The organism is Salarchaeum sp. III, from assembly GCF_036418315.1.
Classification (GTDB): Archaea; Halobacteriota; Halobacteria; order Halobacteriales; family Halobacteriaceae; genus Salarchaeum.
Genome location: NZ_JAZHPG010000023.1, coordinates 1 through 107591, shown reverse-complemented (window position 1 = coordinate 107591; position 107591 = coordinate 1). Strand labels below are relative to the sequence as shown.

At 67.0% G+C, this 107591-nt stretch carries 125 protein-coding genes, 3 tRNA genes and 1 pseudogene (1 of these 129 running past the window's edge); 60 read left to right on the top strand and 69 right to left on the bottom strand.

What is annotated here, in order from left to right; translation table 11 throughout:
- Window positions 1-487, top strand: the final stretch of a protein-coding gene (locus U3A55_RS06925) for a glycosyltransferase family 87 protein (protein ID WP_330990752.1). Its footprint begins 803 nt before the window's first position; the window shows 487 of its 1290 coding nt (coding positions 804-1290); its start codon lies off the left edge, out of view; its stop codon occupies window positions 485-487.
- On the opposite strand, the gene U3A55_RS06920 is transcribed toward U3A55_RS06925, so the two are convergent.
- The 7 genes from U3A55_RS06920 to U3A55_RS06890 form a co-directional block, all read right to left on the bottom strand.
- Window positions 484-768: a DUF7521 family protein gene (locus tag U3A55_RS06920; RefSeq protein WP_330990751.1), complete on the bottom strand. Its 285-nt coding sequence runs from the start codon at window positions 766-768 to the stop codon at window positions 484-486. The genes U3A55_RS06925 and U3A55_RS06920 overlap by 4 nt on opposite strands.
- A gap of 36 nt (window positions 769-804) precedes the next feature.
- On the bottom strand, window positions 805-1122 hold the full coding sequence (locus tag U3A55_RS06915) for a DUF7521 family protein (RefSeq protein ID WP_330990750.1): 318 nt from the start codon (window positions 1120-1122) through the stop codon (window positions 805-807).
- Window positions 1119-1457 (bottom strand): winged helix-turn-helix domain-containing protein, encoded by a 339-nt coding sequence (locus tag U3A55_RS06910; protein ID WP_330990749.1) that lies wholly within the window; start codon window positions 1455-1457, stop codon window positions 1119-1121. Before U3A55_RS06910 ends, U3A55_RS06915 begins: the two co-directional genes overlap by 4 nt.
- Complete coding sequence (locus U3A55_RS06905; RefSeq protein WP_330990748.1) at window positions 1450-1590, bottom strand: hypothetical protein; 141 nt, start codon at window positions 1588-1590, stop codon at window positions 1450-1452. Before U3A55_RS06905 ends, U3A55_RS06910 begins: the two co-directional genes overlap by 8 nt.
- 73 nt (window positions 1591-1663) lie before the next feature.
- A complete protein-coding gene (locus U3A55_RS06900; RefSeq protein WP_330990747.1) occupies window positions 1664-3481 on the bottom strand; it encodes an acyl-CoA dehydrogenase family protein in 1818 nt (605 codons plus the stop codon).
- 121 nt (window positions 3482-3602) lie between these two features.
- The gene (locus tag U3A55_RS06895; protein WP_330990746.1) at window positions 3603-4604 is read right to left on the bottom strand and encodes an NADP-dependent oxidoreductase; all 1002 of its coding nucleotides are present in this window, start codon (window positions 4602-4604) and stop codon (window positions 3603-3605) included.
- 56 nt (window positions 4605-4660) lie between these two features.
- Window positions 4661-5803: an MBL fold metallo-hydrolase gene (locus tag U3A55_RS06890; RefSeq protein WP_330990745.1), complete on the bottom strand. Its 1143-nt coding sequence runs from the start codon at window positions 5801-5803 to the stop codon at window positions 4661-4663.
- Window positions 5804-5875: 72 nt separating this feature from the next.
- Between U3A55_RS06890 and U3A55_RS06885 the strand changes: the two genes are divergently transcribed.
- Complete coding sequence (locus U3A55_RS06885) at window positions 5876-6127, top strand: hypothetical protein (protein WP_330990744.1); 252 nt, start codon at window positions 5876-5878, stop codon at window positions 6125-6127.
- A 36-nt stretch (window positions 6128-6163) separates the two neighbouring features.
- Window positions 6164-6880: a selenium cofactor biosynthesis protein YqeC gene (gene yqeC, locus U3A55_RS06880; protein WP_330990743.1), complete on the top strand. Its 717-nt coding sequence runs from the start codon at window positions 6164-6166 to the stop codon at window positions 6878-6880.
- Here the strand turns inward: yqeC and U3A55_RS06875 are convergent.
- Genes U3A55_RS06875 through U3A55_RS06855 form a run of 5 tightly spaced genes read right to left on the bottom strand, consistent with a single transcriptional unit; the run spans window position 6877 to window position 14060 of the window.
- The gene (locus U3A55_RS06875; RefSeq protein WP_330990742.1) at window positions 6877-8772 is read right to left on the bottom strand and encodes a molybdopterin oxidoreductase family protein; all 1896 of its coding nucleotides are present in this window, start codon (window positions 8770-8772) and stop codon (window positions 6877-6879) included. The genes yqeC and U3A55_RS06875 overlap by 4 nt on opposite strands.
- The gene (locus U3A55_RS06870; protein WP_330990741.1) at window positions 8772-9359 is read right to left on the bottom strand and encodes a DUF1641 domain-containing protein; all 588 of its coding nucleotides are present in this window, start codon (window positions 9357-9359) and stop codon (window positions 8772-8774) included. The genes U3A55_RS06875 and U3A55_RS06870 overlap by 1 nt, the downstream gene beginning before the upstream one ends.
- Window positions 9359-11659, bottom strand: a complete 2301-nt coding sequence (gene fdhF / locus U3A55_RS06865; RefSeq protein WP_330990740.1) for a formate dehydrogenase subunit alpha — start codon at window positions 11657-11659, stop codon at window positions 9359-9361. The genes U3A55_RS06870 and fdhF overlap by 1 nt, the downstream gene beginning before the upstream one ends.
- Window positions 11656-12573: a 2Fe-2S iron-sulfur cluster-binding protein gene (locus U3A55_RS06860; protein ID WP_330990739.1), complete on the bottom strand. Its 918-nt coding sequence runs from the start codon at window positions 12571-12573 to the stop codon at window positions 11656-11658. The genes fdhF and U3A55_RS06860 overlap by 4 nt, the downstream gene beginning before the upstream one ends.
- Window positions 12570-14060 carry an NADH-ubiquinone oxidoreductase-F iron-sulfur binding region domain-containing protein gene (locus U3A55_RS06855; RefSeq protein WP_330990738.1) on the bottom strand — a complete coding sequence of 497 codons (1491 nt, stop codon included), beginning with the start codon at window positions 14058-14060 and terminating at the stop codon, window positions 12570-12572. The genes U3A55_RS06860 and U3A55_RS06855 overlap by 4 nt, the downstream gene beginning before the upstream one ends.
- A gap of 133 nt (window positions 14061-14193) precedes the next feature.
- Between U3A55_RS06855 and mobA the strand changes: the two genes are divergently transcribed.
- Both mobA and U3A55_RS06845 read left to right on the top strand, forming a co-directional pair.
- On the top strand, window positions 14194-14853 hold the full coding sequence (mobA, locus tag U3A55_RS06850; protein ID WP_330990737.1) for a molybdenum cofactor guanylyltransferase: 660 nt from the start codon (window positions 14194-14196) through the stop codon (window positions 14851-14853).
- Between the two features lie 78 nt (window positions 14854-14931).
- The gene (locus tag U3A55_RS06845; protein WP_330990736.1) at window positions 14932-16233 is read left to right on the top strand and encodes an L-lactate MFS transporter; all 1302 of its coding nucleotides are present in this window, start codon (window positions 14932-14934) and stop codon (window positions 16231-16233) included.
- Between the two features lie 26 nt (window positions 16234-16259).
- Here U3A55_RS06845 and U3A55_RS06840 read toward each other — a convergent pair whose 3' ends face one another.
- Genes U3A55_RS06840 through U3A55_RS06830 form a run of 3 tightly spaced genes read right to left on the bottom strand, consistent with a single transcriptional unit; the run spans window position 16260 to window position 19028 of the window.
- Complete coding sequence (locus tag U3A55_RS06840; protein ID WP_330990735.1) at window positions 16260-17429, bottom strand: VWA domain-containing protein; 1170 nt, start codon at window positions 17427-17429, stop codon at window positions 16260-16262.
- 1 nt (window position 17430) lies between these two features.
- Window positions 17431-18309: an AAA family ATPase gene (locus U3A55_RS06835; RefSeq protein WP_330990734.1), complete on the bottom strand. Its 879-nt coding sequence runs from the start codon at window positions 18307-18309 to the stop codon at window positions 17431-17433.
- Between the two features lie 38 nt (window positions 18310-18347).
- On the bottom strand, window positions 18348-19028 hold the full coding sequence (locus tag U3A55_RS06830; RefSeq protein WP_330990733.1) for a TOBE domain-containing protein: 681 nt from the start codon (window positions 19026-19028) through the stop codon (window positions 18348-18350).
- 64 nt (window positions 19029-19092) lie between these two features.
- On the opposite strand from U3A55_RS06830, the gene U3A55_RS06825 reads away from it, so the two are divergent.
- The 5 genes from U3A55_RS06825 (at window position 19093) to U3A55_RS06805 (ending at window position 24096) form a co-directional block, all read left to right on the top strand.
- A complete protein-coding gene (locus U3A55_RS06825; RefSeq protein ID WP_330990732.1) occupies window positions 19093-20112 on the top strand; it encodes an extracellular solute-binding protein in 1020 nt (339 codons plus the stop codon).
- Window positions 20109-21053, top strand: a complete 945-nt coding sequence (locus tag U3A55_RS06820; RefSeq protein ID WP_330990731.1) for an ABC transporter permease — start codon at window positions 20109-20111, stop codon at window positions 21051-21053. The genes U3A55_RS06825 and U3A55_RS06820 overlap by 4 nt, the downstream gene beginning before the upstream one ends.
- Window positions 21050-22063, top strand: a complete 1014-nt coding sequence (locus U3A55_RS06815; protein WP_330990730.1) for an ABC transporter ATP-binding protein — start codon at window positions 21050-21052, stop codon at window positions 22061-22063. The genes U3A55_RS06820 and U3A55_RS06815 overlap by 4 nt, the downstream gene beginning before the upstream one ends.
- Window positions 22064-22143: 80 nt before the next feature.
- On the top strand, window positions 22144-23634 hold the full coding sequence (arcD, locus tag U3A55_RS06810; RefSeq protein WP_442978283.1) for an arginine/ornithine antiporter ArcD: 1491 nt from the start codon (window positions 22144-22146) through the stop codon (window positions 23632-23634).
- Window positions 23635-23673: 39 nt separating this feature from the next.
- Complete coding sequence (locus U3A55_RS06805; RefSeq protein WP_330990728.1) at window positions 23674-24096, top strand: hypothetical protein; 423 nt, start codon at window positions 23674-23676, stop codon at window positions 24094-24096.
- On the opposite strand, the gene U3A55_RS06800 is transcribed toward U3A55_RS06805, so the two are convergent.
- Window positions 24093-24734, bottom strand: coding sequence for an RAD55 family ATPase (locus U3A55_RS06800; RefSeq protein WP_442978282.1), 642 nt, complete (start codon window positions 24732-24734; stop codon window positions 24093-24095). The genes U3A55_RS06805 and U3A55_RS06800 overlap by 4 nt on opposite strands.
- Before the next feature lie 44 nt (window positions 24735-24778).
- Complete coding sequence (locus tag U3A55_RS06795; RefSeq protein ID WP_330990725.1) at window positions 24779-25711, bottom strand: NAD-dependent epimerase/dehydratase family protein; 933 nt, start codon at window positions 25709-25711, stop codon at window positions 24779-24781.
- A 221-nt stretch (window positions 25712-25932) separates the two neighbouring features.
- Between U3A55_RS06795 and U3A55_RS06790 the strand changes: the two genes are divergently transcribed.
- The gene (locus U3A55_RS06790; protein ID WP_330990724.1) at window positions 25933-26496 is read left to right on the top strand and encodes a tRNA (cytidine(56)-2'-O)-methyltransferase; all 564 of its coding nucleotides are present in this window, start codon (window positions 25933-25935) and stop codon (window positions 26494-26496) included.
- On the opposite strand, the gene U3A55_RS06785 is transcribed toward U3A55_RS06790, so the two are convergent.
- Together U3A55_RS06785 and U3A55_RS06780 are read right to left on the bottom strand one after the other, a co-directional pair.
- Entirely contained in the window at window positions 26461-26694 is a 234-nt protein-coding gene (locus tag U3A55_RS06785; RefSeq protein ID WP_330990723.1) for a hypothetical protein, read from the bottom strand. The two genes, U3A55_RS06790 and U3A55_RS06785, sit on opposite strands and share 36 nt — an antisense overlap.
- The gene (locus U3A55_RS06780) at window positions 26691-26939 is read right to left on the bottom strand and encodes a hypothetical protein (protein WP_330990722.1); all 249 of its coding nucleotides are present in this window, start codon (window positions 26937-26939) and stop codon (window positions 26691-26693) included. The genes U3A55_RS06785 and U3A55_RS06780 overlap by 4 nt, the downstream gene beginning before the upstream one ends.
- Before the next feature lie 307 nt (window positions 26940-27246).
- On the opposite strand from U3A55_RS06780, the gene U3A55_RS06775 reads away from it, so the two are divergent.
- The 6 genes from U3A55_RS06775 to U3A55_RS06750 all read left to right on the top strand — a co-directional run bounded on the left by U3A55_RS06775 (window position 27247) and on the right by U3A55_RS06750 (window position 32243).
- Complete coding sequence (locus U3A55_RS06775) at window positions 27247-27762, top strand: transcription factor (protein WP_330990721.1); 516 nt, start codon at window positions 27247-27249, stop codon at window positions 27760-27762.
- The gene (locus U3A55_RS06770; RefSeq protein ID WP_330990720.1) at window positions 27762-28427 is read left to right on the top strand and encodes a DUF2110 family protein; all 666 of its coding nucleotides are present in this window, start codon (window positions 27762-27764) and stop codon (window positions 28425-28427) included. The genes U3A55_RS06775 and U3A55_RS06770 overlap by 1 nt, the downstream gene beginning before the upstream one ends.
- Entirely contained in the window at window positions 28424-29125 is a 702-nt protein-coding gene (locus tag U3A55_RS06765; protein ID WP_330990719.1) for a DUF5803 family protein, read from the top strand. The genes U3A55_RS06770 and U3A55_RS06765 overlap by 4 nt, the downstream gene beginning before the upstream one ends.
- Before the next feature lie 31 nt (window positions 29126-29156).
- Window positions 29157-29834, top strand: a complete 678-nt coding sequence (locus U3A55_RS06760; RefSeq protein ID WP_330990718.1) for a competence/damage-inducible protein A — start codon at window positions 29157-29159, stop codon at window positions 29832-29834.
- Between the two features lie 198 nt (window positions 29835-30032).
- On the top strand, window positions 30033-31100 hold the full coding sequence (locus U3A55_RS06755; protein WP_330990717.1) for an ATP-NAD kinase family protein: 1068 nt from the start codon (window positions 30033-30035) through the stop codon (window positions 31098-31100).
- Window positions 31101-31196: 96 nt separating this feature from the next.
- Entirely contained in the window at window positions 31197-32243 is a 1047-nt protein-coding gene (locus tag U3A55_RS06750; RefSeq protein WP_330990716.1) for a PhoU domain-containing protein, read from the top strand.
- Here the strand turns inward: U3A55_RS06750 and U3A55_RS15250 are convergent.
- Window positions 32236-32574 (bottom strand): DUF7528 family protein, encoded by a 339-nt coding sequence (locus U3A55_RS15250; RefSeq protein WP_442978284.1) that lies wholly within the window; start codon window positions 32572-32574, stop codon window positions 32236-32238. The two genes, U3A55_RS06750 and U3A55_RS15250, sit on opposite strands and share 8 nt — an antisense overlap.
- Here U3A55_RS15250 and U3A55_RS06740 point away from each other — a divergent pair.
- The gene (locus U3A55_RS06740; protein WP_330990714.1) at window positions 32509-32655 is read left to right on the top strand and encodes a hypothetical protein; all 147 of its coding nucleotides are present in this window, start codon (window positions 32509-32511) and stop codon (window positions 32653-32655) included. The two genes, U3A55_RS15250 and U3A55_RS06740, sit on opposite strands and share 66 nt — an antisense overlap.
- 7 nt (window positions 32656-32662) lie before the next feature.
- On the opposite strand, the gene U3A55_RS06735 is transcribed toward U3A55_RS06740, so the two are convergent.
- Entirely contained in the window at window positions 32663-33907 is a 1245-nt protein-coding gene (locus U3A55_RS06735) for an LEA type 2 family protein (RefSeq protein WP_330990713.1), read from the bottom strand.
- 78 nt (window positions 33908-33985) lie between these two features.
- Between U3A55_RS06735 and U3A55_RS06730 the strand changes: the two genes are divergently transcribed.
- Genes U3A55_RS06730 through U3A55_RS06710 form a run of 5 tightly spaced genes read left to right on the top strand, consistent with a single transcriptional unit; the run spans window position 33986 to window position 35907 of the window.
- Entirely contained in the window at window positions 33986-34159 is a 174-nt protein-coding gene (locus tag U3A55_RS06730) for a DUF7525 family protein (protein ID WP_330990712.1), read from the top strand.
- A gap of 48 nt (window positions 34160-34207) precedes the next feature.
- A complete protein-coding gene (locus tag U3A55_RS06725; protein WP_330990711.1) occupies window positions 34208-34402 on the top strand; it encodes a hypothetical protein in 195 nt (64 codons plus the stop codon).
- Between the two features lie 43 nt (window positions 34403-34445).
- Window positions 34446-34670, top strand: coding sequence for a DUF7123 family protein (locus tag U3A55_RS06720; RefSeq protein ID WP_330990710.1), 225 nt, complete (start codon window positions 34446-34448; stop codon window positions 34668-34670).
- A gap of 38 nt (window positions 34671-34708) precedes the next feature.
- The gene (locus U3A55_RS06715) at window positions 34709-35113 is read left to right on the top strand and encodes an SRPBCC family protein (RefSeq protein WP_330990709.1); all 405 of its coding nucleotides are present in this window, start codon (window positions 34709-34711) and stop codon (window positions 35111-35113) included.
- Entirely contained in the window at window positions 35110-35907 is a 798-nt protein-coding gene (locus U3A55_RS06710; protein WP_330990708.1) for a carbon-nitrogen family hydrolase, read from the top strand. The genes U3A55_RS06715 and U3A55_RS06710 overlap by 4 nt, the downstream gene beginning before the upstream one ends.
- A gap of 156 nt (window positions 35908-36063) precedes the next feature.
- On the opposite strand, the gene U3A55_RS06705 is transcribed toward U3A55_RS06710, so the two are convergent.
- From U3A55_RS06705 to U3A55_RS06690, 4 genes are all read right to left on the bottom strand, one after another.
- Window positions 36064-36363 carry an antibiotic biosynthesis monooxygenase family protein gene (locus U3A55_RS06705; RefSeq protein WP_330990707.1) on the bottom strand — a complete coding sequence of 100 codons (300 nt, stop codon included), beginning with the start codon at window positions 36361-36363 and terminating at the stop codon, window positions 36064-36066.
- Between the two features lie 109 nt (window positions 36364-36472).
- Complete coding sequence (locus tag U3A55_RS06700) at window positions 36473-36910, bottom strand: hypothetical protein (protein ID WP_330990706.1); 438 nt, start codon at window positions 36908-36910, stop codon at window positions 36473-36475.
- A 99-nt stretch (window positions 36911-37009) separates the two neighbouring features.
- Window positions 37010-37570: an ArsR/SmtB family transcription factor gene (locus U3A55_RS06695; protein WP_330990705.1), complete on the bottom strand. Its 561-nt coding sequence runs from the start codon at window positions 37568-37570 to the stop codon at window positions 37010-37012.
- A gap of 158 nt (window positions 37571-37728) precedes the next feature.
- Window positions 37729-39246 (bottom strand): aldehyde dehydrogenase family protein, encoded by a 1518-nt coding sequence (locus tag U3A55_RS06690; RefSeq protein WP_330990704.1) that lies wholly within the window; start codon window positions 39244-39246, stop codon window positions 37729-37731.
- Window positions 39247-39364: 118 nt separating this feature from the next.
- On the opposite strand from U3A55_RS06690, the gene U3A55_RS06685 reads away from it, so the two are divergent.
- A complete protein-coding gene (locus U3A55_RS06685) occupies window positions 39365-39778 on the top strand; it encodes a hypothetical protein (protein WP_330990703.1) in 414 nt (137 codons plus the stop codon).
- A gap of 1 nt (window position 39779) precedes the next feature.
- On the opposite strand, the gene U3A55_RS06680 is transcribed toward U3A55_RS06685, so the two are convergent.
- A complete protein-coding gene (locus tag U3A55_RS06680) occupies window positions 39780-40580 on the bottom strand; it encodes an RIO1 family regulatory kinase/ATPase domain-containing protein (RefSeq protein WP_330990702.1) in 801 nt (266 codons plus the stop codon).
- Window positions 40581-40667: 87 nt separating this feature from the next.
- Here U3A55_RS06680 and U3A55_RS06675 point away from each other — a divergent pair, with 87 nt between their 5' ends.
- A complete protein-coding gene (locus tag U3A55_RS06675; RefSeq protein ID WP_330990701.1) occupies window positions 40668-41810 on the top strand; it encodes an acyl-CoA dehydrogenase family protein in 1143 nt (380 codons plus the stop codon).
- A gap of 3 nt (window positions 41811-41813) precedes the next feature.
- Here the strand turns inward: U3A55_RS06675 and ggt are convergent, their stop codons facing one another.
- On the bottom strand, window positions 41814-43433 hold the full coding sequence (gene ggt, locus U3A55_RS06670) for a gamma-glutamyltransferase (RefSeq protein ID WP_330990700.1): 1620 nt from the start codon (window positions 43431-43433) through the stop codon (window positions 41814-41816).
- Window positions 43434-43530: 97 nt separating this feature from the next.
- On the opposite strand from ggt, the gene U3A55_RS06665 reads away from it, so the two are divergent.
- The gene (locus U3A55_RS06665; RefSeq protein WP_330990699.1) at window positions 43531-44508 is read left to right on the top strand and encodes an aldo/keto reductase; all 978 of its coding nucleotides are present in this window, start codon (window positions 43531-43533) and stop codon (window positions 44506-44508) included.
- Window positions 44509-44671: 163 nt separating this feature from the next.
- On the opposite strand, the gene U3A55_RS06660 is transcribed toward U3A55_RS06665, so the two are convergent.
- The 3 genes from U3A55_RS06660 to U3A55_RS06650 are packed head-to-tail and all read right to left on the bottom strand — an operon-like array spanning window position 44672 to window position 48202.
- Window positions 44672-45928, bottom strand: coding sequence for a Glu/Leu/Phe/Val family dehydrogenase (locus U3A55_RS06660; RefSeq protein WP_330990698.1), 1257 nt, complete (start codon window positions 45926-45928; stop codon window positions 44672-44674).
- A 60-nt stretch (window positions 45929-45988) separates the two neighbouring features.
- Window positions 45989-46834 carry an HpcH/HpaI aldolase/citrate lyase family protein gene (locus U3A55_RS06655; protein ID WP_330990697.1) on the bottom strand — a complete coding sequence of 282 codons (846 nt, stop codon included), beginning with the start codon at window positions 46832-46834 and terminating at the stop codon, window positions 45989-45991.
- 24 nt (window positions 46835-46858) lie between these two features.
- Window positions 46859-48202 (bottom strand): PGF-CTERM sorting domain-containing protein, encoded by a 1344-nt coding sequence (locus tag U3A55_RS06650; RefSeq protein ID WP_330990696.1) that lies wholly within the window; start codon window positions 48200-48202, stop codon window positions 46859-46861.
- Between the two features lie 91 nt (window positions 48203-48293).
- Between U3A55_RS06650 and U3A55_RS06645 the strand changes: the two genes are divergently transcribed.
- On the top strand, window positions 48294-48749 hold the full coding sequence (locus tag U3A55_RS06645; RefSeq protein WP_330990695.1) for a MaoC family dehydratase: 456 nt from the start codon (window positions 48294-48296) through the stop codon (window positions 48747-48749).
- 26 nt (window positions 48750-48775) lie between these two features.
- Here the strand turns inward: U3A55_RS06645 and U3A55_RS06640 are convergent, their stop codons facing one another.
- The 3 genes from U3A55_RS06640 to U3A55_RS06630 are packed head-to-tail and all read right to left on the bottom strand — an operon-like array spanning window position 48776 to window position 50185.
- Complete coding sequence (locus tag U3A55_RS06640; RefSeq protein ID WP_330990694.1) at window positions 48776-49087, bottom strand: transcription factor S; 312 nt, start codon at window positions 49085-49087, stop codon at window positions 48776-48778.
- Window positions 49088-49125: 38 nt separating this feature from the next.
- Entirely contained in the window at window positions 49126-49383 is a 258-nt protein-coding gene (locus U3A55_RS06635) for a DUF5789 family protein (protein WP_330990693.1), read from the bottom strand.
- Window positions 49384-49414: 31 nt separating this feature from the next.
- Window positions 49415-50185: an enoyl-CoA hydratase/isomerase family protein gene (locus U3A55_RS06630; protein WP_330990692.1), complete on the bottom strand. Its 771-nt coding sequence runs from the start codon at window positions 50183-50185 to the stop codon at window positions 49415-49417.
- Window positions 50186-50270: 85 nt separating this feature from the next.
- Between U3A55_RS06630 and U3A55_RS06625 the strand changes: the two genes are divergently transcribed.
- Window positions 50271-50750, top strand: coding sequence for a DUF5797 family protein (locus U3A55_RS06625; protein ID WP_330990691.1), 480 nt, complete (start codon window positions 50271-50273; stop codon window positions 50748-50750).
- Here U3A55_RS06625 and U3A55_RS06620 read toward each other — a convergent pair.
- Complete coding sequence (locus U3A55_RS06620) at window positions 50747-51736, bottom strand: DUF5787 family protein (RefSeq protein WP_330990690.1); 990 nt, start codon at window positions 51734-51736, stop codon at window positions 50747-50749. The genes U3A55_RS06625 and U3A55_RS06620 overlap by 4 nt on opposite strands.
- Before the next feature lies 1 nt (window position 51737).
- Complete coding sequence (locus U3A55_RS06615; RefSeq protein WP_330990689.1) at window positions 51738-52208, bottom strand: bis(5'-nucleosyl)-tetraphosphatase; 471 nt, start codon at window positions 52206-52208, stop codon at window positions 51738-51740.
- Between the two features lie 125 nt (window positions 52209-52333).
- Here U3A55_RS06615 and U3A55_RS06610 point away from each other — a divergent pair, with 125 nt between their 5' ends.
- Window positions 52334-52669 (top strand): uS10/mL48 family ribosomal protein, encoded by a 336-nt coding sequence (locus U3A55_RS06610; RefSeq protein ID WP_330990688.1) that lies wholly within the window; start codon window positions 52334-52336, stop codon window positions 52667-52669.
- A 322-nt stretch (window positions 52670-52991) separates the two neighbouring features.
- On the opposite strand, the gene U3A55_RS06605 is transcribed toward U3A55_RS06610, so the two are convergent.
- Together U3A55_RS06605 and U3A55_RS06600 are read right to left on the bottom strand one after the other, a co-directional pair.
- Window positions 52992-53390: an OsmC family protein gene (locus tag U3A55_RS06605; protein WP_330990687.1), complete on the bottom strand. Its 399-nt coding sequence runs from the start codon at window positions 53388-53390 to the stop codon at window positions 52992-52994.
- A 77-nt stretch (window positions 53391-53467) separates the two neighbouring features.
- Window positions 53468-54178, bottom strand: coding sequence for a metal-dependent hydrolase (locus U3A55_RS06600; RefSeq protein ID WP_330990686.1), 711 nt, complete (start codon window positions 54176-54178; stop codon window positions 53468-53470).
- Window positions 54179-54277: 99 nt separating this feature from the next.
- On the opposite strand from U3A55_RS06600, the gene U3A55_RS06595 reads away from it, so the two are divergent.
- The gene (locus tag U3A55_RS06595; protein ID WP_330990685.1) at window positions 54278-55006 is read left to right on the top strand and encodes a fumarylacetoacetate hydrolase family protein; all 729 of its coding nucleotides are present in this window, start codon (window positions 54278-54280) and stop codon (window positions 55004-55006) included.
- Window position 55007: 1 nt separating this feature from the next.
- Here U3A55_RS06595 and U3A55_RS06590 read toward each other — a convergent pair whose 3' ends face one another.
- Complete coding sequence (locus U3A55_RS06590) at window positions 55008-55376, bottom strand: hypothetical protein (protein WP_330990684.1); 369 nt, start codon at window positions 55374-55376, stop codon at window positions 55008-55010.
- Between the two features lie 25 nt (window positions 55377-55401).
- Window positions 55402-55857: a transporter gene (locus U3A55_RS06585; RefSeq protein ID WP_330990683.1), complete on the bottom strand. Its 456-nt coding sequence runs from the start codon at window positions 55855-55857 to the stop codon at window positions 55402-55404.
- Between the two features lie 120 nt (window positions 55858-55977).
- On the opposite strand from U3A55_RS06585, the gene hisC reads away from it, so the two are divergent.
- The 4 genes from hisC to U3A55_RS06565 are packed head-to-tail and all read left to right on the top strand — an operon-like array spanning window position 55978 to window position 58724.
- On the top strand, window positions 55978-57051 hold the full coding sequence (gene hisC / locus U3A55_RS06580) for a histidinol-phosphate transaminase (RefSeq protein ID WP_330990682.1): 1074 nt from the start codon (window positions 55978-55980) through the stop codon (window positions 57049-57051).
- Entirely contained in the window at window positions 57048-57554 is a 507-nt protein-coding gene (locus tag U3A55_RS06575; RefSeq protein ID WP_330990681.1) for an adenylate kinase family protein, read from the top strand. Before hisC ends, U3A55_RS06575 begins: the two co-directional genes overlap by 4 nt.
- Window positions 57551-58159: a CDP-alcohol phosphatidyltransferase family protein gene (locus tag U3A55_RS06570; RefSeq protein WP_330990680.1), complete on the top strand. Its 609-nt coding sequence runs from the start codon at window positions 57551-57553 to the stop codon at window positions 58157-58159. The genes U3A55_RS06575 and U3A55_RS06570 overlap by 4 nt, the downstream gene beginning before the upstream one ends.
- Window positions 58160-58202: 43 nt before the next feature.
- On the top strand, window positions 58203-58724 hold the full coding sequence (locus U3A55_RS06565) for a multiprotein bridging factor aMBF1 (RefSeq protein WP_330990679.1): 522 nt from the start codon (window positions 58203-58205) through the stop codon (window positions 58722-58724).
- Here U3A55_RS06565 and U3A55_RS06560 read toward each other — a convergent pair.
- Window positions 58721-60175, bottom strand: coding sequence for a DHH family phosphoesterase (locus tag U3A55_RS06560; protein WP_330990678.1), 1455 nt, complete (start codon window positions 60173-60175; stop codon window positions 58721-58723). The genes U3A55_RS06565 and U3A55_RS06560 overlap by 4 nt on opposite strands.
- Before the next feature lie 116 nt (window positions 60176-60291).
- On the opposite strand from U3A55_RS06560, the gene U3A55_RS06555 reads away from it, so the two are divergent.
- Window positions 60292-60365, top strand: a tRNA-Lys gene (locus U3A55_RS06555).
- Between the two features lie 520 nt (window positions 60366-60885).
- Here U3A55_RS06555 and U3A55_RS06550 read toward each other — a convergent pair.
- From U3A55_RS06550 to U3A55_RS06540, 3 genes are all read right to left on the bottom strand, one after another.
- Window positions 60886-61296, bottom strand: coding sequence for a hypothetical protein (locus tag U3A55_RS06550; RefSeq protein WP_330990677.1), 411 nt, complete (start codon window positions 61294-61296; stop codon window positions 60886-60888).
- Between the two features lie 15 nt (window positions 61297-61311).
- Window positions 61312-62268: a hydroxyacid dehydrogenase gene (locus tag U3A55_RS06545; protein ID WP_330990676.1), complete on the bottom strand. Its 957-nt coding sequence runs from the start codon at window positions 62266-62268 to the stop codon at window positions 61312-61314.
- An 80-nt stretch (window positions 62269-62348) separates the two neighbouring features.
- The gene (locus tag U3A55_RS06540) at window positions 62349-62525 is read right to left on the bottom strand and encodes a hypothetical protein (RefSeq protein WP_330990675.1); all 177 of its coding nucleotides are present in this window, start codon (window positions 62523-62525) and stop codon (window positions 62349-62351) included.
- 83 nt (window positions 62526-62608) lie between these two features.
- On the opposite strand from U3A55_RS06540, the gene U3A55_RS06535 reads away from it, so the two are divergent.
- A complete protein-coding gene (locus tag U3A55_RS06535) occupies window positions 62609-63016 on the top strand; it encodes a hypothetical protein (protein WP_330990674.1) in 408 nt (135 codons plus the stop codon).
- Here U3A55_RS06535 and U3A55_RS06530 read toward each other — a convergent pair.
- The 7 genes from U3A55_RS06530 to U3A55_RS06500 all read right to left on the bottom strand — a co-directional run bounded on the left by U3A55_RS06530 (window position 63010) and on the right by U3A55_RS06500 (window position 69827).
- Entirely contained in the window at window positions 63010-63534 is a 525-nt protein-coding gene (locus tag U3A55_RS06530) for an AAA family ATPase (RefSeq protein WP_330990673.1), read from the bottom strand. The genes U3A55_RS06535 and U3A55_RS06530 overlap by 7 nt on opposite strands.
- A gap of 32 nt (window positions 63535-63566) precedes the next feature.
- Complete coding sequence (locus U3A55_RS06525; RefSeq protein WP_330990672.1) at window positions 63567-64238, bottom strand: DUF502 domain-containing protein; 672 nt, start codon at window positions 64236-64238, stop codon at window positions 63567-63569.
- A 207-nt stretch (window positions 64239-64445) separates the two neighbouring features.
- Window positions 64446-65126, bottom strand: a complete 681-nt coding sequence (gene phoU / locus U3A55_RS06520; RefSeq protein WP_330990670.1) for a phosphate signaling complex protein PhoU — start codon at window positions 65124-65126, stop codon at window positions 64446-64448.
- A 6-nt stretch (window positions 65127-65132) separates the two neighbouring features.
- On the bottom strand, window positions 65133-66014 hold the full coding sequence (gene pstB, locus U3A55_RS06515; RefSeq protein ID WP_330990669.1) for a phosphate ABC transporter ATP-binding protein PstB: 882 nt from the start codon (window positions 66012-66014) through the stop codon (window positions 65133-65135).
- Window positions 66011-67624: a phosphate ABC transporter permease PstA gene (pstA, locus tag U3A55_RS06510; RefSeq protein ID WP_330990668.1), complete on the bottom strand. Its 1614-nt coding sequence runs from the start codon at window positions 67622-67624 to the stop codon at window positions 66011-66013. Before pstA ends, pstB begins: the two co-directional genes overlap by 4 nt.
- Window positions 67621-68742, bottom strand: coding sequence for a phosphate ABC transporter permease subunit PstC (gene pstC, locus U3A55_RS06505; RefSeq protein WP_330990666.1), 1122 nt, complete (start codon window positions 68740-68742; stop codon window positions 67621-67623). Before pstC ends, pstA begins: the two co-directional genes overlap by 4 nt.
- On the bottom strand, window positions 68739-69827 hold the full coding sequence (locus U3A55_RS06500) for a PstS family phosphate ABC transporter substrate-binding protein (RefSeq protein ID WP_330990665.1): 1089 nt from the start codon (window positions 69825-69827) through the stop codon (window positions 68739-68741). Before U3A55_RS06500 ends, pstC begins: the two co-directional genes overlap by 4 nt.
- 215 nt (window positions 69828-70042) lie before the next feature.
- Here U3A55_RS06500 and U3A55_RS06495 point away from each other — a divergent pair, with 215 nt between their 5' ends.
- Window positions 70043-71047: a phosphate uptake regulator PhoU gene (locus U3A55_RS06495; protein WP_330990664.1), complete on the top strand. Its 1005-nt coding sequence runs from the start codon at window positions 70043-70045 to the stop codon at window positions 71045-71047.
- Here the strand turns inward: U3A55_RS06495 and U3A55_RS06490 are convergent.
- Window positions 71044-71376: a 2Fe-2S iron-sulfur cluster-binding protein gene (locus tag U3A55_RS06490; RefSeq protein WP_330990663.1), complete on the bottom strand. Its 333-nt coding sequence runs from the start codon at window positions 71374-71376 to the stop codon at window positions 71044-71046. The two genes, U3A55_RS06495 and U3A55_RS06490, sit on opposite strands and share 4 nt — an antisense overlap.
- Before the next feature lie 109 nt (window positions 71377-71485).
- Between U3A55_RS06490 and U3A55_RS06485 the strand changes: the two genes are divergently transcribed.
- Window positions 71486-72856: a geranylgeranyl reductase family protein gene (locus U3A55_RS06485; RefSeq protein WP_330990662.1), complete on the top strand. Its 1371-nt coding sequence runs from the start codon at window positions 71486-71488 to the stop codon at window positions 72854-72856.
- A 279-nt stretch (window positions 72857-73135) separates the two neighbouring features.
- On the opposite strand, the gene U3A55_RS06480 is transcribed toward U3A55_RS06485, so the two are convergent.
- The gene (locus U3A55_RS06480) at window positions 73136-74416 is read right to left on the bottom strand and encodes an amidohydrolase (protein ID WP_330990661.1); all 1281 of its coding nucleotides are present in this window, start codon (window positions 74414-74416) and stop codon (window positions 73136-73138) included.
- 110 nt (window positions 74417-74526) lie between these two features.
- Between U3A55_RS06480 and U3A55_RS06475 the strand changes: the two genes are divergently transcribed.
- The 3 genes from U3A55_RS06475 to U3A55_RS06465 are packed head-to-tail and all read left to right on the top strand — an operon-like array spanning window position 74527 to window position 77579.
- Window positions 74527-76089 carry a Na+/H+ antiporter NhaC family protein gene (locus U3A55_RS06475; protein WP_330990660.1) on the top strand — a complete coding sequence of 521 codons (1563 nt, stop codon included), beginning with the start codon at window positions 74527-74529 and terminating at the stop codon, window positions 76087-76089.
- Window positions 76086-76349 carry a DUF7513 family protein gene (locus U3A55_RS06470; RefSeq protein WP_330990659.1) on the top strand — a complete coding sequence of 88 codons (264 nt, stop codon included), beginning with the start codon at window positions 76086-76088 and terminating at the stop codon, window positions 76347-76349. Before U3A55_RS06475 ends, U3A55_RS06470 begins: the two co-directional genes overlap by 4 nt.
- 39 nt (window positions 76350-76388) lie before the next feature.
- Complete coding sequence (locus U3A55_RS06465) at window positions 76389-77579, top strand: GNAT family N-acetyltransferase (protein WP_330990658.1); 1191 nt, start codon at window positions 76389-76391, stop codon at window positions 77577-77579.
- A gap of 253 nt (window positions 77580-77832) precedes the next feature.
- On the opposite strand, the gene U3A55_RS06460 is transcribed toward U3A55_RS06465, so the two are convergent.
- The gene (locus U3A55_RS06460; RefSeq protein WP_330990657.1) at window positions 77833-78654 is read right to left on the bottom strand and encodes a nucleoside phosphorylase; all 822 of its coding nucleotides are present in this window, start codon (window positions 78652-78654) and stop codon (window positions 77833-77835) included.
- A 94-nt stretch (window positions 78655-78748) separates the two neighbouring features.
- On the bottom strand, window positions 78749-79132 hold the full coding sequence (gene cdd, locus U3A55_RS06455) for a cytidine deaminase (protein ID WP_330990656.1): 384 nt from the start codon (window positions 79130-79132) through the stop codon (window positions 78749-78751).
- Between the two features lie 116 nt (window positions 79133-79248).
- On the opposite strand from cdd, the pseudogene U3A55_RS06450 reads away from it, so the two are divergent.
- Window positions 79249-79417: pseudogene (locus U3A55_RS06450) on the top strand (RNA-guided endonuclease TnpB family protein); the annotation flags it as partial.
- Window positions 79418-79462: 45 nt separating this feature from the next.
- On the opposite strand, the gene U3A55_RS06445 reads toward U3A55_RS06450, so the two are convergent.
- Window positions 79463-80806: a phosphopentomutase/phosphoglucosamine mutase gene (locus tag U3A55_RS06445; RefSeq protein WP_330990655.1), complete on the bottom strand. Its 1344-nt coding sequence runs from the start codon at window positions 80804-80806 to the stop codon at window positions 79463-79465.
- Between the two features lie 98 nt (window positions 80807-80904).
- Here U3A55_RS06445 and U3A55_RS06440 point away from each other — a divergent pair, with 98 nt between their 5' ends.
- Entirely contained in the window at window positions 80905-81393 is a 489-nt protein-coding gene (locus U3A55_RS06440; RefSeq protein WP_330990654.1) for a hypothetical protein, read from the top strand.
- Here the strand turns inward: U3A55_RS06440 and U3A55_RS06435 are convergent.
- Complete coding sequence (locus tag U3A55_RS06435; protein ID WP_330990653.1) at window positions 81390-81860, bottom strand: DUF5793 family protein; 471 nt, start codon at window positions 81858-81860, stop codon at window positions 81390-81392. The genes U3A55_RS06440 and U3A55_RS06435 overlap by 4 nt on opposite strands.
- Window positions 81861-81958: 98 nt before the next feature.
- Between U3A55_RS06435 and U3A55_RS06430 the strand changes: the two genes are divergently transcribed.
- The 5 genes from U3A55_RS06430 (at window position 81959) to U3A55_RS06410 (ending at window position 87020) form a co-directional block, all read left to right on the top strand.
- Window positions 81959-83623: a type II/IV secretion system ATPase subunit gene (locus U3A55_RS06430; RefSeq protein WP_330990652.1), complete on the top strand. Its 1665-nt coding sequence runs from the start codon at window positions 81959-81961 to the stop codon at window positions 83621-83623.
- Window positions 83620-85695, top strand: a complete 2076-nt coding sequence (locus U3A55_RS06425) for a type II secretion system F family protein (protein WP_330990651.1) — start codon at window positions 83620-83622, stop codon at window positions 85693-85695. The genes U3A55_RS06430 and U3A55_RS06425 overlap by 4 nt, the downstream gene beginning before the upstream one ends.
- Window positions 85692-86321: a class I SAM-dependent methyltransferase gene (locus tag U3A55_RS06420; RefSeq protein ID WP_330990650.1), complete on the top strand. Its 630-nt coding sequence runs from the start codon at window positions 85692-85694 to the stop codon at window positions 86319-86321. Before U3A55_RS06425 ends, U3A55_RS06420 begins: the two co-directional genes overlap by 4 nt.
- 211 nt (window positions 86322-86532) lie before the next feature.
- A tRNA-Gly gene (locus U3A55_RS06415) sits at window positions 86533-86603 on the top strand.
- Between the two features lie 150 nt (window positions 86604-86753).
- Window positions 86754-87020: a hypothetical protein gene (locus U3A55_RS06410; protein WP_330990649.1), complete on the top strand. Its 267-nt coding sequence runs from the start codon at window positions 86754-86756 to the stop codon at window positions 87018-87020.
- Window position 87021: 1 nt separating this feature from the next.
- Here U3A55_RS06410 and U3A55_RS06405 read toward each other — a convergent pair whose 3' ends face one another.
- From U3A55_RS06405 to U3A55_RS06395, 3 genes are read right to left on the bottom strand one after another with little or no spacing between them, the layout of a single operon-like run.
- On the bottom strand, window positions 87022-87528 hold the full coding sequence (locus U3A55_RS06405) for a hypothetical protein (RefSeq protein ID WP_330990648.1): 507 nt from the start codon (window positions 87526-87528) through the stop codon (window positions 87022-87024).
- 53 nt (window positions 87529-87581) lie between these two features.
- Complete coding sequence (locus U3A55_RS06400; RefSeq protein ID WP_330990647.1) at window positions 87582-88007, bottom strand: adenylyltransferase/cytidyltransferase family protein; 426 nt, start codon at window positions 88005-88007, stop codon at window positions 87582-87584.
- Complete coding sequence (locus tag U3A55_RS06395) at window positions 88004-88483, bottom strand: Mov34/MPN/PAD-1 family protein (RefSeq protein WP_330990646.1); 480 nt, start codon at window positions 88481-88483, stop codon at window positions 88004-88006. Before U3A55_RS06395 ends, U3A55_RS06400 begins: the two co-directional genes overlap by 4 nt.
- A gap of 95 nt (window positions 88484-88578) precedes the next feature.
- Between U3A55_RS06395 and U3A55_RS06390 the strand changes: the two genes are divergently transcribed.
- Window positions 88579-90462 carry a DHH family phosphoesterase gene (locus U3A55_RS06390; protein ID WP_330990645.1) on the top strand — a complete coding sequence of 628 codons (1884 nt, stop codon included), beginning with the start codon at window positions 88579-88581 and terminating at the stop codon, window positions 90460-90462.
- Here the strand turns inward: U3A55_RS06390 and U3A55_RS06385 are convergent.
- The gene (locus tag U3A55_RS06385) at window positions 90401-91978 is read right to left on the bottom strand and encodes a phospholipase D-like domain-containing protein (protein WP_330990644.1); all 1578 of its coding nucleotides are present in this window, start codon (window positions 91976-91978) and stop codon (window positions 90401-90403) included. The two genes, U3A55_RS06390 and U3A55_RS06385, sit on opposite strands and share 62 nt — an antisense overlap.
- Window positions 91979-92046: 68 nt before the next feature.
- On the opposite strand from U3A55_RS06385, the gene U3A55_RS06380 reads away from it, so the two are divergent.
- Window positions 92047-92283, top strand: a complete 237-nt coding sequence (locus U3A55_RS06380) for a hypothetical protein (RefSeq protein ID WP_330990643.1) — start codon at window positions 92047-92049, stop codon at window positions 92281-92283.
- On the opposite strand, the gene U3A55_RS06375 is transcribed toward U3A55_RS06380, so the two are convergent.
- The gene (locus tag U3A55_RS06375; protein WP_330990642.1) at window positions 92280-93578 is read right to left on the bottom strand and encodes a HEAT repeat domain-containing protein; all 1299 of its coding nucleotides are present in this window, start codon (window positions 93576-93578) and stop codon (window positions 92280-92282) included. The two genes, U3A55_RS06380 and U3A55_RS06375, sit on opposite strands and share 4 nt — an antisense overlap.
- Before the next feature lie 23 nt (window positions 93579-93601).
- Window positions 93602-94294: a protein sorting system archaetidylserine synthase gene (locus U3A55_RS06370; RefSeq protein WP_330990641.1), complete on the bottom strand. Its 693-nt coding sequence runs from the start codon at window positions 94292-94294 to the stop codon at window positions 93602-93604.
- A gap of 88 nt (window positions 94295-94382) precedes the next feature.
- On the opposite strand from U3A55_RS06370, the gene U3A55_RS06365 reads away from it, so the two are divergent.
- Window positions 94383-94871, top strand: a complete 489-nt coding sequence (locus tag U3A55_RS06365; protein WP_330990640.1) for a cupredoxin domain-containing protein — start codon at window positions 94383-94385, stop codon at window positions 94869-94871.
- Here the strand turns inward: U3A55_RS06365 and U3A55_RS06360 are convergent, their stop codons facing one another.
- Genes U3A55_RS06360 through U3A55_RS06345 form a run of 4 tightly spaced genes read right to left on the bottom strand, consistent with a single transcriptional unit; the run spans window position 94872 to window position 97311 of the window.
- Window positions 94872-95504, bottom strand: coding sequence for a 30S ribosomal protein S3ae (locus tag U3A55_RS06360; RefSeq protein ID WP_330990639.1), 633 nt, complete (start codon window positions 95502-95504; stop codon window positions 94872-94874).
- Window positions 95501-95740, bottom strand: coding sequence for a KEOPS complex subunit Pcc1 (locus U3A55_RS06355; RefSeq protein ID WP_330990638.1), 240 nt, complete (start codon window positions 95738-95740; stop codon window positions 95501-95503). Before U3A55_RS06355 ends, U3A55_RS06360 begins: the two co-directional genes overlap by 4 nt.
- Window positions 95737-96846: a hypothetical protein gene (locus tag U3A55_RS06350; protein ID WP_330990637.1), complete on the bottom strand. Its 1110-nt coding sequence runs from the start codon at window positions 96844-96846 to the stop codon at window positions 95737-95739. The genes U3A55_RS06355 and U3A55_RS06350 overlap by 4 nt, the downstream gene beginning before the upstream one ends.
- Window positions 96847-97311, bottom strand: coding sequence for a 30S ribosomal protein S15 (locus U3A55_RS06345; RefSeq protein WP_330990636.1), 465 nt, complete (start codon window positions 97309-97311; stop codon window positions 96847-96849). It abuts the gene before it with no gap.
- A gap of 212 nt (window positions 97312-97523) precedes the next feature.
- On the opposite strand from U3A55_RS06345, the gene U3A55_RS06340 reads away from it, so the two are divergent.
- A tRNA-Ala gene (locus tag U3A55_RS06340) sits at window positions 97524-97595 on the top strand.
- A 55-nt stretch (window positions 97596-97650) separates the two neighbouring features.
- Here U3A55_RS06340 and U3A55_RS06335 read toward each other — a convergent pair.
- The 3 genes from U3A55_RS06335 to U3A55_RS06325 form a co-directional block, all read right to left on the bottom strand.
- Window positions 97651-98049 (bottom strand): PIN domain-containing protein, encoded by a 399-nt coding sequence (locus U3A55_RS06335; RefSeq protein WP_330990635.1) that lies wholly within the window; start codon window positions 98047-98049, stop codon window positions 97651-97653.
- The gene (locus U3A55_RS06330; protein ID WP_330990634.1) at window positions 98046-98264 is read right to left on the bottom strand and encodes an antitoxin VapB family protein; all 219 of its coding nucleotides are present in this window, start codon (window positions 98262-98264) and stop codon (window positions 98046-98048) included. Before U3A55_RS06330 ends, U3A55_RS06335 begins: the two co-directional genes overlap by 4 nt.
- 197 nt (window positions 98265-98461) lie before the next feature.
- Complete coding sequence (locus tag U3A55_RS06325; protein ID WP_330990633.1) at window positions 98462-99280, bottom strand: DUF7551 domain-containing protein; 819 nt, start codon at window positions 99278-99280, stop codon at window positions 98462-98464.
- Between the two features lie 147 nt (window positions 99281-99427).
- Here U3A55_RS06325 and U3A55_RS06320 point away from each other — a divergent pair, with 147 nt between their 5' ends.
- The 8 genes from U3A55_RS06320 to U3A55_RS06285 form a co-directional block, all read left to right on the top strand.
- Window positions 99428-99574 carry a hypothetical protein gene (locus U3A55_RS06320; protein WP_330990632.1) on the top strand — a complete coding sequence of 49 codons (147 nt, stop codon included), beginning with the start codon at window positions 99428-99430 and terminating at the stop codon, window positions 99572-99574.
- Entirely contained in the window at window positions 99571-100749 is a 1179-nt protein-coding gene (locus tag U3A55_RS06315) for a FecCD family ABC transporter permease (protein ID WP_330990631.1), read from the top strand. Before U3A55_RS06320 ends, U3A55_RS06315 begins: the two co-directional genes overlap by 4 nt.
- Window positions 100749-101732: an ABC transporter ATP-binding protein gene (locus U3A55_RS06310; protein WP_330990630.1), complete on the top strand. Its 984-nt coding sequence runs from the start codon at window positions 100749-100751 to the stop codon at window positions 101730-101732. Before U3A55_RS06315 ends, U3A55_RS06310 begins: the two co-directional genes overlap by 1 nt.
- Window positions 101733-101797: 65 nt before the next feature.
- Window positions 101798-103030 (top strand): ABC transporter substrate-binding protein, encoded by a 1233-nt coding sequence (locus tag U3A55_RS06305; RefSeq protein ID WP_330990629.1) that lies wholly within the window; start codon window positions 101798-101800, stop codon window positions 103028-103030.
- Complete coding sequence (locus tag U3A55_RS06300; protein ID WP_330990628.1) at window positions 103027-103932, top strand: FAD-dependent oxidoreductase; 906 nt, start codon at window positions 103027-103029, stop codon at window positions 103930-103932. The genes U3A55_RS06305 and U3A55_RS06300 overlap by 4 nt, the downstream gene beginning before the upstream one ends.
- A 60-nt stretch (window positions 103933-103992) precedes the next feature.
- Window positions 103993-105225 (top strand): ABC transporter substrate-binding protein, encoded by a 1233-nt coding sequence (locus U3A55_RS06295; RefSeq protein WP_330990627.1) that lies wholly within the window; start codon window positions 103993-103995, stop codon window positions 105223-105225.
- Window positions 105218-106408 carry an ABC transporter substrate-binding protein gene (locus tag U3A55_RS06290; RefSeq protein WP_330990626.1) on the top strand — a complete coding sequence of 397 codons (1191 nt, stop codon included), beginning with the start codon at window positions 105218-105220 and terminating at the stop codon, window positions 106406-106408. The genes U3A55_RS06295 and U3A55_RS06290 overlap by 8 nt, the downstream gene beginning before the upstream one ends.
- Window positions 106409-106410: 2 nt before the next feature.
- On the top strand, window positions 106411-107591 hold a 1181-nt coding region (locus U3A55_RS06285; protein WP_442978281.1), incomplete at its 3' end, for an ABC transporter substrate-binding protein.

The window sequence follows — 107591 nt, the reverse complement described above, 5'->3', positions numbered from 1 at the left end:
CGCCGAACCAGTCGTGTACACGGTGCTCGCCGCCGTGTTTCTGCTTCCAGTGCTCGGCGTAGTATACACGAAAGCCGGCACGCAGCGCGACCGCGCCATCGCGTACCTCGGCACGGTCGTCGTGATGTTGCTCGTCTCCCCCGCGTCAAACATTCATCACGTCCTCTACGTCTACGTGCCGCTCGTCGCGCTCCTCTACACGGTCCGCGACCCGGTCGTGCGCGCGTGCTTCCTGACGGGGACCGTATTCCTACTCGCGCCGGTTCAACCGGCGATACTCGCGGACGTGCTCAGCGCGACCGGCGCACCCGCGTCCGTCACCGCGACCGTGGTCGCGGCGAGTCACGCAGTACTGTCCGTCGGGTCGCTCGCGCTCTACGGACTGCTCGTGGTTCTCGGCGGCTGTATCGTTCACGCGGCGCGCTCGCGGCCGGTCGGCGAACCGGCGACGACCCCGAGCGAGCGGCGTGTCGCGGAACAGGATTAGCGGACGAGCGCGTAGAGGATGACCAACAGGGCGAGACTGTCCGCGCCCTGGCGGAGAATCGCGCTCTGGAGCGGCGTGACGAGCGTGGCGGCTTCGAACACGTATTCGAGGAGGAACGGCGTGAGCACGAGGACGAGCGTGCCGACGGCGACGGCGAGCATCGCGGTGCTGTCGTGTCGTCGATACCCGCGGTAGGCCTGCACGCTCACGAGACCGCCGACGCACACGAGGAACGCGTCGAGGACGACCTGCCAGACGGCGACGGTGGTGAGCGCGCTCATCGACCCTCACCCGTCACGGACGCAGGTGTTCGCTGTTTACGTGTCATAGATGGCGTACAGGATGACGGAGAACCCGAGGAGCTGTGCGACCGACCCGACGAGCGACACCACCTCACTGGAGAGGGTGGTCGCCGTCGAGAGCGAGAGGTTCAGGAGTTTCGGGACGGGAACGACGAACAGGAATCCAACGCCGAGTGCGAGCAGGTGGCGGCTACCGGTCCGCCGGTACCCGCGGCCGATGCGAACGACGAGCACGCCGCCGAGCAGCGTCGCGAGGGCGACGCTGAGGAACAAGCCGAAGACGAGGAGTGGCGTACCGCCGCTCGTCGTTATCGAGACGCCACCGACGTTCATCGGAGTTCCTCGAAGAGGTGCGTGAACTGGTCTGCGGGGTCGTCGCGCACGAACACGTCCACGGCGAGGTCGCCCGATTCGAGTTCGACCACCGCGCGCTCGAACGTCGCCGAGTACACCGCGTGGTGGTTGCCGTCGGACGCGATTCGCTGACGTTCGACGACCAAGTTCTGTTCTTGGAGGCGGTCGAGGCGACGGTAGATGGTTGGCGGGGAGGCGTCGCAGCGTTCGGTCAGCGCTTTCGCGGACAGGGGTTCGACGCTGGTCTCCTTGAGAATCTCGCGAGCGTACTCGTCGTCGAGGAGGGACAGCACGACGCGTTCGTCCTCACACATCACGCGTCACCGGCGCGGCTGACCGACGAACCGTGTTCGCGGAACGCGTCTGCACCGACGGCACTGCTGCGGTGACACCAGGCACGCACGGCGAACCGGCAACCGGCGCCGCGTCCCAGTCGTCGACGCTCATACACGCCATGGCACAGTATCGCGTATGATTCTTTGCATCTCTGCGCTGCAATCACCGGCCGTTGTCGCCCCACTCAGTCCGCGATCGGCGTTTCAGCGAGTGCGTCTGGGTCGAGACGGGCGTATCGGACGACTGCTTCGAACGCGTCCGAGTCAACGGTATCTGCGTCGGCGATTCCGCGGGCGTCCGGAGTGGCGAAGCAGTCGTCGACGAACGCGCGAGCGACAGTGGCCTCGCGGGCGTCGTCGGCATCGTCGAGCCGGGTCTGGGCGTGTGAGAGCAGGAGCGCGCTCGTGTACACGTCGAAGACGTAGTCGGCGAGGTCCTTGGCGGCCGTCTGTGCGTCCGCGCGGTCGGCGTCAGCGAGAGCGGCGAGCGACGCCTGAAGGTCGGCCAGTTCGTCTGCAACGGTCTCCCGAGCGTCTGCAAGCGTGGGGTGGGTGGCGTCGTCGAGATGGGACTGAATGGTGGACACCAGGCGGGATGCAGCGCCGTCCGTCGCGAGCGCGCTGAGGAGTTCGAGCGAGAGGATGTTCGAGGTGCCCTCCCAGATAGGGAGGACCTGGGCGTCCCGGTGGAGGCGGGGCGTGGTGAAGTCCTCGACGTAGCCGTTCCCGCCGAGCACCTCCATCGCGTACGACGTGATGTCGACGGCCATGCGCGCGGTCCGGTACTTCGCGATGGGGACGAGTACGCGCATCAGTTCGGGGTCGTCGCCGTCGCGTTCGGCCGCGTCGAGCAACCGAATGGCTTCCGTCGTGAACGCGGTCATCGCCTCGTAGTCGACGCTCATCTCGAAGAGGTCGCGCCGCATCAGCGGGTGTTCGTCGAGGCGTTTCCCGAACGCTTCCCGGTTCGCCGCGCGAACCTTCGATTCGAGAAGGGCACGCCCGGCGACACCGGTCGCGCCGACCGCGTTCGCCACGCGTTCGAAGTTCAACATCGCCGTCATGTACTCGAACCCGGACTCGGGTTCGCCGACGAGGTAGCCGAGCGCGCCGTCCAGCTCGACTTCGCCGGTCGGGACGGCCTCGGTGCCGAGTTTATCCTTCAATCGGCGATAGGTCTGGTCGTTCAGCGACCCGTCCGGCTTCGTGTGCGGAACGAGGAACAGCGAGAGTCCGGCGGTACCGTCAGGGGCGCCCTCCGTGCTCGCGGTTTCACCGCTCTCTCCGTCGGCGGCCTCGCCGGAGGCCGCCCGGCGCGCGAGGACGAGCGTTCCTTCGGCGTCGACGTTCGAGCAGAACCACTTCTCGCCGGTCAGTCGATACGTGCCGTTGTCGGCCTCGACGGCGACCGTTTCGTTCGCGCCCACGTCGCTTCCGCCCTGCCGTTCGGTGAGGAACATCGCGCCCTCCTCGTGGTCGTCGCTGTCGCGGGCGGTGAGCGCGTCGAAGTGCTCGCGCAGCACGTCCGCGTGCGTGGATTCCTCGGCGTAGGTATCGAGGACGTGCGCGGCGCCCGCGGTCATGGAGACCGGACACGCGAACCCGATATCGCAGTATCCGAGGAAGACCTGCATCACGAGCGTGTGCGTGAGGCCGAGCCTGTCGTCGCGGTCGTCCGGCGGCGTGAAGGAGTCGGCGACGACGCCTGCCTCGTACGTGAGCCGGTCGTTCTCGTGTTGCGCCGGGTGGTACTCGACCTCGTTCTGCACGTCCCCGTAGCGGTCGTACGTGTGGAGTTCGGGGCCGTGGCGGTTCGCGGCGTCGGCGTTGTTCGTGATCGTGTGTCCGACGGTGTCACCCCAGTCGCGGAGACGGGGTTCGGCCCAATCGAAGTCGTCGCTATCGTAGATCCGGCGGGCGTGTCGTTGGAGGGTGCGGTCGTACGTCCAGTAGTTGCAGTCCCGGCCGGCGTCCAGGTCCGCGTACGAGAGTTTGCGTGTCATACTACCACACACGAAATATATTAGGATATTGCGATAAGTCTTCCGCGGAGACCAGACCGGTACGGGACGACCCTCGGAGACGTCCTCCTCGCTGTTCGAGGGGGACTGAACGAAGCAGCAGCTAGTCGAGTTTCACGAGCTGTTTGCCGATGTTCTCGCCCTCGAAGAGACCGAGGAAGGCGTCGGGCGCGTTCTCCAGGCCGTCGGTGACGGTTTCGCGGTAGGTGAGGTCACCGGACGCGACCCACTCGGCGAGGCGGCGGGTGGCCTTCTCGAAGCGCGGCGCGAAGTCGCGGACGAGGATGCCCTCGACGCGGGCGCGGGTCTGGATGAGAGTACCGAAGTGGCGGGGGCCGGTGGGGCGTTCGGTGTCGTTGTAGTGCGCGATTTGGCCGCAGACGACGACGCGTGCGTCGACGTTGAGGTGGTCCATGACGGCGTCGGTGATGGGGCCGCCGACGTTGTCGTAGTAGATGTCGACGCCGTCCGTCGCATCGCGGAGAGCGTCGCGGACGTCCTCGTCCTTGTAGTTGATGCCGCGGTCGTAGCCGAGTTCGTCCTCGAGGTACTGGACTTTCTCGTCGCTCCCGGCGTACCCGACGACTTCGCAGCCGGCGAGTTTGGCGAGCTGGCCGACCGTGGAGCCGACGGCGCCCGCAGCACCCGAGACGACGACGGTGTCGCCGGGCGTGGGGTCGCCCACGTCGTAGAGGCCGAAGTAGGCGGTGCGGCCGGGCATCCCGAGCACGCCGAGCGCGGTGCTGACGGGTGCGTCGCCCGTGCGGACGGGGGAGAGTTCCGCGCCGTCGACGGCGACGTAGTCCGCCCAGCGGAGGTTCCCGACGACGGTGTCGCCCGGTTCGAAGTCGGGGTGGTTCGACTCGTCGACGGTGCCGACCGCGCCGGCCTGCATCGGGTCGCCGACGTCCCAGGGTTCCGCGTAGGATTCGGCGTCCCGCATCCGGCCGCGCATGTAGGGGTCGACGGACATATACGAGAGGTCGACGCGCACCTCGTTCGCGCCCGGGGTCGGTTTCTCCGTTTCCCGGAGTTCGAAGTCGTCGCGGGTCGGTTCGCCGGTCGGACGCTGCGCGAGAATCCACTGTCGGTTGGTCTCGGCCATACGAACCCCTCTCCCGGCTGGCATTTAGTCGTGGGTGGTACTCGTCAGTCCGGCCGTCAGTCTATCGCGCAGTTGTTCGGGCCGAGTTCGAGTTCTGTGAGTTCGGTCTCGGTCTCGGGTTCTTCTCGGCCGCGGTTGATGTCGATGACGCGCTCGTAGTTCGGTGGTTTCGCTGGCGCGCTCGCGGTGAGGCGCTCCACGAACGCGTCCTCGGACAGCGATAGCAGGGGGAGGCGGTCGCGGAGCGCGCCGAGCCGGGATTTCACGGGGTGGCCGGGCGGGGTGGGCGTCCACGTGCCGTCGGCGGCGACGCTCGCGTGCCCGGGGAGCACGGTCACCGAGTCCGGGAGCGCGAGGAGTGTTCGGTGGAGGCTTCCGTGCTGGAGGCGCGCGCCGCGGTCGGCGTCCGCGTCCCCGAACTCCAGCTCCGTCCGACCCACGGAGTCGACGAACAGCGCGTCCCCGGTGAGCACCGCCGCGTCGTCGACGAGGTAGCTCGTGAGGTCGGTCGTGTGACCCGGCGTCGGCACGGCCTTCACGGATACGTCGCCCACCGAGACAGTGTCGTTTCGCTCGATGGCGTCGTACTCGTACGCGACGTCGCGTTCGCGGGCGTTCGCGCCGAGGTGGTAGGGGACGCCGAGGTCGTCGGCGAGCCGTCGGCCGCCCGAGACGTGGTCGGCGTGGACGTGCGTGTCGAGCACGCGCACGAGTTCGTAGCCCCGGGACTCGGCGACGGCGCGGAACCGTTCGGTGTGGCGGGTCGGGTCGACCGCGGCGGCGTCCCCGCTCCGCGGGTCCGCGACGACGTAGCCGAGGCAGCCCTTCGCGCGGCGCTGCACCTGCACGATTTCGAGGTCGCTCCGGGCGACGACGGGCACGGTCTCGTAGACGGCGCTCCAGCCGCGCATCCCGCCGGCGACGACGGATACGTCCCGGTACCCCGCGGATTCGAGTTCGTCGGCGAGGAAGCGCGAGGACGTTCCCTTCGCGCAGACGGTGAGCACGCGGTCCGTGGTGTCGAGGTCATCGGGGAGCGCATCCCCAGGAAACGGTTGGTTCGGCTTGTACGGGACGTTCACGGCTCCGGGGAGGTGCCAGGCGTCGAAGCTCTCGGGCGGGCGCGTGTCAAGAATGGTGGCGTCGGCGTCCGCGTCGAGGAGCGCGGCGAGTTCTGCGGGCGTGGTGGTCGCGGGCACACCCACGGTTGGGGCGTTCCGAACTTAGATTCACCCGATAGTGTTATGTGGTAACAATACACACTAAGGTGTATGAGCGACGCGCGTAGCGGTCGTCCAGCGCTCCGGCCCGTGGACGCGGCGATACTCGAGTTCCTCGCGGACGGCCGCGTGGAGTACGCGGCCATCATCGCCAACCGGGTCGGTGCACACACGCCGTACGTGGAGCGCCGCTGCGCCGTCCTCGCCGACCGCGGCCTCGTCGAACCTGTCACGGGCGAAGTCGTCTTCCGCGCGACCGACGCCGGCAAGCGCGCCGTCACTCCCGGCGGGTTCCCCGAGTAACGCCGCGCTTACCCGTCCACCGTTCTCAGCGACCGTATGGAGTTCCGTGACGCCCTCGCCGCCGACGGCGTCGTCGCCATCGTCGGCGCCGGCGGGAAGAAAACCACCGCGTTCGCGCTCGCCGACCGCATCCCGCACGCCGTCGTCACCACGACCACCCGCGTCCCCGACCTCACAGCGCACCTCTCGACGTTCCGCATGACCGACGACCCGCGAGCGGCAATCGAGGCCGCGACCGACTTCCCGGTCGGCGTCGTCGCCGGCGAGTACCGGCCCGGCCACTACCGGGGATACGACCCCGACACCGTCGCCGGCCTCCGCGACCTCGCGGACGCCGTGCTCGTGAAAGCGGACGGCGCGCGCGGCCGCGAGTTCAAGGCCCCGAAGGAGGGCGAACCGCCGATTCCCGCGAACACCGACACCGTCCTGCCCGTCGCGTCCGTCGGCGTGGTCGGCGACCCGCTCAGCGAGGACACGGTTCACCGGCCCGAGCGCGTCGCCGCGCTCACCGCCCTCGCGACGGGTGATACCATCGAACCCGAACACGTCGCCGCGGTGCTCGCGCACCCCGAGGGCGGCCTGAAAAACGCCCCAGAGGACGCGACCGTGATTCCCGTCCTGAACAAGGTCGACGACCAAGAGCGCCGAGACACCGCCGAAGAAATCGCCGCGGAGATTCACGAGCGCGCGGACGTGACGCGCGTCGCGCTCACCAGTCACGTCCGCGACGACCCGCTCGTCGCAGTTCGTTAATCGACGCGAACGGCGGTTGCGCCCGCGCGGACGAGCGGGTCCGCGGCGTCCGCGTGCAGGGCGACCGTGCCCGCGCGGATGCCGTCCGTGACGTGCGCGACCGCCTCCACCGACGCGTCGCCGTCGACCGTCGACACCGCCACCCGCTCCCCGTCTTCGACGCCGAGTTCGGCCGCGTCGTCCGCGTTGAGGCGGAGTCGGTCGTCGCCGGCCTCCATCCCGAACCCGCCCGCGCGGCTCGCGACCACTAATGCGAACGCGTCCTCGGGAATCGTTGACGCCTCGAACGACGGCTCGACGAACCGTGCGCGACCGTCCGGCGTCGCAAATGACTCCGTGTAGAGCGTGTCCGTTCCGCCGCCGTCGGCGGGCGGCCAGCGCTCGCCGTCCGGACCGCCGTGGAGGTCGCTCACCGCCGCGAGTTCGCGCGCGGTGTCCGCGATGTCGCCCGCGAAGGCGTCGCCCGCGAGGCGGCGGCCGAGACCGCCGAGAATCGCGTGGTCGGTCCGGGCGTCCCCGGGCGGGTCGGCGCGCGGGGACAACCGCTGGACGAGCCTGTCGAGCGACGTGACGGTGCCTGGCTTTTCGAGGCCGACGGCCGCCGGGAGCACCACGTCGGCGTGCGCGGTCGTCTCGGACTCGAACACGTCGAGCACGACGAGCGTGTCCAGCGCGTCCAACCGTTCCGCGACCTCGGCTTCGTCGCGCTTCGACACCCCGGGGTTCTCGCCGACGACGAGCGCGCCCCGCACGTCCTCACCGAACGCCGGTAACGCCTCCTTCTCGGTCAGTCCCGGCTCCCGCGGCGGTTCGACGCCCCACGCGTCGGCGAGGCGTTCGCGCGCGCCAGCGTCGTCCAGCGGCGCGTGGCCGGGAAGCCCGTCGGGTCGGCAGCCGGCGTCGGTCGCGCCCTGTTCGTTGTTCAGTCCGCGGAGGAGGCCGAACCCGGTGCCGGGACGGCCGACGTTCCCGGTGAGCGCCAGGAGGTCGAGGAGGGCGTTCGGCGTCGCGCCCTCGTCGTTCTCCACGCCCGTCGCGGCGAGCACGGCCACGCGGTCCGCCTCGGCGACGGCGTCCGCGACCGCGTCGACGGCGTCCGCCGACACGCCAGTCTCCGCCGCCGCGCGCACCGGGTCGACGCTCGAAACGGCGTCCGCGTACGCCTCGTAGCCGGTCGTGCGTTCGTCGAGGAACGTCTCGTCAACGTCCCCGCGCTCCACGAGGCGCGCGCACACCGCCTGCAGGAAGCGCGCGTCCGACCCGGGGCGGGGCGCGACGTGGTGGGCGGCGAGCCGCGTCGTCTCGTTCTCCCGGGGGTCGACCTGCACGAGCGTCGCGTCCCCCCGGTTCACGGCGGGGCGGACGAACGAGTCGAAGAACACGGGCTGCTGGACCGCCGGATTCGCGCCGACCGCGAGCAACAGGTCTGTGTTCTCGAGGTCTTCGGCGGCGAACGTCGTCGCCGGATACCCGAACCGCTCGATGAGCGCGTCCGCGGCCTCCTCGTGGCACGCCCGCGCCCGGTTGTCCACGTTGTTCGTTCCGAGGACGCGCGCGAGCTTCTGCAGGCGATAGTTCTCCTCGTTCGTGCAGTGCGGCGCGCCCAGAAAGGCGAGCGCGTCCGCGCCGTACTCGTCGAGAACGCCACGGAGGCCGTCAGCGGCGCGGTCGAGCGCGCGCCCCCACGACGCCTCGACGAGGTCGCCGTCCTCGCGGACGAGCGGCGTCGTCAATCGGTCGGGGTCGTCCAGCACGCTCGGCGCTCGGATCCCCTTCTCGCAGAGCGTACCGCCGGGATTTGCGGGGCCCGTCCGGCCGACCGCGCGGTCGCCGTCACCCACGTCGAGTCGGCAGCCGACCGCGCAGAGCGGGCAGACGGTCCCGTCCGACATCAGTCGCCCGAGCGCAGTCGGCTTCCCTGTGCGCGCAGCACGGAGAGGAGGTAGCCGAGGCCGGCGCGGATGTCCGCGTCGAACATCGCCCCCACGAGGGCGAACGGCCCCGCAGGCTCCGATTCCTCCTCGGCCTCGCCGACGGCGTCGAGCACGCGGTTCAGGCCCGTGACCGTGGTCTCGTCGATTTCGAGCGCGGACAGCAGGCCCGCCATCTCGATGAGTTCGTCGAGGTCGCCGGACTGCTGGAGCGCGATTACGGAGTCCAATGCGTCCGCGAGGTCTTCGCTGTTCTCGCCGACGCCCTCCGCGAGCGCGACCGTGCCCTCGGTGGAAATCGCGTCACCGGCCTCGACGAGCGTGACGAGCGACTGCGTGACCTTGTCCACGTCGTCGTCGTCCGCGCTCGCGATGACGAGAATCGCCGTCTCCAGCACGGCTTCGAGTTCGTCCGTGTACTCGATGGCGTCCGCGTAGTCCCCGCCGTACTCCTCGAGCACCGCGCGCAGGGCGTCCTCGCCCTCCTGCGGACGCTCGGGTTCGATGTTCAGCGCGCCGTCGGGAACGTCAGTGGTCGGTTCAGCCATCAGTCGTCACCCGAGACAGGTTCGCGCGTCTCGAAGTCCACGTCCGGCTCTCCCTCCACGGGCGTCACGCGCACCGCGGACACCTTGAACTCCGGCGTCTTCGCGTGCGGGTCGAGTCGCTCCGAGTCGGTGAGCTGATTCACGCACGTCTCCGCGAAGTGAATCGGCGCGAACACCGTCCCCGACCCGATGCGGGCCGTGACCTGCGCGGGCACCGTGATTTCGCCGCGGCGGGATTCGAGCGTGACGAGGTCGCCGTCCTCGATACCGTAGTCGGCCGCGTCCTCCGGATTGATTTCGACGAAGTCGCGGTCGTTGTAGTCCTGAATGCCCTCCTCGGGGTGCGTCATCGTCCCCGTGTGGTACTGGTAGAGGACGCGCCCCGTCGTGAGCGAGAGCGGGTAGTCCTCGTCCGGGAGTTCGCCCGGCTCGTTGTACCCGACGGCCTGCAGGTGCGCGAGACCGTCCTCGGTGTTGAACTCCTCGGTGTAGAGGCGTTCCGTGCCGGGGTGGTCGAGGTCGTAGCACGGCCACTGCAGGCCGCCCTCCTCCTCGACGCGCTCCTGCGTGATACCGCCGTAGATGGGGGTGAGCTGGCGCATCTCCTCCATGATTTCGGCGGTGTTGTCGTAGTCCCACTCACGGCCCATCCGGTTCGCGAGGTCCTGCAGGATCTCCCAGTCCGTCTTCGAGTCGCCCTTCGGGTCGATGACCTGCTTCACCATCTGGACGCGGCGGTCCGTGTTCGTGAACGTCCCCGTCTTCTCCAGGAACGAACACGCGGGCAGCACCACGTCCGCGTACTTCGCGGTGTCGTTCAGGAACAAGTCCTGCACGACGAGGAACTCCATCTCCTCCAGCACTTCCGAGGCGTGGTTCGACCCGGGTTCGGAGAGCGAGGGGTTCTCGCCGATGCAGTACATCCCCTGCAGGTCGTCCTCGTTCGCCGCGAGGAACATCTCCGTCGTGTAGAACCCGGGTTCGGGGTCGATGTCGCAGTCCCAGGCCTCCTCGAACTTCTTCCGGTTCTCCTCGTCCGTGATGGACTGGTAGCCGGGGAAGTTGTCCGGGAGCGGCCCCATGTCGCCGCCGCCGCCCTGGACGTTGTTCTGCCCGCGGAAGGGGGAGACGCCCGTCCCGGGCTTCCCGAGGTTGCCCGTGATGGCGGCGAGGTTCGCCATCGCCATGATGTTCTCCGTGCCGTGAGAGTGCTCGGTCAGGCCGAGCGTCCACCCGAACACGACGCGGTCGTTGCTCGTGATGGTCTCCGCCGCGGACTTCAGTTCCTCGGGGGAGACGCCCGTGACCTCCTCGACGTAGTCGGGCGTGAACTCCTGTACGGCCTCACGAACCTGCTCGATGCCGCGCGTGCGCTCCTCCACGAACTCCTCGTCGTAGAGGTCGTTCTCGATGATGTACCGAACGAGGCCGTTAATCCAGACCTGGTCGAAGCCGGGCCGAACCTCCGTGTACTGGGTAGCGTACTCGGCAATCTGGACCTCGCGCGGGTCGAACACCACGAGCTCCTTCCCGTCCTTGACGTGCTGCTTGATGCGCGTCGCGAGCACGGGGTGGGCTTCGGTCGTGTTCGAGCCGGTGAGGAAGATGGCGTCCGCCTGCTCGAAGTCCTCGGTCGAGACGGACGCGGCGCCGTAGCCGTACGTCCGCGCGAGCCCGGCGACCGTCGAGGAGTGACAGAGCCGATTGCAGTTGTCGACGGTGTTCGTCCCGAGCACTTGGCGGGCGAACTTCCCCATCAGGTAGTTCTCCTCGTTCGTCGCTTTGGAGGACGCGATCATGCTCATCGCGGAGCCGCCGTACTCCTCCTTGATGTCCTGGAACCCCTCGACCACGCGGTCGTAGGCTTCCTCCCAGGAGGCCTCGCGGAAGTCGCCGTTCTCGTCGCGGACGAGCGGCGTCGTCAGCCGGCCCTCGGAGTCCACGAAGTCGTACGTGAACTTGCCCTTCACGCACGTCGAGATGCCGTTCACCGGGGACTTCTCGGGTTCGGTGGGCCGCGTGGCGAGCACTTCGTCGCCGTCCGTGTACACGTCGAACCGACAGCCGACGGCGCAGTAGCCACACGTCGTGTCCTCGACCGTGAGGTCTTCGAGGCGCTTATCGCCGATGGTGGTCGCGATGTCGAACAGCTTCCCTTCCGGGAGCGTTCCGGCGGCCGCGCCCTCCGCGACGTGCTCGACGTTCGCGAGCGCTTTCTTCCGGGCGCCCTGCATGAAGCCGGCGACGCCCTCTTTCTGTTCTTCCTCGTCGTCCGTGGTGCGCTCGTCCAAGTTTGTCATGGCCAGTCACGCTCCTCGTCGCCACCCGTCTCCCGGGTGGTCTCGGTTACCTGATCGCGCTTCATCGGGGTCATCGGCCCCTTCTCCACGCCGGCTTCCTCGATGACCTTCCCAACGCTGTTCTTCTGATTGAACCCAGGGAGGGGAATGGTCGTCGCGTCCTCGATACCTTTCTCGACGAGACTCCCTGTCGGGCAGACCGTCACGCAGTGCCCGCAGGAGACGCACGTCGAGCCCTCCATCGTGTCCGCGCCGTTCTGGAACCCGATGCGGGTGTCCTGTCCGTGCCCCTCCATGCGGAGGACGCCCTCGACCTGCACGTCGTTACACGCCTCCACGCAGCGGTTGCAGAGGATGCACTTGTTGCGGTCGATCTGGATGAAGTCGCTCGTATCGTCGATGGGTTCGTACTCGTCCTTGTCGTCGAAGACGCCGTACCGGGGTTCCTCCACGTCGTTCTCGATGGAGACGTCCTGGAGGTCGCACCGGCCGTTCTTCCCGCAGGTCGTACAGCGGAGGTTGTGGTCGGAGAGGACGAGGTCGAGGTTCACGTCCCGCGCCTCTGAGGCGGGGGCGGCGTCCGTGGACACGTCGAGGCCGTCCTCGGCGGGCGTGCTGCACGCCGGCACGACGCCCTCGTCGGTCTCGACCATGCAGGTCCGGCACTCGCTCCGCGGACCGATGTCCTGCCGGTCGTAGTGACAGAGCGCGGGCACGTACTCGTCGGTCTCCACTTCCTCGACGGCGTCGAGCAGGGTCGAACCCGCTTCGACTTCGACTTCCTCGCCGTCGACCGTGACCGTCGCCGTCTCCGCGCTCGTCACGTCCGGGTCGCTCGCGGTCCCGGGAGCTATCGTCTCCGTCAGTGGCGGTACGTCGAACTCCGAGTGTGGCTCTGGTTCGTGTGAACTCATGGTTTCGCCCTCGCTGTCTCCTCGCTCGACGCGTCAGGATTACACTGCCCGGACGGACAGGTACCCTCCGCGTGCGCTTCGAACTCGTCCGCGAACTCCTCGAGGCCCGTTCGGACGGGCCGCGGCGCGTGCTGGCCGAACGCGCACACGCTCGACGACTCCATCACGCGCATCAGTTCGTCTATCTTCGGGCGGTTGAGCGCCCCATCGTACACGTCCCGGAGGAGTTCCGTCAACTGCTTCGACCCCTCGCGGCAGGGCACGCAGCGGCCGCAGTTCGCGTCCTCGGCGAACTGTGCGCGCTTCCCGACGAACGCGACCGGACACGCGTCCGTCCCCAGCACTTCGAGCACGCCGTCCGTCCCGAGGTCGGCGTCCGCGAGCGCGTCCGGCGTCGGCGCCACGCCGAGGTCGGTCGTCAGACCGCCGAACCGGCCGCCGACCAGGACGCCCGTGTAGTCGCTGACGCCGGCGTCGTCCAGCGCGGTGTCGAGCGCGTCGTCCGCCGCGAGTTCGAGCGTCGCCTCGTCCGCGTCGCCCGTCACGGAGACCACGCGCGAGTCTGCGTCCTCGCCGCGGACCGCGGCCGCGACATGCGCGAACGTCCGCGCCGTGTGCACCACGGTCGGCTCGCCGAACACGCCCTCGACCTCCGGCCCCGGCGGGCGGAGGCGGGCTTCGAGGCGGTGGTTGCCCTCCACGGCCTCGATGGCCATCGTCGGCTCCGCCGCGCGGTACGCCGCCGGTCCCTCGACGACGGACACGTCGACGGGGAACTCGGGGTAGGCGTCCGCCGCGGCGGTGAGCGCGTCCCGCGCGGCCTCGTCGTCCTCGCTCACGTACACGAACACCTGCACGGCGTCCACGACGCGCGCGACGTGTGCCGCGCCCTCAAGTACAGAAAACGGGTCGCTCTCGCCGAGGAGCGCGTCCCCGGGGTTGCCGTGGGCGTTCACGACGACGGCGGGGCTGCCGTCGCGCGAACGAACGCCCTCCCAGAGCGGACCGACGGGTTCGTCGGCGCTCCAGTCACCCCAGCCGCGTCCGAGCACGTCGCCCGCGTCCTCGACGACTGCGTCGGGGTCGGCGTCGGTGAAGCCGACCGCGTCGGCGTACGCGTCCGGGTTCGTCGGCTCTATCCAGCCGCAGCGCGCGAGCACCGACCGCTCCGCACCGAACCCGTCGAGGTCCGGGAGCGGGAGCGCCGACGCGTCCGTCGCCGCGACCGTCGCGTCCCCGTCGGGCAGCGCCCCATCGTCGGCGAGCGCGTCCGCGACGGATTCGGCCGTCTCCGCCGTGGCGTTCGCGTAGAACGTCGTCTCGTCGCCGTCGCTCGCGGCGAGGAGCGGTTCGACGCCCGGCACCCCGGTCGGCCCGACCTCGGCCACGGGCACGTCCGCTCGCTCGCGGGCGGCCGCCGCGACCTCCCCCGAACCGCGACCGGCGACGCGCACCGAGAGTCGTTGGTTTCCTACAGTTTCAGACATCGTGCATCGTCTCGAACCACTATTCTCGAGCCATCCGGAAATAAGTTTGCTCACGCCGGCTATCCGCTGGAAAGCGGTGACTAGCACCGGTTCGGCCGACGCGTTTTTCTCGCGGCGACGACTACGAATACCGATGACCGAGCGGCGCGACCGCGGCGTCGTCCTCGCCGGCGGCGACAGCACCCGGTTCGGGGAGCGCGACAAGGCGCTCGCCCGCGTGGACGGCACCCCGATGGTGCGCCGCGCGTTCGACGCGCTCGCCGACGCGACCGACACATCGCCCGCGGTCGCCGCGGGAACCCACCCCCCTGTCGAGTATCGGCGCGTGCTTCCAAGCGATGTTCGGTTCGTCCCGGACGCCGACGGTCGCACCGGCCCGCTCGCCGGCCTCGCGGCCGCCGTGGACGCGCTCGACGCCGACTGGCTGTTCGCGGCCGCGACCGACCTCCCGCACCTCGACGCGGCGACAGTCGCGTGGCTCGCTGACGAGCGAACCCCGTCGTGCGACGCCGTCGTTCCGGTCGCCGCCGATGGCGTTCTCCAGCCGCTCTGCGCGTGGTACCGCAGTGATGCTGTCGCGGACGCACTCGCGAGCGTGCCGAGGACCGCCGGGCCGCGCGCGCTCCTCGACCACCTCACAATCCAGCGTGTCACCAGCGCGGACGCCCCCGCAGCGGTCGCGCTCGACGACGCCCTTACCAACGTCAACACCTCCAGCCAGTTCGACGCGCTCGATTCCTGTTCCTCAACCGAAGATTCGACCGGAACCAGCCCCTCCTCGAATTCCCGCTAACGAGCTCTCAGCCGCCGGAACCGGTGTATACGCTAGATTGGCGAATTTTTATACAGCTGTGACTCCGCGGCTAAGGTGATGTCCACAGTCAGCGCAGACAAGAACAGGTGGCTCATCGCGCTCTCGGCGATCGCGATTCACCTCTCCATCGGTAGTATTTACGCGTACAGCATCTACCAGAACCCGCTCCAGGAGAGTCAGGGCTGGTCCAGCACCGACGTCACGCTCGCGTTCTCCATCGCCATCTTCGTCCTCGGGTTCACGGCCGCGTTCCTCGGGAAGTACGTCGAGAAGTACGGCCCCCGGAAGGCCGGACTGACTGCCGCCGTCCTGTACGGCCTCGGAATGGTCGGCTCCGGTCTCAGTGTCCAAATCGGTAGTCTCCCCCTGTTCCTCGCGACGTTCGGCGTCGTCGGCGGGATGGGGCTCGGCATCGGCTACATCACGCCGATCGGCACGCTCGTCGAGTGGTTCCCGGACCGCCGCGGCATGGCGACCGGCCTCGCCGTCATGGGCTTCGGAGCGGGCGCGCTCGTCACCAGTCCGCTCGGCAACGAACTGATGATTCGGCTGAGCAGTGAGGCCGCCAAGTACACCACGGGCGGTATCGCGACGACATTCTACGCGCTCGGCGCGCTCTACTTCGTCCTGATGTCGCTCGGGTCGCTCTACCTCGAGAAACCGCCGGAGGACTGGCTCCCCGAGTCGATGCACGACATCGAGGACGCACAGGAGCAGGCGTCCGGCGCGCTTCCCGGCCTCGACATCCTCAGCGCCGCGGAAGCCCGCGGGACGCCGCGATTCTTCCTCATCTGGGGTATCGTCTTCATCAACATCACCGCCGGTATCATGCTGCTCGCGTTCGCGTCCCCGATGCTCCAGGAGATCGGTGGCGCGACGGCGACGACCGCCGCGTTCATCACCGGCTACATCGGTATCTTCAACGGCGGCGGCCGCATCTTCTGGTCGACGCTCTCCGACTACATCGGCCGGACCACGACCTACGCGGCGTTCATGGTCATCCAGATCGTCGCGTTCATCGTGATGGTGCAGATTACGGGCGTCTGGGCGCTCGCAGCGCTGCTGTTCCTCATCATCACGTGTTACGGCGGCGGGTTCGCGTGCCTGCCGGCGTACCTCAGCGACCTGTTCGGCACGAAGGACGTGTCCGCGATTCACGGCTACGCGTTGACCGCGTGGGCCATCGCGGGCGTCGTCGGCCCGCAGCTCGCGTCCTACGTCGTCGAATCCACGGGTAACTACACGAACGCGCTCTACGTGGTCACGGGCATGCTCGTCGTCGGCCTCGTCCTCGTAGCCGTGCTCTGGCGGCGTCTGGAGAACTTCGAGGAGGCGAGCGCGTCCGCAGCGTCCGCCTAACACCACCGCAGGTTCTTTTTCGTCGTTTATCGCACGCGTCGCGTCGGCCCGAACCGGGAGAGTGCGTCCGCCGTCCGTGCAAGGTCGGTCTCGTCCGCGAACGGATAGACGCCGTCCACGAACGAGAGGGCGGCGCGCATCCCTGGCGCGCTCGGCGACCACTTCTCGTTCGTGGCGAGCGGGTTCAGCCAGAGCAGGAGGCCGGCGCGCCGCGACAGCCACGCGAGCTCGCGCTCCAGGTCGGCGACGCTGCCGCGTTCGATGCCGTCGCTCACGACGACCACGACGCGGTCCCGGGACACGACGCCCGCGTGCTCACCGCGGAGCGACCGGAGCGCGTCCGTGAGACGGGTGCCGCCACTCCACTCCGCGTCGCCGTCCGCGAGCGCCGCTACCGCGTCCGCGGTCGTCGACGCGTCGAACGCGTCCGTCACGTCGCGCAGGCTGGTGTCGAAGAAGAACACGGACAGGTCGGCCCACGCCGCACGGAGCGCGTGCAGAACGGCGAGCAGGGCGTCCCGGTCGAGCGCGTCCAGCACGGACTCGCTCACGTCCACGAGCGCGACGCCCTTCACGCGAGCGTTCTCTCGCGACCGCATCGGGCGCTCCATCGGAACGCCGCCGTATCGCACGCTCTCCCGGAGCGCCCGACGTGGGTCCGGCGCCTCCTCACCGGTCGTCCATCGCCGCCCCGGGAGCGACGCGAGCGCGTCCGTGAACGCTGCGACCGCCTCGGTCGCGTCCGGCGGGGCGGCGTCGAGCGACACCGGCCGACTCCCCGCGTCCGCCGTGTAGGCGTCCCCGCGGCCGCCACGTCCCGCGTCCTCGCCGCCGGAGCCGTCGCCGAATCCGCTCCCACCGCCGTCGTCGTCCGGCGTGGCGGCCGCGTCGTCACCGCGCCGTCCGACGAGCGGGTTGTCATCGTCGCTCGCGTCGCTCCGCGGGTAGTCGGCGTTCTCGCCGCGGACGCGCGCCCAGAAGGTGTCGAACAGCCGACCGAACGCGTCGCTGTCCGCCGGGCGCGTGCAGAGCGCGGCCCGGAGCGCAGCCCGGACGCGGTCGCGGTCGCGGTCGTCGAGCGCCGCTACCACTTGGGCCGCCGTCTGTGCGCCGTCGCCCGGTACCGCCACCCCCGACTCGCGGAGTCGCGCGACGAACGTCACGAGTTCGCGCCGGACATGGTCGTCGAGCGTCACGCTACGCCTCCGTGTTCACGCCCGCGGCTGCGAGCACGTCCCCGAGCGCGTCGTCGTCGAATCGCTCCACGTCGTCGGCGTCCTTCAGCACGCAGGACAGCGTCTCCCGCACCGACTCGGCGGTGACGGTGTCGCGGCCGAGCACGGAGAACGCCTCCGCCCACTCCAGCGTCTCAGCGACCCCGGGCGGCTTGCGGAGCGGGCGCTCCCGGAGCTCCGCCACGATACCGCAGAGGTCCGCCGCGACCGCAGGGTCGAGTTCCGGCACTTTCCGCTCCAGAATCTCGCGCTCGCGCGCCATCGACGGCGGTTCGAGGTTCAGGTAGAGACACCGCCGCTTCAGCGCGTCGCTCAACTCCCGCGTCCGATTCGACGTGAGCACGACGACGGGCGGCACGTCCGCGCGCACGGTACCGAGTTCGGGAATCGACACCTGGAAGTCGCTCAGCACCTCGAGGAGGAGCGCCTCGAACGCCTCGTCCGCGCGGTCCACCTCGTCCACGAGCAACACGGGCGGCCGGTCGCCCTCGTGGCGGAGCGCGCGCAACAGCGGGCGTTCGAGCAAGTACTCGGTCTCGAACACGGACTCCGCGCCGGTCTGCGCGTCCAGCAGCTGCTTCGTGTAGTTCCACTCGTAGAGCGCCTCCTCCGCCGCGAGGCCCTCGTAGCACTGGAGGCGCACGAGGTCGGTGTCGAACCCGCGCGCGAGCACTTTCGCGAGTTCGGTCTTCCCCGCGCCCGGTTCGCCCTCGACGAGCAGCGGTTTCCCCAGTCGGAGCGCGAGCAGCGCCGTCGTCACCACGTCGTCGTCCGCGACGTACTGCTCGCGCTCGAACACCGACCGGAGGTCCGCCTCCGACACCTCCGACAGGTCGTCCATATCCGATAGTCGGACCCGAGGCCTAAACATCCGCCGGGCTACCGGGGCGTCGCGCGCGTCGCCGTCGCCTTGAACGACGCGACGACCGACCGCCCCTCGCGGAGGTCGAGTCGCTCCCTGCTGTCCTCGGTCACGAGCGCGAACACGGGCGTGTCGGTGCCGGCTTCGACTGAGACGAGCGATACCGCTTCCCCTCTGTCGACGCTCGCGACGGTCCCCTCGAAGCGGTTCCGTGCGCTCGTCGCGTCCCCGGCGGGGGCGTCGTCGGGAGCGTGGAGCGTCACGGCGTCCGCGCGCAAGCACACCTGTACTTCGTCCGTGTCCGGCGGGACGAGCGCGCGCACCCGGCCCGCTGCTGTCGAGACGGTGCCGAGTTCGCCCGTCCGGGACTCGACCCGGCCGTCGAGCACCGTCTCCGTGGTCTCCGCTATCGACGAGTAGCCCGCGCGGAGGCGCTCGAAGCGCGCGAGCGTCTCGCGGGCGTTCTCGGTGAGTCGGCTGCCGCCGCCGCCCGCGCCGCCGCGCTGGCGCTCCACGAGCGACCCGAACGCGGCTTCGAGGTCGGTGATGCGGGTGTGCGACCGCGAGTACGACCGGCCGAGGGCGTCCGCGGCGGCGTGAATCGACGCCGTCTCGTCGACCGCGTCCAGCAGTCGGGCGTCGCGCTCGGTGAACGTCACGCCGTCCGCGCGGAGCCGCGCGTCGAAGTCCGCGTCCATACCCCACGGTTCGCCCCCGCGAGCAAAACGGTTATGCCGATATCGACACAACCGCGTTGTATCTATGAGAGAACAACGGTCGCGGCGCGCCGTCCTCGCCGGGGCGGGAGCGGCCGCCGCGTCCGCCGCGGCCGCGCTCGCCGGCTGTCTCACCGTCTCCGGCAGCGGCGGCGGTGCGGACGACCTGACCGTGTTCCACGCGGGCAGTCTCTCACCGCCGTTCCGGGCCGCCGAGGACGGATTCGAGGCCGAAACCGGGGCGCGCGTCGTCCGCGAGCCGAAGGGGTCGGTCGCGTCCACGAAGAAGGTGACGCGGCTCGGCCGGCGGCCCGACGCCCTCGCCGTCTCCGACTTCCGGTTGCTTCGCGACCGCTTGCTCCCCGAGTACGGCGACTGGTACGGCGTCTTCGCCACGAACGCGATGGCCATCCAGTACACGCCCGACTCCACGGGCGCGGACGAGATTTCGCGGGAGAACTGGTGGGACGTGCTCGCCCGCGACGACGTGACCGTCGCGCACTCAGACCCCGCCGTCGACCCGGGCGGTTACAGGGCTGTGATGGCGCTCCGCCTCGGCGCGATACCGTTCCGCGGGCGCGCACTCTACGACGCGGACACCCGCGACGCCATCCTCGACAACGCCGTCGTCCCGACGGGCACCGAGGCGAAACTCACCGCGCCGCTCCGTAGCGGCAAGTACGACTACGTGGTCTACTACCGGTCGCTCGCGTCCACCGCCGGCCTCCCCTGGTTGGCTCTCCAGCCACAGGTCGCCCTCTCGCGGGCGACCGACGAGTACGCCGCGCACTACGCGAAGGCGACGGTGGAGACCGACGCCGGAACGTTCGTCGGCGCGCCCATCGCGTACGGCATGACCGTCCCATCGGTCGCGCGCTCTCCCGGCCTGGGCGCGCGCTGGGTCGAGTACTTCGCCACCGACCCCGGCCGGCGCGCGCTACGCGACGCCGGCCTCGAACCCGTGACGCCGCTCGCCGTCCCCACAGCGCGCGCGGACGCCGTCCCTGACCGCGTACTGGCCCACGCGGACGCGACCGACACCCTCGGCTCGCGTGACCTCGGATGACCGACCGAATTGGCGACCGAACCCTCCTCCTCGCCGTCCTGACCGTGCAGGTCGTCGCGTTCGCCCTCTCGGTCGCACTCGGCTACCCGACGCTGTACGCGGTCTTCATGGTCGTCTCCGCGATAGCGCTCGCGTACGGCGCGGACGCCGGCGTCGCGGGGATGGCGGGCGCGGCGCTCGCCGCCGTCCTCCTCGTCGCGCTCGCGTTTCCGCTCGCGCTGTTCACCGCGCGACAGGACCCGGGGCTCGTCCTCGAAAAGCTCCGCGACCCCGCCGTCCACCGGATGCTGTACGTCTCGCTGTACGCGCCCCTGCTCGCCGCGGCGTTCGCCGTCCTCACCGGCCTCCCGCTCGCCTACCTGCTCTCCCGCGACCCGCCGGGCGGCGCGCTCCTCCAGAGCGTCGTCGACCTCCCGCTCGTCGTCCCGCACGCGGTCGCGGGAATCGTCGTCCTGTTCGGGTTCGGCGAGGGCGGCGCGCTCCCGGGACTCCCGGTCCTCGGCACGGTCGTCGGCGCGGTGCTCGCGATGACGTTCGTCTCCGCGCCGTACGCCGTCAACAGCATCCGGAACGGGTTCGACTCCGTGGATTCCCGCGTCGAACACGCCGCCAGGGTCCACGGCGCGAGCCGGTTCGAGACGTTCCGGCGCGTCACCCTGCCGCTCGCCGCCAGGGGCGTCCTCACCGGCGGCGTGCTCGCGTGGGCGCGCTCGGTCAGCGAGTTCGGCGCTGTCGCCGTCGTCGCGTATACCATCCGGTTCTTCTACCCGCCCGCGTGGGAGACCGTCTCCTCCTCGCACGCCCCCGTCTTCGTGTTCAAGACGTACCTCGCGGGGTCGCTCGACGAGGCGAACGCCGTCGCGTTCGTCCTGCTCGCGGTGAGCATCGGCATCTTCGTCGTCGTCCGCCGCGTCGCGGACGACGGGGGGCGAGTGCTGTGACGCTCGACGCGCACGTCCGCGCGACGTTCACGACCGAGGGCGCCGAGGCGTTCGACGTGGACGCCGCGCTCTCCGTCCCCGCGGGCGAGACGCTCGTCGTGCTGGGGCCGAGCGGGAGCGGGAAGTCGCTCCTCCTCGAATCGCTCGCGGGCCTCCACCCCAACGACGGCCACGTTCGCCTCGGCGACCGCGACCTCACGGACGAACCGCCCGACTCCCGGGGGTTCGGGTTCGTGTTCCAGGACTACGCGCTGTTCCCGCATCGGAGCGTCCGCGAGAACGTCGCGTTCGGCCAGCGATACCAGCCGCAGCCGGTCGCGGACGCGGACGACGCGCGCTCCTCGCTCGCGCTCGCGACGAACGCCGCCCCCGACGCGCCGCTCCCGAACCCGGACGCGCTCCTTTCCGCGCTCGGCGTCGGCGACCTCGCCGACCGGTCGCCGGACACGCTCTCGGGAGGGGAGCGCCAGCGGGTCGCGCTCGCCCGAGCGCTCGCCGTACGGCCGGACGCGCTCCTGCTCGACGAACCGCTCTCCGCGCTCGACGAGCCGACGCGGCGTGCGCTCCGCGACGACCTCGCCGGCGTGCTGGACGGCGTGACGGCGGTGTACGTGACGCACGACCGGACGACGGCGCGCGCGCTCGCGGACCGGGTCGCCGTGATGGCGGACGGCCGGATTCGACAGGCCGGCACGCCCGCCGCGGTGTTCGAGAACCCGAAAACCGCGCGTGTCGCGCGGTTCGTCGGCGCGAACGTCCTCGACGGAACGCCGTTCGGGTATCCGGGAGAACTGGTCGCGGTGCGGCCGGAGCACGTCGAACTCGGTGTTCCCGACCCAATCGCGCGAGCGACGGTCGAGCGCGTGACCCGGGAGGACGCGGCGTTCCGCGCGACCCTCGACATCGATGGCGCGCGCGTCGCGGCGTTCACGACCGCCCCGCCGACGCCGGGCGAGACGGTCGCGCTCGGGGTCGCTGACGCGCACGTGACGGCGCTCGCGGCGGAGTGAGCGACGCGAGTGTGGGACACCGACCCATACACGTAGTGCATACAACAGAACTGTTTAATGCTTCACGGTGATACGAGTGGGTGATGAGTTCGGACTTCCAGCCGAAAACACTCAGCGACATCCCGCCCGAACGCCGGCCCTCGCTCGGGGAGGCCCTCCTCCCGATTCTCGGCGTCGTCGTCTTCCTCGGCGTCGGCTCCGGCTACCTCGGGCTCGCACCGCACGCCCCCCTCCTCTGGAGCATCGTCTTCGCCGGCCTCGTCGGCCTCACGCGCCTCGACCTCACCTACGCCGACCTCTACGACGCCGTCGCGAACGGCCTCATCATGGGCCTGCAGGCGCTCCTCATCCTCTTCACCATCTACGCCCTCATCGCCACCTGGGTCAGCTCCGGCACCATCCCCGGCCTCATGTACTACGGCCTCGGCATCCTCACACCCGAAATCTTCCTCCCGATAACCGCGCTACTCGCCGCCGTCGTCGCGTTCTCCATCGGGAGTTCCTGGACGACCGCCGGCACGCTCGGCGTCGCCTTCATCGGCATCGGCTCCGGCCTCGGCATCCCCGCCCCGATGACCGCCGGCGCCATCCTCTCCGGCGCGTACGCCGGCGACAAACAGAGCCCGCTCAGCGACACCACCAACCTCGCCGCCGCAGTCACCAACACCGACCTCTACGACCACATCGACGCGATGAAGGTCGGCACCGCGCTCGCGCTCGGTCTCTCCGTCATCGTCTACGCCGTCCTCGGCCTCCGCGCCGGCGGCGCGATTCCCGCAGGCCAGGTCGAGAGCATCCGCGGCGCGCTCGCCGGCACCTACGCCACCAGCCCGCTCGTCTTCCTCCCGCTCGTCGTCACCTTCGGCCTCGCGCTCTACGGCATCCCCGCCCTCCCCACGCTCGTCACCGGCGTCTTCGCCGGTGCGTTCACCACAATCCTCCTCCAGGGCGCGAAGTTCACGACCGCCTGGACCGTCTTCCTCAACGGCACCGGGCCCGAGACCGGCGTCAAACTCGTGAACGACCTGCTCGCCACCGGCGGCCTCACCGGGTCCGCGTGGACCATCACCGTCGTCGTCCTCGCGCTCTCTCTCGGCGGCCTCCTCGAAGGCATGGGCGTCCTCGCCGTGCTCGCGAACGAACTCCTCGACCGCGTCTGGAGCGAGAACAGCCTCGTCGCCGGCACCGGCATCGCCGCGTTCGTCACGAACGTCTTCAGCGCCCAGCAGTACATGAGCATCGTCCTGCCCGGCGTCAGCCTCCGGAACGCCTACGACGAGTACGACCTCGACTCCCGCAACCTCTCCCGCGCCGTCGAAGCCGTCGGCACCCCGACCGGCGCGCTCATCCCCTGGCACGCCGGGGCCGTCTACATGTCCGGCGTCTTCGGCGTGCCCACCCTCACCGGCAGCATCACCCTCCCCACCCTCGCCGGCGGCATCGACCTCGCGAACTTCTCCGTCTCCATCGGCGGGTACGCGCCCTACTACGCGTTCGCGTTCCTCAGCCCGCTCATCCTGTTCGTCATGGCCGCGACGGGCTACGGGTTCGTCGCGAAATCCGACGCCTGAGGGGGAAGGTTAACGGTTCGCGGGACCGAACAAAACCCTATGACATCCGACGTGCTCGACGATTTCCTCACCGCCGCTGGGGAGCGACGGCCCCTGCGCGTCGCCGTTCACTACGAGGGCGACGACTACAGCGTCCTCTTCCGGCGCGACGACATCGCGGAGCTGTTCACCGACGAAGAGTTCGACGAGACCGTGAAGAACGCCATCCTCAAAGGCCTCGACGAAACGCCCGAACAGGGCGAGTTCACGCGCTGGGGAACGCTCGACATGACCGCGCGCTGGTTCGACGAAGTCCTCCTCGTTCAGGTTCCGCTCGACGAATGGGAAGGCGTCATCCTGAGCTTCGACCGCGAGAACCTCGACGACTACGGCGACCTCGTGAACGACCTCCTCGCGTACGTCGACACCGAGCTCCGCGGGGACGACTCCTCCGAAGTCGCCGCAGAAGAACACTTCTCCTAGAACGGCTTCCAGTCCGTCGGCGCGCCCTCGAGCCCGAGCACGCGGACCTCGACGCGGCCCTCGTCCTCGTTGTGTCGCGTCTGCACCATCCCATCGAACAGCGGCGCGAACGTATCGAACGCCGTCCGGTCGTCGGTCTCCAGTACGGTCGCGCCGAACCAGCCGTGCTGCTGGACGCGTCCCGTGAGGACGTTCATAAACCGGAACACGCGGCGGGTGTCCGCGTACATCAACATCGTCGATAGCGACGCCAGCCCGAACCGAACGGGACGGTCCTCGTCGCTGAACCGCTTGAAGAAGCCGGCCGCACGAATCCCGATATCGGTGAGGTCGCCCGGCGACGAGATGTACCGGACGTTCTCGCGCTCCCGGTAGTCGCCGCCGCGCTCGCGCGTCACGCAGTCGATGACGCCCGCGCGGCCCTCCGCGGTCGCCGTGCGAATCGGCGGGGAGACGTCGAGCAGGCGGTCGGCACTGTCCCGCGTCGTCACTACGACCGCTCCTTCACCTGCTGAGAGCCCGCGCTCCACGAGCGACCGGGCGAGTTCACGCTTCCGAGTCATCGCCGGACCGCCCACGAGGAGGTTCGTTCCCTCAGGAACCCGGTCGACAGGAAGCACCGAGCCGACATCGAACATCGAACTATCCGACTGTTTGAGCCTGACCGTCAAAAGAATACCCGTTACTCGCGGAGTTCGTCGGCGAGCTGGCGGGCGGCTCGACGCACCGCGTCGTCGCTCGACGCGGCAGGCTCCCAGCCGAGCGCGGAGAGCTTCTCGATGGAGAGCCGCATCTTCGGCACGTCGCCCGTCCAGCCGCGGTCGCCGCCCGTGTACTCGTACTCGGGGTCGCAGTCGAGCACGTCCGCGACGATGTCCGCGATGGTGTTCACGCTCGTCGTCGTCCGCGTCCCGAGGTTGTACGTGTTCAGGTCGTCGTCCGCGTGCTCCACGACGTGACACATCGCGTCCACGCACTCCTCGACGTGCAGATACGACTTCTCCTGCCGGCCGTTCCCGAGGATTGTAAGCGTTTCCGGGTCGTCCAGGAGTTTCTCGATGAAGTCCGGGATGACGTTCCCGCGCTGGCGCGGGCCGACGATGTTCGCGAACCGGTACATCCAGGACTGGATGCCGTGACTGTGCGCGTACGTCGACACCAGACCCTCGTCCGCGAGCTTCGACGCGCCGTAGATACTGATGGGTTCGAGCGGCGCGTAATCCTCCGGCGTCGGCATCGGCGCCTCCCCGTACACCGTCGAGGAGGACGTGAACGCGAGCTTGTCGACGCCGACCTCGTTCATGCGTTCGAGGACGTTGTACGTCATCTCGCCGTTCTCCTCGAACAGCTTGCGGGGGTTCGAGTAGTTCGTGTCCGTGTACGCCGCGAAGTGGAACACGATATCGACGTCCTCGGTGATAACTTCGGAAACGTCGTCCTCGTCGCGGAGGTCGGCCTTCTCGAACTCGACGCCGTCGGGAACGCGGTCGCGCGTCCCTTTCGAGAGATTGTCCACGGCGAGCACGTCGTTCTCGTCCGCGAGATGGCCGGCGAGGTGGGAGCCCACCAGCCCGGCGGCGCCCGTGACGGCGACTTGCTGTCCGGAGAGGTTCATACGCCGACTGACGGCGGCCGCGAGAAGTGTTTTCCGGTAAGCATCGCTGTCGGAAAGGGGGCGTTCGGCGACACAGGTGGCTGCCGCGCGGGGGTGTGTCGCGCGTTCCGAATCCGAGCCGCGCGCGGCGACGGTTACGTCACGCCACCCGCTGGCCCCGCTATCCGATTTGAACGTTGGGTTCCGAAACGCGTTACCCGGCGCGGCCGCTCCACCACGGTATGCAGGGAGAACGCGAAGTCGTCGTCTGCCGGTACGGCCACCGCCCCGGCCGCGACGACCGCATGACGACGCACGTGGGGTTGACGGCGCGCGCGCTCGGCGCGGACCGCGTCGTGTTCCCCGGGAACGCCAGTCAGTCGGCGGAGACCGTGCGCGACATCACCGGTCGGTTCGGCGGACCGTTCGCCGTCGAACTCACCGACGAACAGGACGCCCTCATCCGGGACTGGGACGGAAACATCGTCCACCTCACCATGTATGGGGAACGCGTTCAGGACGTGCAGGACGAGATTCGGGACGCGCACGCGGACGATGACTTGCTCGTCGTGGTCGGCGGGGAGAAAGTCCCGTTCACCGTCTACGACCACGCCGACTGGAACGTCGGCGTCACCAACCAACCGCACTCCGAGGTCGCCGGCCTCGCCGTCTTCCTCGACCGACTCTTCGACGGCCGCGAACTCAACCAGGACTGGGAGGGAGCCGAGCGCCGCGTCATCCCCGAGGAAACCGGGAAGAACGTCGAAACTCTAGAGGCGGAAGGGGACGAGGACACGAGCCAGTAGGCGTCGCGGTGAGGAGCGGAGGGTGGAGGTGCGCGAGAACGCCTCGTTCACGCGGTAGGTATCGCCGTCGCGTTCGACCCGCCCGGCCTCCTCGAGGTAGTCGAGTGCGTCCCGCACCGCTTCGGCGTCGAAGCCAAGGTCAGCCGCGAGTTCGTCGCGCGTTCGCGGTTCGTCGTCTATCGCTTTGAAGACCGTCACAACACGCTTCGTGCTTCCCGCGGCGGCGACCGGGTTCTTCGCCCGCGTCGGTCGCTCGATACCGTGCCGGAGATGCTGGACGCCGTCGAACACGAGCCACCCCCGACGAGCACGCCGAGCGCGAGCACACCTGCGAGAACGCCGACCAGTACGTCGAACGCGAGCCCGGTAAACCCCCAGAGGAGCACCGCGAACACCGCGGCCTCGATCACTCGAACCCCGACAGTTTTCGCGTCAAACGCCATACCCGGAGTTCCGAGCCAACCCTCAAAAAGCCCGCCGCTACCCGGTGACCGACGTCTACACCTTGCTGCCCGCTCGTGCGTTCGTGTGTTCCGCGTTCGTGTGTTCCGCGTTCGTGTGTTCCGCGGCGCTTCCCCCGCTCGCGGTTCGCTTCACTCTCCGCTCGCTCGTTCCGCGGAGCCTCGCCGCTGGCTCGGCTCCGCGTGCCGCCACTCACGCGTCACGACGTTCCGCGTTCGTGTGTTCCGCGGCGCTTCGCGCCGCGCACCCGATGGTATTAAGGGTCGTTCGGCCCGGAGTTACACGCAAATGGCTTTTGAGGACTTACTCGACGACCCGGTGGTGCAGAAGTACCTCCACGAACTCGTCGGGCCGACGGGAATGCCGGTGGCGGCGGCGCCGCCGGACGGCGAGGTGACGGACGAGGAGCTCGCGGAGCGCCTCGGACTCGAACTGAACGACGTGCGGCGCGCGCTCTTCATTCTCTACGAGAACGACCTCGCGACGTACCGACGGGTGCGTGACGAGGACTCAGGCTGGCTGACGTACCTCTGGACGTTCGAGTACGACAACATCCCGGAGAACCTCGCGGAGGAGATGGAACGCCTCCTGGAGGCGCTGCGAGAGCGCCGCGAGTACGAGCTGGAGAACGAGTTCTACCTCTGCGAGGTGGACTCCATCCGGTTCGAGTTCGGTGAAGCGATGGACTTCGGGTTCGAGTGCCCGGAGTGCGGGTCGCCCCTTGAGTCGATGGAGAACACGGATATGCTGTCGTCCATCGACGACCGAATCAACGCGCTCGAATCGGAGTTGAACGCGGCATAATGGTCGTCCTCGCAACCAAAGTGTACGTCGGCGGCGACGCCCGCGAACGCGCGCTCGACGGCCTGCGCTCGCTCATCCAGAACACGGTCGGCGAGCTCGACGTGGAGTTCGAGGTCGGCGTGCGTCACGACGGCTTCCCGTCCGTAACGCTCTCCGGTCCGGACGAGGAGGTCGCGCGGAACGCCCTGCGCGAGGAGTGGGGCGTCATCACGCCCCAGTTCCGCGAGGGTGAAACCTACACGGGCACGCTCGAATCCTGGGACGAGGACGGGTTCGTGCTCGACGCCGGCGAGGAGGTGCGGATTCCCGCGGACGAACTCGGTCTCGGTCCCGGAACGCCCGAACAGATTCGGAAGCGCTTCGGACTCGTCCAGCACATCCCCCTCCGGTTCGTGTACGGCGAGCCGTGCTCGCTCGCCGAAGTGGAGCGCGACCGCCTGTTCGAGTGGACGCGCGGCACCGGCCGCGTGAACGTGAACAGCGCCACCCGCGGGGAGACGCGGGCGACGGTGAACCGCGCCGGTCACGCGCACGACATCGTCACGGTCGAACGCCTCGGCCTCCTCGAGCAGAGCATCATCTGCCGGGAGGACACGGACGCGCCCGGCTTGCTCTCCAGCATCGGCGAGTACCTGCCCGCCGAACTCCTCGCAGTCGTTCCATGAGGCGTCGGCTGGTCGCGGTGCTCGCGGTCTGCGTGCTCGCCGCCACCGCCGGCTGCATGGGGATGGGGGGAACCGGCGCGAGCGCTGAGGACGTGTCGTACGACTGGAACGCGTCGGCGAACGCTTCGATGGACGTAGCGCCCGGCTCGTATCAGGCAGTCTACCGCGTGAACAACACCACCGAACTCTCGTTCTCGACGCCGACCAAGCTCACTGGCGACCAACCGGTCTCCCTCTCGGCCGTGAAGTTCCGTTATTCGAACGGCACGGTCGTGAACGAGTCCGTCGTCGGCGTGTCGCAGACGCGCTCGGAGACGGTTGTCGCGCTCCCGAACGACACCGGCCAGTTGGCGTTCACCGCGACCGCAGGCCAGCGCGCCGTCACCGTCTCGGCACCCGTGGAGGGGACCTACGAGGTCGTGCTGCCCGGCGACATGGACGTGGCGATTCCCGTGCTCGGCCACGTCGACCCCGGCGGCTACGACCGCTCGGTGGAGGACGGCCGCGTCCATCTCACGTGGGAGTCGCTCGACGGCGGGCACATCGAAGCGAACTACTACTACCAGCAGGACGTCCTCCTCTTCGGGGGCGTCATCGTGGTCTCGGCGCTCGTCGGCGTGACGGGCGCGTTCTACCTCCGGAACCGAATCCGGCGGCTCCGCCAGTACCGGGAGGACGCGGGCCTCGAGCTCGACTAGCGTTTTTGTCGACGGAGCGCCTCCTGTCGGTATGAACGTCGCGGTGATTACTGTCGGCGACGAACTGCTCTCAGGCGAGACGGAGAACACGAACGCGTCATGGCTCGGCCGCAGGCTCACGGAACGCGGCGTCACCGTCCACCGCACGGAAGTGGTAGCTGACGAAATCGGCGAAATCGCGGCGGAGACGCGGCGGCTCGCCGACCGATACGAGGCCGTCGTCGTCACCGGCGGGTTGGGGCCGACGCACGACGACGTGACGATGGATGGCGTCGCGGCCGCGTTCGACCGCGAGGTCGTCGAACACCCGGAGGCGGTCGCGTGGTTCGAGGAGCGGGACGGCTACCACAGCAGTGACCTCGCGGAGGGAACGACGTTCCTCCCGGAGGACGCCCGCCTCCTCCCGAACGAGACGGGTGTCGCACCCGGTGCAGTCGTGGAGAACGTCTACGTCCTGCCCGGCGTCCCGTCGGAGATGAAGGCGATGTTCGACGCCATCGAGTCCGAGTTCGAGGGCGAGCGCACGCACGTGGAAGTCGTCCATTCGGAGAAGCCGGAGTCCGCGCTCGTGGACGTGCTGACGGACGTGCAGGAACAGTTCGACGTGACCGTCGGGAGCTACCCCGGCGACGGCGTTCGCATCCGCATTGGAAGCCCGGACCCGGCGACCGCGGAAGCGGCGGCCGCCTGGCTCCGCGAGCGCGTCTAGCGGAGGATGGACGCGACCCACGCGACGACGAACAGGACGCCGACGGCGAGGACGGCGTAGCTCGCGAGGTCGATTGGCAGGCTGCCCGCGGTTTCCGCGACGAGTGCGTTCATACTCGAGTCTCTCGCCCCGCGGGCTTAGTGTTTTTCGAGTCGCCGCGACCCGGTCGCACTTTACCCCGCCGCTCCTATGCCGGGTATGCGCACTATCGGAGTTGTCGTGAACCCCATCGCGGGCATGGGGGGTCGCGTCGGCCTGAAGGGGACCGACGGCGTCGTCGAGGAGGCGCGACAGCGGGGTGCGGAGCCGCGAGCGCCCGACCGCGCGATCAAGGCGCTTCGCGCGCTCCGTGACGCCGACCCGGACGTTCGCGTGCTCGCGTACGGCGGCCGCATGGGCGCGGACGAGGCCCGCGACGCCGGGTTCGACCCCGAGGTCGTCGGCCAGCCAGCGGGCGACGAGACGACCGCTGCCGACACCCGCGCGGCCGTCGAGGCGTTCGTGGACGCGGGCGTGGACCTCGTGCTGTTCGTCGGTGGGGACGGCACCGCCGTGGACATCGCGGAGTCGCTGAACGACCTCGATGCGGACACGCCGATGCTCGGGGTGCCGGCGGGCGTGAAGGTGTACTCGTCGGTGTTCGCGGTGCGGCCGGAGGCCGCGGGTCGAATCGCGGCGTCCTTCGAGCGCACGGAAGGACGAGAGGTGAACGATATCGACGAGGACGCCTACCGCGAAGGCGAGGTGCGCGCGGAGCTGAAGGCCGTCGTCGAGGTTCCCGTCGCGGAACAGCTCCAGTCGAGCAAGCAGCTCGCGGGAGGGACCGTGGAGGCGCTCGCGGAGGGCGTCGCGGACGAGGTCGAGGCGGGCGTGACGTACGTGCTCGGCCCCGGCAGTACGGTCGGCGCGGTGAAGGAAGCGCTCGGGTTTTCGGGGTCGCCGCTCGGCGTGGACGTGTGGCGGGACGGCGAGGTGCTCGTCCGGGACGCGACGGAGGACGAGATTCTCGCGACCCTCGGTGACCAGAACGTCGTTGTGGTGTCACCCATCGGCGGCCAGGGGTTCGTGTTCGGCCGCGGGAACCACCAGATCAGTCCCGCGGTCATTCGACAAAGTGAGGTTGAGGTCGTCGCGTCCCGCCGGAAACTCGACGATATCGGCGCGCTCCGGGTGGACACGGGTGACGACGCTGTCGACGAGTCGCTCCGCGGCTGGGTGCAGGTCAGGACGGGTCGGTTCGAGCGCCGGCTCGTCAAGGTCGTCTAGGGCTGTTCGGTAGCTCGCGTGCGACCCCCCGTCATCCTAAGGCCAATATAAGGTTCGAGAGACAAGATTAAGTCCGATTGGTCACTCTCTCTTGGTATGGACACGAGAAAGGTTCAGCGCCTCGGCCCATCCACGCTCGCGATGACGCTGCCCGCGGAGTGGGCGCGCGCGCAGAACGTCGAGAAGGGCGAGGAGATAACGGTCCGCGAGAGCGGGAAGGGGACGCTCACCATCACGCCCGAGTCCTCCCGCGAGGAGGACACCGAAGCGACGATTCACGTCGAGTCCTTCGCCGCCGACGCCCCGGATAGCGTCGACGCCGTCGAACGCGCTATCGTCGGCCAGTACGTGCTCGGCCGCCGCATCATCCACGTCGAGAGCGACGGCGCGCTCGACTCCGCGCACATCAACGCCGTCTACAAGGCCGAAACCCAGCTCATGGGTCTCGGTGTCATCGAGGAGACGCCCGAACGCATCACCATCCGCTGTTCGGTCGACCCCGAAGACTTCGACCTCGACAACCTCCTCCAGCGCCTCGAAAACACGGGCAGCACGATGCGCGGCGAGGCCGTGAAGGCGCTCGCGCACGGCAACCCCGACATCGCACAGCGCGCGCTCAACCGCGAACGCCAGGCGAACAAGATCTTCGTCCTCTGCCTGCGCCTTATCTTCACCGCCTACCAGAACCCGAACCTCGCGCGCGCCGTCGGCCTCGATGGGGGTTTTCCCCTCATCGGCTACCGGAGCGTCGCGAAGAACCTCGAACTCACCGCCGACAACGCGGAGGACATCGCCGAAATCGTTCTCGAAACCGAGGGCCACACGCTCGACATCGACTCGAAGATACTCCGCCGCATCCGCGAGTTCACCGACCAGGTCGACGAGATAACGCAGCTCGCCGTCGAAGCCGTCGTGAACCGCGACTACGACGCCACCATCGAGGTCCGGAAGCTGTTCAAGGACATCGAGGACCGCGAGGACGAAATCCTCGCCGACCTCCCCGAGATGGATAACGACAAACTCCTCCGCGTCCGCGAGGTGCTCGTCAGCCTCCAGCAGACCGCGCAGTACGCGATGCGGAACGCCGAAATCGCCGCGAACCTCGCGCTCAACGAACAGTCCGACCACACCACTATCAACTAACGTCTCCGCGAGTCACATCGAGTTTCTTCGCGCGTATCGGACTCCGACTGTCGAGTTCGCACGCGAACCCCGGGTGTTCCGCGAAGTGCCGGACCATCATGTGGCGCCGCGACCCCGTCAGGCCCGCTTTCGCCAGGTCGTCCGCGTCGAACGTCTCCGGGAGGCGGTCGAACAACCGCCGCACCTCGTCGAACGTCTCGAACACTGCGGAGTTCCCCGTGGAGTCCGCGTTCCGCCGTTCGACGACGTAACTCCCGTCCTCGCGGTGGACGCACGCGGTGCGGAAGAAGGATTCGCGGCGCGTGAGGGCGTCCCCGACGCCGTCTTTCAGTTCCTCGGCGGCGTCACGGGAGAGTTCGACCGTTTCGCCACCAATCGTGACGATAACCGATTCGCCCTCGCAGTCGACTGAGACCTCATCACGCGTGGAGAACGCGACCAGGAGACTGAGTACTCCGTGCCATACCTGATACAGTGCCCTCCTCGCTCATAAACGTACTCCCCTGACTGACCGCGAGGATACCGCCGTCGTCAGTCGTCGTCCCGCCCGTCGTCCCGGACTCCGTCGTGGTCGTATCCGTCGTTCCCGCTGTCGTGCCGTCCGTGGTCGTTTCCTCGGTAGTGCCGCTCGACGTGGTTGTTCCGGTGGTCGTCCCCGTCGTCGTGTCCGTCCCGTTCGACGTGTCGTTCGCCGACGTGTCCTCGTCGCCGTCCTGGAAGATGTTCGTCTCGATGGTGCGAGTGTAGGTGAGGCCGCGCAGCGGAATGCGCATCTCGCCAGCGCCCTCGACTGGCGGCTCGATGACCGCGTAGAAGTCGATGGTGAGGTTCGTCACCTGGTCGTTTCGGAGGTGGGACACCCACCACTCGTCGAGGCGCTGGTTCCGAATGCCCGTCCGCGCGTCCACTTCTTTCGACTCGTGGGGCGGGACGACGACGCCCTTGTCGAGTTCACCCTCCCCGACCGAGATATTGTTCATCGTGATGTTGTACCCGATTTTGGAGACGCCGAGCGGGGTGTCCTTCGGATTGTGCACGAGGAACTCCATGTCGATGGGCGTCTCCGCGGACGACACCCCGCCCCAGGAGGCGTTCGTGCGGTTCACGTAGAACAAGGGGTCCTCGACGAGCACGCTCCCGGAGTCGACGGCGCGCGTCTCGCTCGAATTGAACTGACTGATGATGTCCGTCGAGATGGTCTGTCCGCCCGTCTGGTAGTTGAACGTGCGGCCGAGCAGCCCGGAGTGAACGTCCGCGTTCACGACGAGCGACGTGGTTTCGCCGTTCCGGATGTGCGTCACCCACCAGTCCGGAATCCGGTCGTTCTGGAGATAGGTCGTGAGGTTGATGGACGTGTTCCCGGTGTCGATGTCGAACCCGGACTTGGAGCCGGTCGCCATCGTCACGTCGTTCATCAGGACGCTGTAGTTCATGGTCGTGTCGCCGAGCCGCACTCCGAGGGGGTTCGGGTTGTGCACGACGAGTTCGGTGTTCACCGCCGTCACGTCGTCGGTGACTTCACCGAAGTCGTTGTCCATCGAGGCGACGCTCGGCACGCCGACGACGCCCGTGACCACTGCACCCCCTGCCACGATGCCCAGGCCGAGCACGACCGTGAGCGCGATACGGACCGTGCTCCCGAACAACAGCGAGCGAACGTCCATACGCCCGCAAAGACCGGCCGACAGTTAACGCTTGTCGGCATGGAAGTGATTAAGTTCGTCGCGCGGGAGACCTCGCGTATGGCAACCGAAACTGACGCGAGCCTCGGCGGCGGCGTGCTGCTCGGCGCGCTCAGCGTCGCCGGCGCGCTCGGAATGTACGTCGCGCAGAGTCAGGCGAACACCGCGTACGCGTTCGCGGCCGCGGTCACCCTCGGCGTCCTCGCCGTCGGCGCGTTCCACGTCTACGACTAACGCCGCGGGGGCGATGCGTTTTTGCGGGTACTCCCACAACCATCGAGTATGCCCCAGACCACGACGAAAACGGACCGCGTCCTCTCGTTCGTGTTCAGTCCCGTCAGCTCGGACGACCCGTTCATGACGCTCGTCGGACTGATGTTGATTACGGCGATGATTTTCCTCTTCCTCCCGCTTCTCCCCGTGCTCGCCGGTCTCTGGGTGCTCGATACGGTGCTCGGCGGCCCCGCGGCGGAGTGAGCAGCAGAACCATTAAGCGCTCGAAACCCGTACTATTCCGCTAATGGCCGACTATACCGACGAGGAGCGCGAAATCGTCGACTACCTCCGGGAGAGCGTGGCCACCGGCGAGCGGTACTTCCGGTCGAAAGCTATCGCGGACGCAATCGGTCTCACCGCGAAACAGGTGGGCGTGCGACTGCCGCGACTTGCGGAGAAGTCGGAGGACGTGGACATCGAGAAGTGGGGACGTTCGCGCTCGACCACGTGGAAGGTCGAACCGCAGTAATCGGCGGGTTTTTCTCGGGAGACGCTCGACGTGATGGTATGACTGTACGTGTCGAGCGGACGTTCGACCTCGACGCGCCGCCGGCGGACGTGTGGGCGTTCATCTCCGACCCGACGCGCCGCGCGAGCGCTATCAGCGTCGTCGACTCCTTCGAGCAGGACGGCGACGTGACCACCTGGCACGTCCGCGTGCCCGTGGTGAACCGCACGATTCCCGTCGAGACGCGGGACGTGGAGCGCGAGGACGGCGAGTACGTGAAGTTCGTCGGGAAGTCCAAGGTGCTCCGCGTCACGGGCGAGCACCGCATCGAACCCCGGGAGGATGGCGGCACCCGCCTCCACAACGCGTTCGTCGTGGACGGCCGCCTTCCGGGTGTGGAGCGCTTCTTCGAGCGCAACCTCGACGAGGAACTGGACAACCTGAAGGAGCGACTGGACGGATGAAGCTCGCGCTCGCCCAGCTCGAGGTCGAGGCCGCGGCCGTGGACGCGAACACCGAACGCGCCGTCAGAGCCATCGAGACGGCCGCAGACGAGGGCGCGGATCTCGTCGCGCTCCCCGAGATATTCAACGTCGGATACTTCGCGTTCGACGCCTACGGGCGCGAGGCCGAAGCCCTCGACGGCCCGACGCTCACCCGGATTCGGGACGCCGCGCGCGAGAACGACGTGGCCGTGCTCGCGGGAAGCATCGTCGAGGACCTCGACGCGACGGACGGCGGCCCCGCGGACGACGGCCTCGCGAACACGAGCGTCCTCTTCGACTCGTCCGGGAAACAGCTGCTCGCGTACCGGAAACACCACCTGTTCGGCTACGAATCCGCGGAAGCACGCATGCTCGTCCCCGGCGAGGACGTGCCGACCGCCGACCTCGGCGGTTTCACGGTCGGCGTGACGACGTGCTACGACCTCCGCTTCCCCGAACTCTACCGCGGCCTCGCGGACGACGGCGTCGACCTCGTGCTCGTCCCGAGCGCGTGGCCCTATCCCAGGGTCGAACACTGGAAGACGCTCCCCCGGGCGCGCGCCATCGAGAACCTCGCGTACGTCGCCACCATCAACGGCAGCGGCAGTTTCGAGGACGCCACGCTCCTCGGGCGCTCTACCGTCTACGACCCGTGGGGGACCCCGATAGCCACCACGGACGACGACCCCAACATCGTCACCACCGAGGTCTCGCCCGACCATGTCGAGGAGACTCGCGCGGAGTTCCCCGCGCTCCGCGACCGCCGCCGGTAAACAACCTTATACGGGAGGACGACCAATCACCGCGTGCCGACGCACAGGCGCTTTTCTCGCCGACGTGTCGGCACAAATTGGCGTCCACGTCCGCCACACCGCGTCCACCCTTTCCCGGCGTCCACCCGCCGGGAACCCCCCACCTCCTCCCGCCACTTACACGACCTCGTAGTGCGTCACTTCCTCGTCCCACCGCGACAGTAGCTCTCGGGCTTCCACGGGCACGTGCGCCGACTCGTACTCCTCGCCCGCGAACGCCCGCACCGCGTCGTAGTCCGCGAACCGAATCACCGTCACGAACTCCACCTCCCCGTCCAGCGACCGCCGCAGTACCTCGCCGCCGAGACAGCCCTCGATACCGGATTCGGCGTCCGGGATGACGTCCTCCGTCACGAACGCCTCGTACTCGTCCGCCTCGCTCGGCTCCGTGTACCCGTACCAGACACGCGCTATCATACCCCCGTCTACGAACCGGGGGCTTGTCGAACCAGCGATGGTCGTCCGTTCGAGCGTGCGATTCGATACTTCTTGGCGGTGGAGCGCTCGACAGAACCGACTTGTGTAGTCACTCGCTCTCGTTCCACCCAGTCGGGGTTCCCGCCATAGTCTCGAAACTGACCTCCTTCGTTCCCAACGATACGTAAAGCGGGTCGTGTGGGTCGCGCCACGTGTAGGTCGCCGACGGCCCGTTCTTGACACTCACGCTGACGGTGTACGTGCCGCCCCACGTGATTTTATCCTGTGCGGTCGGGTTCCAGTGTTCGTCAGGCGTGATTGCGTGCGTGGCGTCTATCTGGACATGGTCACTGTCCGTGGGGCCGACGATGAGCGTGACGCGCCGCGTTTTATCGGTGTTGTTCGTGACGTACACGTCCGTTGCGCCCGACCCACCCATCTCGATACAGCCCGTTCCCGAGACGAGTGCTACCGACGCGATACCGCCGAGAACTGTTCGTCGAGCGAACCGGGATTCCGCGCTCGGTTCCGCATCGTTTGCGTTCATCCTATCGGAACCAAACTACCCATAGTCTCTAACGCGTTTCCGTGGGTTAAAATTCGTTTTGAGCGTCCCGCGGCCGCTCACCGACCACCGCGCGGCCCGTTACGAACGTAGTTCAGACCACACTCCCCACGCGATGAACACGTAGAGGACCAGGAGACCGCCGAGGAAGAACATGGCGAACGGCACGGTGAACACGCCGCTACCGCTCGGTGACGCGGAGAGTTCCACGGTTCTGAAGAACACGTATCCCGTGGACAGAACGAGGACGGTAAACGCACTCAGAACGCGCTTCACGAGCTCTACGAGACTGTTCTTTCGGTCTTCAGTCCCGACGAAGACGGCTATCGGTTCGTCAGCCGGCGCGTACACGTTCATCTCGCGCCCTTTCTCGGAGTATTCGGTACCCGCGACCTGCACAACCCCCGTGTCTTCGAGGTTCGACAGATGGTACGAAATCGTCTGCAGCGAGAAGCCCGTCCGCTCTCGGAGGTCGCTGGGTGTGGCTGGCTCCGAGTAGATACTGGAGAGTATTGTTCGCGCCGTGTCCGAAGCGAGCGCGTCGAGCACCGCACTCGTTTCGTCGTCATCGACGCCGAAAACCCGCAGCTCCCCCTCTTGCTGGGCGTCGACATCGTCGTTCGAGGACGGAAGGAGCGACATGATCGAACCGTACCTATCGTCTCGTCAGTCCCCCAAATATATCCCCCGTATATCGTCGTGGGGGTTCTACCTAACCCGGTGCCGCCTAGTGATACCTCTCCCGACTCGGTGCTGTTCCACCCGCTCAGGAAGACGATAACTCTGACGCGCGAGGAGAGTTAGTCGTCCTCGGTCTTGATGTCCGCGCTCAGACCCTGCGCCATCTCGATGTCTTTGCTGTTGTTGAGCGTCCAGGCGGTGCGTTCGGTGACGGCTTCGATGACTTCGCGGGCGCTCGGGTAGCCGTTCCCGGACTTCTTCACGCCGCCGAAGGGGAGGTGGACTTCCGCGCCGATGCAGGGGAGGTTGCCGTACGCCAATCCGACCTCGGCGTTGTCGCGGAAGTAGTTGATCTGGCGGTAGTCCTCGCTGATGACCGCGCCTGCGAGTCCGTAGGGCGTGTCGTTGTGGATGTCGACGGCGCGCTCGATGTCGCCCGAGTACTCCATGAGGGCGACGTGTGGGCCGAACACTTCCTCGCGGATGCAGCGGAGGTCGTCGGCGTAGTCGATTTCGTAGACGAACGGGCCGACCCAGTTACCGGCCTCGTGGCCGTCGGGAATCTCGTGGGCGTCGAGGTCCGCGCGGTCGACGAGGACGTTCGCGCCCTCCTCGCGCGCGAGGTCGTTTCCGGCCTTGATTTTCTCGACGTGCTCGGGTTCGATGGCGGGGCCCATGAACGTCGAGTCGTCGAGCGGGTCGCCGACGGCGACCTGTTTCGCTTTCTCCACGAAGCGCTCCTTGAATTCGTCGTAGACGTCCTCGTGGACGACGAGGCGCTCGCTGGAGACGCAGCGCTGGCCGGTGGTTTTGAACGAACTCATCACGGCGGAGTGGACGGCGATGTCGAGGTCCGCTTTCTCGGTGATGACGATGCCGTTCTTCCCGCCCATCTCGCACGCGGCGAGTTTGCCGGGTTCGCCGCCGACCTTGCTCGCGATTTCGTGACCGACCTCCGCCGAGCCGGTGAACAGGACCGTGTCGATGCCGTCGTCGTCGACGATGCGCGCGCCGGCGTCGCCGAAGCCCTGCACCATGTTGAACACGCCGTCGGGAATGTCGGCGTCCTCGAACATCTCCGCGATGATCTGGCCGCACCACGGCGTCTGCTCGGCCGGCTTCCACACGACGGTGTTCCCCTCGACGAGGCTGACGGCCATGTGCCAGAACGGGATGGCGACCGGGAAGTTCCAGGGCGTGATACAGCCCACGGTCCCCCGGGGTTTCCGCCGCATATAGGCGTCCTTGGACGGGATTTCGGAGGGGACCACGTCGCCGTGGGGGTGGCGGGCGTTCCCAGCCGCCCACTCGACCATGTGCCACGCCTCGGTCACGTCCGCTTTGCCCTCGGAAATCTCCTTCCCACACTCCTTGGTGACGACCTCCCCGAGCTCCTCGTGGCGGTCGCGGAGCTCGTGGTAGATGTCCCAGAGGTACTCCGCGCGGTCGATGTAGGAGAGCGCCTGCCACTCCTCCTCGGCGGCGTTCGCGGCGTCGATGGCGGCGTCCACGTCCGCGTCGGTCGCGCGTTCGAACTCGCCGAGCGTCTCGCCGGTCGCGGGATTCGCGCTCTCGAACGTCTCCGCGCCCTCGCCGGACACCCACTCGCCGTCGATGTAGTGGTTGTAGGTACTCATCTCGGCAAAACCTGCGCGGTCTGGGAGTAAAAAGATAGGGACTTCCGTGTGGATTCTCCCAGTTCACTACGATTTCAAAATGGAAGTTCTGTCACTCGTACGTGCGATTGCGTCAGCGGTGACCGCACTAGGCGCGGTCCTTATTGTGCACCGTATCCGACAGAACAGACATCAGTTCCAGCGGAGTTTCGAGGACGAACTCACCCGGGAATACCGGGAGCTCACGAAGGAGATGCCGGTAGAGATGCTTCTCGACGAGTCGAAACCGCTGACCGAATCGGAGTTAAACCTCCTCTACAACTACGTGGACTTAACGAACGAACAGGTGTGGTTACGCCGAGCGGGGCGCGTTTCGAGGGAGACCTGGCTGAACTGGCGAGACGGGATACGCTCGAACTTTCATAGGGAAAACTTCCGCCGTGGGTGGGCGGTGATTTACTGGCGGACTGGAGACGGGACGTTCGAGGACCTTGCGACGTTCTTCCACCGGGATTCAGCAGACGACCCGTACGACCCATACCGGGACGAATGAATTACTCGGCGGCGGCCGACTCGATTTCGCCCTTCAGCGCGCCGGCGTCGAAGTCGTGGTCGGGCCGGATGTTCACGAAGTCGAGGAACTCCCAGGCGTCGAGGAGGTCGGTCGCGTCGTAGTGCTCGCTGGCGGCGTCGACGGCGACGGACGCGCCGACGAGCGGTTCGAGCACCGCGAGCGCGCACGCGAGGTCGTACGCGCGCGCCGCGGCCTCCCGGCCCTCGCGGACGTTCGTCGCGTCGATGAAGTAGAGGTCGCCGTCGGAGACGAGGACGTTCTCCCCGCGGAGGTCGCCGTGCGCGATGCCGTGGTCGTGCATCGCGCGGAGGCCCGCGAACAACTCGGGGGCGTACGCTTCGATGTCCGCCGCGGGGAGGTCGTCGAGCGGCGTGAACTCGGGGAGGTATTCGAGGACGAGCACGCCGAGTCCGTCGAACTCGAACACGTCCACGGGTTCCGGGACGTTCAGGCCCGACTCCCGCATGCGTTCTGCGGCGGCGTACTCGTAGGCCGCCATCGCGTACGCGTCCTCGAACTGCTCGAAGAACCCCTCCGTGCCCGAGGAGAACACGCCGAGGTTCCGCATCCCCGTGAAGAGCGCGTGCACGGTCGCGTTCTGCGGCGTGACGACCTTCACGAAGTACTCGTCGTTCACCACGAACGGCGTCGAAAACCAGTTCTCGGCGTCCAGGAACTCCACGCGGACCGTCGGTTCGTCGTAGCGCTCGCCGAGCTCGCGGGCGAGAGCTTCAAGCCGGTCCCAGGGGACCGTGCCGCGGACGAACCGCCGGACGCTCATATCGATACCTGGCTCGCGCGCCCCATATGTTTCCCGCCTCGTCGCGCCGTCCGGTGTGTTTATACTCCTGCTGGCAAATTTTGACGCATGGATTTCAGCGTCCCCGACGAACACCGGATGATCCGGGACACCGTCCGCGAGTTCTGCGAGGAGGAAATCGACCCTATCGCGCAGGACATCGAGGACGAACACCGCTTCCCCGCGGACGTATTCGACGCGCTCGCCGACCTCGATATGCTCGGCGTCCCCGTCTCCGAGGACTATGGTGGACTGGGCGCGGACTACCTCACGTACTCGCTCGTCGCGGAGGAACTCGGCCGCGTCTCCGGGTCCATCGGCCTGTCCTACGTCGCGCACACCAGCCTCGCCTCGAAACCCATCGAGCTGTTCGGCACCGACGAGCAGAAGGAGCGCTGGCTCCGCCCGCTCGCGGAGGGCGACTACCTCGGGTCGTGGGCGCTCACCGAACCCGGGAGCGGGAGCGACGCGAGCGACATGGACACCACCGCCGAACGCGACGGCGACGGCTACGTTCTCGACGGCACGAAGCAGTTCATCACGAACGCCTCCGTCGCCGGCAGCGTGCTCGTGAAGGCCGTGACGGACCCCGACGCGGGGTACGACGGCATCTCCACGTTCATCGTCGACCCCGACGCGGACGACGGCTTCGAGGTCACGACCGAGTGGGAGAAGATGGGACTCAACGCCTCCCCGACCTGCGAAATCGTCCTCGACGACCTCTACGTCCCCGCGGACCGCCTCCTGGGCGAGGAGGGCGAGGGCTGGACGCAGACGATGAAAACGCTCGACGGCGGCCGCATCAGCATCGCCGCGCTCTCCACCGGCCTCGCGGAGGGCGCGTACCAGGCCGCCCACTCCTACGCGCAAGAGCGCGAGCAGTTCGGCAAACGCATCTCGAAGTTCGACGCCATCCGCGACAAAATCGTGCACATGTACCGCCGCACCGAACGCGCCCGCCTCCTCACGCACAAGGCCGCGACCGAGTACGACAAGGGCAACAGCGTGAGCACGGAGTCCGCGCTCGCGAAACTCGACGCGTCGGAGGCCGCGCGGAAGAACGCCGAGGACGCCGTCCAGACCCTCGGCGGCTACGGCTACACCACCGACTTCGCTCCCCAGCGCTTCTACCGCGACGCCAAACTCATGGAAATCGGCGAAGGCACCAGCGAAATACAGCACATGGTCTTGGGCCGCGAACTCGGCCTGTAGGGGTTAGAACCCGACTGCCTGCCCGTCTTTTCTCGGGTCCGACCCGCCGACGAGCGTGCCGTCGTCGTCCCGCCAGATGACTTGTCCGCCGCCCCAGTGGCCGCCGGCGTCGAAGAACTCGTCCTCATCGATGACGCGGTGGCCGCGGCCTTCGAGGTCCGTCACCACCGCCTCGGGAATCCGGTTCGTTTCGAGGGCGACCCGATTGTTCTCCAGCCACCGGAACCGCGGCGCGTCGAGCGCCGTCTGCGGGTTCATGCTCGCGTCGAGGTTCGCGACGACCTGGAGGTGGCCCTGCGGCTGCATCGACCCGCCCATCACGCCCCAGGACGCGCGGAACTCGCCGTCCTCGCGGAGCATCGCGGGAATGATGGTGTGGAACGGCCGCTTGCCGGATTCGAGGCTGTTCGCGTGGTCGGGGTCGAGACTGAACGAGTGCCCGCGGTTCTGGAGCGCGAACCCCCCGACGGTGAGCGCGCTCCCGAAGTTCATGTAGATGGAGTTGATGAACGACACGGCGTTCCCGTCGCCGTCCACGACGGTGAGGTAGACCGTGTCGGCGTGGTCGCCCGCCTTCGCCTCGCGGACGCTCGCGCGGTGGCCGATTTCGCCGGCTCGCTCCGCGGCGTACGCGTCGGAGAGCATCGTCTCCAGGGGAACGTCGTACGCGTCGGGGTCCGTGATGTGCTCGTAACCGTCCGCGAACGCGACCTTCACGGCCTCGATGAGGTGGTGGAGGCGGTCGGGGTTCGTCGGCTCGTCGGGGAGGTCGAATTCGCTGGCGACGTTGAGCGCTTCGAGCGCGACCGTTCCCTGGCCGTTCGGCGGGTGTTCGAGCACTTCCAGATCGCCGTACTCGGTGCTGATCGGGTCGGTCCACTCCGGCGTGTACGAGTCGAGGTCGGAGAGCGCGAGTTCGCCGCCGCGCTCGCGGACCGTCTCGACCACCTGTTCGCCGAGACTGCCGCCGTAAAGCGTGTCGATGCCCGCCGACTGGATGCGTTCGAGGGTGTCCGCGAACGCCGGGTTCCGGAGGGTGTCCCCAGTCTCGTAGGGGTCGCCGTTCTCGTCGAGGAATGTGTCGGCAGTCTCGTCGTACTCGCGGATTCGGGGGGCGGCGTTCGCGAACTGGCGGGCGACGAACTCGCTCACGGGAACGCCCTCCCGGGCGTACTCGATTGCGGGTTCGAGGAGCGCGTCGAGGCTGCGGGTGCCGTAGCGTTCCGCGAGCGCGTCCCAGCCGGCGAGCGCACCGGGGACCGTGACGGGGAGGCCGCCGTCCTCGGGCATCGTCGGGTCGCCGTTTTCATCGGTGGCGTCGGTGCGCTCGCGGTACGTCTCGATGTCCGCGTCGGCGGGCGCGGGGCCGCTCGCGTTCAGTGCCTCGTACTCGTCGTCGAACTGCGTGAGCGCGAACACGTCCCCGCCGATGCCCGTCATGTTCGGTTCGACGACGTTCAGCACGGCCGCGGTCGCGACCGCCGCATCCGCCGCGTTCCCGCCGTCCTGAAGGACGGACAGGCCGGCCTGCGCCGCGACGGGGTGACTGGTCGCCACCATTCCGTTTCGTGCGTGCACCGCGGACCGCCGCGACTCGAACGCCCAGGGGTACTCGAACTCCATACCGGCCTCTCGACGCTCGCCCCCAAAAGTCCACGCGCGACGGACGCGCTTGCCGGGACGCGGAAGGCTTCTTGACGACGGCGCGAGACGGTCACGTATGGAGTACACGACCCTCGGCGACACGGGCATGGACGTCAGCCGCATCTGCCTCGGCTGCATGAGCTTCGGCACCCCTGAGTGGCGCGAGTGGGTGCTCGACGAGGAGGAGAGCCGGGAGATTATCGAGCGCGCCATCGACCTCGGCATCAACTTCTTCGACACCGCGAACATGTACTCGAAGGGCGAGTCCGAGCGCGTGCTCGGGAACGTTCTCGACGACTACGACCGCGACAGTCAGGTCGTCGCCACGAAGGTGTTCCATCCGATGGACCGCGACAATCGGAACTCGGGCGGCCTCAGCCGGAAGACCGTCGAGCAGGAACTGGAGAACTCGCTCGACCGACTGGGGATGGACACCGTCGACCTCTACCAGATTCACCGCTGGGACTACGACACACCTATCGAGCAGACCCTGCGCGCGCTCGACGACGCGGTCCGGCGCGGCCAGACGCGGTACGTGGGGGCGTCCTCGATGTGGACGCACCAGTTCGCGGAGGCGCTCCGCACGAGCGACGTGCAGAACCTCGAACGGTTCGTGACGATGCAGAACCACTACAACCTCGTCTACCGCGAGGAGGAGCGCGAGATGCTGCCGTACGCGCAAAAACAGGGTATGGGCGTGTTGCCGTGGAGTCCGCTCGCGCGCGGCTTCCTCACCCGGCCGCACGAGGACATCGACGCCACCCGCCGCGGGGAGGCAGAAGAACACATGTACGAACACCCGTACCGGGAGGGCGGCGGCCTCGAAATCAACGAACGCGTCGAAGAACTCGCCGCCGAAAAGGGCGTCACGATGGCGCAAATCAGCCTCGCGTGGGTGCTCCACAAGGACTGGGTGGACGCCCCCATCGTCGGCACCACCAGCGTCGAACACCTCGAAGACGCCGTCGAAGCCCTCGACATCAAACTGAGCGACTCCGACATCGACTACCTCGAAGAACCCTACCAGCCCGTCCCCGTCAGCGGCCACCAGTAACGAAAAGAGCGGTCGCGGTACGGTGGCGGTCACGGTGCGGTCGCGGCGCGGGGATTTCGATTCGGTGTTCTTCCGGTCGCCGGCGGCGACCGGTCTTTTTGGTCCAGATTTTTGCGGGGAGTGGGTCGCCGGCGGCGACCCCGACCCGGAAAAAGGTGGGCGTTTAGGGCCAGTTCCCGTTGCCCGTGTACGCGTCCACCACCCGTTGGATGGCGACGACGTAGGCGGCGGTGCGGAGGCTGGGGAGGTCGAGGGTTTCGTAGGCGTGGGTGAGTTCGTCGAAGGCGTCGGTGATGACGCGTTCGAGTTCGTCGTTGACGCGGTCTTCGGTCCAGGAGAATCGCTGGCGGTTCTGCACCCATTCGAAGTAGCTCACGGTTACGCCGCCGGCGTTCGCGAGGATGTCGGGGACGACGGTCACGTCGGCGTCTTGGAGCACGTCGTCGGCGTCGGGGGTGAGCGGGCCGTTCGCGGCTTCGACGATGATGTCGGCCTGTACGTCGCGGGCGATGTCCTCGTCGATGGCGTTTTCGAGCGCGGCGGGGACGAGGAGGTCGACGTCGAGCGTGAGGAGGTCGCGGTTGGAGAGTTCCTCCGCGTCGCTGTAGCCGGTGACGTGTCCGGCGTCGTTCTTGAACTCCTTGACTGCGACGGGGTCGAGACCGTCGGGGTCGTGAATACCGCCGCTGGAGTCGCTGACGGCGACGACCGACGCGCCCTGTTCGTCGAGGAGTTTCGCGGCTATCCAGCCGGCGTTCCCGTAGCCCTGGACGGCGACGGTTGCGTCGGTGAGGTCCGTATCGAGGTAGTCGAACACTTCGCGAGCGGCGAACAGCACCGAGCGGCCGGTGGCTTCGACGCGTCCCTCGCTCCCGCCGTTCTCGATGGATTTCCCGGTGATGACGCCGGGTTCGGTGGTGTTTTCGAGTTTCTCGTAGGTGTCCTTGATCCAGTTCATTTCGCGCTGGCCGGTGTTCACGTCGGGCGCGGGGATGTCCTTGTCCGCGCCGATGAACGGCCGGAGTTCCTTCGCGAACGACCGCGTGAGGCGTTCGAGTTCGCTCGCGGAGTGGTCTGCGGGGTCAACGACGATACCGCCCTTCCCGCCGCCGTAGGGGATGTCGACGACGGCGCACTTGTACACCATCCATCCGGAGAGCGCTTTCACTTCGTCGCGCGTGACGCCGGGGTGGTAGCGGATGCCGCCCTTGTAGGGGCCGCGGTCGCCGTTGAACTGCGACCGGTAGGCGCGGAAGGTTCGGATGCTTCCGTCGTCCATGTCGACGGTGAGATTCGTCTCCAGTACTCGTTCAGGATTCTTGAGGCGTTCGAGTACGTCGTCGCCGACGCCGTCGGGGAGGAAGGCGGCGGCGTCCGCAACCTGCTCCTGCAGGTTCTCGAACGGATTAGACTCAGCCATTACGTAGACGGATTTCGGCACCGGGAATAAACATGGTGGCTTCGATACAGTAGTAGCGGTTCACCTATCGGCGTCGGCGCGGGCGACGATGCGCTCCGCCTGCGCGACGAGCGGCGCGTCCACCATCTCGCCATCCACCCGGAACACGCCGCGTCCCTCGGCATCCGCCCCGGACTTCGCCGCCAGCACGCGCTCCGCCCACTCGACGTCCTCGGGGTCGGGACGGAACGCGTCGTGAATCGGCTCGACCTGCGCCGGATGGATGGCCATCTTCCCGTCGTAGCCGAGGCCGGCCGCGAACGCCGTCTCCTCACGCAAGCCGTCGGTGTCCTCGATGTCCGTATAGACGGTGTCGATGGCGTCCACGCCCGCTGCCGCGGCGGCGAGGACGACGTGCTCGCGCGCGTGCAGGACTTCCGTTCCCTCGTCGGTGCGGGTTGCGCCGATGTCGGCCGAGAGGTCTTCCGCGCCGAACGCCACCGCTGTCGCCGCGTCCGCCGCCGCTATCTCCTGTGCGTTCAGCACGCCAGTCGCGGACTCGACGAGTGCGATTACGTCCGCGTCGACGCCGTGCTCGTCCAGCAGGCGTTCGAGCGTCCGCACGTCGTCCGCCGACGCGGCCTTCGGCAGCATCACGGAATCGACGTGGTCGGCGGCGGGCGCGAGCGCCGCCACGTCGTCGTCCGCCGCGACGTCGACCGGATTCACGCGCACGCACACCTCGCAGTCGGGGCGGAACGCCGGCGAGGTGAGGACGTCCGAGACCGTCGCGCGCGCCACGCTCTTCTCGTCCGGCGCGACCGCGTCTTCGAGGTCGAACACGACCACGTCAGCACCAGAATCGGGCGCCTTCCGCATCATCCCCGGCTGGTCGCCGGGCGTGAACAGGAGACTCCGTCGAACCATACCGCGAAAAAACACTGGGGCGGCTTAGTTGTCGCGGCGGGCGAGCAGCGCGACTGAGAGCGCGGCGATTACCGCGGCCGCGACGCCGAAGCCGGGCGTGCTCCCGCTGGACTCGGTCGTCTCAGCCGTCGTGCTCGTCGTCTCGGTCTCCGTAATCGCCGCAGTCGTCCCCTCAGTCGTGGTCTGGTCCGCGTTCACCGTCGTCGTTGTCGTCGTGCTGTTCGCGCTCAGCGCCAGCGTCGCGACGGCCGACCCGCCGCTCGACTGGTGGTTCACGTCGACGGGCACCTCGTACGTCCCGGCCGGCCCGTTCTCCACGTCCTCGTAGGCGACCACTAGCTGGTCGCCGAGCGAGAGGTCGTAGTTCCCGCCGAGGCCGACGGTGACGACCTGCCCGTCGCCGCCGATACTCACGCTACTCAGATCGTCGGAGACGTTCACGTCGACGGTCGTCTCCGCGCTGTCGTTCCCGCGGTCGATGCCAATTTTCACTACGTCGTTCTGTCCGACGTTACTCGCGTCGACACCCGTCCCGCGGTAGTCTATCTGGAACCCGGTCCACGACGAACCGTCGTTTGCACTCCCCACAACTGCCATTGCGCCGTGCGTAGCGCTCGAATTCCCGTTGTCCGGCGTCGACACGACCGATGCGTGCCGTGCGCCCTCCGCCTCGGTCGTCGTAGTCGTCTCCTCATCGGACGATTGCGTCGTCGTTTCCTCCGTCGTTGTCTCCGCAGTCGTCGTTTGCGTCGTGGTCTGCGTGGTCGTCTCTTCAGTCGTCGTTTGCGTCGTCTCTTCCGTTGTAGTCTGCGTGGTCGTCTCCTCTGTTGTCGTGGTAGTCGTCGTGGTCGTGTCGGATTCGATGTTCAGCGTCGCGGAGGTCTCGCCGCCGCTCGACTGATAGTTCACGTCGAGTCCGACAGTGTACGTGCCCGCGCTCGGGTTCTGCACGTTCTCGTACACGACTACGACCTCGTCACCCTCACCGATGTTGTGGTTCCCGCCGAGGCCGACGGTGAGCGTCTCGCCGTTACTGCTGGCGCTCACGCTACTCAGGTCGTCCGAGACATCGACGTCGATGCTGTCGCCCGCGGCGTCGTCCCCGCGGTCGATGCCGATTTTCGCGATATCGTTCTGTCCGACGTTACTCACGTCGGTCTGCTCGTACGTCACTTCGAAGCCGTTCCACGACGACCCCGCCGCGTCGCCGTCGATGGTGGCGGTGACGGTGTGCGTCGCAGTCGCGTCCGGTGTGTTCGGGTCCGCCGTGATGGACCCGCTTGTCGCCGCGACAGCTGCGCCGGTGAGCACACCGACGGCGAGGAGCGCGGCCAGAAGGGCGCTCGTGCGTGTTGAGAGTGATGCCATATTTCGTTACAGTATGGTTCTCTGACACCGAAAAGGGTGATGGCCGTTCGAACCGTCGGGGTTTTTCTCGCCTACACGCGACCATCCCGGTATGCCCGGAAAGTACTACGAGGAGTTCGAGATCGGCGAAACCATCGACCACCGGAAGTCCCGCACCGTCAGCGAGAGCGACAACCAATCGTTCTGTGACATGACGATGAACCAGCAGCCGCTCCACCTCGACGCCGAGTTCGCCGGCGACACCGAGTTCGGCGAACGCCTGGTCAACGGCCTCTACACGATGAGCCTCGCTGTCGGCCTCACAATCCCGGATACGACGGACGGCACCATCGTCGCGAACCTCTCCTACGACAACGTCGAACACCCCAAGCCCGTCTTCCACGGAGACACCATCACCGCCCGCAGCACCGTCACCGACAAGCGCGAGACCAGCGACGGCGAACGCGGCATCGTCACGATGCACGTCGAAGCCCTCAATCAGGACGACGAAGTCGTCTGCGAGTTCGACCGGACCGCGCTCTCACTCAAGAAAGAACACGCCGAGTAACCGCGCCGACGCGCGGAACGCGGCTCTCAGTTGTCGTCTTCGCGCCAGGTGTGTTCGCACTCGGTGCAGACGAAGAAGCGCGTCTCGGACTCGTCGGCCGCCCGAATCTGCTGCATGTACCAGTAGGCTTCGTCGTTCTCGCACTCGGGACAGTTGGCGTCCGTGGTTGGAAGCCCGGTGTTCTCGCCGTCCGTCTCGATGACGTCGCTTGCTTCCTGTTCCTCGGAGAGCACGTAGTTCGCGTCGGGGTCCTTCGGCTGCTTGTTGCCGCAGGAGTCACACACCCAGAGGTCGTCCTCCGCGTGCATCATCGAACCGCAGTCGTCGCAGAATTCCATGCCCGCTCTAGCGAACGTCGTCAGTTAAGCCCCCCGGCTTAGCCTTCTCCCTCGGACTGCCCTGGTTCCCCGACGGCCTCCGTCGGGAGGTTGTTCCGAATCTCGGCGTCGAGCGTGCTCGGGTCGTCGAACACGTCCTCGTCCGAGCGCTCCACCACGTCCGCGAGCGGTTCCTCGCCGTCCGCGTACTGGAGGACGTAGCCGTCGAGTTCGGAGACGGCGTCGCCGTGCGTGAGCGGATACGGAAGCCCTTCGAGCGCGTCGTCGAGCTCGTTCAGCTTGATGCGCGTTGCCATACTGGACAGTCGCGGGCATCCGCCTTAGTTCTTAGTCGAAATCGGGGTCGCGGTCCTCGAGGAAGGCCGCCATGCCCTCGCGCTGGTCGGGCGTGCCGAACAATCCCGCCCAGGTACGGCGTTCGAAGTCCAATCCGGCGTCGAGCGTGGTGCGGTGACTCTCGTTGATGGCTTCCTTCGCGGCGGCCAACGCGAACCCGGGTTGGTCCGCGAGGTCGCGCGCGAGGTCGTGGGCGTGTTCGCGGAGCTCGTCGTGGGCGATGACGTCGCCGACGAGCCCCTCCTCGTAGGCGTCGGTCGCGTCGATGCGGTCGCCGAAGTAAATCATGCGGCGCGCGGTCTCGTCGCCGACGAGACGGGGGAGGCGCTGGGTGCCACCCCACCCCGGCACGATACCGAGGTCGATTTCGGTCTGCCCGAGCACGGCGCGCTCGGAGGCGACGCGGAGGTCGCAGGCGAGCGCGAGTTCGAGCCCGCCGCCGAACGCGTAGCCGTTGATTGCGGCGATGACGGGCGCGGGGAACTCCTCGATGGCTCGCGTGAGCTCGTGGCCCTTCCGCGCGTACGCCTCGGCTTCCGCGGTGTCGATATCCGCCATGTAGGACACGTCCGCGCCCGCGACGAACGCCTTCTCACCCGCTCCCGTGAGCACGACCGCGCGGGCGTCCCGGCGCGCGGCGTCCGCGAACGCGTCACCGAGCGCGTCCAGCGTCGGCTCGTCCACGCTGTTCAGGCTCTCCGGGCGATTCACGGTCACCGTCGCCACGCCCTCTGACACGTCGAGTTCGACGAGGTCGCTCATACCTCGGAGCACGGCGACGGACTGCATAACGGTTGGGTTCGGGGCTTTCAGAAGGCCGAAATACCCCCGCGGCGAGACTTCGGGTATGAGTCTCTCCGAGGAGGTCCGAGAGCGCCTCGCCGACATCGTGGAACTCCAGCCCACGAAGAACAAAGCCCTCCAGGAGCGCTGGGGGATGGAGTCGGGGAGCGAGGTCCACCAGTACCTCGAGGGCGAACTGAAGGACTACTACTACCGCGACGAGGACAGCCTCATCCGAGCAACTGCGGAGGCCCGCGCCATCGTCACCGGCGAGGAAGTCGGGGAGGACGAACCGCTCCGCGTCCACCTCAGCGACCTCGAACAACAGATTCTGGAAGTGCTCGCCGACCCCGACGAGCGCTCGCAGAGCGTCGTCAGCGTCCTCCACGCGCTCGAAAACGAGTTCGGCGAGGAGTTCGACACCGGCGAGGTTCGGCGCGCGCTCCGCACGCTCGAACGAAAGGGCGTCGCCGAACTCATCTACCGAACCGTCCCAACGTTCCGTCTCGCCGTTCCCCGTGACGCTGTCGAGCACGCGGACTAGCGCTCGCGTTCGCGCTCCCGCCGTCGCTCCAGCACGCGTTTCACCGTCTGTCCGGGCCCGCCCTCGATTGGCCATCCCTTCTGCCGCCACTGCGGGGGTTCGGGCGAGAACTCCCTGCACGACCCCGAGCACTCGCCCGCGGTCTGCTCTCGCCCCTTCGCGTGACAGTACGGCACGTATCCCTCGCCCGCGCGTCGGAGGTCGAAGTGCCGGCAGTCGGGCCGCATCGTATCGGCGTAGGACCGCCAGCCGCGCTCGTACGCGCGCTCCGCGAGCCACGACCGAAGCTTCGCCTTCCGCTCGGCGGACACGTACTCGAACTCGCACGCATCGCTCCCGCGGTCGAGGATGCGCGTTCCCGGACGCGCGGGGTCGAGCGTTCGCGGGTGCCAGCGCACGTCCAGCTCGCCGTCCTCGAACACGAGAATACCCGCTTCGACCGGCATCTCCTCGTAGAGCGCGCGGTCGCCCGACTCCGTGGCAACCCAGACCTCGTCCGCCAATCCCAGGGCGACGTCTCGCTCCAGTTGGTCGGAGAGCGCGCGGGCGGCCGACGCGTCGAGGTCGGGCTTGTTCTCCACCGCGACGATACGATTGACCCACTCCGGGTACGCGTGTTTGCGGCGGAGTTCGATGCGGCCGCTCCGCTTTCGCTTTTCCAGCACGCCGCGCGCGGCGCCGCGATGAATTGTCTCGCGGACGTACCGCCACGGCACTTCGCCCTCCGGGAGCGCGTCCCGGTAGTACTGCCAGTCCGCGGGCGCGTTCCGACACACGAACAGGAGATTTGGGTCGAGTCGCTTCCCGCCGAACTGCGCGCGCCCCCTGAATCCGTCGGGGTCGACTTCGAGAATCAGGGTGTCCCAGCGCCGCCGCTGCGTCCCGAGCTGGCGCGCGACGAAGAACGCGGTCTCCCGGTCGTCGAGCGGCCAGTCGGCTTCGAGCGCGGCGCACACGCGGAGTTCGAAACTGAACTCCGCGGGCACGCTACCCCTCCTGTTCGACGCCGCTCTCGCCGTCCGCGTCGGCGTCGTCTGCAAGTTCGTCGTCGATGAACTCGTGGGCGTCCCGGAGGATGTCGCGCGGGCCGTCCTGCGTGATAGTGTTCACTGCCTGTTCGTAGTCGCGCCACTGGAGGTCGGAGTGTTCGCTCGACAGTTCTGCCGAGGCCTCGTAGGACTTCGCGATGAAGAGGTGGACTGTCTTGTGGATGCGGTCGCCGCCCGCCTCGAACACGTAGTCGTAGTCGTCGCGGAAGCCGTCGAGGAGTCGGAAATCCTCGATACCGGCTTCCTCCTGGACCTCACGGATGGCCGTCTGCTGGAGTTCTTCGTCCCCCTCGACGCCGCCCTTGGGAAACTCCCAATCGCCGGGTCGGCTTTTGAGGAGGAGGTATTCGCGCCGGTCTCGCGTATCCCGAAAGAGGATCGCACCGGCGCTGGTTGCTTCAACCGTCATTACGTATTGTTACTGGACTCCGGGTTAAGTGAATGTCGGACCCGCGCGAGTGCGTGGCACGCGAGAGCGAAGGCACACCACTTTTTACGGTGGACCGCATCGTACCGTATTACCCAGTTCCAGCCATGACCTTCGTAACCAAACTCACGTTCACAAGCGGGGACCGAGACACCCTCGAACGGGTCGTCCGGGACATCCGCGACAACGTCCGACGGAAAGGCGCACAAATCAAGGGCCCGCACTCCGACACGCCCGAGAACTATCACGTCTCCCAGTACAAGTCGCTCGACGGGGACGAGTCCGATAAGTACAGCGCGTGGAGCTACACTGTCTACCAGCGCCGCCTCGAAATCCACGGCCACGACGACCTCGCGCGCCGCGTGATGGAGCGCGACCTCCCCGCCAGCATCCGCATGGAAGCGGACATCGAACGCGTCCAAGCGGTCGGTTCTACGGCATAATTCTCATTACGCCCCGACCCCACACGTGGGGAGGGTGCGGTCAACCGAATCCGAGAGCACCGCGAGAAGACAGTCGTAGTCCACGAGTCGCACCGGTCGCCTCCGGCGCTCGGTACAACGTCGCCGGAACGGCAACGGAGGGAGGTTTCGACAATAGCGTTCGGACGAACTACCGGGTCCTCCGGACCGCGTTCGTCCGGTTCACTCGCGGCTTCGCCGCGATATTTTTATCGCCAGAACGCGGAGCGCGCTCGGCCTTTTTAGTGGAGGTTTTTGCGGCGAGCGGGTCGCCGAAGGCGACCCCGAGCCGTAAAAAAGTCCGTTAGAAGGCGTTCGCTTCCGCCGTGATGTCCGCGCGCAGTTCCTCGCGGAGAGCGGAGTGGACGTGGCAGATGTCTTCGCCGCGAGCGACGATGTCGTCGAGGTCGTCCTCGGGAACGTCGGCTTCGACCTTGATGTGGAAGCGGATGGCTTCGAGGTCGTCGTCGTCGTCGAGGTCGGCTTCGGCGTCGATTTCGATTTTGCCGAGGTCGTCGTAGTCGCGCTGCTGGCCGCCGACGCGGAACGCGGGGATGTAGCAGGACGCGTAGTCCGCGACGAGGGTGGCGTTGGGGTTCGGGCCTTCCTGGTCGGTGGCGTCGATGGTGAGTTCGAAGTCGCCGATTCGGGAGCGCGTGACGAAGCCCTCTTCCGAGGTGCTGGTGATGTCGATGTCTGTCATTGCGTTCGAGTGGTCGCCCGGAAAATAGGTAAGCGTTGTCCCTTCGGTACGCGTAGCCTCGATTGGGTGCGCGACCGTTAGAGCGTGAAGGTCTCGTCGCCGTCGAGGACGTGGGGTTCGGCGTCGCTCCCGGTGGCTTTGACTTCCTTCACGAAGTCGTCGGTGTCGATTTCGATGGGCGGGAAGCTGTCGTAGTGCATCGGGAACGCGTGGTCGACGTCGAGCCAGTCCACGGCGACGGCGGCCTGCCAGGGACCCATGGTGAAGTGGTCGCCGGCGGGGACGGCGGCGGCGTCGGGTTCGAGGTAGGGCGCGATGACGTCCTTCATCTCGGAGTGGAGGCTGGTGTCGCCTGCGTGGTAGAACGTCGTAGATTCGGCGTCGGCGACCTGCGTGGGTTTCGTGTCCGAAATCACGAACCCGGCGGGCATCCCGCCGGTCGCGCCGTAGTCGGTGTCGATGCCGTTCGAGTGGTCGGCGCGCACCATCGTGACGAACGCGTCACCGGCCTCGAAGGTGCCGCCAAGGTTCATTCCCGTGCCGTCCTCGACGCCGTACTCGTCGGTGAGGTAGCTGATGATTTCGGGCGTCGCGACGAAGTGCGCGCCGCGGAAGCGGTCCGCGTCCGCGATGTGGTCCGCGTGCCCGTGCGTGACGAGGACGTAGTCGGGGTCGAGTTCCTCCGGGTCCGTGTCCGTCTTCGGGTTGTCGAAGAACGGGTCGATGAGGAGGCTCGTGTCGCCGACTTCGACGCCCCATGTCGCGTGGCCGTACCAAGTGAGTTCCATTGCGTCTGGTGGTACGAACGTGCGGCCCATAAATCGTACCGCCGACTCGCGGCCCTCCGTTTCCACAACGCTTACGCCCCGCGTCTCGAACGCGTAGGTATGCATCACGTCCGATTCCGCGACCCCGCGGGCGCAGTTCGAGACGGCGAGTACCACGGCGATGAAGTGTCCTTCGGCGGCCGAACCTACGACATCGACGACGTGGAGGTCCTGCCGCCGACCGACCCGTCGAAGGTCGTCTGCGTCGGCCGGAACTACGCGAAGCACGCGGCGGAGCGCGGCGAGGACGTCCCCGACCGCCCGCTCCTGTTCTTGAAGCCGCCGAACGCCGTCACCGGCCCGGGCGCGACCGTCACCCTCCCCGAGGGGAAGTACTGCGAGCACGAGGCCGAACTCGCCGTCGTCATCGGCGAGCAGGCGAAGAACGTCGACGCCGCGGACGCCGAGGAGTACATCGCGGGCTACACAATCGCGGACGACGTGTCGAACCGCGACGACCAGGACGCGGAGAAGAACTGGGTGCGCGGGAAGGCGTTCGACGGCGCGTGCCCGCTCGGTCCCGTCCTCGCCGACCCCGAACACGTCCCCGCGGATGCCTCGATTTCGCTTCGCGTGAACGGCGAGACCCGCCAGGATTCCAGCATCGAGCACTTCATCTTCGAGATTCCGGAGCTCATCGAGGAAATCACGAGCTATCTCACGCTCGAACCCGGCGACGTCGTCATCACCGGCACGCCCGAGGGCGTGAACGAACTCACCGATGGCGACCGCGTGGAGGTCGAAATCGAGGGCGTCGGCACCCTCGAACACACCGTCGAACGCGCCTGAGTTAGATTCCGGGGACGCCGAACGCGTCGAACTCCTTCTCGAACGCGTCGAACGATTCCGCGAACGCGAGCACGACGACCAGCGTGAGCCAGGCGACGAGCGTGATGAGGACGGCATTCACCCAGCCGCCGGGATACCGGTGTTTCACGACCCAGAGGTAGGCGAGGAACACGAGGACGGGGCCGAGGAGGGGAATCCAGGCGAGGAACGTCGCGGTAATCGCCCAGACGATTGCGCCGACCAGCGCGGTGAGGACGGCGTGACTGTAGTCGTCGACGCCGGCGACGACGCGCCCGCCGACGTAGATGCCGAACCCGCCGACGAGGAGGCTGATGACGAACAGGACGAGACCGCTCGTGAGTGATGCCATGTGCGGCGGAAGGGCGGCCGGATACTTAAACGAGGTTGCCGGCGAGCGCGGCGGCGTCGAGCAGGAGGAGGACGCCGACGAGCGCGGCGGCGAGGAGGAACGGCCGCGCGTTCTCCGCGGGCGTGCGAACCTTCTCGGAGTCCGAGGCGTCCTTCAGCCGGGAGACGCCGACCTCGACGAGGCCGGTGAGGACGAACCAGAGGACGACCATCGTGAGGACGAGGTGGCTGTTCGGGTCGTCCGGGAATCGGCTGGTGTAGTCGAGAACGACCCAGAGGCCGAGGCCGGAGAGGAGCATCAGCGCGCTCGACAGGCGGTTGATGAGGCCGAGCTTGCCGGCGATGGCGGTGAGGATGTCGGGGGTAGCGTCGCCGGAGCGGCCGAGCGGGACGACGGCGTACGCCGCGAACAGGACGCTGCCCGTCCAGAGCGAGGCGAACACCAGGTGGAACGCGTACACGGCTGTCTCGGTGAGTGCCATAGTCCCCGATGGAGCGGCGGCGACTTGAAACCCGCCGGGACTCGCTTGGCGAGGGCGAGTCGCCTCCGTCGCCGACTGGCTGTAGGGAGGCTTAAGGCCGCCCGGGCGCTCGGTTCACCCATGCATCCACGGGACCTCTCCGACCACGTCGAGTACGAGGCTGGTCGGGGAATCGAGGAGGTCGCGCGCGAGCTCGGCCGCGACCCCTCGGAGTTCGTGAAGCTCGCGTCGAACGAGAACATGTTCGGCCCCAGCCCGCTCGGGGCGGAGGCCGTCCGCGAGACCGCGACCGACGTCCACCACTATCCGACCGCCGACCACGCCGACCTCGTCGCGCGCATCGCGGAGCGCTGGGACGTGACCGCAGACCAGGTCTGGCTCGCGAACGGCGGGGACGGCGCGCTCGACTACCTCGCGCGCGCCACCCTCGAACCGGACGACCGCGTGCTCGTTCCCAACCCCGGATTCTCGTACTACGGGATGACCGCGCGCTTCCACCACGGCGGCGTCGAAACCTATCCCGTCGAGCGCGACGACGGCTTCTCGCTCACCGCTGACGCCGTTCTCGACGCGTACGACGGCGAGCGCGTCGTCTTCCTCACCAGCCCCCACAACCCCAGCGGCGGCCGGTTCACCCTCGACGCCGTCGAGGAAATCGCGGACGCAACCGACAAGGAGACGCTCGTCGTCGTGGACGAGGCGTACGGCGAGTTCACGGACGCGCCGAGCGCCATCGACCTCGTCCGTGAGCGCGAGGATGTCACCGTCCTCCGAACGTTCTCGAAGGCGTACGGGCTCGCAGGCCTCCGCCTCGGATACGCGCTCGTTCCCGAGGAGTGGGCCGCAGCGTACCGGCGCGTGAACACGCCGTTCGCCGCGAACCTCGTCGCGTGTCGCGCCGGCCTCGCCGCGATGGATGACGACGAGCACGTCGAGCGCACGGTGGAGGCCGCGGCGTGGGCGCGCGAGTACATGACCGAGCACATCGACGCCCGCGTGTTCGAGAGCCACGGGAACTTCGTGCTCGTCGAAGTCGGGGACGCGGCGGCCGTCGCGGAGGCGCTGAAGCACCGCGGCGTCATCGTCCGCGACTGCACGAGCTTCGGGTTGGACGACTGCATCCGCATCACGTGCGGCACGAAGGCGGAGACCGAGACGGTCGTCGAGGAACTGAACGAGGTGCTCGCCGAATGAGAGTCGCGGTCACGGGCACGCCCGGAACGGGGAAGACGACCGTCACCGACCTCGTGGACACCGACCTGGACGTGGTTCACCTGAACGACGAGATTCGCGAGCACGACCTCTACACGGAACTGGACGAGGAGCGCGACAGCCTCGTCGTCGACGTCGACGCCGCCCAGGAGTGGCTGGACGGCCGGGACGACGTGCTCGTGGACAGCCACCTCGCGCACTACTTCGACGCCGACCTGTGTATCGTGCTGCGCTGTCACCCGCGCGAACTCGACCAGCGCCTCCGGGAGCGCGGTGAACCAGAACCGAAAGCCCGGGAGAACGCCGAATCAGAGGCTCTCGACGTGATTCTCTCGGAGGCCGTCGCGGAGTTCGGCGAGGCGCACGTCTACGAGATAGACACGTCGAACCGACCGCCCGAAGAAGTCGCGGGCGACGTTGAAGCCGTGCTCGCTGGCGACCGCGACCCGAGCGCCGGCCGAGTGGACTTCACCGACTACCTATGACGCTCGACCAGTACCGCTCGCTCGCCTCCCGCATCCTCCGACCGTTCGTCAGGCTGTCCGTCCGCCTGAACCTCACACCAGACGGCATCAGCGTCGCCGCGTTCGCGCTCGCCGTGCTCGCCGCCGGCGCGTTCTATCGGGCAGGCCCCGGTCCCGACTGGTGGTACGGCGTCGGCGCCGTGCTCGTCCTCCTCAACGGGATGCTGGACCTGCTCGACGGCGCGGTGGCGCGCGAACTCGACACGGACAGCCCCGCCGGCGACCTCCTTGACCACGTCCTCGACCGCTACGCTGACGTGGTTATCATCGCCGGCCTCGCGGCAGGAATCGACCAGTACGCGCTCGGGTTCGCCGCGGTCACCGGCGTTCTGATGACCTCGTACCTCGGCACGCAGACCGAAGCCGTCGGCCTCGAACGCCAGTACGGCGGCCTCCTCGGACGCGCGGACCGACTCGCGCTCGTCTGCCTCACCGGCGGTATCTCCGTCGTCGTTCCCGTCGTCGCGGACGTGAGCGTCGTCGCGTGGCTGCTCGGCCTGTTCGCCGTCATCGGTCACCTCACCGCCCTCCAGCGATTCCTCGGCGCGTGGCGCGACCTCGAATAGTCGGCGGCGTGCGTTTTAAGCCGCTCCCGCGGCTAGCTTCAGTATGGTTCAATGCGAGATGTGTGGCGCGGAGACGGCGTCCCCCAAGACCATCAAGGTCGAGGGCGCCGAACTCGACGTCTGCGACGACTGCACCGACTTCGGCACCGAAGTGAAGACCGAGTCGTCGTCCTCCACGTCCACCAAGTACTCCACGTCCTCCAGCAGCTCGTCCGGCGGCACCAGTAGTTCGGGCGGCTCATCGGGCGGGTCGTCGAAGACCCGGCGCCGAGACATGTTCGACGAAATGGAGGAAATGGCGTCGGACTACGACGACCGCATCCGGAACGCCCGCGAGTCCGCCGGACTCAGTCAGGAGGAACTCGCCAAAGAAATAAGCGAGAAGGCCAGTCTGGTCCGCAAACTCGAACGCGGCAGCATGCTCCCGAGCGACGACGTTCGGCGCAAACTCGAAAAACACCTCTCGATCACGCTCACGGAGTCGTCGAGCGGGGACGAGGACTGGAGTTCCGAGAGCGAGGGGTCGGGCCTCACGCTCGGCGACATGGTCAAGCGGAAGGACTAACTGCCGTTCTGCGTACTCGACTCCTGTTCGACGCCCATCGCGTCGAACAGTTTTCGCTTCACCGCCTCCTCGGTCAGCGTCAGTAGGGTTTCGCGGTTCTCCTCCGAGGATTCGATGCCCGTGAAGATGCCGAGCGGGATTTCTGCGGACGCCTGCGTCGAGTGCCCCGCGGCCTCCCCGATGTCCGTGAACGCGTCCTGCAGGACTTTCCCGATGTTCAGCCGGATGTCCTTCGAGCGTGCCGCGAGGTAGATGGTGTCGTCAACGATGCCGAACACGGCCGTCGTCGTGATACCCTCCAGATTGAGGAGTTGCTGGGCGGCCTGTGCAAGCGCATCCCGGTCCCGGATGAATCCCGCATCACTGACGAGGTGGCTGCCGCGTACCTCGCGGTTCGTGATGGCTTCCGCGAGCACGTCCAGCGTCTCCGGGCTCATGTTCGGACTCTCGACCTGTTCGAGCGTGTCGTGGTCCGCGAACGGGTACAGATACGCCGCGGCCGTGAGGTCCGCGGGTGTCGTGTCCCGCCGGAAATCCAATGTTTCCGTCCGAATCCCGTACAGGAGCGCCGTCGCGACCGCCTGGTCGACGCTCAGGTCGAACTCCTGGATGTACTTCGTGAGAATCGTGGACGTCGAGGAGACGTTCGGCCGCACGTCCACGAACTCCGCCGCCACCTCGCCTTCCGTCTCGTAGTGGTCGATGTAGATGTCAACGTCCACCTCGACCTGTAGTTCGCCGGCTTTCGCCGGGTCGATGAGCGCGACGGTGTCGTACTCCGAGATGTCGACGGAGTCGTACGGCGTGAGTTCGAGTTCGAGCAGATTCACGAACGCCCGGTTCTCCTGGTGGCCGATATCGCCGAAGTAGAGGATGTCCGCCTCCGCGCCGAGGTGTTCCGCGATGGACCGCAACGCCGCCGCGGACGCGATGGAGTCCGGGTCGGGGTTGTCGTGCGTCAGAATCGCGAGTTTGCTCGTCGACGCCGTGATGACGTCCGCGAGCTGACGGGCCTTGTACTCCAGTTCGCCGGATTCGAGCGCGCGCAACGCCGCGTCCGCGATAACGTTTGACGGATTGATAACCACGTCCGCGCCCAGTTCGGTGAGTTCGTCCGCCGTCACCGGGTCGCTCGCGCGCGCGACCACGAACTGGTCTTCGTTCCGGTCGCGGATGTTCTCCACCGCGGCCTCGTTCGCCTCGATATCCGAGGACATGATGAGCACCACGTCCCGGTCGTCAACGAGCTCCGCGACCTCGTCGTCCCGGATGTCGGCGGCTTGCGCGTTCAAATCCTGGTCGCGCAACGCCTCGACGCGCGACTCGTCCTTGTCCACGATGAGCACGTCCTTCCCCCGTTCGACGAGCTCCTCCGCGACGGAGTGCCCGACGCTCCCGCAGCCGAGAATCGCGTACGTGGACATCGACGAAATCGTAGCCCGGCTACTCATGTATCCACGCGTACCCCCCGGCCGTACTTAGTCCTCCCGACAGCCCCCGAGAACCCCTCCCACGCGACCCCCAGAAGGAAACCTATTTTACCGTCCCGCGGATACGAGGAATCACAGGGCCGGTAGCTCAGTTCGGCAGAGCGTCTGACTCTTAATCAGACGGTCGCGTGTTCAAATCGCGCCCGGCCCGCTTCTGCGACGAACAACAGTGAGAAGCGAAGCGGTCAGCGATTTGGACGCAGCGAACAACGCTTCGCGTTGTGAGTGAGTGTTCAAATCGCGCCCAGCCCGCTTCTCCCGCGAACCGTACCGGCGAGCACCGCGTAGCGTGTGCGAGACCGACGTGAGCGGGTGAACAGTGCACGGGAGTTGAACACATGACAGCGCGAGCGGTAGCGAACGATGGCTGAGTGTTCAAATCGCGCCCGGCCCGCTTCTGCGACGAACAACGGCGAGGAGCAACGCGGCCAGCGATGTGAGCCAGCGAGTCGCAGCTGAACGAGTCGCGAGCGAAGCGCTCGCTGGCAGCCGAAACGCGCTACGGTTCGGCGACGAAGTGAGGTCGTCTCGCCCAGTTCAACTCGCGCCCGGTCCGCTACCTGCGGTGGCGGTTCTCGGTGGGGTGTTCCCGCGGTTTCGTGCGTTTCGTCCGTGTATCCGGACTGACTGGCCGAAAGCATTTACGACCGAGCGTGTGTTCCGGGGATGTGTCAAGTGCCGCATCCCGGTTCGAGCGGTGGTTCGCCGTGGGTCTCGCGATATTCGGGGTCGCAACGAACGTCGTTGTGGTTCTCGAGGGGGAGTGGGTGTTCTTCGGTGCGTTCCTCGTTGAGTTCTTTCTTCTCGGGCTTGGTGTTCTGGCCGTCGAGCTCCTGTATCGACATGGGCTTCGGGAAGGATGGGCGGTCAGCGCCGCCGGTCTCCTCGTCGCTGGGGCGATAGGCGAGTATCTCGTGTCCTTTCTCGGCGGCCCCCTTCCGTCCGCGCTCCCGAAAGCCGTCTGGGCGAGCGGATTGCTTCTCGTTCTCTACGAGCTCTTCCTCGCCCAGCGCCGTCCTCGCCCCGGTTCTGGCTCGTAGAACGCACGCAGGAAGACGGCGCGTCGAGTCGCGCCCGTCCATCGTCCTCGTCCTCGCTTACTGCGGGTTGTTGAGCGTCGTGTCGGGCCGTCCGCCCTCGTAGACGGTGCGGACGTGGGCGGCGGCGGCGAGGCTGACGGTGCGCGCCGATTCGACGGTGACGCCGGCGTTGTGCTGGGTGAGAACCGCGCGCTCCTGGTCGAACAGCGGGTTTCCTTCTGTCGGCGGTTCGGTCTCGTACACGTCGACGCCTGCACCGGCCAGCGCGCCGGTTTCGAGGGCGTTCGCGAGCGCGGCTTCGTCCACCACGCCGCCGCGTGCGGTGTTCACGAGCACGGCGTCGTCGGGGAGCAGACGGAGCTCCTCGCGGCCGACGACGTGCCGTGTCTCCTCGGTGAGCGGGACGTGCACGCTCGCGTCGTCAGCCGCCTCGAACACGTCGGTGACGGTGTCGACGAGGCGGACGGTTTCGGGGAGGGCGGACGGGTCGACGTAGGGGTCGTAGGCGACGCAGGAGACACCGAAGCCGGTGAGGAGTTCCGCGAACCGGCGCCCCGCGTTTCCTGCGCCGACGAGGCCGAGCGTCCGCCCCGAGAGTTCGTGGCCCATGAAATCGTGGCGTCGCCAGTCGGCCTGCCGGGTCGCGGCGTCCGCGCGCACGACCTGACGTTTCGCCGCGAGCAACAGCGTGAGCGCGTGCTCTGCGACCGCGTTCGTGTTCTTTCCGGGCGTGTTCGCGACGAGCACGCCGTTCCGGGTCGCCGCGTCGATGTCGATGTGGTCCACGCCGGCGCCGTGCTTCACCACGACGTTCAGCGCGTTCGCGGCGTCGAAGAACGCGGCGGTCAGCGGAACCGTGCGCGTGATGACCGCGTCGAACCGGTCGGCGTCGGCGACGAGCGCCGCGTCGTCCGCGTACTCGTCGATGGAGACGAACGACGCGAAGTCGCTGAGTTCGTCGGGACCGCTCGGGTCGATGGTCGCCGGCAGGAGCACCGTCCACGTCTCGGACATACGCCCTCGCTCGCCGCGGGTCGCAAAAACGCTCCGCTTTCCGTCGGTCAGTCGCGTGTACGGGACGGAATCGCGGCGCGTCAGTAGAGCCGTTCGACGAGCCAGTACGACGCCGCGCCGAGCACCGCCCCCGCGAACAGTCCGACGAGGAGGAGCGGCCAGAACCCGCCGGGAAGGAGTACCGGGACGGCGGAGACTATCGTTATGAACACCATGATTCCTGCAGGGACGGCGAACCCGCTTTCGTCCGTGACCATACGCCCCGATTCGGGTGGCGGGTATTTTTCTTTGCGGGTTCGTGTTCGGTTCGTTCTTCATTGTGGGGCGCAAACGCCACCGCATGAGTCTCGACTCGCTCCCGCCGCGGCCGCTCACGGTCCCGGAGGGCCGCGCGCTGCATCGGTCGGATCGCTTCCGCATGGCCGCGCCCGCCTCCGCGTCCTCGAAGCGCGGCCGCGACACCCGCCTCGTCTCCGCGCTCGTGCTCGTCGCCGGCGACACCGTCTACGGCGTCGGGTACGACGTGGAACAGGAGGGCTGGCAGACCGTGTTCCGCGAATCCTACAGAACCGTCGGGGAGGCGGACGACCTCGCCGCCGAGGCGAACGACGACCTCCGCGAGTGGGTCGGCCACCGCGAGGAATCCTTCGGCGAGGTCGAGGAAGGAATCGAGGCGACCGAAGAGGAAAGCGAACGCGCGCGACTGCTGTTCGAGCAGTACGACGAAGTCGTCGAGGAGAATCAGTAGAGCGCGTCGATGACGCGTTCTCTGGTCTGTGCGGTGCTCCCGGAGTTATCGATCGTGATGCAGGCGTCCTCGATGGGTTCGAACTCCTCCTTGTAGAGCTTGTACACGTCGAAGTCCGCGTCGCTCGCGTCGTCCGTCCGCGTGGCGATGCGCTCTCGCACGGTCTCCTCGTCGCACTCGACGCGCACGAGGCGGAACGTCGCGCCGTGCTCGCGGGCGAGGTCGCGGGCGCGCTCCCGGTGGACTGCGCGCTTGAACGTCCCGTCCACCACGACGGACTCGCCGCGCGCGAGACGGTCGTCGACCCGCGAAAGCAGTTCGTCGTAGACGCGCCGGAGTTCCTCCTCCGTGTAGTCGGGGTCGGATACGACGTCCCCCCGGACGACGTCGGTTCGCAGGAGGTCCGCGTCCCCGTCGACGCGCTCGCGAATCGTCTCGGCCACTGTCGTCTTCCCGACGCCGGGCAGCCCGCACACGACCACCAACTCGGGTCCGCCGCCGTCCGCTCGCGCACTCATCGTACGAGTACGTGGAGGGCCCGACCGATTAATCAAGGTGTGGAAACGTCCTCGTCCGCCAGTTCCTCCTCGGAGAGCTGAATCACGGACTCCTCCTCGGACTCAGTCATCCCCGTCGTCATCAGCAGCCGGATGGCCGCGCGCACGCTCAACTCGGACTCGTACGCCTGACTCTCCGGCACGAGGATGAGCGACCCCTGGGTCGGGTTCGGGCTTCCCGGTACGAACACGTTGTACGCTTCCTCACCCGCCACCTCCTCCACGCCGGCAGGACTGTCACCCGTCTTCAGTCCGAGCCGGTAGATTCCGTCCTGCGGCCACTCGACGTACACCACGGACTCGAAGTCGGAACTCCGCGTCGTCACCGACGACACCATCCCGCGGATGCTCCCGTAGATAGTGCGGAACACGGGAATGAACGTCACCACGCGACCAGTCCCGCCGAGTAGTCGTTTCCCGACCGACCACTGCGCGACCGCGCCGACCACCGTGACGACCGCGACGAACAACACGAGCGCGAGCACTTGTGCGAGCAGGATGTTGTTCGCGGTCAGGGTCGCCAGCCGCGTCCCCTCGATAAAGGGAGCGAGAAAGCCCGTCCCCCACGAGAACGCGACTTGAAAGAGGACGACAGTCACGAGCAACGGCGCGACCAGTATCAATCCGGCCAGAAAATCGCTCTTCAACGAGGTCTTGATGCGCATACCCGAATCCCGTCCCCGGCGAGAATAAACGTGGGGGACGCGGTGAAACAAGACCGCGCGACACACCAGCGAACACGGTCGCGGTGCGGAGGTGGTCGCGGACGCCGGGTAGTACCGCGAGCGCTGTCGGCGCTCGCGGCTGTTTTTAGTGCAGGTTTTTTGCGGTGAGTGGTCGCCGAAGGCGACCCGAACCGGAAAAACGTGCGTTCAGTAGATGAGTTCGTCGTCGTTCTCGACCATGTAGAGCGTGCGGGCGGAGATGTTGACGGCGTGGTCGCCGATGCGTTCGAGGTCGCGGATGGTGAGGAGCATGCGGGAGACGTCCTGCATGAGGCGTTCGATTTCTTCCTCGGTGGTGTCGTCTTCGACTTCGGTTTCGATGAGGTCGAGGACGACCGTCTGGCTCGCGTCCTCGCACATCGCGTCGATGTCGTCGTCGCGGTCGGCGATGGCGAAGCAGGCGTCGGCGTCCTCGTTCGCGTAGGCGTCCATGGTGTCCTCGACCATGTCGACGGTCTCCTGGCCGATGGCGTGAATGTTGACCTCGGGGAACATCTCGTGTTCGGCGTCGAGGGTGTACTCGCCGAGGTTGACGGCGAGGTCGGCGATGCGTTCGAGGTCAGTGATGATTTTGAAGGAGGACGCGATGAGCCGGAGGTCGCCGGCGACGGGCTGCTGGAGCGCGAACAGGTCGATGCAGTCCTGTTCGAGGTCGAGGTAGAGTTCGTTCACCTCGTCGTCGCCCGAGATGACGTCCTTCGCGAGCTCCTCGTCGGACTGCTGCATGGATTCGAGCGCCATCCGCAGGCGGTCCGTGACGACCTCGCTCATGTAGAGCACGTCGTTCCGCAGCGTCTCGAGTTTCTCCTGATAGGATTCTCGTGGCATACTGTGTTACCCGAACTTGCCCGTAATGTAGTCTTCGACGCGCTGGCTTTCGGGGTTCTCGAAGATCTGGTCGGTGTCGCCGTACTCCACTAACTCTCCGCCGGTGAGGAAGACCGCCGTCTGGTCGCTGATACGCGCCGCCTGCTGCATGCTGTGCGTCACGACGACGACCGTGTAGTCCTCCGCGAGGTCCTCGATGAGGTCCTCGATTTTGGCGGTGGCGATGGGGTCGAGCGCGCTCGCCGGCTCGTCCATCAGAATCACTTCAGGGTCGACGGCGAGACAGCGGGCGATGCAGAGGCGTTGTTGTTGGCCGCCGGAGAGGCCGAGCGCGTTGTCGTCCAGCCGGTCGTTCACCTCGTCCCAGAGCGCCGCCTGCCGGAGCGCGCGTTCGACGAGTTCGTCCTCGGTTTCGTCGTCGCCGCGGCTGAGGAGTCGCGAGAGGAGTCCGGTCTCCAGGTCGCCGTGTTTGCGCGGGCCGTAACTGACGTTATCCCGAATCGATTTCGGGAAGGGATTCGGCTGCTGGAACACCATCCCCACCCGCTTGCGGAGTTCGACGAGGTTCACGCCGTCCTGGTATATTTCTTCGCCATCGAGCGTCACGCTGCCGTCGACGCGCGCGCTCTTGATGCGGTCGTTCATCCGGTTCAGACAGCGGAGGAACGTCGACTTCCCACACCCCGACGGCCCGATAAGCGCCGTCACGGACTTCTCGGGAATGTCGAGGTTGATGTCCGTGAGCGCGTGCTCCTCGCCGTAGTGGACGTTCACGTCGGTCGCGGAGATTTTCGCGGGACCCTCGAACTCGTAGTTCGTCCACGCGGGGTCGATGCGTTCCTCGCTCTCGGCGGCGGTGCGTTCGGTTTCGGTGTGTTGAGGGCTCATGCTTCGAGTTTCTTCCGGAAGTAGATTCGTGAGGCGATGCCGATGGCGTAGAACCCGAGGACGACGAGCAGGAGGGTGAGCGCGGTCGCCCACGCGAAGCCCTCGCCCATCTGGCCGACGCCGGCGCTGATGCTGGCGAACAGCTGGTAGGGGAGCGCGCTCGACGGTTCGAGGAGCGCGCCCGTGTTCAGGATGTCCACGAACGGGAAGGAGGACGTGAACGAGAAGGACCCGAGCACGTTCGCGCCGTTCGTCGGGAACGGCTCGCCCGTCATGACGAGCAGGATGGGCGCGGTCTCGCCGGCGATGCGGCCGACGCCGAGGATGACGCCCGTGATGACGCCCGGCATCGCCGCGGGCAGCACGACGCTCTTGATGGTCTGCCACTGGGAGACGCCGAGCGCGGCGCTCGCGTCCCGGTACTCGTCCGGAACGTTGAGGAGGGCTTCGCGGCTCGTGATGACGACCAGCGGGAGGAGCATGAACCCGAGGACGAGCATCCCCGTGAGGAGACTGTTCGTGTTCCCGAGGCGGGGCACGAGGAACGCCAGGCCGAACAGGCCGTAGACGATGCTCGGAGTGCTCCAGAGGCCGTTCGTCGAGATTTCGACGAGCTGGGTGAATCGGCCCTGTTCGGCGTATTCGGTGAGGAAGACAGCGGTGCCGACGCCGAGCGGGACGGCGAACAGGACGGTCCCGATGACCAGCCAGACGGTTCCGACGATGGCGGGTGCGATGCCGTTCACGGCGTTCGTGAGCGCGACGCCCTCCATCACGAACGGCCAGTAGAACCAGACGATGGGCCCGCTGAAGATGACGTACTGGTCGAGGAGGGGAACGTGGAACCAGAACCACGGCCCCCAGTAGAGGCCGTACTGGATGCTCCGCGTCATCGGCTCGAACCCGCGGACGACGATGAGACCGACGATGACGACGAGGAGCGCTATCATCGCGGCGGCGTTCGCGCCGACGAGGAAGTTCGCGCCGCGCTCCCGGCCGCGCGCGCCGAACCCGCTGTGAGCCTGTGCGCTCACCCAGGCGAGGGCGAGGCCGGCGACGCCGAACAGGACGGGGAGGACGGTGTTCGGCGTGAACACGGCGGAGGACTCGATGGGCGTCCACCGCCAGCCCGGGCCGATGACGTTGAGGAGCGCGACGAGCGCGACGAACGCCGCGAACCCGCCGCCGGCGACGGTGAGCGCAACGTCCTCCCGGGGGTACGTGACGAGCGCGACGGCGACGGCCGCGCCGGCGAGCGCGCCGACCGGCCAGAGCGTCGAGAATCCGAGGGTCTGTGCCGCGACCAGTCCGCCCGTGACGAGGCCGAGCAGGCCGAACCCGGCGACGACGGAGAGACCAGCGGTGTGGTCGGGGGTCGTGTCGATGGCGTCGAGGCGGGACGCGACGCCGACACTAGCGAGTGCGAGCGCGCCGACGAGCAGGCCGCCCGCGAGCCAGTCCGAGAGCGCGACGCCCGCGAGGTCGGTGGTGGCCGGAATCACCTGCGCGAACGCGAGGACGCTCGCGGCGAGCGCGAGCGCGCCGAGTCCGACGCCGACGCCCGCCGCGTACTCCGCGCGCGACGACTCGGACTGAACGAGCGAACTCACTCCTGACCACCCAGTTTGCGGTTCATGCGCGCCTCGATGTACTGCGAGCCGATGCTGAGCGCGAGCACCGTCACGAACAGGACGACGCCAGCGGCGAACAGCGCGCTCATCTGGCTCCCGGACGCGATGCCGTACTGGCTCGCAATGAGGGATGTGAGCGTGATGGTGTTCCCGAACACGTCGTACAGCGGGTCGGGGAGTTCCGTGATGTTCGCGAGGATGACCGTCGCGGCCATCGTTTCACCGACCGCGCGCCCGACGCCGAGGAGGATAGCGGCGGATATCCCGGAGAGCGACGCGGGGAGGGTGACGCTCGTCGTGGTCTGCCAGCTCGTCGCGCCGAGCGCGAGCGACCCGTCCTTCATCTCGCCGGGCACGCTCGCGATGGCGTCCTCGGCGACGGAGACGACCGTGGGGAGCGCCATCACGCCGATGACGAACCCGACGACGATGAGGCTGCCAAACGTCGGGAGGCTGAAATCGTCCATCATGAAGCCGTTGAGGACGATGAAGCCGATGAAGCCGTACACGATCGAGGGGATGCCGGCGAGCGTCTCCACGCTCGGCTTCAGGATTTCGCGCGCCCACCCGGGCGCCATCTCGCTGATGAATAGCGCGCCCGCGACGCCGAGCGGCGCGGCGACAGCGGTCGCGATGAGGGTCGTGATGAACGTCCCCCACAGCATTGGCGCGAGCGCGTACAACTGCTGGCTCGGCGTCCAGAACGGCGACGACGTGTCCGTGAACATGCGGAGGCCGGGCACGTCGAACGACACGCCGAACAGCGACACACTGTGGCTCATCAGGCCGAACGCCTCCCGCGAGCGCAGGAAGAGGTAGACCATGATGAGGCCGAGCACGACGACCGTGGAGGCGGTCGCGACGAACGCGAGGTAGCGCGCGGTCGCGCCCGGGTAGCGGACCGCGCCGTACGCGTTCGCGCCGAGGAACGCGAGTAGCGGCACCCACGCGAGCGCGTGTCCGAGGGCGAACGCCACGAGGAACGCGCCGAGGAACACCGTCCCCAGTCCGCCGACGACTTTCGTTCCGTGGTCGAGGTGCACGAGCGCCCGCGCGGCGTCCCGGACACGACTCGTGGCCGAATCTGCGACGCTCATACTGTGTCGGGGAGTTTCGCGAGTTCTTCGTCCTGTCGCTCCTGCGTGAGCGCGGAGTACCCGACCGGCTTCACGAAGTTCTCCTGGCCGTAGTCGCTGAGTATCATTCGGAGGAACGCGGCCTCCATCTCCGAGGTTCCCTCGTACGTGTAGCAGTGCAGGTCGCGCGACAGCGGATAGTTCGGGTCGGAGAGGTTCTCACCGGGCACGTACTCCGTCCCCTCGAACGTGAGCGAGATGGCGGGGACGGAGTCGTCGACGAACGCGAGCGCCATGTACGCGATGGCGTTGTCGGAGCGTGCGACGATGTCACGCACCTGCTGGTTCTGTCCTTTCCGCACGTCAATGCCGGGCATCGGCGCGTTCGGGTCGCCGTAGAGGTTCACGCGGAACGCGGTGTCCGTCCCGGAGCCTTCGGCGCGGCCGATGCACTGGATTTGCTTCGACGGCCCGTCGTAGTCGGGGACGTCACGCCAGTCAGTGATGTCGCCCTTGTAAATGGCGCGCAGGGTCTCCGCGGTCATCCCGGTGACGCCCGCGTCGTACACCTCCTGGCTGACGACAATTGGCTGGGCGTCCACGCCCACGACGTGATCTTTGAACTTCGACAACTCTTCTTCGCCGGCCTCCGGGAGTTCGGCGGAGACCGGCGCGCTCGAATTCCCGATATCGACACGGCCTGCCTTCAGATTCTCCAGGCCCGTGCCGGAGTGACTGAGGTTCACCTTCACCTCGAACGGCGGGACGCCGCCGTCCGCCGGTCCGAATCCGTAGAGGCCGGCCCAGTAGTCGGCGAGGTTCTCCTCGGTGTCGATTCCGTACTCTCCGGGCCCCCAGTATTCGGTGTCCTCGGGTGGTGCGTTCGACCCCCAGTAGGAGGACGCGCGGTTCGCGATGGGGAACACGGTCGAGGACCCGCCTGCGCGCAGCAGCGGGACGTTTCCGCCGCCACCGGACTCGTCCCCGTCGGTGGCGCCGCCGCTCCCGGGCGGTGTCGGACTGGTGCTGATACAACCGGCGAGTGCGGCGAGCGCCGACCCCCCCGTAGCGAGGGCGAGACGGCGTGTCGCACGCCTTTCAGACATCACCCGAACGTACCCGAGACGTGGGTAAATACCCTACTATTACAACTATATAGTAGAACATACATCGTGGTAGATTCGCCCCCAGTGGCGTGCCGGGAGCCCGCCTAAACAGTCGTGAAACGCCCCTCCGCGGCGTATCTGTCGGTTCAGTCGCGCTAGAGGTAGTGAAGTATATAGACCGAAGATAATTTATTGTGTGGCGCGTAGCGCTGGGTATGGAACGACGGAAAGTCCAGGTGACGGGCGGGTCAACGTTCACGGTCTCCATTCCGAAGGACTGGGCGCGCGAGAACGACGTCGAAGCCGGTGACGAGATGGTGTTCCACGAGGACGGCCCGAGCCTCCTCGTTCAGCCAGTCGGCAGCGACGACCCGATTCGAGGGACGTTCGACATCAGTGGCCTCAACGGCGACCACCTGATGCGGACCGTGATGACGATGTACGTCTCCGGGTTCGACGTGCTCGAACTCGAAGCTGACCGCATCACCGCCGACCAGCGCCGCGTCATCCGGAACGCCACGCAGAGCCTCGTCGGCCTCGAAGTCCTCGAAGAAACCGGGGACCGCGTCGTCATCCAGGACCTCTTGGACTCCTCCGAGCTCTCTATCCACAACGCCGTCCGACGGATGCGACTCATCTCCACGTCCATGCTGGACGACGCCGTCACCGCCATCGTCGAGAACGACGACGACCTCGCGCGCGACGTAACCCAACGCGACGACGACGTGGACCGCCTCTGGTTCGTCGTCTCCCGCATCTTCCGCGGCGCGCTCCGCTCCCCCGAGGCCGCCACCGAAATCGGCGTCTCCCGCGAAGTCTGCTTCGACTACCACTCGAGCGCCCGCCAGCTCGAACGCATCGCCGACCACGCCACCAAGATGGCGAACGTCTCCCTCCAGATGGACGAGCCCATCCCCGACGAGGTCGCGGACGCCCTCCACGAACTCCACGAGGAAGCTATCGGCATCGTCGACGTGGCGATGGACGCGCTCGTCACGGACGACACCAACGAAGCCACCGACCTCGCGAACGAGGCGCGCGAACGAATCCCCCACATCGACGACCTCACGCGCGCCGTCGACGAACACCTCCGCGACCTCGACCCGCGGAACGCACAACAGCTAAGCCTCGTCGTCGACTCCCTCTCCCGGTGCGCCGACTACGGCGGGAACATCGCGGAAACCGCACTCCAGAAAGCAGCGCCCACGCCAGGCGTTTAGTCGTCGTCCGCCGTCACCGGCCCGCTCGGCTCCGGCGCGTCCTCCTCGATGCTCGGCGGGTACTGACCCCGGTCGAGCACGAGGTCGGACTGCGGGCGCGCCATGCACGTCAGCGCGTACTCCTCCGTCTCCTCCTCGGTGAACCCGCGGGCCGCGGGTTGTGCGACATCGCCCTCGACGATTTTCGCCGAGCACGCCAGACACATTCCGACCCTACAGGAGTACTCCTGCGCGATACCCTCGCGGAAACACGCCTTCAAGATGGTCTCCTTCTCGGAGACCTCGATGGTCTCGTCGCGCCCGGCGAACTCGACCGTGTACGTCGTCATACACCCTCGTTCTGCGACGACCGGTAAAACTCTTTATTCCGCCGTGTCCCCGCGCAGGCGACGGATTGAGGAGTAAAGAGTTTTCCCGCCCGGCTTCAATCGGGCGAGTATGACTACCCACGAGTACGACGCGGTCGTCGTCGGCGCCGGAACCGCCGGCTGTTACGCCGCCGCGACGATAGCGATGGAGGGCTACGAGGTCGCTATCGTCGAGCGGAAGACCGAGCAGGATGCCGGGCACATCGCGTGCGGGGACGCCCTCAAGGGCGCCGCGAACTTCCCCTCCGCCATCCCGAAGGCGAAACTCGAACCCGCCATCACCAACACCGACGTGGACCACGGGCGCTTCGAGATTCCTCAGGAGGACACAGTCCTCGACATTCCCGTCCCCGGCGAACTCGCGGTCGTGGACCGCTGGAAGTACGGCCAGTGCGTCATCGGCGGCGCCGAGGACCACGGCGTCGACTTCCACTACAACGTCGTCGTCACCGACGTCCTCCAGGGCGACGACGGCACCGTCACCGGCGTCCGCGGGAAGCACAAGGGCGACGTCCACCAGTTCGACGCCGACATCGTCGTCGACGGCGCCGGCTCCCTCAGCGTCCTTCAGGACAACACGAGCTTCGACGGCACGAACTTCGACACGAACGTCAACTACAGCCAGTTCTGCAGCGGCTACCGCGAAATCGTCGAGGTGGAGGAGGAAGTCGAGTGGAAGGACGCGCTCGTCTTCAAACCCACCAAGCGCGCCGCCGGCTACCTCTGGTACTTCCCGCGCACCGGCACCGAAATCAACGCCGGCCTCGGGTTCCAGATGACCGAGGAACCGATGCAGATGGTGCAAGACCTCAAACAGGACCTCCGGAACCGTCCCGAGTTTCAGGGCGCGACCGTCAAGGACAAACTCGGCGCGGCGCTCCCCACCCGGCGCCCGTACGACTCCGCCGTCGCGAACGGCTTCATCGCCGTCGGCGACGCCGCCGGCCTCGTCAACCCCACCACCGGCGGCGGTATCGCCGGCGCCGCCTACTCCGGGAAGTACGCGGGCGAACAGGCCGTCAAAGCCATCGAGGAAGGCGACGTGAGCGAGGAGAACCTCTGGCGGTACAACGAGCGCGTCATGGACCACTTCGGCGCGCGCTACGCCGGCCTCGACGTCTACAACATCCTCTCCACCGCCGTCGACGTGGACAACCTCATGGGCCTCCTCGCCAGCCTCCCCATGGGAAAACTCAGCGAAGCCATCTACGCCGGCAGCGCCGAACTCAGCCTCGGCGTCAAGGTGCAGACCGCCATCAAGAGCTTCGGGAACTGGGGCACCATCTACAACCTCTACCAGACCAAGAACCAGGCCGACCGCCTCCTCGACCACTACGAGTCCTACCCCGACAGCCCCCACCAGCTCGACACCTGGCAGGACCGCCGCGACGACATCATGACCGACGTCTACGACGTAACGGGCGCCGACCCCAAGTACTGAACGTACTTTACTCTGCGCTCGCTTCGCTCGCTCGGTAAAAGCTACGACAAAAGCACGGCGTCGCTCCCGTTGGTCTCCTTGGCCCGCGCTCGTTCCACTCGCGCGGTGAACGTCGCGCTCCGCGCGACGACACTCGCTTATCTGATAACTGTTCAAATAGGATAGCGAGGCCAACGCGTGGCATCACGTAACCGTCGTCGCACGCGGAACTCGCGAAACCCCGGCGGCCGTCCGCGCGCGAAACTCCAAGCGAGGCCGTCGTGAACGCCCCTCAGCGAGCTACGGCCGCGTGTTCGCGATGGAGAGAATCGAGTCCGTGAGCACGTCGATACCGATCGGGATGCTGGCTTCGTCCACGTCGAACGTCGCGGTGTGGTGGCCGCCCGGGTGGTCGGTGCCGACCGCGAGGTAGCACGCGAGACCGCCGTTGTCCTGAACCTCCTGCATCAGGAAGGTCGCGTCCTCGCTCCCGCCGAGTTTATCGCTCTCGACGGGACTGTCGACGCCGTCGGTCGCGCTCGCCACGTCGTAGACGATGTCCGTGAGCGCGGCGTCACTCACGGCGCTCGGCGCTTCACCTTCGGTGTGGATGTCCACGTCCACATCGTGCATCTCGGCCGCGCTCCGGAGCACGCGGTGCGCGTGCGTCTTCATATAGTCCTTGAGTTCGGTCGTCTCACCGCGGACTTCGCCCTCCACGAAGGACTCCTCGGGGATGACGTTCGTTGCCGTGCCGCCGCCGACGAGGCCGGCGTTCACGCGCGTCTCGCCGTCGGAGTGCCGCGGAATCCCGTAGAGGTTCTGGATAGCCGCGGCCATCGCCTGCACGGTGTTCCGGCCCTCCTCGGGCTTTGCGCCGGCGTGCGCGGGTTCGCCCTCGAACTCAGCGAGGAAGTGTGACACCGCGAGGAAGCCGTCGATGCCCGCGACGACTTCGCCCGTCGGGTGGTCGAGGCCAACGTGCACGGCGAGCAAGTAGTCCACGTCGTCGAGGTGGCCGGAGCGCGCCATCGCGCGTCCGCCGCCGACGCGCTCCTCGGCCGGCTGGAAGAACACCTTGAATGTGCCCTCGAAGTCGCTCTCCTTGACGCGTTCGAGCACGCCGATGCCGAAGGTCGCGTGCGCGTCGTGACCGCACGCGTGCATCGCGCCCTCGTTCTCGGAGCGAAAGCCCTCGCGTGCGGGAACGTGGTCGTCGTCCGTGGATTCCGCCTGCGGGAGGCCGTCGATGTCCACGCGCAGGCCGACCGTCGGCCCCTCGCCCTTCCGGAGGACCGCAACCGCGCCCGTGAAGCCGCCGCGCAACTCCGAGAGCACGTGAGGGTTGGCGCCCGCGTCGAGCGCGCGCTCGTACCACTCGTCGAGAACGTCGTCGTCCGGGACGGCCATCCGTTCGTCGGCGTTCAGCGCGTTCGGGCCGACGTGAAGGTCGTCGACGCCGATGCGCTCGACTTCCTCGACGATGCGCGCGGTCGTGTAGAACTCGCGCCACGCTGGCTCCGGATGCCGGTGGAGGTCGCGTCGGAGCGCCACGAGGCGGTCCTGAGTGGACTGACTCATGCTCGGAGCGACGACGCGGGCGGGTTTAGTTTCGTCGCCGCCGGAAACCTTGACGAGGCCCCGAACTATATGAGGGCAGATACCAATCAGCAGCCACGAGGGAGAGATGAATGTCAAGTCCAGATGACGTAGAAGACGTACAGACCGAACTCAACGAAGCCGAGGACGCGCGCAGCGCACCGGCGCTGACGTTTTACGGAGGGCGCGCCGCGAGCGCGATTCCGCTCGGCCTGTTCGTGGTGTGGGCGGTCGTCCAGAGCGGCTTGTTCGGCATCGGCGACACGACCGGCCTGGTTCTCGGGATGCTGGTCTCGCTCGTCGTCGGGATGTTCTTCGTGAAGGGCGACTGGAAGCACTACGCGAACGCTATCTTCGAGGGGATGACCGAACGTGTCGCCGCGACAGCTATCGTCGCGTGGCTCTGGGCGGGCATGTTCGCGCAACTCCTCCAGGACGGCGGGTTCGTGAACGGCCTCATCTGGGTCGCGAACGCGATTCCGGTCTCCGAGGCCGTGCTTCCGACGCTCCTGCCCGCGCTGACGTTCGTGCTTGCGGCGCTGCTCGCGACCGGCATCGGCACCGGGTACGGGACGACGATCACGTTCGTCACGACGTTCTTCCCGGCGACTGTCCTGCTCGGCGCGAACCCCGTTCTGATGTTCGGTGCGATTCTCTCCGGCGCGGTGTTCGGGGACAACCTCGCGCCCGTCAGCGACACCACTATCGTGAGCGCAGTCACGCAGAACGCCGATATCGGCGGCGTCGTCGCGTCCCGGCTGAAGTACGCGTTCGTCGCCGCCGCGCTCGCCATGGTCGGCTACCTCGTCGCCGGCCAGCTGATGGCGACCTACCAGCCCACCGGCGACGGCCTTCCCTCGGGGAACGCCGTCGGCCTCGTCCACCTCGTCTCGATGGGGCTCGTCATCTGGACCGCGGTGAACGGCCGACACATCGTCGAAGCGATCTCGTGGGGCATCATCGCCGCCATCGTGTTCAACGTCGGTCTCGATCTCGCGCCCGCGAACAGCATCGTTCAGTTCGTCGCGCCGACCACCGCGCCCGTGGCGGACGCGTTCACCTGGCTCCCAATCGTCACCATCGCCGGCCCCGACACGCCCGCCGCGGGCGTCCACGGCAGCCTCTACACGGGCGCTGCCGGGTTCTTCCCGCTCATCGTCCTCACGCTCCTCATCGTCGCCGCCGCCCGTATCATGATTCAGGGCGGCGGATTCGAGGCCGTGCAGGACTTCCTACTCTCCACTGTCGCGACGAAGGTTCGGCGCGCGGAGACGACGATGGTGCTCGGCACCGCCGGCGTCAACGCGATGATCACCATCAACACCGCCGCCGAAATCGCCATCGCGCCGTACGTCGCGCGCATCGGCGAACAGTTCAACATCAACGGCTACCGCCGCGCGAACATTCTCGACGCGAACACCAGCGCGCTCGGCTACATCTTCCCCTGGGCGGGCGGCGTGCTCGCCGGGTACAGTCAGATGCCCGCGCTCGTCGAGGAGTACGGCGTCGAGTCGATGCTCGTCAACCCCGTGGACGTCTGGCCGTTCGTCTTCCACGGCTGGCTGCTGTTCTTCGTGTTCCTCGCCGCCGCCCTCACCGGGTACGGCCTGGAGTACTCCACCGACCGTGAGGCCGAGGAGGTGGCGCGCGTATGAACCTCGACGCGTTCTTCGCGGGCGTCGGGTTCCGCACCGCGACACCGAGCTTCGACGCCGGCGACGAGTTCGTTGTCGTCGTCACCGGAACGGAGTGCGACACGCCCATTGCACGCATCGGGGACTCCGTGCTTCGCATTCCCGACGCGCCCCGTGACAGCGTGCAAACGAAGGCGCTCGTTCGCGTAGAATCGTTCGACGACGCCGACCACACCGGTACCGCGGCCTACCTCGAAACCGTCGGGGAGACCGCGTACTGACTCGGCACGTTCTTCATTCTTCACTCCGCGCTGGTTCGTATGGTCGACTACCGCCCGCTCCCCGACGACCGCACGGAGGAGTTCCGGTCGTTCGTCACGTACGCCTTTCGCCCCGAGTCAGGCCCGCACGACCCAGACGAGGACGACATCCCCGAACCCGCACAGGTCGGCGACCCGTACGGTGTCTTCGACGGCGACGACCTGCTCGCCGTCTGCCGACACTACTGGTTCACGGCGCACGTCCGCGGCGACACCCACCCGATGGCCGGCCTCTCGGCGGTCGCGACGCCGCCCGAGAACCGCCGGCGCGGCCTCGTCCGCGACATGCTCCTCGAATCCCTCCGCGAGTACCGCGAGAACGACGTGTACTTGAGCGCGCTCTGGCCGTTCAAACACCCGTTCTACGCGCAGTTCGGCTGGGAAACGGCGAGCGACGGCGTCACCCACGAATGTCCGCCGGACGCGCTCTCGTTCGCCCGTGACGCGGAACTCCCCGGGACGTGGGACCGCCTCGACGCCGACGACTGGGAGCGCCTCCCCGCAATACTCGCGTCGCACGGCGAGCGCTACGAACTCACGCTCGACCGCACCGAAGAGTGGTGGCGCAAGCGCGTCTTCCGCGGCTGGGACACCGACCCCTACGTCTACTGCTGGCAGGACGCCACCGGCGCCGACCGCGCGTACGTCGTCTACTCCGTCGAGTCCGGCGACGGGAAGACGCTCGCCGTCCACGACGCCGCGTGGACCGACCACGACGCCTACCTCGCGGTCCTCGGATTTCTCGCCGACCACGACTCTCAGGTCGACACGGTCCGCCTCCGCGGCCCAGTCGACTCCCCGTTCCTCGACGTGGTTCCCGACCCCGGCGAGGTCGACACCACGCTCTCAGCCGGTCCGATGGCCCGCATCGTCGACGTGCCGACCGCTCTCACCGCGCTCAACTATCCCGACGTCGACGCCGACCTCACCATCGCGGTCACCGACGAACTCGCCGACTGGAACGACGACACCTTCCACCTCACCGTCCGCGACGGCACCTCTCGCGTCGAACCCACGACCGAAGGTTCCGACCTCACCCTCGACATCGGCACACTCACCCAGCTCGCCGTCGGCCACCGAACCGCCCACGACCTCGCGCGCACCACGGACATCGACACGGACGACACCACTCTCGACACGCTCCACACTCTCTACCCCGAAACCACCACCTACCTCCGCGAAGGCTTCTAAACGCGAGTTCCCGTTCGGGAGTGAACGTTCAAATACGAGAACGATGCCAGCCAGGGACGTGGTCTGAGACCGACCGCGCGTGGGAACGCGAAACCCGGCGGCGCACCCACCGCGACGACCGACGCGCCGCCGTGCAAGCCCCCACCCCGCTCAATCGAGGGGTATGCTGGCGTGCCAGCGGTCTACGTCTTCCTCCGCCTTCTTCGCGTCGGCATCCACCGTTTTACCGTCGGGCGCGCTCGCTCCGCTCGCGTCAATCGAGACTCATTCCCGCGTGCCAGCGGTCCACGCCTTCCGCTTCCTTCTTCGCGTCCATTTTCGCGAGAAGTTTCACGGCGAGGCTCGCTGTCTCGGACGCACGGTACTCGCCCTCGGTTCGGAACTCGCCGGTGACGCGGTTCGCGTAGACGGAGCAGACCGCGCCCGCGCGCAATCCGTAGACGTTCGCGATGGTGAGGATGGCGGACGCCTCCATCTCGATGTTCTTCACGTTCGCCGCTTCGAGCTCCGCGATGAGGTCCTCGCTTCCGACCGCGCGATAGCCGCCGAACCCGGGGCGGCCCTGGCCCGTGTAGAAGCCGTCGGCGCTCATCGACACGCCGACGTGATAGTCGTGGTTGAGGCGTTCCGCGGCCGCGACGAGCGCGCTCACGACCTCGTCGTGCGCGACCGCCGGGTAGTCTTCGCGGACGTACTCGTCGCTCGTCCCCTCCTGGCGGACCGCGCCCGTGGAGATGACGAGGTCGCCGACATCCATGTCCGCGGAGAGCGCGCCGCACGATCCGACGCGGATGAACGTGTCCGCGCCGACGCGCGCGAGCTCCTCCACGGCGATAGCGGCGGATGGACTGCCGATACCCGTCGAGGTCACTGAGATAGGAGCGTCGTCGTACGTTCCGGTGAGCGTGCGGTACTCGCGATGGTGAGCCTTCTCCTCGTAGTCGTCCCAGAACTCCGAAATCTTCTCCACCCGCTCGGGGTCCCCGGGCAGGAGAACGGTGTTAGCAACGTCTCCCTCCGCGAGTTCCACGTGGTACTGGACCTCCTCGTTCGGGTCCTCCGAATCACCGGGCATACGGTCGCGTCGGCGGGCGGCGCACAAGGGTCTTCCCGTTCGATGCCGGAACGCCAACGGCGTCCGCCTCGGCGAACACTCACCCGAGAGCGGCTCAGTCGAGCATTCCCCGCGTGATGGTGTTCGGGATGAGGTCGCCGAGTTCGTACACGCCGCCGTCCTCGCCGTCCACGGCGACCGGGAAGTCGTCGTCGCAGAACTCCGCGAGCGTCTGTCGACACATCCCGCAGGGCGTGACGCCATCCCGGGCGGCGGACGACACGGCGAGCCGCTCGAATTCCGTGTGTCCGTCCGCGACGGCCTGCGAGACCGCGACCTCCTCGGCGTGCATGCTGTTGCTGTAGTTCGCGTTCTCGACGTTACAGCCCGTGTACACGGTTCCGTCCGCGGTCTCGATGGCGGCGCCGACTCGATACTCGGAGTACGGGACGTAGGCGTTCTCGTAGGCGTCGCGCGCGGCCTGCATCAGGTCGTCCATGGTCGAAACTCCGCGCGCGGCCGGAAAAGGTCGTTCGCTTCTACCGGGAGTCTTCGCCGGAGTCGTAGTGTTCGCCGGCCGCCGAGGGGATGCGGGTGCGGCCGACGAACACGAGCACGACGATGAACGCGGACGTGAACGGTGCGGTGAATCTCCGCCGAAAGATAACTCAGAGTCCCCCGTTGGGATATGAGTAACGGCTGGTTGGCACAGCCCAAAGTCTTCCTGTTCGACCGCGAGAGCGGCCGGTTCACACCGAGAGAACAGGGAGACTGCAAACCGTAATATCCCAACGCTTGGGATTCCTCCGCCTTCAGGCGGAGGAGGATATCAAGTATTCGCCACTGCGTCCTCCACGAGGTCTGTCACGTCATCCACGAGTCCGTCCACGTCGTCCGCTTCCGCGTACACTCGGACGTAGGGTTCGGTGCCCGATGGTCGAACGAGCGTCCACGACCCGTCCGGGAACTCCGCTCGCACGCCGTACTCGGTGTCGATGGCGGCCTCGGGGAACGCGTCCGGAATCTCGGTTTCGAGCGCGTCCATCACAGCTGCCTTCTTCCCGTCGGGACAGTCCACGCTCACCTTCCGGTATGGTCGCTCCGTCACCGGTTCGCGCAGCGCACCAAGTCCCTCCGCGGCGACGAGCCAGCTGAGAACGGCCGCACTCGCCACCCCGTCTATCCAGCCGCCGAACCCGGGATGGATGTGCTTCCACGGCTCAGCCGCGAACACCACGTCACCGCCCGCGGCCTCCGCCGACGCGATGCCCTCGTGGAGCGCGCCCAACCGAACGCGCTCGACGCGGCCGCCGGCCTCCCGGACGCGTTCGTCGATGCGTGCCGAGGCGTTCGGCGTCGTTACGACCACGGGGTCGAGCGCGTCGCTCTCCCGGGTGTAGCGCTCCGCGAGAATCGCGAGCACCGTGTCCTCGTGGACGACCTCGCCGTCCGCGTCCACGATGACGATGCGGTCAGCGTCGCCGTCGTGCGCGATGCCGAACGCGCAGTCGGAGTCCGCGACAAACGCCACGAGGTCGCCGATCGTTTCCGGCGTCGGCTTGCTCGGCCGCCCCGGGAAGTGGCCGTCGACGTTCGCGTTCAGCGCGACGACCTCCGCGCCGAGCGACTCCAGGACGTGGGGCGTCGCCACGCTCCCCATTCCGTTCCCGCAGTCCACGGCGACCCGGAGGCCGTCGAGGCTCGCGCCGAACTCGCGCGCGTACGCCGCCACCGCCGTCCGGTACTCGTCGAGCACGTCCGCGCGCTCCGCGTCACCCCACGCGTCCCACGCCGCCGGCGGTTCGTCGGCCGCGACACGCTCCTCGATGGTCGACTCCTGGGCCGCGTCGTACTCCGTGCCGTCCTCGAACAGTTTGATGCCGTTGTCCTGCGGGGGGTTGTGTGACGCCGTCAACATCACGCCGCGTCGGCCGCGCGACACGAACGCCAGCGCCGGTGTCGGCACGACGCCCACGCGGCGAACATCCGCGCCCGCGCTCCGCAGACCGGCGGCCATCGCGTCCGCGAGCGCGCCGCCCGTCTCGCGGCCGTCCCGCCCGAGCACGACCTCTTCGGCGTCCACGCCCGCGGCGCGTCCGACCGCGAGCGCCAGCTCGGGCGTCACGCGCTCCCTCGCGCTCCCGCGAATCCCAGCCGTCCCGAACAAATCCATGTGCGGACGGACAGGGCCGCGCGGCTTTACCGCTACGGTCGACCGCCGCTCCCGTCGACGCCGACTTTTATCACGCACTCGACGCTATTCGTCCGTGTATGCCCTCCCCCACGCGACGAACGTACCTCGCGACCGCCGGCGCGGCCCTCGCTGGAGGGCTCGCCGGCTGTACCGAGTTCACGAACGGTGACGACGACGTTCCCGCCGGCTCCCTCCAATTCGTCAACGAGCACGACGTGCCGCACGAGATACAGCTCCGAGTAGTGGACGTCGGCACCGCAGTCGAGGGCGCACACGACGTTACGGGCGAGCCGACTGTTCCGCCGAGCCAGCGTCAGCTCACCGCGTCAACTGTCGTCGAACCGGGCGAAACCGAGACCTACGACGGTGTGTTCATCGAGGCTGCCTGGTACGAGGTCCGGTTCACAGTGGACGACGAACAGCCGGAGAACGACGCCGGCCACACCGCGTTCAACCCCGCGCCGAACGACGACGACCGCGCGTCCTACCTCACGGGCCGCGTCTACCCGGGCGGTGACTTCTCGTGGGTGGTCTCCGCCACTGACGATTCTGGTTCGTTCGACTAGATTTCGATGCCGCTCGGGATGAGGCTGTGGCGGCGGAGGAGGTCGCCGTCGGTATTGTAGACGAGGAAGGTGTCCTTCTCGTAGGTGACGACGTGCTCGCCGCCGCGGTGGATGTGGACGCGGTAGCGCGTCTCCGTGTCGGCGACGCGGCCGTACTCGCGGGCGGCGCGGATGAACTGGAGGACGTCGTCCGCGTCCTCGTTGAGTTCGAGCACGAAATCGCCGGTGAGTCGGTGAGTGACGCCGACCACGCCGGTCGCGTCGGCGTCCTCCACGTCGCCTTGCAGGCGGAACGCCACGTCTATCTCGTCGCCGTCGAGCAGGTCGCCGTCGGCGTCGGTGAGGCGGTCTTCGAGGGCGGCGCTCCCCGTGAAGTCGATGGTGACGGTCGGGCGCTCGGGGGGCGCGTCGTCGTCATCGACCCAGTCGATGTCGGTCACGTCCAGGGTGAACTCCTGTCTCCTCATTTGCACTATGTCGTACGCTACGTGTTCACACGGCTTGAACGTGACGCCGCCCCCGTCGCCGACAGGATTTAAGCGCGCGGCCCTCCAACCCCGAGTGAATGTCGAGCGAACTCTTCGACGGACTCTCCGACTCCCTCTCGACGCACGCCGCCGACCTCAAGTGGCGACTCCAGCGGCTCACGGACGTGCTTCGCGGCACCCACATCTCCGTCGAAGACTACCGCCCGAGCGAACACGACCCCCTCGTCGACTTCGACGGCCTCGACGGCTTCGAGGAAGTCGAACGCTACTGGGTGAACGCACCGTACGCGTTCATCAGCATCAACTACGACGACAACAACAACGAACACCGGTACGCCGTCGTCGAACCGAGCCTCGACGAGTTCGAACGCGACCTCCTCGACCAATTGTTCGAGGACATCCGGGACACCCTCATCTTCAGCGCGCGCTACGACGCCGACGACCCCGAGCGCGTGCTCCGCGACCAGATGCGGGACTTGCTCTCCGAGTACGGCGTCGTCGTCGAGACCGAGAGCTTCCACCGGCTGTTCTACTACCTCTTCCGGGCGTTCGAGGGGTACGAGAAAATCGACCCCTTGATGCAGGACAACCACATCGAGGACGTGTCCTGTGACGGCTACGACATCCCCATCTTCGTCTACCACGACGACTACAGCGACATCGAGACCACTGTGGAGTTCGCCGAGGACGAACTCGACTCCTTCGTCGTGCGGCTCGCCCAGCAATCGGGTCGCCACATCAGCATCGGCGACCCCGTCACCGAAACCACGCTCCCGGACGGTTCGCGCGCCGAACTCGCGCTCGGCCAGGAAGTGACGCCGCGCGGGAGCGCGTTCACCATCCGCCAGTACGACGAAGAACCGTTCACGCCCGCGCGCCTCATCGACTTCAACACGTTCGACCTCGACCAGATGGCGTACCTCTGGCTCGCCATCGAATCCAACAAATCCCTCATCTTCGCCGGCGGCACGGCGTCCGGGAAGACCACGTCGATGAACGCCATCTCGATGTTCGTCCCACCGCGTTCGAAAGTCCTCACCATCGAGGACACGCGCGAACTCACGCTCTACCACGACAACTGGCTCTCCTCCGTCACCCGCGAATCTCTCGGAGAGAGCGACGACATCACGATGTACGACCTCCTCCGGTCGGCGCTCCGCCACCGCCCCGAGTACATCATCGTCGGCGAGGTCCGCGGGAACGAAGCGATGACGCTCTTCCAGGCGATGAACACCGGACACACGACGTACTCCACGATGCACGCGGACAGCGTGCAGACCGTCATCAACCGTCTGGAGAACGAACCTATCAACGTCCCGCGCGCGATGATTCAGAGCCTGGACATCCTCTGCGTGCAAACCCTGACGTACGTCGGGGACGACCGCGTTCGCCGCAGCCGCACTATCGCCGAAATCGAGGGAATCGACCAGCGTACTGGCGACCTCGACTACTCCACGGCGTTCGAGTGGCGCGCGAGCGACGACAGCTTCCAGCAGTTCGACAGCGTCGTCCTCAACGAGATTCGTGACGAGCGCGGCTGGTCGCGCGGCGAACTCCTCCGAGAACTCCGAAACCGGAAGAAAGTCCTCCAGTACCTCGTGGAGAGCGGCGTCACCGACTACCGGCAGTTCACTGCACTCGTCAACGAGTACTACGCGCACCCCGAACGCACCGTCTCCCGCATCGAGGGTCGCGTCGACGCGGACATCACCGACGCCGACGTGGTCGCGGACGAGGGATGATTCTCGAACTTCTCCCGCTGTTCGTCATCCTCCTCGGATTGGGCGTGCTCGCACTCGCGCCCGTCATCCCCCGTATCGACCGCGTGCTCACGCGTGTCGCACTCGCGGCGTTCGGAACGTACGCCCGGCAGCGCGAACGCGCCAACACGCGCCAAGTGCAGACGCTGCACGGCGCGCACATCGATACCACGTACCGCGTGTACGCCGCGAAGACATTCCTCTACGCCACCATCGCCGCACTCGTCTCGAGCCTCCTCACCGTCTACCTCGTCGCCGCCATCCTCATCCTCCTGCTCGCGCCGAGCGGCGCCGCGCTCCGCGCACGCCTCCCCGCCACCATCTCCTCGCTCGTCGGGAGCGGGAGCCTCTCTGCCCTCCAGTTGTTCGTCGTCTTCCTGTTGAGCGCCGCGACCGTCGGTGTCGCCGCCGCGCTCGCCACCTACCGATTCCGGTGGTCGATGCTCTCCTACCGGGCGAGTGAACGCCGCCGCCGTATCGACGCGACGCTCGAACGGAACGTCGCGTTCATGTACGCGCTCTCCCGGAGCGGGATGGCGTTCCCCGAAATCCTCCGAATCCTCGCGCGCAACCGCGACGTGTACGGAGAAACCGCGACCGAGATATCAGTCGCCGTGAAGGACATCGACCTGTTCGGCGCGGACGTCATCGGCGCGATGCGGCGCATGGCGAACCGCACGCCCAGCGACGAATTCAGCGAGTTCTGTGAGAACCTCGTGAGCGTCCTCCAGAGCGGACAAAGCCTCCCGAACTACCTCCGAGACGAGTACGAGTACTACAAGGAGGAAGCCGAATCCCAGCAACAGCAGTTCCTCGAACTGCTCGCGACGCTCGCCGAAGCCTACGTCACCGTGTTCGTCGCCGGCCCGCTCTTCCTCATCACCATCCTCGTCATCGTCGGCCTGGTGTCCGGCGGAATGCTCCCCGTCCTCCGCGCCGTCGCCTACCTCGTCCTCCCGCTGGCCACGCTCGGGTTCGTCGTCTACCTCGACAGCGTCACCGAGGACTCCAACATCACGCGGGAGGAGCGCGGAGAGCGCAGCGAGCCCCTCTTCAAGGATATTCCGCTACGGAGCGAAACCAGAGTCGCGGACGGCGGCCAGCACGATAACATCGCCCGCCTCGCCATCCACCGTCGTCTCGAACCGATTAAACACCGGCTCCGCAATCCGATCGAACGCATCCGTGCGAACCCTGAATCACTCCTCCTGCTCACGATACCGCTCGCACTTCTCTACGTCGGCATCGACGCGTGGTTCGCGTACACCGCGGGCGACTTCGGCCTGCGCGCCATCGACGACGCGGTCATCCTCGCGTCCATCGGCGTGCTCGCGACGTACGCCGCCGTCTACGAACTCGAAAGCCGCCGCATCAAGAACATCGAGGCCGCTATCCCCGACCTGCTTGAACGCCTCGCGAGCACGAACGAAGCCGGGATGCCTATTGTCGCGAGTTTCGGCCGCGTCGTCGGAAGCCAGCTCGGGTCGCTCTCGGAGGAATTGAAGAAGACGTGGGCGGACATCCAATGGAACGGCCGCGTCGGACCCGCGCTCGAACGCTTCGAGGACCGCCTCCAGACGACGACGGTGACGCGCGTCGTCACGCTCACCACGAACGCGATGAACGCGAGCGGCGACATCGGCCCCGTCCTCCGCATCGCCGCCGACGAAGCGAAGGCGACCCAGCGCCTTCGTCGCGAACGTCGGAACGAACTCCTCACCTATCTCGTCGTCATCTACCTCGCGTTCTTCGTCTTCCTCACCATCGTCGTCGCGCTCGACACGATGTTCATCCCGAGTCTCCCCTCGGGTGAACTGTTCTCCGTCAGTTCGCCCGCGGGCGGGTCCGTGACCGGCATCGGGTCGCTCGGCATCGGCGGCGCGGATGTCAACAAGGCCGCGTACAGTCTCGTGTTCTTCCACACGTGCGCCGTCCAAGCCGTCTGCTCAGGGTTCGTCGCAGGCCAGATGGGCGAGGGAAGCGTGAAAGCCGGCGCGAAACACGCGACCGTAATGCTCCTCATCGCCTACGTCGTCTTCATCGCATTCGCATGACGCGGAACGTCCACGAGACCTACGACCGCATCGCGCGCCACTTCTCGCAGACCCGCGAGTACGCGTGGCCTGAAGTCGAGGCGTTCGTCTCCGACGCCGAATCTGCGACGCGCGCACTCGACATCGGGTGCGGGAACGGCCGACACACCGAGCTGCTCGCCGGCCACGCGGACGCGGCCGTCGGCGTGGACGCGAGCCGCGGGCTGCTCGACGAAGCCGCCGCTCGCGCCACCGACCGCGGGTTCGATGCGACGCTCGTTCAGGGTGACGCCGCCCGGCTTCCCGTCCGGGACGACACGTTCGACCTCGCGGTGTACGTCGCGACAATTCACCACTTGCCGACGAGGGACGCTCGCCGCGCGAGCCTCGACGAACTCGCGCGCGTCCTCACCGATGGCGGTCGAGCGCTCGTGAGCGCGTGGAGCACCGCACACTCGAAGTTCGACCGAACCGACGGGTTCGACACGACCGTCGACTGGACGCTCCCCGGTGGCGACACCGTCCCGCGGTTCTACCACATCTACGCGCCCGACGAGTTCCGCGCGGACATCGACGCTTCGGCGCTCTCGCTCGTCGACTTCGAGCTGTCCAGTGGGAACTGCTACGCGACCGTTACGAAGGGCTGACAGTCCGGACGCACGGATTCGCTACGCGGCGTCCGAACGTTCATCAGTCCGCGCAACGGCACACACTACAGCAACACCTCCCGCTGGTCCCGCCATCCTACTTGAACCCTCCCGCGAAAGGAAACATCAATAAACGCCCACCGGATAGGACGAAGCGAGCACCGATGTTGAGCAAACCGCCGGTTTGCGATGCACGGTGTGAGCGACGTGAGCACCGATGGTCTAGTGGCAGGACCTGAGCCTTCCAAGCTCATGGCCCGGGTTCAAATCCCGGTCGGTGCATGTTTCTCCGAGTGAAACGAGGTGAACTGACGGGGAGTTGAGCTAGTCAGTCGCAGCGCCTGTCGGACGACCGTCTGACGCGGTTCAAATCCCGGTCGGTGCATTTCCTGTCGCGGTACGGCTTTGTGGGTGGGTTCTCTGGTGGGTGGTATGTCCGAGTTCGAGTCCGACCTGGAGACTGCGCGTTCGCTCCTCAACCGTGACGATCTGGATGGATTCTTCGTTGGTGTGGTGGATGACGAGGAGTTGGATTACGTGTTGTCGCACGAGTTCGAGGATGCGGAGACCACGGGTATGCGGGCGTTGAGTCTGCTGGCGGCGCACCTGGAGTCGTTCTCGACGCAGGCGGACGTGCCGCCGGAGCAGGTGGCTGAGGACGTGGTGCGGTTGTTGGACGCGCAACCCGGAGACGAGTAGGTTAGCAGTCGCCTTTCGTACAGCCGTTGTTCCGCCAGATTCGCCACTCGCCGTTGTAGGGGCGGAGACCGATGGTTTCGCTGCCCGGCTGTGGCGTTCCGTCGTCGGGCGTGATGGTCATCGAGACTTCGACGGCGGCCGCGTCGTCGGCGCGGTCCACGACTTCGACACGCTCTACCCTCGCCTCCTGGGACGGGACGGAATCCTCGGTTACGGGGAGGTACGCGCTTGGGCTCTCTGGATGCGTGAACGAATTCGCGCGCTCTACTTTCCCGTCAAGGAACGCGCCGTAGAACGCGCGCGCCACCGCCGTCGGTGTGTTCTCCACCGAGGCTGCGTTAGTCGCTGTCGTCGTCTTGTTCGATGTTGTTCCCTCCGATGTCCTGTCGGTGGTCGTTCCAGCGGTCGTGTCGGTCACGTTGGGCGCGTTACTCGTGCTGTCCGTGCAGCCGGCGAGGCCGGTTGCGAGGGTTCCGGCCGCCGCGGCGAGAACGGTTCGGCGTCGCATAGTGGCCACTCAGGCTGAACGTCCGTAAGACTACTGGAGGGGACAGAGCTGCGTCAGCAGCGCCGGTCGAGGATGCGGTCGACGATGTCGCCGGTGGAGAGCAGTTCGTCCTCGTGCTGGGGTTCGCGGGGGGACGCGCGCTCGACGGTGCAGTCGATACCCCGGTCGTCGAGTTCGGCCTGAATCGCCGCGGAATCGTGGTGTTGGTCGTAGCCGAGCGCGATGACATCCGGGTCGATATCTTCGATGGGGGCGAAGATGTCCGTCGGGTGGCCGATGCGCGCGTGGTCGACCATGTCGAGTGCGGCGACAACGTCACGGCGCTGTTCGTTCGAGAGAACTGGCTTCTCCTTGTGGCCGACGTTCTCGCGGCGTGCGATGATAACGTGGAGTTCGTCGCCCATGTCCGCGGCGTCGGTGAGGTAGTGGACGTGTCCGGGGTGGAGGATGTCGAACGTGCCCTGCGCGACGACTTTCATAGTTCCTCGTCGATGTCCGCCTGCGTGAAGTCGAAGAACGATTCGGGGTCCGGGAGGTCCACGTCGAGCACGTCGAGCGAGCGCGGTTCTCCCTCACGGTCGAACGCCCGCCAGCAGTCCGACTCGTAGGGCGCGCCCATGATAACGTGGACAGTCCACTTCCCGAACATCGACCGGTCGGCCGCGCTCGGTTCGAGCACGCCGTTCGGGTGGGAGTGAATGCTCCCGACTGTGTGCGAGTCGTTCGGCACGAGGTTCGACTGGAGGGTCGCCTGCACGGGGCTGGATTCAGTGCCGGGGACGACGAGCACGTCCGTGATGATGTCGCCGTCGGCGTCGACGCCGAGCTCCCTCGCGGGCGTGCCGCGCAGAACGCCGAGGTACTCGTCGGGGTGCGTGTCGGCGGCCGCCGACAGCGCGAACGAGAGCGTGTCGGCCGCGATGCCGACGACCTCCCGCCGCGAACGGAACAACATACGAGGTAGTCGCGGCGCGGCGACTCTAAGGGTTGCGATACCCCCGAGTCGCCCTTTCGGGAGAGTTAAAAGCCGCGACACCCACCTGTGTCCTAATGAGTGACTCTCGTTCTGACGACCGACCGGTCGTCTATCGGCTCTCCCCCGACTGTACGTCGGACGCCATCGAGGTCGGCGAACGCTACCACGCCCGCGTGAACGGCGTGGTCGAGTACGGCGTGTTCGTCGATATCTCCAAGCACGTCTCCGGACTCGTTCACGAGTCTGATATGCCCGCGGAGGCGTCGTACGATGTCGGCGACGACCTCGTCGTCGAACTGACCGCGGTCCGCGACAACGGCGACCTCTCCTTCGAACCCGTGTCGCTCGACGACTACGAGACCGTCGAGCGCGCCGTGCAGTACGACGTGACCGCGGTCGACACCCTGACCGACCGCGTCGGCGACACCGTCCACCTCGAAGGCGAGGTCGCGCAGGTGAAGCAGACCGGCGGCCCGACGATTTTCCGCGTACGCGACGAAACCGGTATCACGCCCTGTACGGCCTTCGAGGAGGCCGGTGTCCGCGCGTACCCCGATGTCGGTCTCGAAGACATCGTGCACGTCACGGGCGAAGTCGAGACGCGGGAAGGGAGTATCCAGGTCGAAATCGAGAACGTCGAAGTCCTCGACGATCCGGCTGCGACCGACCTCCGCGAGCGCCTCGCCGCCGCTGTCGCCGAGCGCGCCGACCCCATCGATACGGAGGCTCTCGTCGAGTGGCCGGCGCTCGAAGGCCTCCGCGACGACCTCCGCGAGGTTGCGCGCCAACTCCGGAAGACCGTTCTCGAATCCCGCCCCATTCGAATGCGTCACCACGCGGACGGTGACGGGATGTGTGCGAGCGTCCCCGTCCAGCTCGCCCTGGAGCAGTTCATCGACGCCACCCACCAGGACGACGACGCGAAACGCCACCTCCTCAAGCGCCTCCCCTCGAAAGCTCCCTACTACGAGATGGAGGACGCGACCCGCGACCTGAACTTCGGTCTCGAAGACCAGGCGCGCCACGGCCAGAAGCTCCCGCTCCTCCTCATGCTCGACAACGGTAGTACCGAGGAGGACACGCCCGCGTACGAGGCGCTCGACCACTACGACATCCCGATTCTCGTCGTCGACCACCACCACCCCGACCCCGAGGCAGTCGACCCGTTCGTCGACGCGCACGTCAATCCCTACCTGCACGGCGAGGACTACCGCATCACCACGGGCATGCTGTGCGTCGAACTCGCGCGCATGATTTCGCCCGAACTCGACGGCGAACTCGACCACGTCCCCGCGGTCGCCGGGCTCTCCGACCGCTCGAAGGCGGACGCCATGTCGGACTACCTCTCGCTCGCCCGCGACGCCGGCTACGACGAGGAGTTCCTCCACGACATCAGCGAAGCCCTCGACTACGAGGCCTACATGCTCCGGTACGACTCCGGTGCGACCCTCGTGAACGACGTGCTCAACGTCGGCGGCGACGAGGAACGCCACCGCGACCTCGTGCCGTTCCTCGCCGAGAAAGCGGAAACGGCCGTCGACCGCCAGTTGGAGGCGGCGATGCCGCACGTCGAACACCGCACGGTCGCGAACGACGCGAACCTCTACACCATCGACGTGGAGGAACACGCCCACCGCTTCCAGTACCCCGCCCCCGGGAAGACCACGGGCGAGATTCACGACGAGAAGGTCGTGGAGACGGGCGAACCCGTCATCACCATTGGCGTCGGCCCCGACTTCGCCGTCCTCCGCAGTGACGGCGTGCGCCTCGACATCCCCCAGATGGTGTCCGACCTGAACGACGAACTCCCCGGCGCCGGCGTCTCCGGCGGCGGCCACCTCGTCGTCGGCAGCATCCGGTTCGTGCCCGGGATGCGCGAGCAAGTGCTGGACGCGCTCATCGAGAAGATGGCGGACGCGGAACTCGACGAGGAACTCCGCTCCGCCCCGACCCGCTGAACGACACCCGCCGCCACATTACTCCTGCCGCTCCGAGCACGATGCCCACCGTGACGGCGAGCACGCAGAGCGGGAGGCGCCACACGCCGCCTCGCCAGTCCGCGCGGAAGACTCTCGCGTAGTAGTCCGCGACTGCGCCACCACGCAGTTGGACCATCACCTCCCGGTTCTCCACGACGGACTCGTGGTTCCAGTTCAGGCTCCCGACTAGTGCCGCGTTTTCGGTGACGACGCCCTTCACGTGGAGGTGGTCGAAGCGCGAGCGCGGGTCGACGACGCGTGCACGCAACGGCAGTCCCTCATCGCGTGCGGTCGTTCGAAGGCGCTCCACGAGCGCGCGGTTCTCCTCGCGGACGTACCACGCGCCGCCGAGCAGCACGCGCGTACGGACGCCTCTCCTGGCGGCGTCGAGCGTGGCGTTCAGGAAGCGGGCGTCGTCGATGTGGACCTGCTGGACGAGCAGGCGCTCGGACGCGTTCCGGAGCACGCCGAGCGTCGTCTGATGGCCGTCTTCGGGCGTGACGAACACCGACGCGTCCGCGGTTCCGTTCCACGCGGCGAAATCGCTCCGATACGCGGCGGTCGCGGGCGCGCCGTCCTGGAACGTCGCGTTCGCGCGGTACGTCGACCAGGCGACCCCGTCGCGCCACGTGCTGTCCGCCGCGTGAACTGCCGCGAGGTGGTCGGCCACCGCGGGGTTGCGGAGGACGACGCCCCAGCCGCGGGTGGCGTGACCGCCGACGCCGCCGGGTTTCCAGTTCTCCGAGGTGACGAGCGCGCGGTCGTCAACGACAGCGTACTTCGCGTGGTGGTACGCGTACCGCGACCGCGGCCCGTCGAACACCCGCACCTCGACCCCCGCGGCGGCGAGGTCGCCGAGCACGCGCGCCGAGTTCACGGCGACGCCACCGACCGGCCCACCCTCGACGAGCACGCGAACCCTGACACCGCGGTCGGCCGCGGCCGCGAGCACTCGAGCGACCCGCGGCGAGGAGAACGTGTACCCCGCGAGGAGCACGCGCTCCTCCGCGCCGCGGAGCGCCGCGAGCACTCTCTGGGGTGCGTCCGGGAGCGCGAACGCCGACACAGCCACGTCGCTCGCCGTCGCCGTCTGGAAGTCGGTCGCGCCGAGCGGCCGCCACCCGCCGTCAGCGAACACCTCGCTCTCGGGCGCGTTCTCGTACGTCAGTCTGTCCACGACCGTCCCGTTCCGTCGGAGGACGAGCGTCTCCCCGCCGTTCGCCAACCGCGGGAACCCCGGTACGCGAACGACGCGGGCGTCCGTGAGGTTCCTGGCGAGCGCGGGGTCTGCGGCGAGCGCGACCAGCCCGGAGACTGTTCTGTCGGGGAGCCTGACGGTGGTTTCGCCGTCCGCGAGCGTGTACGCTCCGAGGCTGGTGTTCTCGGGGACGGAGAGCGTGACGTACTCGCCGCGGTCGCCGTCCGTCGCCGGGTTCGGAACGACGCCCGCGAACGAGACCGAGAGGACGAGCGCGAGCGCGAGGACGCGGAACACGACCCGTCTGGGCGCGGCTTCCGATATGAACCCTCGGGGTTTTTGCGGTCGCGTTCCTCGAAGCCCGCATGGACCTCGTAGAGACGCTGCGTCTCGCAAGCTACGCCGCGGGCGCGCTCGGCGGCGCGCTGCTGTTCGTCGAAACGTTCCAACTCCCGAGCTACGTCGAGTACGACACCGACTTCGGGTCGTATAGCGTCCAGCTCAATCCGCAGGAGGCGAGCGAGTACACGTGGATCGGCAGAATCGGCTTCCTCCTCGTCGCGCTCGCGTTCGCCGGCCTGTTCGTCGCCGTCTTCCTCTAGGCGTCCAGCGCCGCCACCGCTTTCTGCGCTTCCTGCTGGATGATGAAACTCCGTTCGTCCGCGTAGTCGGCGGCGGCGTCGAGCGCGCGTTCCGTCCCGATCTGTACGAGCGCCCACGCTGCGCTCGCGCGCACGCTCTCCGATTCGGTCTCGTCCGCGAGCACGTCCGCGAGCGGGTCGATGGCGCGCGTATCGCCGATGAGGCCGAGGGAGCGCGCGGCGACGCTGCGAACGCTCTCGTTCTCGGCGACGAGCTGGTTCGCCACGTCCTGCGTCGCCTCCGGCGACCCGATTTCGGCGACCGCGCGCAGGCCCGCCTTCTGGAGTTGCGGGTTCGACTCCGACTCCGTGTACTCCTGCACGGCGTCAAGCGCGTCCTCGCTCCCAATCTTCCCGAGGGCTTCGATGGCGGGAATCTCTCGGCGGTTCGCGAGTTCGCGCAGTTTCTCCAGCGCGTCCTCGTTCCCCATGTGTTTGAGCGCGTCGAGCGCGTGACGCTTCATGAACTCCGAGTCCCCCATCTTCTCCAGGAGCAGGACCACCATCTCGGGGTCGTCGCGCTTCTGCCACTCCTTGAGCGCGCTCCACTCCGGGGGGAAGTCCTTGAACTTCCCGCCGAGCGACTCGTAGTAGCCGTCCCGGCGGAGTTGCTCGCGAACGGACAGGTCCGTCCACTCCTCCGCGTCCTCGACACCCGCTTCGAGGTCGTCCGTCGCGTTGAGGAGCGCCGCGATTTCCTCGGCGTCCTCGTCGGCGTCCAGTTCGGCGCCCTCAACCGCCGCCACGAGGTCGTCGAACACGGCCGTCTCGAGGTCGTCCGGCGCGCTCACGTCCGTACCGAGCGTGTCGTTCACGGTCGTCGCGAACGCCTGCACGGTGTCGACCACGGCTTCGCGTCCGTCCGCCGTCCACCGCGTCCCGTCCACGGTCGTTTTCACGCCGTTCACGTCGCTCACCACGTCCTCGGCGTAGGGGCCGCGCTGGTCCTCGACGCCGCTCCGAACGTCGGAGAGACGACTCTCCAGTTCCTCCCGTGGGTCCTCGGCGTCCTCCTCGTCCTCGTCCGGTTCCGGGAGGGCGGCGTCTTCGAGGTCCGCCTCGATGTCGTCGAGCGTCTCGTCGACATCGTCGAGGTCGGTCTCGGTCTCCGCCGATTCGAGCGCGGCCTCCGCGTCGTCCAGACGCTCCTCGAACGCCGCGACAGTCCCCGGTTCGGGTTCGGCGTCAGTCTCCGCTTCCGCCTCCGACTCGGCCTCAGCGTCGTTCTCGGCCGAGTCCGCGTCCTCGTCGCTCATACACGATGGTTCCGCCAGTACGCCTATGAGGGTTTCCCTTCGGTGCGCGGATAGAACCGGGGGGCGAGAAGGAGGTAGGCGAGCGCGAACGCGAGCAGGACGCGGGGGAAGGCGTGGGTCGCGACCTCCGGTGCGAGCAGTGCAAGCGCCTGCACGACACCCATCGCGAGCGCGTGCGCCGGCCGGAGGTCGGGGTAGGGGATTCGACTCACCATCAGCGCGACGAACGCGGCGAGCGCGGCGAGGAGGACGAGCGGCGTCGCGCCGGCGAGCAGTCCCGCGGCGAGAATCGTTCCCGCGAGCGTCGTCTGCACGCCCCGGGTCTCCGCGCGCTCGGTGTCGTACGCCGTATAGAGCCCTAATCGCACCACCGCCGCGGCGACGAACAGCGCACCCACGAGAACCGACGCGAGGACGGGTACCGACTCCGCGGCGTTCGCGTTCGACACCGCGGCGAACACGAGCGCGGCGGGCGCGACGCCGAACGACGCCACGTCCGCGAGCGAGTCGAGGTACTCGCCGACGGCCGTCCCGCCGTACCGTCGAGCGAGCAGGCCGTCGATAGCGTCCACGATGGCCGCGAGGAGGAGAACGCGCGCGGCGAGCGACACGCTCACCGTCGCCGCCGCCACCGCAGCGAACCCGAGGCCGGCGTTCACGCTGGTCGCGACGTCCGCCGCTCCCAGCCGTCCCGCGAACCGTGGACGCGGTCGCATACCCACTCGTCCGCCAGCGGCGTCCTTACGTGTTTATATCGGACGACGGGACCGGGTCGCCTATTAGGTCGGCCGCGAAAGGTCGTGTATGGACCGTCGTTCGTTCCTCGCGGCAGCCGGCGCGGTCGGCGCGACGGGTGTCATCGCCGGCGCGGCGAGCGTGCTCGCGGACTCGACCGACTACGACGTGGCGATGCGGTCGAACGCGTTCGCGCCCGTCGACGACAAGGCAATCGACGTGCCCGCGGACGCCCCTGGCTACATTCCCGAGGGCGTGCCGACCATCGAGGTCGAGGTCGGCGAGCCCGTGACGTGGCAGAACACGGGTACCCGCTACCACACCGTCACCGGCGTCGCCGCCGCGATGCCGGACGGCGCGGACTACTTCGCGTCCGGCGGCTACGACACCGAATCCGCAGCGCTCGAGAGCTTCGAAAAAGAAATCGGTGGCGGCGGCGCTATCCCACCGAGTAAGTCGTACACCCACGTTTTCGACGTTCCCGGCTGGTACTACTACTACTGCATTCCCCACGAACCCGCGAACATGGTGGGGAACGTGAGAGTCGTCGAAAAGTAGTTACGCTTCGTCCTCGTCCTCGACGTCGACCGAGGTCTCCTCTTCCTCGTAGACCTCTTCGGGGTGCGCTTCGAGCGTCGTCTTCCCGATTTCGACCCGGCGGAGCGGGTAGATAGTCTTCGCGTCGTTGTAGATGGCGGAGGAGAGACGGCCCTCGACGATGGAGTCGACGACGTCCTCGAACGCGCGTTCGGTGGCGGCCGTCTCGACGATGTCGATCATCGTGCGGCGGATGGCCTTGCGCTGGGACTCGTCGGCCTGCTTCGTCGTGTACGCCTCGGGCTGAATCTTGATGCGGTAGTCGTCCGCGGTGCGCGCGACGATGACCGCGTGAATTTTCGAGGAGCCGCGGCGGACGAGGCTGCGCTTGTAGTCGCGGGAGAGTTCGTGCTTCACGAACGACGTGTACGCGGTGTCGCTACCGACGTCGTCCACCTGGAAGGTGAGTTTGACGTTGTTCTCGCCGCTCTGGTCGGTGATTTCGCCGAGCGTCGTTTCGATGGTTCGGTTGATGACCTGTTCGGGCTCGGAAGCGAGGGTTTCACCGAGTTCCGCGCGGTCGAACTGTTCGGGCGCGAGAACGGTGTACCACCGCTTCTGCTGGTTCTTCTTGGAGACGGATCGTTCGCTCATTGTTGTGTAGTGTTGAATCGGTGTGCGTGCTGTGCGACTTCGGATGCAACGGTGACGTTGACGGTGTAGTCGTCGAGCGTCGTGCGGAGACCGCCCACGGTGGGGCGTTCGATGTGCGTGACGACCGATTCGTCGCGCACGTCGGTCCGCATCTGGGCCGTGTTGTCGGGTCGGACTGCGTTCGCGACCAGTTCGGGGTGCTCGACGCGGGTGCGGACGGTCGCGTTCCGCGTCATAGTTCCCCCCGAACGGTTTCCGCGAGGTTATCGATGAGACGGGTGCTCGCTGCGAGCGTGTCGCGGCCGCCGACGTAGTCGGCGCCGACGACGGCCGCGAGAACGCGGCGTGCATCGGTGCCGGTCGTCGCGAGGGCGGCCGACTCGTCGGCCGTGGCGAGCACTGCGGGTTCCGTCGAGTGGAAGTCCCGCGCGAGGCGCGCCACCAGCCACGGGTCGGCATCGCCGGCGTCGACGGTGACGAGGCCGCTGTACCGCTTCGGCTCCGATGCCGCGAGCGCGGCGTGAACCGTGCTCGCGGCCTCCCGCCACGCGTCGAGCGTGTCCGCGCGGTCGCCGCGACCGAGCGCGAACGCCGCTCCGACGCCGGGCGCGGTGCGTGCGACCGCGTCGAGCACGTCCGCGTATCCCTCGATAGTCTCGAAGGAGCCGTCCGCGACGACGTACGGGCGGAGGACGCGAGACAGCGCGTCCGCGGCGCTCGCGGGCGCGTCGTCGGTTACGTCGAGCGCGACCCGCGAGGCGAGCCGGCGGTGCGCGTCCGCGTCGAGGTCGGCGGGAAGCCCGAGTTCGGCGAGCAGCGCGCCCGCCATCCCTTCGTCGCCCGAGAACGGGCCGGAGAGACGGGTCGAGTGCGCGAGGCCGTCCGCGAGGTCGGCGACCGGAATTCCGACGCCGGGCCGTCGCGAGACGGCCGCCGCGTCGAGCAGGTCGCCCTGTGGCGTCCAGCCGGCGGAGACAGCGCCCGCGAGCGCCAACTCGGGGTCGGCTGACTCCGGCGCGAGCCGGTCCGCGACCGCGTACGCCGCGAGCGCGAGCGGGTCGTCCGTATCGAGCGGCTGGGCGTCCTCGCCGGCGTCCACGCCGATAGCGAGCGCCGTGTCCGACGCCGCCACCGACGCGACCCGCGAGCGCGCTCCCTCACGCGACCGCGTCAGCGACACCTGGTACGGCGTCCCCAGCGCGTCACACGCGCGAGCGAGCTGGCCCGCGGCGGCGAGGCTATCGCCGTCCGCGTGCGCGACGGCGTACACGAACGCCGCGTCACGCACGCGCTCGGCGAGCGCCGCCGACTCGAACGATGCAGTCCGTCCCGTCGCAGCCATCTATTCGAGGATGTCGACCGCGGTGTCGTACGAGTACGTGAAGTCCTCGTCCAACTCGTCACCCTGATAGTAGTCTACGAGGCGACGGATCTTCGACTCCGTGTTCTGGAGCGCGCGACGGTTCTGGTGGTCCTGTCCGTTCTCGTTCACGTGGTCGCGAAGTCGAACAGCCTTCTCCATCAGATTCCGGAGGTCTGCCGGAACGTCGGCGCGCGCGTCGTTCTCCTCCAGGATTTCCGTGACGCTCTTCCCCGTTGCCAGGGAGACGTCCGGAACCGGCGTGCCCTGCACGCCCTCGTCACGGAGCTTCAACCCGATCTGGCTCGGGTCGAATCCCTGTTCTGCGAGTTCGACGACGCGCTCTTCGATGGCGTCCTCGTCAACGTCACTCCACTCCGGCGGCTCGTCAGCCACGGGCTTCTCCGAACCGGATTGCCCGCGGCGTCGCGTATGCATTCGTGCCATTGTTGATGATTGGAACCGCACGAACCGCAAGCGGCACGCTGGTGTGCCGGCACTACCGCATTCCCAAGCCACCCAATCGGATGGCGAGTCGGAACTACGGCCGTGCTGTTCCCTACAGAACACGACTGGGCCGAGCCTCTAAAGCGTTTCACTTCCCCCGCACTCCGAACCGAGGGTCTTATATGGAAACCCCGGCCAACAAATGAACGCGAGGGCTCGTAGATCAGTGGTAGATCATCCCCCTGGCACGGGGAAGGCCTCGGGTTCAAATCCCGACGAGTCCACTCCGGGTCTCACTTGTTTTCGCCCCGTGTCGTTGATTCGTCCGGTCCGTTGTGGTTATACGTCGCCACGGAGGTTAGTAACGTTCATTAAGTCTGTGAGCAATTTGGTTTCGAACTCGTCGTCGGCGACGACGAGTTCCGCGCCCGTGGAGCGCGCCGTCGCGGCGATTAGTAAATCACGTGTCGCCATTCGCTCCCCGTCGTCGAGCAGTTGGTCCTGTATTCGCGCGGCTTCGAGGGCGATGTTCTCGTTCAAGTCGAGGGCGTGGACGCCACCGAAGTCTTGGCGGGCTTCGACGACATCGGTCGAGCCGACGCCCAGCTCGCCGTTGCTGACTTCGAAGACGCAGAGGGATGACGTGAGGTAGGGTTGGCCGCGGTCTTCGACGTACTCGACGACAGCGGGGACGCCTTCGAGCATGTCGATGATGACTGAGGAGTCGAGGAAGGTCACCGGTCGAAACTCTCCCGCGAGCGCTTCACGGCGTTTCGCGCGCGGTCGGCCTGGTCTTCGCTCCACGCGCCGACATTGATCGGTTTCTCGCGTTGTGCGAGGCGTTCGAGGAGTTCGTCGAACGTCTCGTCATCGTGTTTCAAGCGCTCTAGGAGCTCCTTTGTCTCGTCCGAGACGCGGAGTGTCGTACCTATTTGTATACATCCTGTATACAATAGTATCTATCTTACGCCGACCATCCCGCTCCCGGTAGCCCGTTGCACTCCTGTTTCGGGTCAACGACGTACAGGATGTTGTTCCGGACCGCCCTCCGCTCGTCATGGACTGTCATGCGTTCGTGTTCTGTGCTGTTTCAGAAAACGGTTTCCCGGGAGGGGACGCAGCTCAGTGGTGGCGTTCGAGGGGCGTCCGTTCACGAGGAGTGGTCGTCCGAGACCGGGGCGAGAGTGCGGCTGTGTGCTGGACGGGGAGTGGTGGTGAGTGTGAGGTGCCAGCTGTCGGATGTGACGCCGGTGGCGGCGGTGACGGCGGTCGCGGTATCGGTTCCGAGGGTGAGGGGGAGCGTAGGGAGTGCGCCGTCGGTGGGCGTGAGGAGGTAGCCGGTGAGGGTGACGTAGTGGGTGGCCGGGTTTCGTTCGTCCTGGACGTGGGTGTAGGTGTCGAAGAGGCCGGCGGCGTGGAGGCGGTCGAGGGCGGTGGCGGGGTCGGTGGGGGCGCTGGGGAGTTTGTCGGCGGAGGTGGCGACGATGGCTGCTTGCGTCGTGGGGTCGAGCTGGGTGTCGAGTTCGCTGGCGAGGCGTTCGACGAGGTGGCGACAGAGCCGGGACTGCCCGGTGGTTTCGGCGGCGTCGAGGTAGGCGTCGAGGACGGCGTTCTGGACATCGTTATGGTTGCGTTCGGCGAGCGTTTCGAAGACGGCGGCGGCGATTCGATGGCAGTGTTCGACGTGCGTCGCGGGTGTGTCGGGATCGAGGGGTGTGTTGACGAGGTCAGTGGTTTCGAGAGCGATGGGGTCGGTGCAGGGAACGCGGGGGTCGTAGCGGCGGAGGGTAGCGCGGTACTGTTCCGCGAGGCGGATGGCTTCGGCGGCGGTCTCCCGGTCGGAGAACCGACGGTCGTCGATGGGGACGACGCGGTTGTTCGTGCGGCCGCAGGTCACCGTGTAGGTGCCGTCGGGGGTTGCGAGCGTTTCGATTCGCGACCGGAGGCCGGTGAGTGTGTCGCCGAGCATGTGTGGTCGGGTTGTGAGCGTGGGGCGGACCCCACCGGATTATTTAGGCCAGCCTAAATAGTCGTGGTGGTGTCCGGCAAAACCCTCTCCATTTAGGTAGGCCTAAAATCCGTAGCGCTTATACTCCCTTAGGCTAGCCTAAAACCCGTGACTCGGAACGACCACACGGCTCGAACGCTACCACGCCGGAACGCGCTCGCGAACGCGCGTTCCCCCGTGCGCTCGGTAGCGTCGGCCGAAACGGCCGACGAACCGACCAGCCACCGCGACGGCCCGGAGGTGTCGCCCGCGTGAGTTCGCGCGTCTCCGACCGGAACCAACACCGCTCCCGGCGCGCGGAAGAGGGACGTCTCGCCTGGGTTCGCGACCCGAAACTCCTCGGCCTCTGCGCCGCGAGCACCGCGCTCGTCGTCGCGTTCGGCCTCGTGCAGGTGACGTTCGGCTCCTACTCGATGTCCGTCCCTGCCGCGTGGTCGGCGGTCTTCGACCCCGCCGTCCTGCTCGACGCGCGCTACCTCCTCAACTACTTCCTCGGCGACGGTCTGATGCGCACCATCACGGGCTTCCAGGGCGAGGAACTCCCGCAACTCGCAACCGAGACACTCATCGTCTGGAGCATCCGGCTGCCCCGCGTCTTCGTCGCGGCCTTCGTCGGCATGAACCTCGCCGTCTCGGGCGCCATCTTCCAGGCCGTCACGCGCAACGAACTCGCGAGCCCGTTCATCCTCGGCGTCTCCTCCGGCGCCGGCCTGATGATACTGCTCTCGCTCGTCGTGTTCAGCAGCCTGACCGCCCTTCTCCCTATCGTCGCCGCGGTCGGCGGCACCGTCGCCTTCCTCATCGTGTACGCTATCGCGTGGAAGAACGGCACAAGCCCCGTCCGCCTCGTCCTCGCCGGCGTCATCGTCGGCACGGTGTTCAGCTCCCTCCAGACGGCGATGTTCTTCTTCGCGGAGGACATCGGCGTCGTCCAGACCGCCATCTCGTGGACGACCGGCTCCCTCACCGGCGTCGGCTGGGAGCAGGTCCGCACCATCCTCCCCTGGACATTCCTCTCGATGTTCCTCGCGGTCCTGAGCGCCCGCCAACTCAACGTCCTCCTGCTCGGCGAGCAGACCGCGCGCGCCCTCGGCGTCTCCGTCGAGAAAGTCCGATTCGCGCTCTCCGGCGTCGCCGTTCTCGCCGCCGCCGCGAGCATCGCCGTCGCCGGCATCGTGAGCTTCGTCGGCCTCATCGTCCCCCATCTCGTGCGGACCGTCGTCGGCAGCGACTACAAGAAACTCGTCATCGGCTGCCTGTTCGCCGGCCCCGCGCTCATGGTCGCCGCGGACGTGGGCGCACGCCTCGGCATGATGGTCATCACCGGCGCGAACAGCGGCCAACTCCCGGTCGGCATCGTCACGGGCCTCATCGGCGGCCCGTACTTCCTCTACCTGATGCGACGCAAACAGAACCTCGGTGAAATATGATGGACTTCCTCCATAGCTCAGTGTTCGCAGCGAGCACGGACGCGACGACGGACGCATCGGCCGACGGCACGGCGAGCGACGACCCGAGCGCGGAACTACTGCCCGGCGCCACGGACTCCGGGTCGCTCTCCGGGAAGGAACTCGTCGTCGGCTATCCCGGCACCGAGGAACCGGTCATCGACGGCGAGACTATCGAAATCGCCGCGGGCGAGGTAACGGCGCTCATCGGCCCGAACGGCAGCGGGAAGAGCACCCTCCTGAAGACGCTCGCGAAACAGCTCGACCACGACGCGGGGTCGGTCTTGGTGGACGGCCAAAACATCCACTCGCTCGACGCGAAAGCGCTCGCGAAACGCCTCGGCCTGCTCTCCCAGCAGAGCACGTCCCCGAACAGCCTCACCGTCGAGGACCTCGTCTATCACGGCCGCTACCCCCATCGCGGGTTCTTCGAGGAGGTGACGATGGAGGACCAGGACGCCGTGAACCGCGCGATGGAACTCGCCGGCGTCACCCATCTCTACGACCGCGAACTCGGCAGTCTGAGCGGCGGACAGAAACAGCTCGCGTGGATCGCGATGACGCTCGCACAGGAGACGGACATCCTCCTGCTGGACGAGCCGACGACGTTCCTCGACCCTCACCACCAGCTCGAAGTCCTCGAAATCGTCGAGCGCCTGCACGACGAGAGCGACATCACGGTGGTGCTCGTCCTGCACGATATCGAGCAGGCGGCGCGGTACGCGGACCACGTCGTCGCGCTCCGCGAGGGCGAGATTCAGGCGCGCGGCGCGCCCGACGAGGTGGTGACGGAGGAGCTGCTCGCGGACGTGTTCCGCATCGAGGCCGAGGTCACTCAGGACTCGAACGGCCCGTCGATTACGATGGTTCGCCCGATCCACGACGACACAGGCGCGGATTCGGCGGACGACGCCGGTGAAAAGTCGTCGACAGGCACTGAGTCGGGGTCGGACGCGACCGAGTAGTTTCGTTTCTCACGTTTCCCACCAGTTTCAGCAACGCTTATATACTTTTAGGCTAGCCTAAAGGTATGGTACGCGACTTCGACGCGCTCACCGATACAACACGCAGAGACTATCTCAAGGGTGGCAGCGGCCTCCTCGTCGGCGGTCTCCTCGCCGGCTGCTCCAGCGGGAACGACAGCACGGCCACCACGACCACCGACACCACCACGAGCGACACGACCGATGAGACCACGCAGGGAACGACCGTGGCGGAGTTCCCGTACACCGTCTCGATGGCCCCGATGGGCGACGTGGAGTTCGAGAAGGTCCCGGAGACCATCTTCACGCGGCTCACCCACCTCGCCGGGATGGCGTTCGCGCTCGGCCGCGGGAACGACGTGAACGCGATGCACGCCCCCGGCTACTACGACGCGCTCTGGAATCAGTTCACGCCCCGACTCCCCGGCGTCGAACTCGACTGGACTGGACTCTACTCCTCGTGGAACGTCACGAAGGAGAAGCTCTACAGCCTCGACAGCGACATCCACCTCGCCGACCCCGCCAGCGTCCTCGCGCTCGACTCCTGGGACATGGCCGACATCGAGGAGATAGCCACCAACATCAGCCCCTGGTTCGGGAACCACTACAGCCACCGCCACACGGAACCGCCCGAGGCGTACGCCGACAGCTACGAGTACTACACGCTCTGGGAGCAGTTCGAGAAGGTCGCGCAGGTCTTCCGGGACGAAGCGAAGTACGAGGCGCTCGAGGCGGTCCACGACGACGTTATCGACACCATCGAAACCGACCTCCCGGCCGAGGCCGACCGTCCGAGCATCGTCATGGGCGGCTTCACCGACCCGAGCGCTCCCTACGTCTACAACGTCGACACGCCCGGGTTCCTCACCGCGCACGTCCGCCCCTTCGAACCCGTGGACGCGTTCGGCGACGACGTGCAATCCGGCTCCCGGGTCGACATGGAGGCGCTCGCGGAGGCCGACCCCGACATCATCCTCATCTTCGGCGGACTGCACCCCACGTACGACATGGCCGAAATCCGCACGACGCTCAAAGACGACCCCGTCGCTCAGACCATCACGGCCGTCGAGAACGACCGTATCTATCCGCAGGGCGGCCGCTACCAGGGCCCGATTCTGAACCTCTTCCAGCTGGAGATGACCGCGAAACAGCTCTACCCCGACCAGTTCGGCGAATGGCCGGAGTACACCGACGGGGCGTATCCCGAACTCCCCGAGAGCGAGCAGTTCTTCGACCGCCAGCACGTCGCCGACGTCATCACCGGCGACTTCGAGTCGTGAGCACCCCGGACGCGGAGTCCCCTCTCGATGTCGTCGTGGTCGGTGGCGGACCCGCAGGCTGTTCAGCGGCGGTGTTCGCCGCGCGGTACGGCCTCACTACGACCGTGTTCGACCGCGGGAAGTCGTCGCTCCAGCGCTGTGCGTACCTCGAAAACTACCTCGGCTTCCCCGCGGGAATCGATGTCGAGACGTTCTACGCCCTCATCCACGACCACGTCGAGGAAGCGGGCGCCGAACTCGTCCCGGACATGGTTCAGTCGGTGGAGCGCGCCGCCGATGGCGGGTTCGTCGTCGAACGACAGGAGGGAGACGCCGTTCGCGCGCGCCGCGTCGTCGCCGCGACCAGGTCCGACGCGGACTACCTTCGGCCGCTAGTGGGCGACGAGGCGTTCGTGGAGCACACGCACGACGGCGAGACTCACGAGCACTTCGACCCCGAGTACGCCGACTCCGAGGGACGGACGCCCGTCGACGGCCTCTACGTCGCGTCGCCCGCGGGCGAGCAGGATGTGCAGGTCGTCGTGGCGGCCGGCCGTGGCGCGGCCGTCGGGCGCGCCCTCCTCGCGGACGTGCGGCGCGAACGCGGCTACCCCGAAATCGTGGCGTCCCACTACGACTGGCGGCGGCGCGACGCCGAACTGACCGACGAGTGGCGGAACCGTGACCGCTGGCGCGAGCTGTTCGCCGAGCGAGCGCCGGACGACCTCGACATCGAGGACGACCGCGTCGTCGAGCTCCGCGAGCGCGAGATCGACCGCCGGTTCGACGCCTACCTCGACGAGGAGGAAGTCACGGCCCGAACCGAGCGCGCGCACGACCGCCTGCTGGAGCACATCGACGACGAGCGCATTCTCGCCGCCGCCCGGAAGATCGAAGCCGAGCGCGCCGACGAATCGGCGTAGCCCGACCTCGGCCTTCCGAATAACCGAAGAAGCTATACGGTTTTAGGCTAGCCTAAAAATATGTCTGGCGACGACAGACGACGACTGGCACCGACACGGCGTAACTACGTCAAGTACGGCGGCGCACTCCTCGGCGGTGGACTGCTCGCCGGCTGTGCGGGGAACTCGGACAGCGAATCGACGCAGACCACGCCCACGGAAACAGAGACGACCACCGACGCCACGGGAACAGAGACGGAACCACCGTACACGGCCGAAATAGCGCCGGTCGGGAGAGTCAGCCTCGAGGAACCGCCGACGAACGTGTTCACGCACTTCCCGTGGTTCGCGGACATGGCGAGCGCGCTCGGCAGGGGTGACACGATCAATAACGTCTGGTGGAGCGGTACCACAGAGGCGCTCAATTACTTCACCGACGGCTTCAACGACTTTGAAATCTCGTGGCGCGACCGAACTGGAGAGTACGGCTTCACGAAGGAACAGTTGTACGAACTCGACAGCGACCTCCACCTCGTCGACCCTGCATGGGTGACCACGCAGGACAACTGGAGTCGGAGCGACATCAGCGAAGTCTCGAACAACATCGGCCCCTGGTTCGGGAACTACTACAGCGGCTCGCACGGCACTCCCCCCGAAACGTGGGCCGACGAGTACGAGTACAACACGCTCTGGGAGCTGTTCGACGGTGCGGCCAGTTTGTACGGAGAGCGGTCGCGGTACGAAGCGCTTGCAGCCGTCCGCGACAACCTCCTCGAAAGAATCGAAAACGGGCTGCCACCGGAGTCGGAACGACCGACCGCCGCATACCTCTCTATCGAAACGGATCTGTCCGCTATCTATGCACTCCGTTTGAACTCTTTGGGCTACTGGAACTCCCACACTCGACCGCTCGGTGCCGTCGACGCGTTCGGCGGTCAGGAGTTTAGCGGGCCGTTCAAGCGGATCGATATGGAGGCACTGCTGGAAGTCGACCCGGACGTGATACTCGCACTCTGGACGGTCACAGAGACAGTTGACTTCGAGCAGATGGAGAAGAACCTTCGAGACGACCCCGTCGGAAGCGAGGTTTCCGCTGTCCAGAACGATCGGGTGTGCGTGCAGGGAACGCGATGGCAGGGCCCGCTGATGAACCTCTTCCAGCTGGAGATGACGGCCAAACAGTTGTACCCAGAGCAGTTCGGCGAGTGGCCTCGCTACCAGAACGGCGACACGTATCCGGCGTTCAGCTCGGACGAGCAGCTGTTTGACCATCAGCGAGTCGCAGATATCCTCCGTGGTGAGTTCGATGCGTAGCGATTCCGTCGAAATTCCAACGCGGCGGGAGTTCGTCAAGTCCGGTGGTGCCGTCCTTGGCGGTACAGCCCTCGCTGGCTGTGCAAGTAATGTGTCTCGCTCCTCACAAACAGAACCGTCCCGAACCACCGGAGCTGAGAATACGACACCCCCGCAGTCGATCTCGGCGACGCTCTGGCCCGCCGGAGAAATCGAGCTTGATGCAGTCCCGGAACAGGTCTTCACTGACTTAACCCATCACGCGGGAATGGCGCTTGCAGTCGGCCGAGCCGATGCCGTCAACGCGACCTGGGGTGGTGACGCAGCTACCCAGATGTGGAACAGTTACCTCGAACGGCTCGACGGCGTTTCCGTCGAGTGGAGTGACCTCCCCAATTCGTTCAATCCCGACAAGGAACTGCTCTACGAACTCGATAGCGATCTCCATCTCGCAGATCCCGCATACATGACGTGGATGGACTCGCTGAATCGCGCCGATGTTACTGAGATCGAAGAGAACGTCGCACCGTGGTTCGGCAACACATTCAGCAACACACACGGTTCCCCGCCCGAGGAATGGAGCGACGTGTACGAGTATTATACGCTGTGGGGGATTTTCGAGCAAGTCGCTAAGCTCTTCCAGGCCGAAGATCGGTACAACGCGCTTGCTGATATTCACACCTCCGTGCTTGCGTCGATCGAGCAAAACCGTCCACCCGTAGACGACCGACCGACGGCCGTGACTCTCAAAGTGGTCGACGAGTCACTGTGGGTATACTCCCTCAACGCGCCGGGATTCACCTATGCACACACGCGCCCGCTCGGAGCGACAGATGTGTTCCCGGAGTTATCGAGCAGCCGGCAGATCGATTACGAGGCGCTAGCAGAGCACGACCCGGACGTTATCCTCATCGCCGAAATGATGGGGCACTCCGGTATCGAGGAGGTTCGGAGCACGTTCGAAGAGAATCCAGTCGCCCAGCAGCTCAGCGCGGTGACGAACGACCGCGTGTACGCTGGCGGCGTACGTAATCAGGGGCCAGTTATCAACCTCTTCCAGTTGGAAATGACCGCCAAGCAATTCTACCCGGAGCAGTTTGGCGACTGGCCGACCTATACCGGCGGCCCGTATCCTGAAATCCCAACTGACGAACAGCTATTCGACCGGCAACGAGTTGCAGATATCATCAACGGAGACCTGTAACCATGAGCGAAAGTGACATCACTCGAAACGAAGAATCGACGCGGCGAGACTACTTGAAGTACGGTGGGGCGATTGTCGGTGGCGGCCTGCTCGCCGGCTGTAGCGGGCAGTCGGATTCGGAGTCACCATCGACACAAACGACCACCGACGACTCGTCAACCGCGACGGATACCACCACGTCGGAAGACGAGAGCTACTCGGTGACGATGGCACCGGCGGGCACCGTCGAGTTCCAAGAGCCGCCGGAGAGCGTGTTCACAATTCTCGTTCATCACACTGACATGGTCGTCGCGCTCGGTCATGGGGACGCCCTCAACGCCATGTACAGCCCGGCGAACTTCGAGGGGAATTACGACAAGCTTCTCGAACGTCTCGATGGAGTTTCAGTCGAATGGTCGGACCTCTACAACTCCTGGAATCCGAACAAAGAAACTCTCTACGAGCTTGATAGCGACATCCACCTGGCTGATCCGGCGTACGTCTCGACGATGGACGCCTGGGATACCGCGGACGTCGAGGAAGTCCGTACGGAAATCGCGCCGTGGTTCGGAAACTCGCTCAGTCGGAACCACACCGAACCGCCAGGTGACTGGGCGGATCAGTATCAGTATCAGTACTACACGCTCTGGGAGATCTTCAACAACGTAGCGCAGGTCTTCCAGGAGCAGGAACGATACGACGCGCTCGCTGACGTCAAAGCCGGTCTCGATTCGGCGATCGATTCCAATCTCCCGACCAGCGGTGAACGGCCGCGAACGGCGCGGATTATGACGTCTCCGGAGCTGGATACGATCTGGACGTTCCACATGAACGGCCCGGGATTCATTCGGTCGCATACGCGCCCGTTCGGGGTCACCGACGTCTTCTCCGATATCCCGGAAGCGACCACAATCGACCTGGAGGCTCTCCTGGAAGCCGACCCGGACGTCATTCTCGTTGAGAACGCATTCGCGCGGAGCGAGGAGTGGCGAACCGTGAAAGAAAACTTCCACAGTAATCCGGCCGCAAAAGAAATTCAAGCGGTGAAAAACGACCGCGTCTCTCCGCTCAGCGCCAGATACGGCGGCCCGAACATGAATCTCTTCCAGTTAGAGTTGGTCGCCAAGGAACTCTATCCCGAGCAAATCGGGAAGTGGCCGGACTACGACGGCGGCCCGAACCCCGACTTCGATAACTCTGAACA

Bases quoted from the DNA above. Each gene is read 5' to 3' on its own strand.
- U3A55_RS06500 (WP_330990665.1), bottom strand. From the start codon at position 69,827: ATGTCTGAAAGGCGTGCGACACGCCGTCTCGCCCTCGCTACGGGGGGG.
- yqeC (WP_330990743.1), top strand. From the start codon at position 6,164: ATGGAGTTCCGTGACGCCCTCGCCGCCGACGGCGTCGTCGCCATCGTC.
- U3A55_RS06645 (WP_330990695.1), top strand. From the start codon at position 48,294: ATGCCCGGAAAGTACTACGAGGAGTTCGAGATCGGCGAAACCATCGAC.
- U3A55_RS06295 (WP_330990627.1), top strand. From the start codon at position 103,993: ATGTCTGGCGACGACAGACGACGACTGGCACCGACACGGCGTAACTAC.
- U3A55_RS06710 (WP_330990708.1), top strand. From the start codon at position 35,110: ATGAAGCTCGCGCTCGCCCAGCTCGAGGTCGAGGCCGCGGCCGTGGAC.
- U3A55_RS06395 (WP_330990646.1), bottom strand. From the start codon at position 88,483: ATGTTGTTCCGTTCGCGGCGGGAGGTCGTCGGCATCGCGGCCGACACG.
- U3A55_RS06750 (WP_330990716.1), top strand. From the start codon at position 31,197: ATGGACACGAGAAAGGTTCAGCGCCTCGGCCCATCCACGCTCGCGATG.
- U3A55_RS06425 (WP_330990651.1), top strand. From the start codon at position 83,620: ATGATTCTCGAACTTCTCCCGCTGTTCGTCATCCTCCTCGGATTGGGC.
- U3A55_RS06755 (WP_330990717.1), top strand. From the start codon at position 30,033: ATGCGCACTATCGGAGTTGTCGTGAACCCCATCGCGGGCATGGGGGGT.
- U3A55_RS06445 (WP_330990655.1), bottom strand. From the start codon at position 80,806: ATGGATTTGTTCGGGACGGCTGGGATTCGCGGGAGCGCGAGGGAGCGC.
- U3A55_RS06910 (WP_330990749.1), bottom strand. From the start codon at position 1,457: ATGTGTGAGGACGAACGCGTCGTGCTGTCCCTCCTCGACGACGAGTAC.
- U3A55_RS06460 (WP_330990657.1), bottom strand. From the start codon at position 78,654: ATGCCCGGTGATTCGGAGGACCCGAACGAGGAGGTCCAGTACCACGTG.
- U3A55_RS06595 (WP_330990685.1), top strand. From the start codon at position 54,278: ATGCATCACGTCCGATTCCGCGACCCCGCGGGCGCAGTTCGAGACGGC.
- pstB (WP_330990669.1), bottom strand. From the start codon at position 66,014: ATGAGCCCTCAACACACCGAAACCGAACGCACCGCCGCCGAGAGCGAG.
- U3A55_RS06855 (WP_330990738.1), bottom strand. From the start codon at position 14,060: ATGTCTGAAACTGTAGGAAACCAACGACTCTCGGTGCGCGTCGCCGGT.
- U3A55_RS06535 (WP_330990674.1), top strand. From the start codon at position 62,609: ATGAGTCTCGACTCGCTCCCGCCGCGGCCGCTCACGGTCCCGGAGGGC.
- U3A55_RS06360 (WP_330990639.1), bottom strand. From the start codon at position 95,504: ATGAGCGAACGATCCGTCTCCAAGAAGAACCAGCAGAAGCGGTGGTAC.
- U3A55_RS06305 (WP_330990629.1), top strand. From the start codon at position 101,798: ATGGTACGCGACTTCGACGCGCTCACCGATACAACACGCAGAGACTAT.
- U3A55_RS06720 (WP_330990710.1), top strand. From the start codon at position 34,446: ATGGCCGACTATACCGACGAGGAGCGCGAAATCGTCGACTACCTCCGG.
- U3A55_RS06480 (WP_330990661.1), bottom strand. From the start codon at position 74,416: ATGAGTCAGTCCACTCAGGACCGCCTCGTGGCGCTCCGACGCGACCTC.
- phoU (WP_330990670.1), bottom strand. From the start codon at position 65,126: ATGCCACGAGAATCCTATCAGGAGAAACTCGAGACGCTGCGGAACGAC.
- cdd (WP_330990656.1), bottom strand. From the start codon at position 79,132: ATGGACGACCTGATGCAGGCCGCGCGCGACGCCTACGAGAACGCCTAC.
- U3A55_RS06725 (WP_330990711.1), top strand. From the start codon at position 34,208: ATGCCCCAGACCACGACGAAAACGGACCGCGTCCTCTCGTTCGTGTTC.
- U3A55_RS06365 (WP_330990640.1), top strand. From the start codon at position 94,383: ATGGACCGTCGTTCGTTCCTCGCGGCAGCCGGCGCGGTCGGCGCGACG.
- U3A55_RS06715 (WP_330990709.1), top strand. From the start codon at position 34,709: ATGACTGTACGTGTCGAGCGGACGTTCGACCTCGACGCGCCGCCGGCG.
- U3A55_RS06695 (WP_330990705.1), bottom strand. From the start codon at position 37,570: ATGTCGCTCCTTCCGTCCTCGAACGACGATGTCGACGCCCAGCAAGAG.
- U3A55_RS06470 (WP_330990659.1), top strand. From the start codon at position 76,086: ATGAACCTCGACGCGTTCTTCGCGGGCGTCGGGTTCCGCACCGCGACA.
- U3A55_RS06325 (WP_330990633.1), bottom strand. From the start codon at position 99,280: ATGCTCGGCGACACACTCACCGGCCTCCGGTCGCGAATCGAAACGCTC.
- U3A55_RS06610 (WP_330990688.1), top strand. From the start codon at position 52,334: ATGACCTTCGTAACCAAACTCACGTTCACAAGCGGGGACCGAGACACC.
- U3A55_RS06600 (WP_330990686.1), bottom strand. From the start codon at position 54,178: ATGGAACTCACTTGGTACGGCCACGCGACATGGGGCGTCGAAGTCGGC.
- U3A55_RS06525 (WP_330990672.1), bottom strand. From the start codon at position 64,238: ATGCGCATCAAGACCTCGTTGAAGAGCGATTTTCTGGCCGGATTGATA.
- U3A55_RS06440 (WP_330990654.1), top strand. From the start codon at position 80,905: ATGCCCTCCCCCACGCGACGAACGTACCTCGCGACCGCCGGCGCGGCC.
- U3A55_RS06680 (WP_330990702.1), bottom strand. From the start codon at position 40,580: ATGAGCGTCCGGCGGTTCGTCCGCGGCACGGTCCCCTGGGACCGGCTT.
- hisC (WP_330990682.1), top strand. From the start codon at position 55,978: ATGCATCCACGGGACCTCTCCGACCACGTCGAGTACGAGGCTGGTCGG.
- U3A55_RS06895 (WP_330990746.1), bottom strand. From the start codon at position 4,604: ATGGCCGAGACCAACCGACAGTGGATTCTCGCGCAGCGTCCGACCGGC.
- U3A55_RS06410 (WP_330990649.1), top strand. From the start codon at position 86,754: ATGTCCGAGTTCGAGTCCGACCTGGAGACTGCGCGTTCGCTCCTCAAC.
- U3A55_RS06900 (WP_330990747.1), bottom strand. From the start codon at position 3,481: ATGACACGCAAACTCTCGTACGCGGACCTGGACGCCGGCCGGGACTGC.
- U3A55_RS06920 (WP_330990751.1), bottom strand. From the start codon at position 768: ATGAGCGCGCTCACCACCGTCGCCGTCTGGCAGGTCGTCCTCGACGCG.
- U3A55_RS06760 (WP_330990718.1), top strand. From the start codon at position 29,157: ATGAACGTCGCGGTGATTACTGTCGGCGACGAACTGCTCTCAGGCGAG.
- U3A55_RS06905 (WP_330990748.1), bottom strand. From the start codon at position 1,590: ATGAGCGTCGACGACTGGGACGCGGCGCCGGTTGCCGGTTCGCCGTGC.
- U3A55_RS06570 (WP_330990680.1), top strand. From the start codon at position 57,551: ATGACGCTCGACCAGTACCGCTCGCTCGCCTCCCGCATCCTCCGACCG.
- U3A55_RS06660 (WP_330990698.1), bottom strand. From the start codon at position 45,928: ATGGCTGAGTCTAATCCGTTCGAGAACCTGCAGGAGCAGGTTGCGGAC.
- U3A55_RS06605 (WP_330990687.1), bottom strand. From the start codon at position 53,390: ATGACAGACATCGACATCACCAGCACCTCGGAAGAGGGCTTCGTCACG.
- U3A55_RS06405 (WP_330990648.1), bottom strand. From the start codon at position 87,528: ATGCGACGCCGAACCGTTCTCGCCGCGGCGGCCGGAACCCTCGCAACC.
- U3A55_RS06380 (WP_330990643.1), top strand. From the start codon at position 92,047: ATGGACCTCGTAGAGACGCTGCGTCTCGCAAGCTACGCCGCGGGCGCG.
- U3A55_RS06345 (WP_330990636.1), bottom strand. From the start codon at position 97,311: ATGGCACGAATGCATACGCGACGCCGCGGGCAATCCGGTTCGGAGAAG.
- pstC (WP_330990666.1), bottom strand. From the start codon at position 68,742: ATGAGCGTCGCAGATTCGGCCACGAGTCGTGTCCGGGACGCCGCGCGG.
- U3A55_RS06690 (WP_330990704.1), bottom strand. From the start codon at position 39,246: ATGAGTACCTACAACCACTACATCGACGGCGAGTGGGTGTCCGGCGAG.
- U3A55_RS06730 (WP_330990712.1), top strand. From the start codon at position 33,986: ATGGCAACCGAAACTGACGCGAGCCTCGGCGGCGGCGTGCTGCTCGGC.
- ggt (WP_330990700.1), bottom strand. From the start codon at position 43,433: ATGGAGTTCGAGTACCCCTGGGCGTTCGAGTCGCGGCGGTCCGCGGTG.
- fdhF (WP_330990740.1), bottom strand. From the start codon at position 11,659: ATGACAAACTTGGACGAGCGCACCACGGACGACGAGGAAGAACAGAAA.
- U3A55_RS06430 (WP_330990652.1), top strand. From the start codon at position 81,959: ATGTCGAGCGAACTCTTCGACGGACTCTCCGACTCCCTCTCGACGCAC.
- U3A55_RS06795 (WP_330990725.1), bottom strand. From the start codon at position 25,711: ATGAACCTCTCCGGACAGCAAGTCGCCGTCACGGGCGCCGCCGGGCTG.
- U3A55_RS06495 (WP_330990664.1), top strand. From the start codon at position 70,043: ATGGAACGACGGAAAGTCCAGGTGACGGGCGGGTCAACGTTCACGGTC.
- U3A55_RS06655 (WP_330990697.1), bottom strand. From the start codon at position 46,834: ATGGTTCGACGGAGTCTCCTGTTCACGCCCGGCGACCAGCCGGGGATG.
- U3A55_RS06370 (WP_330990641.1), bottom strand. From the start codon at position 94,294: ATGCGACCGCGTCCACGGTTCGCGGGACGGCTGGGAGCGGCGGACGTC.
- U3A55_RS06530 (WP_330990673.1), bottom strand. From the start codon at position 63,534: ATGAGTGCGCGAGCGGACGGCGGCGGACCCGAGTTGGTGGTCGTGTGC.
- U3A55_RS06485 (WP_330990662.1), top strand. From the start codon at position 71,486: ATGACTACCCACGAGTACGACGCGGTCGTCGTCGGCGCCGGAACCGCC.
- U3A55_RS06290 (WP_330990626.1), top strand. From the start codon at position 105,218: ATGCGTAGCGATTCCGTCGAAATTCCAACGCGGCGGGAGTTCGTCAAG.
- U3A55_RS06790 (WP_330990724.1), top strand. From the start codon at position 25,933: ATGCAGGGAGAACGCGAAGTCGTCGTCTGCCGGTACGGCCACCGCCCC.
- U3A55_RS06540 (WP_330990675.1), bottom strand. From the start codon at position 62,525: ATGGTCACGGACGAAAGCGGGTTCGCCGTCCCTGCAGGAATCATGGTG.
- U3A55_RS06700 (WP_330990706.1), bottom strand. From the start codon at position 36,910: ATGAACGCAAACGATGCGGAACCGAGCGCGGAATCCCGGTTCGCTCGA.
- U3A55_RS06465 (WP_330990658.1), top strand. From the start codon at position 76,389: ATGGTCGACTACCGCCCGCTCCCCGACGACCGCACGGAGGAGTTCCGG.
- U3A55_RS06545 (WP_330990676.1), bottom strand. From the start codon at position 62,268: ATGTCCGAGACGTGGACGGTGCTCCTGCCGGCGACCATCGACCCGAGC.
- U3A55_RS06765 (WP_330990719.1), top strand. From the start codon at position 28,424: ATGAGGCGTCGGCTGGTCGCGGTGCTCGCGGTCTGCGTGCTCGCCGCC.
- U3A55_RS06775 (WP_330990721.1), top strand. From the start codon at position 27,247: ATGGCTTTTGAGGACTTACTCGACGACCCGGTGGTGCAGAAGTACCTC.
- U3A55_RS06835 (WP_330990734.1), bottom strand. From the start codon at position 18,309: ATGGACGACCTGTCGGAGGTGTCGGAGGCGGACCTCCGGTCGGTGTTC.
- U3A55_RS06665 (WP_330990699.1), top strand. From the start codon at position 43,531: ATGGAGTACACGACCCTCGGCGACACGGGCATGGACGTCAGCCGCATC.
- U3A55_RS06650 (WP_330990696.1), bottom strand. From the start codon at position 48,202: ATGGCATCACTCTCAACACGCACGAGCGCCCTTCTGGCCGCGCTCCTC.
- U3A55_RS06820 (WP_330990731.1), top strand. From the start codon at position 20,109: ATGACCGACCGAATTGGCGACCGAACCCTCCTCCTCGCCGTCCTGACC.
- U3A55_RS06475 (WP_330990660.1), top strand. From the start codon at position 74,527: ATGTCAAGTCCAGATGACGTAGAAGACGTACAGACCGAACTCAACGAA.
- U3A55_RS06615 (WP_330990689.1), bottom strand. From the start codon at position 52,208: ATGACGGTTGAAGCAACCAGCGCCGGTGCGATCCTCTTTCGGGATACG.
- U3A55_RS06310 (WP_330990630.1), top strand. From the start codon at position 100,749: ATGGACTTCCTCCATAGCTCAGTGTTCGCAGCGAGCACGGACGCGACG.
- U3A55_RS06390 (WP_330990645.1), top strand. From the start codon at position 88,579: ATGAGTGACTCTCGTTCTGACGACCGACCGGTCGTCTATCGGCTCTCC.
- U3A55_RS06830 (WP_330990733.1), bottom strand. From the start codon at position 19,028: ATGGACGCGGACTTCGACGCGCGGCTCCGCGCGGACGGCGTGACGTTC.
- U3A55_RS06705 (WP_330990707.1), bottom strand. From the start codon at position 36,363: ATGATAGCGCGTGTCTGGTACGGGTACACGGAGCCGAGCGAGGCGGAC.
- U3A55_RS06625 (WP_330990691.1), top strand. From the start codon at position 50,271: ATGAGTCTCTCCGAGGAGGTCCGAGAGCGCCTCGCCGACATCGTGGAA.
- U3A55_RS06575 (WP_330990681.1), top strand. From the start codon at position 57,048: ATGAGAGTCGCGGTCACGGGCACGCCCGGAACGGGGAAGACGACCGTC.
- U3A55_RS06630 (WP_330990692.1), bottom strand. From the start codon at position 50,185: ATGAGCGACCTCGTCGAACTCGACGTGTCAGAGGGCGTGGCGACGGTG.
- mobA (WP_330990737.1), top strand. From the start codon at position 14,194: ATGACCGAGCGGCGCGACCGCGGCGTCGTCCTCGCCGGCGGCGACAGC.
- U3A55_RS06860 (WP_330990739.1), bottom strand. From the start codon at position 12,573: ATGAGTTCACACGAACCAGAGCCACACTCGGAGTTCGACGTACCGCCA.
- U3A55_RS06490 (WP_330990663.1), bottom strand. From the start codon at position 71,376: ATGACGACGTACACGGTCGAGTTCGCCGGGCGCGACGAGACCATCGAG.
- U3A55_RS06550 (WP_330990677.1), bottom strand. From the start codon at position 61,296: ATGGACGGGCGCGACTCGACGCGCCGTCTTCCTGCGTGCGTTCTACGA.
- U3A55_RS06590 (WP_330990684.1), bottom strand. From the start codon at position 55,376: ATGGCATCACTCACGAGCGGTCTCGTCCTGTTCGTCATCAGCCTCCTC.
- U3A55_RS06825 (WP_330990732.1), top strand. From the start codon at position 19,093: ATGAGAGAACAACGGTCGCGGCGCGCCGTCCTCGCCGGGGCGGGAGCG.
- U3A55_RS06585 (WP_330990683.1), bottom strand. From the start codon at position 55,857: ATGGCACTCACCGAGACAGCCGTGTACGCGTTCCACCTGGTGTTCGCC.
- U3A55_RS06420 (WP_330990650.1), top strand. From the start codon at position 85,692: ATGACGCGGAACGTCCACGAGACCTACGACCGCATCGCGCGCCACTTC.
- U3A55_RS06355 (WP_330990638.1), bottom strand. From the start codon at position 95,740: ATGACGCGGAACGCGACCGTCCGCACCCGCGTCGAGCACCCCGAACTG.
- U3A55_RS06560 (WP_330990678.1), bottom strand. From the start codon at position 60,175: ATGAGTAGCCGGGCTACGATTTCGTCGATGTCCACGTACGCGATTCTC.
- U3A55_RS06675 (WP_330990701.1), top strand. From the start codon at position 40,668: ATGGATTTCAGCGTCCCCGACGAACACCGGATGATCCGGGACACCGTC.
- U3A55_RS06805 (WP_330990728.1), top strand. From the start codon at position 23,674: ATGACATCCGACGTGCTCGACGATTTCCTCACCGCCGCTGGGGAGCGA.
- U3A55_RS06635 (WP_330990693.1), bottom strand. From the start codon at position 49,383: ATGGCAACGCGCATCAAGCTGAACGAGCTCGACGACGCGCTCGAAGGG.
- U3A55_RS06375 (WP_330990642.1), bottom strand. From the start codon at position 93,578: ATGAGCGACGAGGACGCGGACTCGGCCGAGAACGACGCTGAGGCCGAG.
- U3A55_RS06640 (WP_330990694.1), bottom strand. From the start codon at position 49,087: ATGGAATTCTGCGACGACTGCGGTTCGATGATGCACGCGGAGGACGAC.
- U3A55_RS06350 (WP_330990637.1), bottom strand. From the start codon at position 96,846: ATGGCTGCGACGGGACGGACTGCATCGTTCGAGTCGGCGGCGCTCGCC.
- U3A55_RS06780 (WP_330990722.1), bottom strand. From the start codon at position 26,939: ATGGCGTTTGACGCGAAAACTGTCGGGGTTCGAGTGATCGAGGCCGCG.
- U3A55_RS06735 (WP_330990713.1), bottom strand. From the start codon at position 33,907: ATGGACGTTCGCTCGCTGTTGTTCGGGAGCACGGTCCGTATCGCGCTC.
- U3A55_RS06565 (WP_330990679.1), top strand. From the start codon at position 58,203: ATGGTTCAATGCGAGATGTGTGGCGCGGAGACGGCGTCCCCCAAGACC.
- U3A55_RS06400 (WP_330990647.1), bottom strand. From the start codon at position 88,007: ATGAAAGTCGTCGCGCAGGGCACGTTCGACATCCTCCACCCCGGACAC.
- U3A55_RS06800 (WP_442978282.1), bottom strand. From the start codon at position 24,734: ATGTTCGATGTCGGCTCGGTGCTTCCTGTCGACCGGGTTCCTGAGGGA.
- U3A55_RS06870 (WP_330990741.1), bottom strand. From the start codon at position 9,359: ATGGCTGAACCGACCACTGACGTTCCCGACGGCGCGCTGAACATCGAA.
- U3A55_RS06885 (WP_330990744.1), top strand. From the start codon at position 5,876: ATGAGCGACGCGCGTAGCGGTCGTCCAGCGCTCCGGCCCGTGGACGCG.
- U3A55_RS06915 (WP_330990750.1), bottom strand. From the start codon at position 1,122: ATGAACGTCGGTGGCGTCTCGATAACGACGAGCGGCGGTACGCCACTC.
- U3A55_RS06770 (WP_330990720.1), top strand. From the start codon at position 27,762: ATGGTCGTCCTCGCAACCAAAGTGTACGTCGGCGGCGACGCCCGCGAA.
- U3A55_RS06875 (WP_330990742.1), bottom strand. From the start codon at position 8,772: ATGTCGGACGGGACCGTCTGCCCGCTCTGCGCGGTCGGCTGCCGACTC.
- U3A55_RS06435 (WP_330990653.1), bottom strand. From the start codon at position 81,860: ATGAGGAGACAGGAGTTCACCCTGGACGTGACCGACATCGACTGGGTC.
- U3A55_RS06845 (WP_330990736.1), top strand. From the start codon at position 14,932: ATGTCCACAGTCAGCGCAGACAAGAACAGGTGGCTCATCGCGCTCTCG.